At 53.8% G+C, this 115,343-nt stretch carries 94 protein-coding genes (2 of these 94 only partly in view); 14 read left to right on the top strand and 80 right to left on the bottom strand.

Annotation, left to right across the window (positions count from 1 at the left end; genetic code table 11):
* From rpoD to NST69_RS22885, 34 genes are all read right to left on the bottom strand, one after another.
* Positions 1 to 805, bottom strand: the 5' portion of a protein-coding gene (rpoD, locus tag NST69_RS22720) for an RNA polymerase sigma factor RpoD (protein ID WP_036690273.1). 329 nt of this gene lie to the left of the window's left edge; 805 of the gene's 1,134 nt are visible here — the first part of the coding sequence; it begins with the start codon at positions 803 to 805; its stop codon lies beyond the left edge, outside the window.
* A gap of 40 nt (positions 806 to 845) precedes the next feature.
* The gene (gene dnaG, locus NST69_RS22725) at positions 846 to 2,666 is read right to left on the bottom strand and encodes a DNA primase (protein WP_036724329.1); all 1,821 of its coding nucleotides are present in this window, start codon (positions 2,664 to 2,666) and stop codon (positions 846 to 848) included.
* A gap of 39 nt (positions 2,667 to 2,705) precedes the next feature.
* Positions 2,706 to 3,185, bottom strand: coding sequence for a YaiI/YqxD family protein (locus NST69_RS22730; protein WP_036724396.1), 480 nt, complete (start codon positions 3,183 to 3,185; stop codon positions 2,706 to 2,708).
* A gap of 175 nt (positions 3,186 to 3,360) precedes the next feature.
* Complete coding sequence (gene glyS, locus NST69_RS22735; protein ID WP_342547184.1) at positions 3,361 to 5,442, bottom strand: glycine--tRNA ligase subunit beta; 2,082 nt, start codon at positions 5,440 to 5,442, stop codon at positions 3,361 to 3,363.
* Positions 5,435 to 6,322: a glycine--tRNA ligase subunit alpha gene (gene glyQ, locus NST69_RS22740; RefSeq protein WP_036724333.1), complete on the bottom strand. Its 888-nt coding sequence runs from the start codon at positions 6,320 to 6,322 to the stop codon at positions 5,435 to 5,437. Before glyQ ends, glyS begins: the two co-directional genes overlap by 8 nt.
* A gap of 446 nt (positions 6,323 to 6,768) precedes the next feature.
* A complete protein-coding gene (gene recO / locus NST69_RS22745; protein WP_209872067.1) occupies positions 6,769 to 7,524 on the bottom strand; it encodes a DNA repair protein RecO in 756 nt (251 codons plus the stop codon).
* Between the two features lie 36 nt (positions 7,525 to 7,560).
* Positions 7,561 to 7,704 (bottom strand): YqzL family protein, encoded by a 144-nt coding sequence (locus NST69_RS22750; RefSeq protein ID WP_076075837.1) that lies wholly within the window; start codon positions 7,702 to 7,704, stop codon positions 7,561 to 7,563.
* A gap of 110 nt (positions 7,705 to 7,814) precedes the next feature.
* A complete protein-coding gene (gene era, locus NST69_RS22755; protein WP_036724337.1) occupies positions 7,815 to 8,705 on the bottom strand; it encodes a GTPase Era in 891 nt (296 codons plus the stop codon).
* Positions 8,706 to 9,260: 555 nt separating this feature from the next.
* Positions 9,261 to 9,491: a hypothetical protein gene (locus tag NST69_RS22760; protein ID WP_342547185.1), complete on the bottom strand. Its 231-nt coding sequence runs from the start codon at positions 9,489 to 9,491 to the stop codon at positions 9,261 to 9,263.
* 212 nt (positions 9,492 to 9,703) lie between these two features.
* Complete coding sequence (locus tag NST69_RS22765) at positions 9,704 to 10,123, bottom strand: cytidine deaminase (RefSeq protein ID WP_342547186.1); 420 nt, start codon at positions 10,121 to 10,123, stop codon at positions 9,704 to 9,706.
* 246 nt (positions 10,124 to 10,369) lie between these two features.
* Complete coding sequence (locus NST69_RS22770) at positions 10,370 to 10,765, bottom strand: diacylglycerol kinase family protein (protein ID WP_342547187.1); 396 nt, start codon at positions 10,763 to 10,765, stop codon at positions 10,370 to 10,372.
* Positions 10,765 to 11,265: an rRNA maturation RNase YbeY gene (gene ybeY, locus NST69_RS22775; RefSeq protein WP_342547188.1), complete on the bottom strand. Its 501-nt coding sequence runs from the start codon at positions 11,263 to 11,265 to the stop codon at positions 10,765 to 10,767. Before ybeY ends, NST69_RS22770 begins: the two co-directional genes overlap by 1 nt.
* Positions 11,237 to 13,516 (bottom strand): HDIG domain-containing metalloprotein, encoded by a 2,280-nt coding sequence (locus tag NST69_RS22780; protein ID WP_339250261.1) that lies wholly within the window; start codon positions 13,514 to 13,516, stop codon positions 11,237 to 11,239. Before NST69_RS22780 ends, ybeY begins: the two co-directional genes overlap by 29 nt.
* Before the next feature lie 17 nt (positions 13,517 to 13,533).
* On the bottom strand, positions 13,534 to 14,505 hold the full coding sequence (locus NST69_RS22785; RefSeq protein ID WP_036690294.1) for a PhoH family protein: 972 nt from the start codon (positions 14,503 to 14,505) through the stop codon (positions 13,534 to 13,536).
* Positions 14,506 to 14,520: 15 nt separating this feature from the next.
* On the bottom strand, positions 14,521 to 15,702 hold the full coding sequence (gene yqfD, locus NST69_RS22790; RefSeq protein ID WP_036724344.1) for a sporulation protein YqfD: 1,182 nt from the start codon (positions 15,700 to 15,702) through the stop codon (positions 14,521 to 14,523).
* Entirely contained in the window at positions 15,699 to 15,992 is a 294-nt protein-coding gene (yqfC, locus tag NST69_RS22795) for a sporulation protein YqfC (protein ID WP_209872075.1), read from the bottom strand. The genes yqfD and yqfC overlap by 4 nt, the downstream gene beginning before the upstream one ends.
* Before the next feature lie 181 nt (positions 15,993 to 16,173).
* Positions 16,174 to 16,767: a hypothetical protein gene (locus tag NST69_RS22800; protein WP_342547189.1), complete on the bottom strand. Its 594-nt coding sequence runs from the start codon at positions 16,765 to 16,767 to the stop codon at positions 16,174 to 16,176.
* 16 nt (positions 16,768 to 16,783) lie between these two features.
* Positions 16,784 to 17,785, bottom strand: a complete 1,002-nt coding sequence (floA, locus tag NST69_RS22805) for a flotillin-like protein FloA (protein WP_342547190.1) — start codon at positions 17,783 to 17,785, stop codon at positions 16,784 to 16,786.
* Positions 17,786 to 17,821: 36 nt separating this feature from the next.
* The gene (locus tag NST69_RS22810) at positions 17,822 to 19,159 is read right to left on the bottom strand and encodes an NfeD family protein (RefSeq protein WP_342550213.1); all 1,338 of its coding nucleotides are present in this window, start codon (positions 19,157 to 19,159) and stop codon (positions 17,822 to 17,824) included.
* Positions 19,160 to 19,361: 202 nt separating this feature from the next.
* On the bottom strand, positions 19,362 to 19,805 hold the full coding sequence (locus tag NST69_RS22815) for a GatB/YqeY domain-containing protein (RefSeq protein ID WP_036724349.1): 444 nt from the start codon (positions 19,803 to 19,805) through the stop codon (positions 19,362 to 19,364).
* 15 nt (positions 19,806 to 19,820) lie between these two features.
* Positions 19,821 to 19,994, bottom strand: coding sequence for a 30S ribosomal protein S21 (gene rpsU / locus NST69_RS22820; protein ID WP_005547957.1), 174 nt, complete (start codon positions 19,992 to 19,994; stop codon positions 19,821 to 19,823).
* A gap of 142 nt (positions 19,995 to 20,136) precedes the next feature.
* On the bottom strand, positions 20,137 to 20,496 hold the full coding sequence (locus NST69_RS22825; protein WP_076075810.1) for a histidine triad nucleotide-binding protein: 360 nt from the start codon (positions 20,494 to 20,496) through the stop codon (positions 20,137 to 20,139).
* Positions 20,497 to 21,391: 895 nt separating this feature from the next.
* Positions 21,392 to 25,084, bottom strand: a complete 3,693-nt coding sequence (locus NST69_RS22830; RefSeq protein WP_342547220.1) for an AAA family ATPase — start codon at positions 25,082 to 25,084, stop codon at positions 21,392 to 21,394.
* Position 25,085: 1 nt separating this feature from the next.
* A complete protein-coding gene (locus tag NST69_RS22835) occupies positions 25,086 to 26,267 on the bottom strand; it encodes an exonuclease SbcCD subunit D (protein ID WP_342547221.1) in 1,182 nt (393 codons plus the stop codon).
* Between the two features lie 516 nt (positions 26,268 to 26,783).
* A complete protein-coding gene (locus NST69_RS22840; RefSeq protein ID WP_342547222.1) occupies positions 26,784 to 30,968 on the bottom strand; it encodes a UvrD-helicase domain-containing protein in 4,185 nt (1,394 codons plus the stop codon).
* Positions 30,965 to 34,525 carry a helicase-exonuclease AddAB subunit AddB gene (gene addB, locus NST69_RS22845; RefSeq protein ID WP_342547223.1) on the bottom strand — a complete coding sequence of 1,187 codons (3,561 nt, stop codon included), beginning with the start codon at positions 34,523 to 34,525 and terminating at the stop codon, positions 30,965 to 30,967. Before addB ends, NST69_RS22840 begins: the two co-directional genes overlap by 4 nt.
* Positions 34,526 to 35,052: 527 nt before the next feature.
* On the bottom strand, positions 35,053 to 37,038 hold the full coding sequence (locus NST69_RS22850) for an alginate lyase family protein (protein WP_342547224.1): 1,986 nt from the start codon (positions 37,036 to 37,038) through the stop codon (positions 35,053 to 35,055).
* Positions 37,035 to 37,370: a cupin domain-containing protein gene (locus NST69_RS22855; protein WP_076082538.1), complete on the bottom strand. Its 336-nt coding sequence runs from the start codon at positions 37,368 to 37,370 to the stop codon at positions 37,035 to 37,037. Before NST69_RS22855 ends, NST69_RS22850 begins: the two co-directional genes overlap by 4 nt.
* A gap of 136 nt (positions 37,371 to 37,506) precedes the next feature.
* Positions 37,507 to 38,925, bottom strand: coding sequence for a sugar ABC transporter substrate-binding protein (locus tag NST69_RS22860; RefSeq protein WP_342547225.1), 1,419 nt, complete (start codon positions 38,923 to 38,925; stop codon positions 37,507 to 37,509).
* 145 nt (positions 38,926 to 39,070) lie between these two features.
* Complete coding sequence (locus tag NST69_RS22865) at positions 39,071 to 40,678, bottom strand: response regulator (protein WP_340979948.1); 1,608 nt, start codon at positions 40,676 to 40,678, stop codon at positions 39,071 to 39,073.
* A 9-nt stretch (positions 40,679 to 40,687) separates the two neighbouring features.
* Positions 40,688 to 42,442, bottom strand: a complete 1,755-nt coding sequence (locus tag NST69_RS22870; RefSeq protein WP_342547226.1) for a histidine kinase — start codon at positions 42,440 to 42,442, stop codon at positions 40,688 to 40,690.
* 64 nt (positions 42,443 to 42,506) lie between these two features.
* Positions 42,507 to 43,349, bottom strand: a complete 843-nt coding sequence (locus NST69_RS22875) for a carbohydrate ABC transporter permease (protein ID WP_051477952.1) — start codon at positions 43,347 to 43,349, stop codon at positions 42,507 to 42,509.
* A 60-nt stretch (positions 43,350 to 43,409) separates the two neighbouring features.
* Positions 43,410 to 44,300: a sugar ABC transporter permease gene (locus NST69_RS22880; RefSeq protein ID WP_340979952.1), complete on the bottom strand. Its 891-nt coding sequence runs from the start codon at positions 44,298 to 44,300 to the stop codon at positions 43,410 to 43,412.
* A 655-nt stretch (positions 44,301 to 44,955) separates the two neighbouring features.
* Positions 44,956 to 46,359, bottom strand: coding sequence for a class I SAM-dependent rRNA methyltransferase (locus NST69_RS22885; RefSeq protein ID WP_342547227.1), 1,404 nt, complete (start codon positions 46,357 to 46,359; stop codon positions 44,956 to 44,958).
* Positions 46,360 to 46,459: 100 nt separating this feature from the next.
* On the opposite strand from NST69_RS22885, the gene NST69_RS22890 reads away from it, so the two are divergent.
* On the top strand, positions 46,460 to 47,449 hold the full coding sequence (locus NST69_RS22890; protein ID WP_342550214.1) for a Na/Pi symporter: 990 nt from the start codon (positions 46,460 to 46,462) through the stop codon (positions 47,447 to 47,449).
* Positions 47,450 to 47,525: 76 nt separating this feature from the next.
* On the opposite strand, the gene NST69_RS22895 is transcribed toward NST69_RS22890, so the two are convergent.
* The 13 genes from NST69_RS22895 to NST69_RS22955 form a co-directional block, all read right to left on the bottom strand.
* Positions 47,526 to 48,080 (bottom strand): hypothetical protein, encoded by a 555-nt coding sequence (locus NST69_RS22895; protein ID WP_342547228.1) that lies wholly within the window; start codon positions 48,078 to 48,080, stop codon positions 47,526 to 47,528.
* Between the two features lie 366 nt (positions 48,081 to 48,446).
* Positions 48,447 to 50,693 (bottom strand): Ig-like domain-containing protein, encoded by a 2,247-nt coding sequence (locus tag NST69_RS22900; protein WP_342547229.1) that lies wholly within the window; start codon positions 50,691 to 50,693, stop codon positions 48,447 to 48,449.
* Between the two features lie 277 nt (positions 50,694 to 50,970).
* Positions 50,971 to 52,320 carry a tRNA (N(6)-L-threonylcarbamoyladenosine(37)-C(2))-methylthiotransferase MtaB gene (gene mtaB, locus NST69_RS22905; protein WP_342547230.1) on the bottom strand — a complete coding sequence of 450 codons (1,350 nt, stop codon included), beginning with the start codon at positions 52,318 to 52,320 and terminating at the stop codon, positions 50,971 to 50,973.
* Positions 52,321 to 52,323: 3 nt separating this feature from the next.
* Entirely contained in the window at positions 52,324 to 53,088 is a 765-nt protein-coding gene (locus NST69_RS22910; RefSeq protein ID WP_036732204.1) for an RsmE family RNA methyltransferase, read from the bottom strand.
* A gap of 163 nt (positions 53,089 to 53,251) precedes the next feature.
* Entirely contained in the window at positions 53,252 to 53,935 is a 684-nt protein-coding gene (locus NST69_RS22915) for a site-2 protease family protein (protein ID WP_076082558.1), read from the bottom strand.
* A 2-nt stretch (positions 53,936 to 53,937) separates the two neighbouring features.
* Positions 53,938 to 54,996 carry a 50S ribosomal protein L11 methyltransferase gene (prmA, locus tag NST69_RS22920; protein WP_342547231.1) on the bottom strand — a complete coding sequence of 353 codons (1,059 nt, stop codon included), beginning with the start codon at positions 54,994 to 54,996 and terminating at the stop codon, positions 53,938 to 53,940.
* A gap of 160 nt (positions 54,997 to 55,156) precedes the next feature.
* On the bottom strand, positions 55,157 to 55,738 hold the full coding sequence (locus NST69_RS22925) for a DNA-3-methyladenine glycosylase I (protein WP_342547232.1): 582 nt from the start codon (positions 55,736 to 55,738) through the stop codon (positions 55,157 to 55,159).
* Positions 55,739 to 55,857: 119 nt separating this feature from the next.
* Positions 55,858 to 57,525, bottom strand: a complete 1,668-nt coding sequence (locus NST69_RS22930) for a DUF4179 domain-containing protein (protein ID WP_342547233.1) — start codon at positions 57,523 to 57,525, stop codon at positions 55,858 to 55,860.
* Positions 57,485 to 58,042 carry an RNA polymerase sigma factor gene (locus tag NST69_RS22935; RefSeq protein ID WP_209872145.1) on the bottom strand — a complete coding sequence of 186 codons (558 nt, stop codon included), beginning with the start codon at positions 58,040 to 58,042 and terminating at the stop codon, positions 57,485 to 57,487. Before NST69_RS22935 ends, NST69_RS22930 begins: the two co-directional genes overlap by 41 nt.
* Before the next feature lie 188 nt (positions 58,043 to 58,230).
* The gene (locus tag NST69_RS22940; RefSeq protein ID WP_036732215.1) at positions 58,231 to 59,142 is read right to left on the bottom strand and encodes a methyl-accepting chemotaxis protein; all 912 of its coding nucleotides are present in this window, start codon (positions 59,140 to 59,142) and stop codon (positions 58,231 to 58,233) included.
* A 110-nt stretch (positions 59,143 to 59,252) separates the two neighbouring features.
* Positions 59,253 to 59,612: a hypothetical protein gene (locus tag NST69_RS22945; RefSeq protein ID WP_342547234.1), complete on the bottom strand. Its 360-nt coding sequence runs from the start codon at positions 59,610 to 59,612 to the stop codon at positions 59,253 to 59,255.
* A 122-nt stretch (positions 59,613 to 59,734) separates the two neighbouring features.
* Positions 59,735 to 59,914 carry a YfhD family protein gene (locus NST69_RS22950; protein WP_036732220.1) on the bottom strand — a complete coding sequence of 60 codons (180 nt, stop codon included), beginning with the start codon at positions 59,912 to 59,914 and terminating at the stop codon, positions 59,735 to 59,737.
* Positions 59,915 to 59,954: 40 nt separating this feature from the next.
* Positions 59,955 to 60,314, bottom strand: coding sequence for a hypothetical protein (locus tag NST69_RS22955; RefSeq protein WP_340950798.1), 360 nt, complete (start codon positions 60,312 to 60,314; stop codon positions 59,955 to 59,957).
* A 573-nt stretch (positions 60,315 to 60,887) separates the two neighbouring features.
* Here NST69_RS22955 and NST69_RS22960 point away from each other — a divergent pair.
* Positions 60,888 to 64,958 carry a S8 family serine peptidase gene (locus NST69_RS22960; RefSeq protein WP_342547235.1) on the top strand — a complete coding sequence of 1,357 codons (4,071 nt, stop codon included), beginning with the start codon at positions 60,888 to 60,890 and terminating at the stop codon, positions 64,956 to 64,958.
* A gap of 67 nt (positions 64,959 to 65,025) precedes the next feature.
* Here the strand turns inward: NST69_RS22960 and NST69_RS22965 are convergent, their stop codons facing one another.
* Complete coding sequence (locus tag NST69_RS22965) at positions 65,026 to 65,193, bottom strand: hypothetical protein (protein WP_342547236.1); 168 nt, start codon at positions 65,191 to 65,193, stop codon at positions 65,026 to 65,028.
* Positions 65,194 to 65,686: 493 nt separating this feature from the next.
* On the opposite strand from NST69_RS22965, the gene NST69_RS22970 reads away from it, so the two are divergent.
* Entirely contained in the window at positions 65,687 to 65,998 is a 312-nt protein-coding gene (locus NST69_RS22970) for a hypothetical protein (protein ID WP_342547237.1), read from the top strand.
* Between the two features lie 93 nt (positions 65,999 to 66,091).
* Here NST69_RS22970 and NST69_RS22975 read toward each other — a convergent pair whose 3' ends face one another.
* The 5 genes from NST69_RS22975 to hrcA all read right to left on the bottom strand — a co-directional run bounded on the left by NST69_RS22975 (position 66,092) and on the right by hrcA (position 71,430).
* A complete protein-coding gene (locus NST69_RS22975) occupies positions 66,092 to 66,499 on the bottom strand; it encodes a hypothetical protein (RefSeq protein ID WP_342547238.1) in 408 nt (135 codons plus the stop codon).
* A gap of 95 nt (positions 66,500 to 66,594) precedes the next feature.
* Entirely contained in the window at positions 66,595 to 67,722 is a 1,128-nt protein-coding gene (gene dnaJ, locus NST69_RS22980) for a molecular chaperone DnaJ (protein WP_209872156.1), read from the bottom strand.
* Positions 67,723 to 67,840: 118 nt separating this feature from the next.
* A complete protein-coding gene (dnaK, locus tag NST69_RS22985; protein ID WP_036732232.1) occupies positions 67,841 to 69,688 on the bottom strand; it encodes a molecular chaperone DnaK in 1,848 nt (615 codons plus the stop codon).
* A 73-nt stretch (positions 69,689 to 69,761) separates the two neighbouring features.
* On the bottom strand, positions 69,762 to 70,349 hold the full coding sequence (gene grpE / locus NST69_RS22990) for a nucleotide exchange factor GrpE (RefSeq protein ID WP_036732234.1): 588 nt from the start codon (positions 70,347 to 70,349) through the stop codon (positions 69,762 to 69,764).
* Positions 70,350 to 70,398: 49 nt separating this feature from the next.
* Complete coding sequence (gene hrcA / locus NST69_RS22995; RefSeq protein ID WP_036732236.1) at positions 70,399 to 71,430, bottom strand: heat-inducible transcriptional repressor HrcA; 1,032 nt, start codon at positions 71,428 to 71,430, stop codon at positions 70,399 to 70,401.
* A 211-nt stretch (positions 71,431 to 71,641) separates the two neighbouring features.
* Here hrcA and NST69_RS23000 point away from each other — a divergent pair, with 211 nt between their 5' ends.
* Complete coding sequence (locus NST69_RS23000) at positions 71,642 to 72,358, top strand: hypothetical protein (protein WP_342547239.1); 717 nt, start codon at positions 71,642 to 71,644, stop codon at positions 72,356 to 72,358.
* Between the two features lie 100 nt (positions 72,359 to 72,458).
* Here the strand turns inward: NST69_RS23000 and NST69_RS23005 are convergent, their stop codons facing one another.
* The 6 genes from NST69_RS23005 to gpr form a co-directional block, all read right to left on the bottom strand.
* On the bottom strand, positions 72,459 to 72,866 hold the full coding sequence (locus tag NST69_RS23005) for a GNAT family N-acetyltransferase (protein ID WP_339257594.1): 408 nt from the start codon (positions 72,864 to 72,866) through the stop codon (positions 72,459 to 72,461).
* Positions 72,867 to 73,036: 170 nt separating this feature from the next.
* Complete coding sequence (gene hemW, locus NST69_RS23010) at positions 73,037 to 74,227, bottom strand: radical SAM family heme chaperone HemW (RefSeq protein ID WP_342547240.1); 1,191 nt, start codon at positions 74,225 to 74,227, stop codon at positions 73,037 to 73,039.
* Positions 74,228 to 74,370: 143 nt separating this feature from the next.
* The gene (gene lepA, locus NST69_RS23015; RefSeq protein WP_036732242.1) at positions 74,371 to 76,182 is read right to left on the bottom strand and encodes a translation elongation factor 4; all 1,812 of its coding nucleotides are present in this window, start codon (positions 76,180 to 76,182) and stop codon (positions 74,371 to 74,373) included.
* Between the two features lie 211 nt (positions 76,183 to 76,393).
* Positions 76,394 to 76,891 (bottom strand): hypothetical protein, encoded by a 498-nt coding sequence (locus tag NST69_RS23020; protein ID WP_051478637.1) that lies wholly within the window; start codon positions 76,889 to 76,891, stop codon positions 76,394 to 76,396.
* A 30-nt stretch (positions 76,892 to 76,921) separates the two neighbouring features.
* The gene (locus NST69_RS23025; RefSeq protein ID WP_342547241.1) at positions 76,922 to 78,295 is read right to left on the bottom strand and encodes a stage II sporulation protein P; all 1,374 of its coding nucleotides are present in this window, start codon (positions 78,293 to 78,295) and stop codon (positions 76,922 to 76,924) included.
* Between the two features lie 194 nt (positions 78,296 to 78,489).
* A complete protein-coding gene (gene gpr, locus NST69_RS23030; RefSeq protein WP_036732245.1) occupies positions 78,490 to 79,500 on the bottom strand; it encodes a GPR endopeptidase in 1,011 nt (336 codons plus the stop codon).
* A 180-nt stretch (positions 79,501 to 79,680) separates the two neighbouring features.
* Between gpr and rpsT the strand changes: the two genes are divergently transcribed.
* Positions 79,681 to 79,953, top strand: a complete 273-nt coding sequence (rpsT, locus tag NST69_RS23035; protein ID WP_036732246.1) for a 30S ribosomal protein S20 — start codon at positions 79,681 to 79,683, stop codon at positions 79,951 to 79,953.
* A 181-nt stretch (positions 79,954 to 80,134) separates the two neighbouring features.
* Here rpsT and holA read toward each other — a convergent pair whose 3' ends face one another.
* The 5 genes from holA to NST69_RS23060 all read right to left on the bottom strand — a co-directional run bounded on the left by holA (position 80,135) and on the right by NST69_RS23060 (position 84,629).
* Positions 80,135 to 81,154: a DNA polymerase III subunit delta gene (gene holA, locus NST69_RS23040; RefSeq protein WP_036732248.1), complete on the bottom strand. Its 1,020-nt coding sequence runs from the start codon at positions 81,152 to 81,154 to the stop codon at positions 80,135 to 80,137.
* Between the two features lie 309 nt (positions 81,155 to 81,463).
* Complete coding sequence (locus tag NST69_RS23045; protein WP_342547242.1) at positions 81,464 to 82,720, bottom strand: zf-HC2 domain-containing protein; 1,257 nt, start codon at positions 82,718 to 82,720, stop codon at positions 81,464 to 81,466.
* On the bottom strand, positions 82,717 to 83,268 hold the full coding sequence (locus tag NST69_RS23050) for a sigma-70 family RNA polymerase sigma factor (protein WP_036690462.1): 552 nt from the start codon (positions 83,266 to 83,268) through the stop codon (positions 82,717 to 82,719). The genes NST69_RS23045 and NST69_RS23050 overlap by 4 nt, the downstream gene beginning before the upstream one ends.
* A gap of 290 nt (positions 83,269 to 83,558) precedes the next feature.
* Positions 83,559 to 83,819 carry a hypothetical protein gene (locus NST69_RS23055; protein ID WP_036732251.1) on the bottom strand — a complete coding sequence of 87 codons (261 nt, stop codon included), beginning with the start codon at positions 83,817 to 83,819 and terminating at the stop codon, positions 83,559 to 83,561.
* Positions 83,820 to 83,987: 168 nt separating this feature from the next.
* Complete coding sequence (locus NST69_RS23060; protein WP_036732253.1) at positions 83,988 to 84,629, bottom strand: bifunctional 2-keto-4-hydroxyglutarate aldolase/2-keto-3-deoxy-6-phosphogluconate aldolase; 642 nt, start codon at positions 84,627 to 84,629, stop codon at positions 83,988 to 83,990.
* 409 nt (positions 84,630 to 85,038) lie between these two features.
* On the opposite strand from NST69_RS23060, the gene NST69_RS23065 reads away from it, so the two are divergent.
* A complete protein-coding gene (locus NST69_RS23065; protein WP_339250324.1) occupies positions 85,039 to 85,992 on the top strand; it encodes a sugar kinase in 954 nt (317 codons plus the stop codon).
* 929 nt (positions 85,993 to 86,921) lie between these two features.
* Here NST69_RS23065 and NST69_RS23070 read toward each other — a convergent pair.
* From NST69_RS23070 to NST69_RS23090, 5 genes are all read right to left on the bottom strand, one after another.
* The gene (locus NST69_RS23070; protein WP_342547243.1) at positions 86,922 to 87,260 is read right to left on the bottom strand and encodes an IS3 family transposase; all 339 of its coding nucleotides are present in this window, start codon (positions 87,258 to 87,260) and stop codon (positions 86,922 to 86,924) included.
* A complete protein-coding gene (locus tag NST69_RS23075) occupies positions 87,257 to 87,589 on the bottom strand; it encodes a transposase (RefSeq protein ID WP_342547244.1) in 333 nt (110 codons plus the stop codon). Before NST69_RS23075 ends, NST69_RS23070 begins: the two co-directional genes overlap by 4 nt.
* A 264-nt stretch (positions 87,590 to 87,853) precedes the next feature.
* A complete protein-coding gene (locus NST69_RS23080; protein ID WP_342547245.1) occupies positions 87,854 to 88,879 on the bottom strand; it encodes a LacI family DNA-binding transcriptional regulator in 1,026 nt (341 codons plus the stop codon).
* Between the two features lie 192 nt (positions 88,880 to 89,071).
* Positions 89,072 to 90,229 carry a hypothetical protein gene (locus NST69_RS23085; RefSeq protein ID WP_342547246.1) on the bottom strand — a complete coding sequence of 386 codons (1,158 nt, stop codon included), beginning with the start codon at positions 90,227 to 90,229 and terminating at the stop codon, positions 89,072 to 89,074.
* On the bottom strand, positions 90,226 to 90,762 hold the full coding sequence (locus NST69_RS23090) for a sigma-70 family RNA polymerase sigma factor (RefSeq protein WP_342547247.1): 537 nt from the start codon (positions 90,760 to 90,762) through the stop codon (positions 90,226 to 90,228). Before NST69_RS23090 ends, NST69_RS23085 begins: the two co-directional genes overlap by 4 nt.
* A gap of 615 nt (positions 90,763 to 91,377) precedes the next feature.
* On the opposite strand from NST69_RS23090, the gene nrdI reads away from it, so the two are divergent.
* From nrdI to NST69_RS23110, 4 genes are all read left to right on the top strand, one after another.
* Positions 91,378 to 91,737, top strand: coding sequence for a class Ib ribonucleoside-diphosphate reductase assembly flavoprotein NrdI (gene nrdI, locus NST69_RS23095; RefSeq protein WP_076082075.1), 360 nt, complete (start codon positions 91,378 to 91,380; stop codon positions 91,735 to 91,737).
* Positions 91,724 to 93,808, top strand: a complete 2,085-nt coding sequence (gene nrdE, locus NST69_RS23100) for a class 1b ribonucleoside-diphosphate reductase subunit alpha (protein ID WP_342547248.1) — start codon at positions 91,724 to 91,726, stop codon at positions 93,806 to 93,808. Before nrdI ends, nrdE begins: the two co-directional genes overlap by 14 nt.
* A 36-nt stretch (positions 93,809 to 93,844) precedes the next feature.
* Positions 93,845 to 94,804 (top strand): class 1b ribonucleoside-diphosphate reductase subunit beta, encoded by a 960-nt coding sequence (gene nrdF, locus NST69_RS23105; protein WP_342547249.1) that lies wholly within the window; start codon positions 93,845 to 93,847, stop codon positions 94,802 to 94,804.
* A 491-nt stretch (positions 94,805 to 95,295) separates the two neighbouring features.
* Positions 95,296 to 96,075, top strand: coding sequence for an alpha/beta hydrolase (locus NST69_RS23110; protein WP_036732270.1), 780 nt, complete (start codon positions 95,296 to 95,298; stop codon positions 96,073 to 96,075).
* A gap of 22 nt (positions 96,076 to 96,097) precedes the next feature.
* On the opposite strand, the gene NST69_RS23115 is transcribed toward NST69_RS23110, so the two are convergent.
* The 5 genes from NST69_RS23115 to NST69_RS23135 form a co-directional block, all read right to left on the bottom strand.
* Positions 96,098 to 96,859 (bottom strand): ABC transporter permease, encoded by a 762-nt coding sequence (locus NST69_RS23115; protein WP_036732272.1) that lies wholly within the window; start codon positions 96,857 to 96,859, stop codon positions 96,098 to 96,100.
* Positions 96,852 to 97,778 carry an ATP-binding cassette domain-containing protein gene (locus NST69_RS23120; RefSeq protein WP_036732274.1) on the bottom strand — a complete coding sequence of 309 codons (927 nt, stop codon included), beginning with the start codon at positions 97,776 to 97,778 and terminating at the stop codon, positions 96,852 to 96,854. The genes NST69_RS23115 and NST69_RS23120 overlap by 8 nt, the downstream gene beginning before the upstream one ends.
* 80 nt (positions 97,779 to 97,858) lie before the next feature.
* Complete coding sequence (locus NST69_RS23125; protein ID WP_036732277.1) at positions 97,859 to 98,560, bottom strand: response regulator transcription factor; 702 nt, start codon at positions 98,558 to 98,560, stop codon at positions 97,859 to 97,861.
* Complete coding sequence (locus tag NST69_RS23130) at positions 98,541 to 99,488, bottom strand: HAMP domain-containing sensor histidine kinase (RefSeq protein ID WP_036732279.1); 948 nt, start codon at positions 99,486 to 99,488, stop codon at positions 98,541 to 98,543. The genes NST69_RS23125 and NST69_RS23130 overlap by 20 nt, the downstream gene beginning before the upstream one ends.
* 338 nt (positions 99,489 to 99,826) lie before the next feature.
* Positions 99,827 to 100,159: a PASTA domain-containing protein gene (locus tag NST69_RS23135; protein ID WP_036732281.1), complete on the bottom strand. Its 333-nt coding sequence runs from the start codon at positions 100,157 to 100,159 to the stop codon at positions 99,827 to 99,829.
* Positions 100,160 to 100,412: 253 nt separating this feature from the next.
* Between NST69_RS23135 and NST69_RS23140 the strand changes: the two genes are divergently transcribed.
* Positions 100,413 to 100,994, top strand: coding sequence for a hypothetical protein (locus tag NST69_RS23140; protein WP_341139326.1), 582 nt, complete (start codon positions 100,413 to 100,415; stop codon positions 100,992 to 100,994).
* Positions 100,995 to 101,194: 200 nt separating this feature from the next.
* Here the strand turns inward: NST69_RS23140 and NST69_RS23145 are convergent, their stop codons facing one another.
* The 3 genes from NST69_RS23145 to NST69_RS23155 all read right to left on the bottom strand — a co-directional run bounded on the left by NST69_RS23145 (position 101,195) and on the right by NST69_RS23155 (position 106,106).
* Positions 101,195 to 103,924: a ComEC/Rec2 family competence protein gene (locus NST69_RS23145; RefSeq protein ID WP_342547250.1), complete on the bottom strand. Its 2,730-nt coding sequence runs from the start codon at positions 103,922 to 103,924 to the stop codon at positions 101,195 to 101,197.
* Between the two features lie 159 nt (positions 103,925 to 104,083).
* Positions 104,084 to 104,602, bottom strand: a complete 519-nt coding sequence (locus NST69_RS23150) for a dCMP deaminase family protein (protein WP_036732286.1) — start codon at positions 104,600 to 104,602, stop codon at positions 104,084 to 104,086.
* A gap of 631 nt (positions 104,603 to 105,233) precedes the next feature.
* Entirely contained in the window at positions 105,234 to 106,106 is an 873-nt protein-coding gene (locus tag NST69_RS23155) for a helix-hairpin-helix domain-containing protein (protein ID WP_342547251.1), read from the bottom strand.
* Positions 106,107 to 106,244: 138 nt separating this feature from the next.
* Here NST69_RS23155 and comER point away from each other — a divergent pair, with 138 nt between their 5' ends.
* Positions 106,245 to 107,096 (top strand): late competence protein ComER, encoded by an 852-nt coding sequence (gene comER / locus NST69_RS23160; RefSeq protein ID WP_036732288.1) that lies wholly within the window; start codon positions 106,245 to 106,247, stop codon positions 107,094 to 107,096.
* A gap of 139 nt (positions 107,097 to 107,235) precedes the next feature.
* On the opposite strand, the gene leuS is transcribed toward comER, so the two are convergent.
* Together leuS and NST69_RS23170 are read right to left on the bottom strand one after the other, a co-directional pair.
* Positions 107,236 to 109,665 (bottom strand): leucine--tRNA ligase, encoded by a 2,430-nt coding sequence (leuS, locus tag NST69_RS23165; protein ID WP_036732290.1) that lies wholly within the window; start codon positions 109,663 to 109,665, stop codon positions 107,236 to 107,238.
* A gap of 823 nt (positions 109,666 to 110,488) precedes the next feature.
* Positions 110,489 to 111,556, bottom strand: coding sequence for an AI-2E family transporter (locus NST69_RS23170; protein ID WP_036732291.1), 1,068 nt, complete (start codon positions 111,554 to 111,556; stop codon positions 110,489 to 110,491).
* A 228-nt stretch (positions 111,557 to 111,784) separates the two neighbouring features.
* On the opposite strand from NST69_RS23170, the gene NST69_RS23175 reads away from it, so the two are divergent.
* Positions 111,785 to 112,474: a glycoside hydrolase family 16 protein gene (locus tag NST69_RS23175; protein ID WP_036732455.1), complete on the top strand. Its 690-nt coding sequence runs from the start codon at positions 111,785 to 111,787 to the stop codon at positions 112,472 to 112,474.
* 280 nt (positions 112,475 to 112,754) lie between these two features.
* Here NST69_RS23175 and NST69_RS23180 read toward each other — a convergent pair whose 3' ends face one another.
* Positions 112,755 to 114,344 (bottom strand): extracellular solute-binding protein, encoded by a 1,590-nt coding sequence (locus NST69_RS23180; protein WP_036732292.1) that lies wholly within the window; start codon positions 114,342 to 114,344, stop codon positions 112,755 to 112,757.
* An 84-nt stretch (positions 114,345 to 114,428) separates the two neighbouring features.
* On the opposite strand from NST69_RS23180, the gene NST69_RS23185 reads away from it, so the two are divergent.
* On the top strand, positions 114,429 to 115,343 hold the 5' portion of the coding sequence (locus tag NST69_RS23185; protein ID WP_051478650.1) for a sensor histidine kinase. The gene runs 834 nt beyond the window's last position; only the first 915 of its 1,749 coding nucleotides appear in the window; it begins with the start codon at positions 114,429 to 114,431; its stop codon lies beyond the right edge, outside the window.

Below are 115,343 nucleotides of genomic sequence, written 5' to 3' on the forward strand. Positions count from 1 at the left end.
GCTCCTGGGCAATCTTCATGATCTCTCTAACCTTCTCAACGGTAAGCTCCATCTCCGCTGCAATCTCTTCAGGCGACGGCTCGCGTCCCAGCTCCTGCAGTAATTGGCGGGAGACCCGGATCAGCTTGTTGATGGTTTCAACCATATGCACCGGAATACGGATCGTACGCGCCTGGTCAGCAATTGCACGCGTAATCGCCTGACGAATCCACCAGGTTGCATAAGTACTGAATTTGAAGCCTTTGTTATGGTCAAACTTCTCAACGGCCTTGATCAGACCCATGTTGCCTTCCTGAATCAGATCCAGGAAAAGCATGCCGCGTCCGACATAACGCTTGGCGATACTGACCACGAGCCGCAGATTCGCTTCTGCCAGTCTCCGCTTCGCTTCCTCATCACCATTCTTGATCCGCATCGCCAGTTCCACTTCATCGTCAGCCGATAACAGCGGCACGCGGCCGATTTCCTTCAGATACATCCGGACGGGATCGTTGATCTTGATCCCCGGAGGCAGCGACAGATCATCGTCAAAGCTGAAGTCGTCTCCTTCTTTGTCCTCATTGTCTTCGCTTGGACGGAGGCTGTTCACCTCTTCATCGTTCTCATTGACAACCTCGATCCCCAGATCGCTCAGCTGCTCGTAGAATTCCTCCATCTGCTCGGGGTCTTGATCGAATGGCGACAATTTCTCCATGATATCTTTGTAATTAAGTGATGATCTTTTCTTCCCGTGATCAATAAGCTGATCCTTAACCTGATCCAGAGTAAATTCCGCTTCCAGTTCAGTGTGCTGATCGTTCGCCATAATTCGACTCCCTCCTCCCTAGGTACATCCTGTCAACAGCTCATTGTCTCTCTAGGGCTAAAATTTCACTTGCTATTTGTGCTGCACGCAAAAAGTCACCGGATTTCTCCGCCTGAATCATCTCTTCACGCTTGGGTTCAATTTTGCGCTGCAGAGGATACTTCCGCACTTCACGAATACAATCGTCCAGAACCTGGGTATTCCAGTCTGGAGGAGTATCCATCATGGAGATGGCCGTTGCGGTCTTCTCCAGACGGTCGTCCTGAAGCGATGATAGAAACCGGCTGATGCCGGGTGGTTTGCCTTGCGCATAATAAGCATATAGATAAGCGGCGATTGCCGCATGATCATCAATATTGAACTCTTCTCCGAGCCGTTCACCCACATAGGCCGCCGCTTCGGGATCTTGAATCATGAATGATAACAGGCGCCGTTCCGCAACATGGTAAGCAGGCAGTAAGGTAGGTGTCTGCACTTGCCCTTTTTTATGCCTACCATTATTCCACCTATTATCGTTATTATCCCCTTCGGGGTTGTTTTTTTGCATGGAGGCCCGAAGTAAATTACAATCCTGCTTCAGACTGTCGTAAGACAGCTCAAGCTCGGAGGCGATTTCCCGCAGGTACACCTCCCGCTCCGTTGAAGAAGGGAGCCCGGCGATAATCTCCAGAGCCTCCTTGACATAGGCAATTTTGCCGTCTTCCTCTAGGAGTATATGGTTTTTTTTCAGATATATAAGCTTAAATTTGATGGATGACACGGCAGAGTCAATCACCTGTTCCCTGAATCTGTCCCCGCCATGCCGGGAGATGAATTCATCCGGGTCGAGGCCGCTTGGAAGCAGGGCTACCTTGACCCGCAAACCGCTGGCTTCCAGGATAGGAATGGCCTTAAGGGCGGCAGCTTGTCCAGCCTTATCTCCATCATAGGCAAGCACAATCTCATCTCCAAGGCTCTTCATCAGGCCCACGTGACCCTCGGTGAGCGAGGTTCCCATCGTGGCTACCCCGTTCTGTACACCTGCCTCCCAAGCCGAAATGACATCACCGTATCCCTCGAACAGGACGATTTGCCGCGTTTTGCGGATGGATGCTTTGGACTGGTGCAGATTGTACAGAATGCGGCTTTTGTTAAATAACCGGCTCTCGGGAGAGTTCAGGTACTTCGGCTGCCCCTCCCCGAGAATACGTCCGGCGAAGGCGATCGTCTTGCCCATGCGGTTCGCAATCGGAAAAATAACCCGGCCGCGGAAGCGGTCCAGATATCCTTTGCCTTCCCCTCTGGCAGACAATAGTCCGCCCTTCTCCATCTCGGCGAGATCGAAGCTGCGCTTCTCCAGAAACTGCAGCAGCGTATCCCAGCGGTCCGGCGCGTAACCGATCTGGAACTGGTCAATCATTTTGTCGCTGAAACCCCGGGTTCTTAAGTAATCCATGGCGGCAGTGCCGTATTCCGTGTTTTTCAGCAAAAAATGATAAAACTTCGCCGATAATTCATACGCCTGAATCAGCCGGTCCCGCTCGGGATCGGGGGCAGCAAGCGCCCCGCCTCTCCCCTCAGGAACAGGGATATCACTCTCTTCCGCCATGATTCTGACTGCTTCGGGGAAGGATAATCCTTCGATTTCCATCCTGAATTTGATGGCATTTCCGCCCATACCGCAGCCAAAGCAATGAAAGACTCCCCGGTCAGGGGTGACAGTGAAAGAAGGGGACTTCTCCGAATGGAACGGGCAGAGGCCCCATAAATATTTACCCTGCTTGGACAAATGGACAACCTTGCTGACTGTATCGACAATATCATGTCGCGCCAGCACGTTCTCGATAACCTCTTCGGGAATAGGACCATGTCCGCTAGCCACTTCAACCACCTTCATCTCTTAACAGTTAAATATAATTCGCTATAGCTGGACATTCTCCTGCAAAATTGTTAAAAGTTTTGTCAGTTTATGTTGAAAAAGATTTTTTTCCTCTGCGGTAATCGCTTTGGGACCCTTGGAATAGTGCCCGCGCCTGCGTTCAACCGCCTTGGCATGCCTGCTCTCCAGCATAAAATCCATGGTAGAATTCTCATATTCCTGGCCCCGGTTCGAAAGTGCAAGGCAGCGTTTGCCCAGCGCCAGCGCCGCCAGTCCATAATCCTGCGTAATTACGATATCTCCTGCAGAAATATGATTGGCGATATAGAGGTCGGCACTGTCTGCCCCGCGGTCCACCTGAACCACCTTAACGCCTTCTTCCGCCCGCAGCACATGATCATAGGAGGAGACCATCAGCACCGGAAGCCCGAATTCGCGCGCCACGGTAATAATCTCCTGCTTAACCGGACAAGCATCCCCGTCCACAACAATCTTTCTTAGCCGGGAAGTTCCCAAGCTCACCTCACCAAATTCCTGTGTAATATATATTACGCTCAACCGTTCAAAAATCCTTCTTTGGTAAAGCATAAATACGGAACGAATGTCAACTTACGCATTGGCACCGTTCCGTATATTTATACCCTAAACCCTCGATCTATACCATAAAATCGTAAACATTACTTAAAACCTGCCTGAATTACCACACCAGCTTGCCGAAATCAGCAAACAGCTTGGAGTCGGTATGAATGCCGGCCAGCAGCGCCAGACGGTTCGAGCGGACGGCTTCGTCTTCGGCCATAACCATAACCGAATCGAAGAATCCGGTAACGGCTGCTTCAAGTCCCGACAGAATCTGCAGGGCCTCAGCGGCATGTCTGGAAGCAAGGGCTGCGCGGTAAGGCTCATGAATACTCTGCCAAGTCGAGTACAGCTTCTGTTCCGCTTCTTCCTTAAGCAGTGCCGGGTCGATAACTGCACCCTCCGGAGCTTTGGCGGCCAGATTGCTGACACGGGTCAGTGAATCCACAGTAATTTTGAAATCAGCCTGATCGGTTACTGCATTCATCAAAGCCAGACTTCTGCTTACTACATCAACGATATCATCGAATCCTGCCGCAAGCGCTGCATCTACAACATCATAACGTACATTGTTGTCGGCTAACAGGCGTTTGACGCGCAGACCGAAGAACTCGTACAGAGTTATACGCAATTCAGGGGTGAAATGTTTCTCTGTACGGAAACTTTCATGAACTTCCAGTGCCGCTGCAAAAATCTCCTGCAGGCTTAGGCTCAGCTGATGCTCCAGTACGATCTGGACAATTCCTGCCGCCTGACGACGCAGAGCATAAGGGTCCTGGGAGCCGGTTGGAATAATTCCGATCGAGAAGCAGCCGACAATTGTATCGATTTTATCAGCAAGGCTGACTACCAGGCCTGCCTGCGTAGAAGGAACAGCATCTCCGGCGAAGCGCGGCTGATAATGCTCGAAGACCGCTTTGGACACCTGCTCTGCTTCCCCGGCCTTGCGGGCATAATCCTCACCCATCGTACCCTGCAGCTCAGGGAATTCACCCACCATTTGGGTAACCAGATCGAATTTGCAAATATCCGCTGTACGGCTCACTTCCGCAGCAGCCTCTGAAGACAGCTCAAGCTTCACCGCCAAGCGGTCAGCGATGGCGCGGATGCGGCGCACTTTGTCACCTACACTGCCCAGCTCTTCATGGTAAACGATATTCTCCAGCTTGGCCAGAGCATCGTTAATCTGCAGCTTCTGGTCTTCTTCATAAAAGAATTTGGCATCCGACAAGCGGGCGCGCAGCACCTTCTCGTTCCCCTTGGCGATGACATCCAGCGATACCGCATTCCCGTTACGTACCGTTACGAAGAATGGCAACAGCTTGCCGTCTTCACCAAACACCGGGAAGTAACGCTGATGCTCACGCATCGAGGTGATCAGCACCTCCTGCGGAATATTCAGGAAGGCCGGATCAAACGTACCGAACAGCACAGTCGGCGTCTCTACCAGGAACAGGACTTCCTCCAGCAGATCCTCCTTGATCGCAATCTTCCAGTTCTTCTCTTCCGCAAGCTTATGAATACCGCTTAGAATCAGCTCTTCGCGCTCCTTCACATCTACCAGCACATGCTGGCTGCGCAGAGCTTCAACGTATGCAGCAGGCTCTGCGATAACAGCTTCTTCACCGAGGAAACGGTGGCCGCGGCTCACATTGCCCGCCTTGACTCCGGTAATCGTAAGGTCAATGATCTCTTGGCCGAAGAGAGCTACCATCCAGCGGATCGGACGGACGAACTTGAAATCATAAGCGCCCCAGCGCATATTTTTCGGGAAGGTCATGCTGCTGACAATGCCAGCCAGGCCTTCGGAGAGCAAGGAGGCTGTCTCAATGCCGGTGCTGCTCTTGGTCACATAGATGTATTCCACGCCAGCCAGTTCCTTGAACGTGAACTGCTCCGGTGAAGCGCCCTGACTGCGGGCAAAGCCTAATGCAGCCTTGCTCCATTCGCCGCTGGCATCCAGTGCGATTTTGCGTGACGGGCCTTTGACCTCTTCGCTTACATCCTCTTGGCGCTCTGCGGCATCCTTCACCAGTACGGCAAGGCGGCGCGGTGTTGCATATGCACTGACGCCCTGATGACTGATCCGTGAGGCCTCCAGCCATTTCGCCGTTCTGTCCTTCAGTTGCTCCATCGCTGCACGGATAAAGCGTGCAGGGATTTCCTCCAGACCGATTTCGAACAGAATATCCTTAGACATGGTCAGCACCTTCTTTCTTCAGCAGCGGGAAGCCCAGCTTCTCGCGTTCCTCCAGATATGTCGCCGCTACGGTACGGGCCAAATTGCGTACTCTCGTAATGAAGCCTGTGCGTTCCGTTACGCTGATTGCGCCGCGCGCATCCAGCAGATTGAAGGTATGCGAGCATTTCAGCACATAGTCATAAGCCGGGAAGACCAGATGGTTCTCCATTGCTCTGCGTGCTTCCTCTTCGTAGGTATTGAACAGAGTGAACAGCATTTTGACATCCGAGACTTCAAAGGTGTAGGTGGAATGCTCAACCTCCGGCTGATGGAAAACATCTCCATACGTCATGCCGTCTACCCACTCCAGGTCAAATACATTCTCCTTATCTTGAATATAGGAGGCCAGACGTTCCATCCCGTAAGTGATCTCCACCGCTACCGGACTTGCTTCAATTCCGCCAACCTGCTGGAAGTACGTGAACTGGGTAATCTCCATACCGTCCAGCCACACTTCCCAGCCGAGACCCGCACAGCCCAGAGACGGATTCTCCCAGTTGTCTTCGACAAACCGCACATCATGCAGCAGGGGATCTACGCCCAGTGCCTTCAGGCTGTCCAGATACAGCTCCTGAATATTGTCCGGGGACGGCTTAATAATCACCTGGAACTGGTGATGCTGATACAAGCGGTTCGGGTTCTCCCCGTAACGGCCGTCGGACGGACGGCGTGAAGGCTCCACATAAGCAACCTTCCACGGCTCCGGCCCCAGGGAACGCAAAAAAGTCATAGGGTTCATCGTGCCCGCCCCTTTTTCCGTATCATACGGCTGGACGAGAATACAGTTCTGGGCGGCCCAGAATTGCTGCAGGGTCAGAATCATCTGCTGAAAGTTCATAACTACCGGCTCCTTCGCTTTACAAGTGTGTACTGCCTCTTGCTTATGACTGGCTCTTGCTGCTGCGCGATGGAGGCGGCACCAGCTTCTATGTACCTGCGGTGTGTGATGGAAGAAGGATCTCCCGCACAGCCACAAGCCAAAAAGCTCCCGCCCCCATGCCTGATGAACAGACATAGGGACGAGAGCTCAAATATGTTCTCCCGCGGTTCCACCCTACTTGATTACGCAAAAATCACGAAATCCACTTTTGATGCTGCCGTTTCCGTACTCCCGGGTGCCCTGTTCATGAACGTCGTCCCGCCAGGCTTCCACTACCCCCGGCTCGCTGCTGCGACAATATCGCCCACTACTTTCCCGATCCACGCACTCTCTCCAGTTCTGGAGCAAACACGGCAATCTTATAAAAGAAACTGAACTTATAGTAACGGATAATTTGCGATTCGTCAAATATTGTATTTGTCGAGCTGGTCCAGGAAGCTCTGGGACTTCAGTCTGAGCCCAAGCTGCATATCCATGAATCCCCGCATGACGGTCTTCAGCTCCGCACGGGTCTCCGGCTTCACATCCACATTCCCCAGCCTGGTCAGATCCAGCGCCGCAAAGATCCGCAGCAGCTTCAAGGCACGCGGGGAAATCTCCATGGCCGGAGGATCGTTATGCCGGCAGCTTCGGCAGAGGACTCCCCCCAGACGCGGACTGATTCTAAGCTCCTCATCCGGCTTGTCCTTGCCGCAGACGATACAGGCATCGAGCTGAGGCCCATAACCGGCAGCCTGCAGCACCTTCATTTCAAATACATTATTGATAATGCCAGGCTCTTTGTCTTCCTCCAGTGCATTCAGGCAGGCGGTCAGCTGGCGGTACCAGAAGCTGCCTGTCTCTTCATCATGCAGCACCCGGTCCAGCAGCTCGCAGGCATAGGATGCATACGCCGCCTTGACCAGATCCTCGCGCAGCGGATGATGGGACTTCGTGATCTCTCCGGCATTAAGTGTTCCCAGTCCGCCGTTGTTGCGGAAGAACACGAACTCACCTGTTGTGAACAACTGGATCAGGGCAGCATGACGGCTTTTGACCTTCTTGGCGCCCCGCACCAGAACCCCTACTTTACCGGCGTTCTCGGTGCAAAGCGTAATAATGGCGTTCCCTTCACCGTAGTCCATGCTGCGGATGACGATCCCTTCCACCCTGTATAGCATGCCTCTTCCCCCAACCACTCGGCAAGCAACCAGTCCTTATTGTGCTTCTTCATCGATGGCCATCTCTTCCTCCGCCGGCAGCGGTCCGCTGCCCTCGGGCGAATCCCCAGCTTCCCTGTACAGCAAATACGCATCGAGATCTCCAGTCATTGCAAAATACTTCCACGAAAAATTCCGCATTCGTATTCATCCTTTCTTCGGAAACACGATGTCTCTTCAGATGTAGGATGTGCGATGCCCCAGGATCTATCCGTGCAATTCCTGCCATGTTGAGGCGGCGTGAGAGGTGATCATTCTTTATGGAAGCCCAAATCCCGCAGGACGCGGTCCTGGTTACGCCAGTCTTTTTTCACCTTCACCCATAATTCCAGGAAAATCTTCGAGCCCAGCAGGTTCTCAATATCCGTCCGCGCCCGGCGTCCGACTTCCTTCAGCAGCGCTCCCTGCTTACCGATAATGATCCCCTTCTGGGAATCGCGCTCAACAAAGATAACCGCCGAAATATGCACAACCCCATTCGGTTCCACGCTCATATCCTCAATCGCCACTGCGATGGAATGCGGCACCTCTTCACGGGTCAGATGCAGAATCTTCTCGCGGATCAGCTCCGCGCAGACGAACTGCTCGGGGTGATCGGTAATCTGGTCGTCCGGGTAATACTGTGGACCTTCCGGCAGGTATTTCTGCACCTGCTCCAGCAGCGTGTTGACGTTATTGCCCATCTTGGCAGAAATTGGTACGATTTCGGCGAACTCATGCAGCTTGTTGTATTCCGTAATCATCGGCAGCAGCGCTTCCGGCTCAATCTTGTCAATCTTGTTCATGACCAGAATGACCGGGGTCTTAATGCTGCCAAGCTGTTCCGCGATAAAACGGTCGCCGCCGCCCATACCCTCAGAGGCATCCACGAGGAACAATACCGCTTCCACTTCATGCAAAGTGCTCATCGCCGTCTGATTCATGTAATCACCCAGCTTGGATTGTCTTTTATGGATACCCGGTGTGTCCAGGAATACGATCTGTGAGTTATTTGCCGTGTATACCCCGTGAATTTTGTTGCGGGTGGTCTGCGGCTTGTCCGACATAATAGCAATCTTCTGGCCGATTACCTGGTTCATGAGTGTTGATTTGCCTACGTTTGGTCTGCCGATAATGGCGACAAACCCTGATTTGAATTTCATATGATCTTCCTTCCTTACTACGTGGTTATAATCGTCCATGGCGTTTTAGATGAATCTAGTTCAAACTTAATATCAATTCAAAAGCGTTCACTCTTAAAGCTTTTCGATCCCCCTAAATCCCCCTTCGCCAAGGGGGACCCCAAGGGCCCCGGCCCTCTGGACACCCGGAACTGGCGTGGGCACAGCGGTTAGCGCGGTAAGTGACTGTGGAGCATGAGCGCTTACCGTTCCCTGCGGGAACACGCTTGACTGCGGCGCGGTTGATTGGCTGTGACCAGCATGCGACGCGGGACAGGTAGCTGCGGAGCATGAACGCTTTTCGTTCCCTGCGGGAACACGCTTGACTGAGGCGCGGGAAAGATTAATTTGTTGAATACCTGAACCCTACCCATGCCCACCCGCAACAACTAGCCCTGCATTCCCACAACAACTAGCCTGTCATGCCCGCAACTAGCTTAGTTGTATTTTGTACACTTATTCTGCTCCAAATCAAAGGTTATTACGGTTTAGTTGTAATTCATACATCTATTTTCCTCTTCAACGTTACTTTTGGCGTTATCCGATGGATATAGTTGTACAAATTACACTTAAATCAACTTTTGAAGGGAATAGTGGAAAGTTAGTTGTACAATATACAGTTAACTCTGGAGCACGCTTGACTACAGCGCGGATGATTAGTTGGATACCGGAAAGCTCGCCTGGCCCATGTCCCTGCACCAGCACCAGCACCAGCACCAGCACCAGCACCAGCAGGCTTAATTGTATTTTGTACAACAGAATAAGCAAATCTAAGGCTCTTTAACGGTTCTATTGTATTTTATACAGCAGATTTGCCGCAAACAGGCCATAAACAGGTTATTTCCCGTTTTCAATTGCACGAAATACAACAGAACCTATCTTGCATCCAATTTTGGCACAATCTATTGTACGTTATACAGTAGAGTGCCCAACAGCAGCAATATGTTGAAGTCCTTAGTACCAGCACCAGCCTGCTGTCATCACTCCGCACTCTGTCCCTGCGCCAGATCCGCAGGACCGAAGGCGCCGGGGAGCAGGTCACGGACCGTAGTCTCCATAATATCGCCCTTCAGGTTGCCGAGAATGACTGGCATATCGGGGCCGCATAGCTCGACCATCACCTGGCGGCAGACGCCGCAAGGCGATACGGGGCCGTCTGTGTCGGCCACGACTGCGATAGCTTTGAAGGTACCGGGCTTATGGCCGTCCGCAATGGCGCGGAACATGGCCGTCCGCTCGCCGCAGTTGGTGGGACCGTAAGCGGCGTTCTCGATGTTGCAGCCGTGGTGGACTTTTCCGTCCTGATCCAGAAGGGCTGCCCCTACCCCGAAGCGGGAATACGGTATATATGCATTGGCTCTTGCCTTGATCGCTTCCTGAAGAAGTAGCGCATAATCCATAATTGTCCTCCTAAAAGTTTTATCAAGCATCCTCTTCATTGAAATCCCTTCGAGATAAAACTCACTTCGTAAGCATAATCCTAGTTTTATCAAGCATTCTCTTCATCGAATCTTCTTCGAAATAAAACTCGCTTCGTAAGCATAACCTTAGTTTTGGGAGCATGGATCGAAAATATTATCCTAATTAAAGATGACGGAGCGCGCAAAGCGGGTCCGCCTCTTCCACCAGCTGAAGTTGTAAACTGATTATGACATAAGACCTGTGATCCAGTCCATCACGGGATGATAAAAAACATAGATTCCGGCAATCATGGCAAACACCGCCGTAAGCAGCACGGCGCCTGCGGCGGTATCTTTGGCCTTCTTGGCCAAGGGGTGAACCTCAGGCGAAACCAGATCAATCGTTGCTTCAATCGCCGTGTTCAGCAGCTCGGCTGTCAGCACCAGCGTAATGGCCAGCAGCAGCAGCATCCAGCTTGACAGAGGAAGCCTGAATACAGCGGCGGCAATCACTACGATAACCGCAAGGCCGCTATGCACCTTCATGTTCAGCTCCGACCGGAATGCTGCCGCAATGCCATGTGCGGCGAAGCGAAAGGAGTGCCAGAATTTTTTGTGGCCCACCGCCGTATTCTTGACCATTAGCGTGTCAACCCGACCTGAGCCAGAGCCTTCTCCTGCTTGGACATCATTTCGGCCTCAGCCTCCGGCTCCTGATGATCATAGCCCAGCAAATGCAGGAACCCGTGGACGAACAGGAAGCCCAGCTCCCGCTCCAGCGAATGGCCGTATTCCTCAGCCTGCTCCTGCGCCCGGGTAACCGAGATGATAATATCCCCAAGCACATTCGGTACTTCCTCCAGCTCTTCGTCCTCATCTGCCAGGCCGTACCGGATCTCCAGCTCATCTTCTCCGGCTTCATTCATCGCGAAGGAGAGCACATCGGTCGGACGGTCAATGCCGCGGTACTCGAGATTCAGCTCATGAATGCGTTCGTTATTGACGAAGGTCAGATCCACTTCCCCCGAGTCAATCCCTTCCGCTTCCCCTGCTGTCTGCAGAATCCGCTCCAGCAGCTCGATCAGATCGCCGTTAATTTCATGTTCATCCTGTTCATTGTTCCAAACGACGCTCAGGCTCATTTTTGATGGCCCCTTCCTCTTTTTTGGGCTTGCGCACATCCTCGGGGTATTCAATCCGGGAATGGAATATGCCCATTACCGTCTCTTTCAGTGTCCGCGAAATAATATCCAGCTCCTTGAGCGTCAGGTCGCATTCATCGAACTGATGGTCATCCAGCCGGCTTTTGATAATTTTCTCAATCATGGTCTCGACCTGCACCACGGTTGGCTTGCGGAGCGAACGGACTGCAGCCTCCACACTGTCGGCGATCCCGACAACTGCGGATTCCTTCGACTGCGCCTTCGGGCCGGGATAACGGAAATCCTCCTCCGTGAAGTCCGGCTCTACACCCTTGTCCTCTGCAAGCTTCAATGCCTTATGATAAAAATAATGCAGGAACGTCGTGCCATGATGCTGCTCGGCAATATCGCGGATCGGCTTCGGCAGCTTGTATTCCTTCTGCATCTCCACCCCGTCCCGGGCGTGGGCCACAATGATCGACTTGCTCAGCTTCGGCTCAATCGTATCATGCGGATTCTCCATATTGTTCTGGTTCTCTATGAAATAGAACGGGCGCTTCGTCTTGCCGATGTCATGATAATATGAGCCTACCCGGCACAGCAGGCCGTCCGCACCAATCGCTTCGGCCGCAGCCTCGGACAGATTGCCTACCATCACGCTGTGGTGATAGGTTCCCGGCGTCTCTGTAAGCAGCTTGCGCAGCAGCGGATGGTTCGGGTTAGACAGCTCTACGAGCTTCAGGGCCGACAGAATGCCGAACGTTACCTCGAAGAACGGCATCAATCCGATGACCAGCACTGCAGTAAGCAGCCCCCCGGCAAAGGAGAAGCCCAGAGCATATAACGTATTCGTCTCGTTCCATACGCCGCCGCTCAGCATGGTCAGTATGGCTACGGTCAGGCAGCCGAGCAGAGACACCATAATACCACCCTTCAGCAGCGTTGAGCGCTGTCCGGCGCGGTGCGTCGAGAAGATGGCAACATAACTCACGATTAGGGCAAAGAAGCCGAAGGTGAAATCAAATATCGTATTCTGCTGGACATTCAGCAGGATACTGGCCAGAATGCTGAACAGAATGGAACAGAAATAAGCTAAGGTCATGTCCAGCAGCATAGAGATCAGCATCGCGCCGAGAGCCACAGGTGCCAGATAGCCTATATATGTCCTCACATCCGTTTGCAGGAAGGCCGTCAGCTTCATCATAACGATGGTAATGATAAAGACCAGAACCAGCATAAGCAGCTGGGAGTTATTGTATTTAAAGCCTGAGGCTCCGCCATTGTAGCGGATGAAGGTCATCAGGCCAAAGGACAGCAGTGCAGAGAGCAGCAGCAAGCCGAGCTGCGGCCAGTAATTAATCTCTTTGCTGAGCAGCCCGTTCTCATCCAGCAGCTTATACAGCTCAGGGGTAATCTCCTGATTCTTGGCGACCAGCACATCCCCCTGCTCGATGAATACATCCGGTGTATTCTGACGGGCCTGCACCTTCGCTTCCTTGGTCGCATCCTCGTCATAGAATTTGTTGGCGGTGATCACCAGCCGTACCAGCTCCTGCACCACCTCGCGGGCGGTCCGCTGGCCCAGTGAACTGACACTGACCTGCTCGGCCACTTTGGCGCGCGCGCTCTGGGCGTCGGTAATCTGGTCATTCATCAGCTTCGTGACAATATCCCGGGCCACCGGCTTCATTTCGATGATATCCTGTGAAGTCAGGCGCGGGATCTTGATATAGGTCTCTTCCGGAATGACGTAGGCCTGATCCTTAATGACGGACTGCATCTCATTCAGCAGATGCTCGGAGTAAGTCCCCGCCTTTTGGCTGGCAGCCACAAAATTAAGGATAAAATCATTGGCCCGCCGCGGAATCTCTTCCCGGTAAATCTCCGTCTTCTCACTCTGTGAAATCGTATCATCCTGATTCAGCCCGCCGATCCGGTCCAGCAGCAGAGTTACTAGATTCTCCGCCCGGATAGGAATAATGGCATAACGGTTGGTCACATTCTCTGCAGCAGTCTCCTGGGCCTTGAGCTTGGCGTTGGTGTCCAGGATTTGCTTGGGAGCTGTAATCTCCTTGGCACTGCGGGTTCCCTCTTTGATATCATACCTTTTGGGCAGCAGATCAGAGGACAGGCTGAGGTAGAAAACAACCGCGAGTAACAGGAAAAGAGCATAGCGCGACACCGCGCTATACTTCCATCCGCTGCTGCTGTATACAAATCCGCTTAATTTCGATGGTTGCTTTGAGGCCATGAAGACAATCCCCTTTTTTATTGGAGGTTTTCGGCAGAGCGGTCATAGGCAACGATAATTTTCTGCACAAGGGAATGACGGACAACGTCCTGCTCAGCGAAGTAGACAAAGCCAAGCTCCTCAATACCGGAAAGAATCGTTTTGGCTTCGATCAGCCCTGACTTCTTGCCGCGCGGCAAATCGATCTGGGTCACATCGCCCGTGATGACCATCTTGGAGCCGAAGCCCAGACGGGTGAGGAACATTTTCATTTGTTCGGGTGTGGTATTCTGCGCTTCATCAAGGATGATAAAAGCATCCTCCAGCGTACGTCCGCGCATATAGGCAAGCGGTGCAATCTCGATCAGCCCGCGCTCCAGCGCCTTCGCCACCTGATCAGGCCCCATAACGTCGTACAAGGCGTCGTAGAGCGGCCGCAGATACGGATCTACCTTCTCCTGCAAATCTCCCGGGAGGAAGCCCAGGTTCTCCCCGGCCTCTACAGCCGGACGCGTAAGCACGATCCGTTTGACCGAGCCTTCCTTCAGCGCCGTCACCGCGAGGACCACAGCCAGATAGGTCTTGCCGGTGCCCGCCGGGCCGATGCCGAAGACGATATCGCGCTTTTTGATGGTGCTCACATAATGCTTCTGGCCAATCGTTTTGACACGGATCGGCTTGCCGCGGAATGTTGTCGTAATCTCGCCCTTGAACAGGTCCAGCAGCTGGTCGGCACGGAAATCCTTCGCCAGCTCCACGGCGTACTGCACATCGCGTTCGCTCAATATATAACCCCCGCGTACGAGTGACAGCAGCACGTTGAAGAGCTGGCCCAGCATGTCCACTTCCCGCTCCGTACCGCGAATCGTGATTTCGGCCTCGCGTGAGTTGATAACTGCCGGAATTTCTTTCTCGATGATTTTCAGGAATCCATCCTGCGGGCCGAACAGGGATTGCGCTTCTCCCGCATTGTGCAAAGATATTTGAATGCTTGCAGTCTGTTCTGACAAGTAGCCTCATTCTCCTCAATTGTTTACTATCGGAAGCTCTTCCGCGATTCTCTCTTCCACCTCAAACAGCACTTTCATATAAACTTTACCATTCTCTTTCTTCTCATGCAAAATTTTTTGACTTTTGATGACGCTATCAGCGCCGTAACGCGCGAAAATATCGCTCTTGGCCCGCGTCAGCCCTTCTGCACGCGCGGCCTCCGAAGTAAGCGCTTCAGTGGTGTATTTAATCTCCAGTTCCTTCTCGGTCATCAGGCCCAGAGGCAGCTGAAAAGAGCGCCACGACAGCATGTCCGGCTCTGAAAGTGTACGTGACTTCGCAAACCCGGAGTCCCCGTAGCCCCACAGCTGAATCGCCCATTTGCCAAGAACGAGATAGGTGCGGTCCTTGCGTTCTCCTGTATATGCACTGCCCGTTCTTTTGAGCGGTACCTCCAGATTATATTCATGCCATACAAGGCCTTTAACCATGCCTTTGGCGACAACGAACTCTGTATTCTCCTCGTCACCCAGCGCACCGGAGATGAGGATGTCCCCTTTTTTAACCCGCGAATTCCGGCTGACCACCGGTCTGCCCTGCTCCGCATAGATTTCGGTCACCACCGCATCGGTCCGGCTGATGAGATGGCGCTGGCTGAGCAGCGGTTTGTTATCCGGGCGGTCAGCTTCGACGACCTGTATGGTAATGCTCGTCCCGTTCCGGTGGAACCCGGCCCAAGTTAAGCCCGGAACCAGGGTGGTCAGCTCCCGGGACAGCTCGTCCGACTCCTGCATGCGCCAAATCCACTGAAACGGATAGACGCCCTCCTTGCGTGCGGCTTCCAGGATGTCCTCGGTCGGAATGCGGGTATTCCCTTCAACCTTGACGCTCCAGATCATCGAGGAGAGCAGCAGCAGGCCTACACCGAAGATCAGCATACCTGCGGCAAAAAACTTCCGTCTCCACAAGCGCGCGAGGCGAAACGGAAGTCCGTGCCTGGCTGTAACATGCATACGGCAGCCTGTCTTTTTGAGGAGCGGGCGAAGCCGAAAAAAGTCATCCAGCAGCAGATTCAAAGAAGCGCCGTCCCCGGCAGGCCTCACATCCCAGATGATGATGCCCGCTCCAGTTACAGCATTAATGAATTTCTCCACCTGCGGTCCGCTCACATGCAGTGTAACGAACCCCCGCAGTGATGACAGAGGCGGTTCTTTCATGGATTCTCCCCACTTTCCTTATATCTGATTTCACCGATTACTCCAATGACGGCAAGCTCCTGGCCCAGAATATTGCGGATGACCAGTCCTTCACCGGAAATCTCCAGCACCCCTTGGGTTAATGCCAGCCTGAGCTGCTCCGAAGAGAAGTGCAGCACGCCGCGGTGGTTCTCAATATACAGCTCCTTATTGCCGATCAGGGTGATCCGGGGCATCTCCTGCAGCACATCCTGCGGAAGATCCAGTATCCCGTTTGTCCATCCCCGCAGCCTGCGGCCGATACGGGTCATAAGTAGACGCTCCCCCTTCCTGCCTTCTGTACACCTTATGCGGCGGGGCGGCTGTTTATGAGAAGAACTCACACCCTTCTGCCAGGGAAAACAGCAAAAAAGCCTGAATCCCTTCCGGTTAAGGAATGAATTCAGGCTTATGTGCAGTATTACATGTTGCTCGGGAGGCGGAGGCAAGGTCTTAGCGCCGTGTGGAATGCGGCTGGCGGGCGCGGGGCGGACCCAGCACCTCCGCCCATACCAGACCGCTGCGCAGCGCGTCAGGGTCGCCTGTGAGCGGATGGACAGCATATGCCGGCGATGCATCTGCGTCCTCCCCGCCTGCGTCGGAGCCCGCAGACGGGACCGCAGCCGCCATTCCGTCGAAGGCAGCCTTCAGCCTCTCCAGCTCTTGCTGCATGCGTTCTGTGCGGGCCTCCACGCTGTCCAGATCATCGGCCTGTTCCAGAGACACACCTTCGCCTGTCTCATCACCGGGAGCCGGCTGCCCAGCCTCAGCCCATGCTGGCGAAGGCGGGGCCTCCTGAGCATCCGGCGGCGGGGCAGGCTGGTTTGGGGCCGTCCTTGTCCCGGCAGGCGCCGGAAATCCGCTGCCCTGCTGTTCAACGCGTCCGGCCTTCCGGCGGCGGGGCAGCGGATTGCCGATATCTCCCCCGCCGCCCCCAAAGGTAGGCATCCCCCCGCGCGGGGCCTGTCTGTCTTTGCCCTTCTGTTTGTTCAGATTGGTGATGATCGCTATGGCCGCCAGCACCAGGAAATAGATCACGCCGCTCATGGGAGCTCACATCCCTTTATTTATGGGGTGGACGGCTGCTGTCGTCCCCATCGTTTAGTTTGCCGAGGGAACCGCGCATCTGCGTATCTGCCTCGATGTTTTTAAGATTCATATAATCCATCACACCAAGCTTGCCGGAGCGCAGGGCTTCGGCCATCGCCAGCGGAACCTGGGATTCAGATTCAACGACCAGCGCCTTCATCTCAACCACGCGGGCCTTCATCTCCTGCTCATGGGCAACCGCCATGGCCCGGCGTTCTTCAGCCTTCGCCTGGGCGATGCGCTTATCCGCTTCCGCCTGCTCGGTCTGCAGGTAAGCACCAATGTTCTTGCCTACATCCACATCCGCAATATCAATGGACAGAATTTCAAAAGCAGTCCCTGAGTCCAGGCCCTTGGATAATACGGTCCGGGAGATGGAATCCGGATTCTCAAGCACATCCTTATGCGAATTACTGGAGCCGACTGTGGTTACAATCCCCTCGCCGACACGGGCAATAATCGTCTCTTCGCCCGCACCCCCGACCAGCCGGTCGATATTGGCCCGCACCGTTACCCTTGCCTTGACCTTGACTTCAATCCCGTTCTTGGCTACAGCCGCAACAATCGGCGTCTCAATGACACGCGGGTTAACGCTCATCTGAACCGCCAGCAGCACATCGCGTCCGGCCAGATCGATGGCGGCGGCACGTGTGAATTCCAGCGGAATATCCGCTCTCTGGGCGGCAATCAGCGCGTTCACTACCCGGTCCACGTTCCCTCCGGCCAGATAATGGCTCTCCAGCTGATTGATATTCAGCCCCAGCCCGGCCTTGGTTGCCTTAATGAGCGGGTTGACAATCCGGCTCGGCGTTACCCGGCGCAGACGCATCGCTACCAGCGTGATAATGCTGATTTTGACTCCGGAGGCCCATGCAGATACCCACAGCATGACCGGGAAGAAGCTGAAGAAGACGCTTAGTACAATAATCACGGCTACCGCGATCAGCAAAAAAGCAATCATAGATGTTTCTAACATACGCTTACCTACCTCCGATATTTTGATAGACAAAAATTATTTCGCAGCTTCCTTCACTACCACACGGCCGCCCTCAACCTTCACCACGGACACGGCCGTCTGCGCCTCGATGAACCCGCCTTCTGTCACCACATCTATCCGTTCGCCGCCAAAGGTGGCGGTTCCGGCCGGACGCAGCGGGGTAACACTGATACCGGAGGCCCCGATCAGACGCAGCTTCTCCGGGACAGGCACGAATCCCTTCTCTCTGGTAAGGCTATCCTGAAGGATGAACCGGTTCCAGATGCCCCGCTCCTTGAAGACTACGGCTACAATCACAATAACCACAGCCGCCGCCGAAAAAGCAATACCAAGGCTAAACAGGGCATGTGTAAAGCTGTAAGCAGCCCTTACAACACCCGCTACCAGACTGATGGACCCGAGGATTCCCAGAATACCGAAGCTCGGCACGAACAGCTCCAGAATCAGCATCACCAGTCCCAGAATGAACAGCAGCAGCGTCTCCGCCCCGGCGAAGCCGGCCACATAGTTGCCGAAGAAGTAGAGGGCAAATGCCAGCGTACCGACAATTCCGGGCACCCCAAAGCCGGGCACCAGCAGCTCGATGAACACACCGGCGATGCCCACGAAGAGCAAAATCGTCATAACTACCGGATGAGTCAGAAATTGCGACATTTTCTCTGCACCAGTATGCTCAACGCGAAAAATGTCGTCTGTCGAGTAGCCTAGCCAGGTAATCGCCTCCTGCTCTGTTCCAGCAATCCGGTCGGCGTAACCAGCCTGAAGTGCTTCATTGCTGCTCAGAGCGATAATCTCGCCCGCTTGCTTGTTCACGCCCAGCTCCGGGCGGTTAACTACCAGATGGACATCCATCATGCCGGCCGCCACTTCAGGATCACGCCCGTTCAGCGAGGCAGCCCCGATCATTTTGGATTTCCAATAGGATACCATCTTGGCGTCTTCCACGCTCTTCCCGTTCATGTCCACCAGCGAAGCGGCCCCGATCATGCTGCCCGGCTTCATGATAATGGAGTCCGCGCTCAGCGCAATGTAGCTGCCTGCGGAAGCGGCGTTGCCTTTGATATAGGCTACTACCGGGATCTTGCTGTCTCTGACCAGGGTGCCGATTCGTTCGGCAGAATCCACCCGTCCTCCAGGTGTATCGATCTCCAGAACAATCAGAACTGCGCCGTAATTCGCCGCTTCCTGAAAGCCCCGTTCCAGAAAGCTCTGCAGACCCCGCTCAATCTCCTGATCCACCGGAATAATGAAGACGGGTCCGTTGGCCACTGTACCTGAGGCTGCTCCCGGTGCGCGGACCGCTTCATTATCCGCCTGAACCGTCCCCGCCAATGGCAGGAACAGAAGAACCATTAAGGCCGCGATACAGGAAAATATGATGGTGCGTAACTTATTCAAGCCTGCGCCCCCCCTTTTGTACGTGAACCATTTGCATTCTCAACTTATCATTTTATGTAAGTCTGCATATAATTCTTAGTATACCTTATACGCAGTTCTATTCAAAAAGCTCCACATAATGAAAAACACCCCTTATAAAAGGGGTGCTAGCGTTATATTATTGCAGAAACTGCTGAACCGCCTGGTTCACAAGTTTACCATCGGCGCGACCTTTGACCTTAGGCATCAGTGCGCTCATCACCTTACCCATTTCACTTTTCGAAGAAGCACCGGTTTCCTGGATGGTCTGTTGTACAATTACTTTAATTTCTTCTTCGGTAAGCTGCTCGGGAAGATATTTAATGATAATCTCGATTTCTGCCTTAGTACTCGCGGCAAGCTCATCGCGACCCGCTGCTTCAAATTCTTGGAGGGCATCTTTGCGCTGTTTGATCTCACGACTAAGGATATCAAGCACTTCGTTGTCGTCTAATGTTCTCTTCAAATCTATTTCAAGATACTTTATTGTAGAACGAACCATTCGAATGGTGGAGAGTGTGAACTTGTCCTTACTCTTCATCGCTTGCTTCATATCTTCGTTTAATCGTTCGCTAAGATTCATGCGTGGGTAATCCTCCTAAAACTTTCTCTTACGAGCAGCCTCAGACTTCTTCTTGCGCTTTACGCTTGGCTTCTCATAATGCTTGCGTTTCTTCACCTCAGCCAAGACACCATCCTTAGCAATGGAACGTTTAAAGCGACGAAGTGCAGCATCAATTGTCTCGTTTTTGCGAACTTTCGTTTCAGACACCAGTTTTCCCTCCCTCCGACCAGACCGTCCAAGAGCATAACAACACGGTTCATCACCTTTCATTATAGGTCAAACCTAAATAAGGTGTCAACCTTCGCGTTATTCTTTTTTTAGCCGGGCTGTACATAGTTGCATTGCTTACTTAGGCATGAGAACTGGAGTTCCCCGTAAGGGCACCAAGCTTGGCTCCACCCAGCAGATGATAATGCAGATGCGGCACTGCCATCCCGCTGTCGGGACCGCAATTATTAATCAGCCGGTAGCCGGTATCGGCAATTCCGAGCTCTGCGGCAAGCTGCTGTGCTACGGCATGAATCTCGCCAATCAGCGGCAGATCCTCAGGCGTAACCTCGTTCATAGAAGCGATGTATTTCTTCGGGATAATCAGCACATGCACAGGGGCGGCAGGCTCAATATCGTGGAACGCCAGAATCCGCTCATTCTCGAACACCTTTTTGGACGGGATTACACCTTCGATAATTTTGCTGAATACAGTTTCCATACCACGCTTCCTCCCAAAAAATTTGTAATGCAGAAGCTTGCATCCGGCACTTTCCGCAGCAGAGGCTGAGATAACAGACACGAACCTAGCTCTTATTCGTACAACGGCCACCCGCTACTCACAGGCAATGATCCGTCAATACAGCTAGAGCTCTGCGGGGCGCACACGCCTGAAGATCATCGGGCTTCCGGCCTGATCGGCTTCGCGACAAATTTCAATTTATGGAACTAATCATACAGGATGTTGAGCAATTACGAAAGGCGGAAGGCTACATTCTGGTGAAATCAGATGTTCGGCGCGGCTTATGCTGGGATTGTGAGGGAAAGTGAGCAGGCGGCGATGTATGGGGGAGCTGGGGTGGGAGCAGCAAGGAGTATGGGAGCAGGTAAACAGGCAGGGATCAGGGAATAGAGGTCAGGATATCAGGTGGGAGCGGATCAGGGGAGCAGGGGTGGAAGTGTCACGCGAACAGAGCGTTAATATCAGGGGCAGGGAGTGGAGGATCACAATAACAGGGGGTGTAGGTAGGGCAGACTGTATTATAACAGGGTGGCGGCACAATAAATTCGGTTTATCGTGTACATTTGGTCAACAAACACCTCAACAGCCATATTGTGTTCGGTTTTACGCATACATTTTGTTCGATTGCCTTAAAGGAGGGTGCTCCCTCCTTGGGGTAGGACCGTTGCTAGTTTTGAGCGTGGACCCAAAAAAAGACAAAAAAAAAGAAACACCCTTCACAGCTCATATGAGCTGCTTCGGCGGCGGACGTATGAGAAGGAGTTCATTCCCTGTCATACGTCCGCCGAGGTGTTTCAAATAATGTCGGCTTAGCTGTATTATAACAGGGGGTTGGAGGTGTATCTGTGATTCTCATCACAACCAACCCCGTCTTTCACATTTTTTCCAAAAGAATGGTTGAACCCCCGCCGCCCTGCTCTGCAGGTACCACAATCAGCTTGCGCGGCAGGCGGGCCCGAAGCTCAGGAACATGGCTGATGATTCCTACGGACAGCTGGTCATTATGCAGTCTCTCCAGTGAAGTGATAACGGTGTCGAGCAGATCCGGGTCCAGGGTGCCAAAGCCCTCATCCAGGAAAAAGAATTGCAGCGGGTATTGTCCGCGCAGCTGAATCTGGGCTGACAGGGCAAGCGCCAGCGACAGGGAGGTCAGGAAGGTCTCTCCCCCGGATAACGTGGACACAGGACGTCTAACGCCGCCGTTCCCGTCATCCCGGATGACGAAGCCCCCGCCTGAATCCACCTCCAATGCATAACGCTGCTTGCTCAGGAACCGCAGACGCTGTGACGCAGCCTGGCATACCTGCATCAGCTGCTCCTCTGCAATATACTCCACAAAGGCGTTGCCGCGCAGTACGGTCTGCAGCTTGGATAGACGCTCCTGCATCGCCGCATGTCCGGCCCGCTTGTCCTCCAGCTCTACCCAGCGGATATGGCGCTGCTGCAGATCCTCCAGATCCCGTTCTGCCCGTGCACGGGCCTGAAGCGAGGCTTCGTCCTCCTCTTTGCACCTCAGCAGCGTTTCCTGGCTCTCCTGCCATTCTTCGCTGCTGAGCACAGCTCCAGCCAGCTTCTCTTCAATACTCCGCAGCTGCAGCAGGCACTCCGCCTCTTCTTCGCGGTAGGACTTCACACGCTCGGCGGCCTGTGCCCGTTCTCCGGTCTCCAGCGATGAGGCCTCCACTTCTGCGGCCGAAGCGAACGGCGAAGACTGCAAACTCTCCTCCCACTGGGCGGCGGCGGCGGTATAATGCTCCTGCGCTGATTCTGCCGCCTGGCGGGCTACCGCAGCTTCACGGGTCTGCTCCTGCGCCTTGTCCGCTGCCCGGCGGTGTTCCTGCCGGCTGCGTTCCAGCGCAGTCTGCAGCTCCAGCAATATGCGTTCACACCCGGCCAGCAGTTCCCCGGCAGGCCGGCCGCCGGTCCCTTCGCGAAGGCGCTGCTCTTTATCGCGGGCAAGCGCCTCTTTGCCTTCAAGCTGCGCATCCCACTGCGCCAGCTCCTTGTCCAGCCCGGCCAGCTGCTCGTTCAGCGTCTGCACGGCGAGGCTTTTCTCATCCAGGAACTTGACGCTGATCTCCAGCCGGCTGCGGATCTCCTCGGCGCGTTCATCCTTGCCAAGCATCTCCTGATACGTTCTCTCCGCTTCCTCCGGGGCAAGCTCCGGGAAGAGACGGCTCCATTCCTCCCTTAGCTTGCCGGCTGAAGCAGCCAGCTCCTCTGCCTTGGCAGACAGTCCCTGCAGCCAGGTCTTCTCCGCTTCGGCACCTGCCGCTTCCTTGTGATAGACCTGTTCCAGCTCCTGCAGGGAACGCTGCCAGTCTGAGGCTGCACGGCGCAGCTCTGCGGAGCGTCCTCGGAGCGCGGCCAGCTGATCATTCAAGGCAGACAACCGTTCATCCAGCGCGGATAAGGCTTGTTCATCCGGAAGCCGCGCGGTTACCATGGAGTCGTGAGACTCCGAGGCCGGGGTGCTTAAAGAATCAGGTTCGGCGTGGAAGCCGGAACTGTCCAGAGAGTCAGATGCTGTATAAGAGCCGGAACTGCTTGGGAACTTGGAAGCCTCAAGAGACTCCGAAGTGTTTAAGGAATCTGAAGCGGCGTGGGACTCGGAATTGCTGAGAGTGACAGATCCGGCATCCGAACCGGAACTGCTTGAGAGCTTGGGTGCGGGTGCGGCGTAGGAAGTCATGCTTGCCGTCTTGTCCGCAGCCGCCTCTGCCCCGGCGGCGCCAGCGGCGGTCTGGTGCAGCGCCTCTTCGGACGCGGCTCCCGCTAGCCCAGCGAGCCACGAGCTGTCCTGCTCCAGCAGGCTGCGCAGCAGATGGCGCGTCTCCAGCGCCTGCCGGGCCTGAGCGCGGACATGGCGGAGCCTATTGTCCAGCTCCTCAGGGTCTCCCTGCTGCTGAACAAGCGCAGGGGAAGGGTGATGCTCGCTGCCGCATACCGGGCAGGGAACCCCTTCCTGGAGTTCACCGGCGAGTGCCTGCGAGAGCCGGTGAACCTCCTGCTCCTTCAGCGCAGCCTCCAGCGCGCTGATGTGCCCCTCCAGGCGGCCGGCAGCGTCTCCCGCTGCCCCTTCGGCCGTCCGGAGCTCTTCCTGGTGCAGGGCGGCGGCGGCCAGCAGCTCCCCGCGCCCGGCATCCAGCGCCTGCCGCCGGGACCCGGCGGCGGCCAGCCGCACTTCCGCCGCTGCGAGCACCGCCGCGCGGCTCTGGCACTCACGTTCTGCCGATTCCCGCTGGGCCTCGGCAGAACGCAGTCCCTGCAGTCTCTGCATGGCTTCCTGCAGAGACTGCCGCTCCTGGGAGCGGACCGCCAGCGGCTGCAGGCTCTGCTGCAGCTCGTACTGTTTCTTTTGGCCACGGGCCAAAAGCTCACGCTCCCGGGCCAGGCTCTCCCGCCCGGCGGCCAGGCCCCGGGCGGCTTCCTCGCGGCGCGCCTGCAGCGCCGCCCGCTCGCTGTGCAGTGCGCCGAGCTCGGCCTCCAGCTCGAGCGCGCGCCGGTACCGGCCCTCCTCCTCGCGGAGGGCCGGCTCGCCTGCGGACAGCGCAGCCTGGGCCGCTGCTTCCGCTTCCGCCCCGGCTGCCGCCTCCTGCACGGCGGCGGCGGCCAAGGCCTCAAGGCCCCCGGCGCGTGCCGCCCGGGCCTTCCAAGCCTCCTCCGCGCTGCGCCAAGCCTTCAGCGCGGGCAATCTACGCTCGGCTTCGTCCGCCTTGCTGAGCTTCTGCTCCAGGAGGAGGATCTGCTCCTCCTGGGCCAGCAGAGCCTGCCGCTGCGACTCGCGGCGGGCCCGTTCCTCCTGCAGCTCGCGGATGCGGGCGAAGCGCTCGGCGCGCTCCGCAGCCTTCGTGAGCCGCCCCCGGCAATCCGCCGCATGACGGATCGCCTCCTGCACACGGACGGCGGCCGCTTCCACATCTGCCTTGCCCGCGCTGCCCAGCCCCTGCTGCTCGGCCTCCAGAGCGCGCAGTGCCGCCTCGTTCTCCTTGACGCGGCGGCTCAGCTTCAGTGCCAGCCCGTCTCCGTACTGTTCCAGATGGAACAGACGCTGGAGCATCTGCCTGCGGTCCACGCCCCGCAGCGACAGGAACTCGGCGAATTTGCCCTGCGGCAGCACAACGGCACGGGTGAAGTCGTCCATCTTCAGCCCGATGTGCTCTTCGACACAGCGCGTAACGTCCGCCAGCTTGTCGGCCATCACAAGATCCCCGTCCGCCTTGACCTCGATGAACCGGCTGATCGTATTGCTGACCGACTGCTCCCCGGTGCGTTTGAACTTCCGTTCTACGCGATAGCGACGCGTCCCGGAAGAGGAGTTCAGCTCGAAGGTGAAGGCCACGCTGAGCTGGTCCTCGGAATGGTTCATAATCCCTTGGGTTCCGTTCACGGCGCGCTCCACTTTGCCGTACATCGCCAGTGTAATCGCGTCCAGCAGACTGGATTTGCCGCTGCCCGTCGGACCGAAGATCCCGAACAGCCCCGTCTCGGTCAGGCTGGCAAAATCAATCTCCTGCTCCGCCCGGTAACTCTGCAGCCCGGATAATTTCAATAGAATCGGCTTCAATTCAGTTCTCCTCCCCTTCGACAGCTTCGGTCCGCTCTTCTTCCGCCAGCTCCAGGAACAGCTCAATTAGGCTGTCATCCGGCTCCGCACCGCCGGTCTGGCGCTGATAGAACCTGCGGAACAGCTCCTGTACCGGCATGCGGGAGCGGGACATCTCTTCCAGCTCCTGCTCCATCTGCGGATAGATTGGCCGGATATGGACGATGCCTTCCCGTGACTTGCGCAGCCGCTGGATATCATTCATGGACATGGCCTCGGTCAGCCGCAGCTCCAGATCAATGAATGCTCCTTCATCCCTGCCCTCATCCAGCCAGCCATAGACCTCCTGCAATCCGCCCGCAGACCTCCAGTTCACCAGCGGCCGCCCGCAGGAGAGATAGATCTCCTCGAACACCGGCTCCCCACCGGGTGCAACATCAATCATGGCCACCGACTTGGCCTGGCCTGCCTCAGAGAAGCTGTATGCCAGCGGGGAGCCGCTATAGCGGATCATCCCCTCGCCCTTGACCCGCTGGGCGCGGTGAAGATGTCCGAGTGCCGTATACTGCGCTCCGCAAGAGAGTGCCGAAGGATCAACGGTATACGCACCGCCGACCTGGATCGGCCGTTCGGAGTCACTCTCCACGCCGCCCAGCACATAGATATGGCTCATCGCCAGATTGACGGTCTGCGGGGTGAACTCGCGCCCGAGCAGGTTCATCAGCCGCCCCACCCGGGCGCTGTAAGCCAGCCTCAGCTCAGCCTCCCCGCTATCCCCCACGAGCAGCTCGCCGAGACGGGCTTCGGAGGGGTAAGGGAGCGCAGCGATTTTGGCAACCTCGCCGGTTCTGGCAGCATGTACCGTGACCGGTTCCGAAGTCGGCATTCCGACGAGCGTAATCCCTTGTCTGCGGACAAGCGGGGACACGGAAGCTACGCGCTCCGGCTGGTCGTGATTGCCCGAAATAACCACCAGCGGACGGCCGCCTGCCGTCAGTCTGGCCGCCGCGTCATAGAACAGCTGCTCTGCCGCAGCCGGAGGATTGACTGAATCATAGACATCCCCCGCCATCAGAATCAGATCCGCCCCGGAGGAGTCGGCTATCATAACCAGCTCATCCACGAACTGCTCCTGCTCCTTCTGCCGGCTTCGGCCCTCCAGCGTCCGCCCCAGATGCCAGTCTCCCGTATGCAATATGCGCATTTCCGCCCTCTTTTCCCCGCCTGTCTGCGGCAATTATAGATTCAAAGAATGTATGCTGTTTTTCACATACATTCGGTTCATATGCCTGCACGCAAGCACAATGTATACTGTTTTTCACATACATTCGGTTCATATGCCTGCGCGCAAGCACAATGTATGCTGTTTTTCGCATATATTCGGACCATTCACCTGCGTGCAAGCACCATGTATGTTGTTTTTTAGATACACTCGGGCCATATGTCGCTGTTCCAGCCGGTTCATTCGGCTTATAGCATACATTCAGCCTTTAACCGATGAGATTAGATACACTCTTGCTCTTCCCGGCGATCCTTCAGCCACATTCAGCCAGCAAAGCCACTCTACGAATCATTCATAGAACTCTTATCCATAAATATCATTTCAGTCGACAGCCAACGCACTTCAGACCGCAAGCATGTATTAGTCTAAAATACCGCGTAGCACCCTAGATCCGCCTCATCCTCATCCGCTGCAGCTACCGCAAGCCTTCCCCGCCAATCACAATCTAACAGCATGTCCCCCATCGAAAAAGTATAGCCACACCTCGCTGACCGGCTCGCCCAGAATATCCAGCAGCGCCTTGCTGTACAACTCCAACTGGAAACGGTATTTGTCTGACAGCTGTGCAAGCCCTTCCCCGTGCGGAGGGATATGATCTGTTTTGTAATCCAGCAGAATCAGCCGTCCCTCTTCCCGGAACAGGCAGTCGATCACGCCTTGAATCAGTACCGTCTCCGCAAAATCACCACCGCCCTGCTCATCCGCAAGTCCGGCAGCCGCTTCGTCCAGATAGTCAAGCCCCCGGTAGGCTTCACCGGCTGGCATCGTGTAACTGAAGGGCTGCTCTCTGGTCTTCCAGGCAGAATGGAACAGTCTGTGTCCCAGCTCACTCCGGCAGAACTGCTCAACTTCCTCCAGCACCACCGCATCCGCCTGTTCCTTGCTAAGGATAGCAAGCCTTTCAAGACGCGCAAGCGTAGCCTCCAGCACAGACCGGTCTACCGGCTCATCCAGGGGGATATGCTGCATCACCGTGTGATAAGCCGTTCCGCGCTCGGCAGGGGTAAGTCCCCGCTGCTCCATGAATTTCGGCCGCTGGAGATGCAGGCTGTCCCTATACCCGCGTTCGTTCCGTTCGTCCGGTCCACCCGGGAGCTTCCGCTCCTCCAGCTGGTCGTAAGACGGCTGCTCCTGCATCGACAATAACCCCTTGAGTTCGGTGACAGAGGTCTTAGCAGGGATGCTTGACGCTGCCGCATACCGGTAAGTCCAGCCCAGTCTCTCCGCTATCTGCGCAGCTACCGGGGTCTCAGGTGTTGACACCGCCCTGCCCCTGCGGAGCGCCTCCAGAATTACCCCGCGTTGTTCGTTCTTGTCCTGATCGCCGTCCCCGGCAAGAAAAGCGCCAGGGCTAAGCTCCGCCGCACCAGTCACCGTAATGCTCCAGTTCGACTCATCACCATGCAGCACCGTGGATACCGGGCCCTCACTGCCTGCCAGCTTACGCAGAATAGCAGCGGCAGGGTGGCGGATCAGCGCCGGTCCCACCCAGTCCAGATAGCTGCGGCCCCGGGCCAGCAGGTGATCCGCCAGCAGCAGCTCTTCGCGGCCCTGCATCGCTGCCCAGCCCGAAACCGTGCGCGGCAGATCTCTGACCGTGCCGACCAGAATCATTTTGTCGCGCGGACGGGTCAGTCCGACATAGAGCACGCGCATCTCCTCAGCGAGCAGCTCCAGCCGCGAACGGCGGTTAATCGCCAGATAGGGCAGTGTCGGGTAGCTGACCCTGGTCTCCCGCTCCACGAAGCGCGGCCCGAAGCCAAGCTCCTTGTGCATCAGGAACGGGGAATGCAGGTCCTGACGGTTGAACATTTTGGCCATACCTGCCAGGAAAACAACAGGGAACTCCAGACCCTTGGATTTGTGGATCGTCATAATTCTGACGCCCCCGGCCTCCTCGCTGCTTCCTCCGGCAACCCCCAGATCGCCGCCGTTCTCTCTCAGCCGTGAGATGAACACCAGAAAGCGGAACAGCCCTCTGGCCGAGGTCTCGTTCTCGAATTGAACAGCCCGGTCATACAGCGCCTTCAGATTGTTCTGGCGCTGAAAGCCTCCGGGAAGCCCTCCGACCCACTCCAGATACCCGCTCTCCCGGTAGATCCTCCAGATCAGCTCGCTTAAGCTTCCTTGCCGGGCAGCATTTCTCCAGTTCTCCAGCCTATCCAGGAAGGACTTAAGCTTACGCTGCAGCGTAAGCGGAATATCCCGCAGCGCCGCCGAAGCATCGGTTCCGTCAGTTATACCTTCCTGTACACTCTCATTTCCTGACGATGGCGTAAGCTCTGACGAGGCGGCTGTCTCTCCGGCTGTGTCACCGGTACCGGCCCCCTGTCCCGCCAGCAGCGCGGCCTCCCAGAACAGATCCGGCGGATTGTCCCGCAGTGCCTCCCCTGCTTCAGAAGCCGCAACCAACGCATCGTAGAACGTCCCTCTGCTGCACAGCCGCACCTTCGCCAGCTCCTCCTCCTGGAGATTCACCACCGGTGAGCGCAGCACTCCGGCTAGAGGAATGTCCTGTCGGGGATTATCGACAATCTGCAGCAGGGAGAGGGCAATCTCCACCTCGGTAGCCTGAAAATACCCCTTGTTCTGGTCCCCGTATGCCGGAATACCTTCACCCCGCAGCTCCTCAATCATCAGCGGCGTCCATACCCGGGCCGAACGCAACAGAATGACAATGTCGCCGTATACCACGGGACGCATGATCCGCAGTCCTTTATCATAGATCAGCAGCGGCTCACCGCCGGTCATTCCCGTCATCTGTGAGATACGCCGGGCAATGGCCCGTGCTTCCAGCTGCGCCGTCTCACTCTCGGCAGCCTCCAGCTCCAGAAGGGGCAGCTCATCGCCCTCTGCCGCTTCGTCCGCCGGACCCGGGGCAGAGGCTCCCTTGTCGATCAGCAGCAGCTCCGGCGCAAAATAAATATCCGCACCTTTCTCCGCAGCTCCCGGAAAGTTCGCTCCGTACACCAGCTCTGCCCGCTCATCATAACTGATCTCCGCGACATTGCTGTCCATGATCTGCCGGAAGACCATATTCACCGCATTCACCACTTCCATCCTGCTGCGGAAATTGCGGGCCAGATCGATGACGAGACCATCTTCCCGTTCCTCCTGTCCCGGATCAGCCCCCGCCCGGCCATCTGCCTCAACGACATGCAGGGTGCTACCTGCACTGTCTCCGTAGGATGGATCATTACTGAACCTGCGGTATTTGTCCAGGAACAGGCCCGGCTCCGCCAGGCGGAACCGGTATATACTCTGCTTCATATCCCCGACCATGAAGCGGTTGCCGGGGGATTCCCGGGAGATCAGCCGGACAATCTCCTCCTGTACGCTATTGGTATCCTGATATTCATCCAGCAGCACTTCGTCGAACTGGCTGCGGTACTCCATCGCCGCATCCGACGGTAGCGAATGCCCCGGCTGCGAGTCCTTATGGCGCAGAATCTGCAGGCAGTAATGCTCCAGATCACTGAAGTCCACCAGCCCCCGGCCCGCCTTCTCCAGCCTGTAGCGCTCGCCGAACGCGATTACGGTCTCCGCCAGCTCCTGCATCAGCGGAGCCGCCGTATGTAGTTCACTCAGGAAGGATTCCGACGGACGGCCGAACAGAGATTTTTGCAGCTCGAGCAGGCTCTTCTTCACCTGATCCCGGATTGCCTTCACACTCTCCTGAAGCAGCGGATCAGTGGCATCCTTCTTGCAGGGCTTCAGCTTCCCGAAGGAGATCTCCATGAAGATATCATACAATCCGGCCCAGGGCTGTGAGTCCACCGCGTCCAGCAGGCCTTGCGCCATCTCCAGATCGGCAGCAAGATTCTCCGCGTAAGGCGCCGGACCGGCGGGTTGAAGCGCAATGTCACGCCCCTGCTCCAGCTGGCTGATCGCCCCCTTCAGCGTCAGCCTGGCTTCGGCAAGAATGCTCTGCACCCAAGGTGTATGGCTAAGAGCTTCAGCATCCGGCAGCGCAAAGTCGGCTGCGGTATCCCGCAGCCACTGCGCAGGCCAGGGATGGCTGCGCGCGAAATCATGCAGCCGCTGAATCAGCGAATGCACCGCATCATCGCTCCGTTCACCGCTGAACCAGTCTGCAAGCTGCACGAACAGGGTATCTTCCCCGTCCTCGGCAACCTCGCCGTATTTCTCCTCGAGCAACTCTTCCAGCAGCTCCTGGCGCATCATCTCCGCCTCATGCTCATTCAGGATACGGAAGCCGGGATCGATTGGAATCATCTGGTAATACCGGCGGATTACTTCAAGGCAGAAGGAATGCAGCGTGGTAATGGAGGCTCTGCCCAAGAGAGCAAGCTGGCGGCGCAGATATTCGTTCCCGCCCTCACTGTCCTCCTCCAGCTTACGCTCCAGCGCTTCCCGGATACGCTGGCGCATCTCGGAGGCGGCAGCCTTGGTGAATGTTGCCACCAGCAGCCGGTCCACACTGAAGCCCGCTTCCTCCTTGCTGATCTTGCGGATAATCCGCTCGACAAGGACTGCCGTTTTGCCGGAACCGGCTGCCGCTGCCACGAGAATATCGCTGCCGCTCTCGGCAATGGCGCGCCACTGGTCGTCACTCCACAGACTGCCTTCCGGCTTCGTTTCGGGTACAGGTCTTGTGCTCACAGCTTCTCTCCTCCTTTGCGGGACAGCAGATCCCAGATCACTTCTTTGCCCGGCTTACTTAGAATGTTATAGCTATTGCCCTCCACCGCTTCATCGAACTGGCAGACGGGACGGAAGGAGCAGAAGGTACAGGCCGTTTCCTGCTGGATACGATAAGGCTGTATCGTCACATCCCCCTCCGTAATGCTGGTCCCGATCTCCGAGATCGTGCTGCGCACCGAGGAACGCAGCTGCCCCCACTGCTCTGGGGTAGCTACAGATGCGCTGCTATAGAAGCTGCCGTCACTCTTCAGCGCTACCGGAACAATAGAGGAATACCCTTTGTCTAGTGTGGTATCCATCAGCGATACTACCTCACGGTCGGCGGTCAGCAGGCCCTTCATCTTGAAGCGCTTCATCAGCTCCTGCTCTGCCTGCTCCCGGTTCATTCCGTTGGCTGAGGTCAGGAGCGGATCATGAACGTGGAAATAGAGCGCCCCGGCAGGCAGTGCTTCCTGGCCCAGCCATTGCTCGGAATAGGTCAGCAGCACATCAAGGTAAGTCAGCATCTGTAGCGACAACCCATAGTAGACCTCATGCAGCTTGAGATCCTTCTGGCTTGATTTGTAGTCGATCACCCGCAGCAGAATCCCCTGCTCCCCTTCAGCCTTATCCACCCGGTCAATCCGGCCGACCACCTCCATAACACAGCCGTTCGGCAGTGTAATTCTCAGCGGAGGCAGCTCCTGGCCCGGGCCAAAATCCAGCTCCAGCCCGACCGGCTCAAAACTCCCGCGCCGCGAATGCTCCCCGAGGATGACCGAAGCGCGGCCGACAATATTCTTCAGCTTGCGCGAGATATAGCCGTAGCGCTTGCTGCTCATCAGAATCTCTCCCTGTAACAGCGGAGACAGCTTATCCACTGTCGCCCCTGCCTCACGGCGGCATTCCTCCGCAGTCATGCTGCCCCAGCTGCGGCCTTGCTCCTGCAGCCGCTTCGCCATTTCACTAAGGGCCGCATGGAAAAGCTGCCCGATATCCGGAGCTTGGAGCTTATAGAGCTGGCGCTCCTTCAGCCTCAGTCCGTAGGAAGCGAAATGAGAGAAGGAGCAGGCAACGAACCGCTCCATTCGTGACACGCTTCCGCGCAGCGTAGAGCCGCCATACAGGCGCAGGCTGGTCTCCTTCTTCAGCCGTATGCCTTCATTGCGGTAGAACAGCGAGCCGAGCAGCCGCTCCAGCTTCAGCTTCATGGACAGATCCGCATGGCGGTATTCCGCTGCCTGTTCATCCGCAGGCTTGTCTGCACCCTGCTCCGCCGCAAACCAGTTATAGACCTCCCACCACATGCCGGGGATCTCTGCCCCTTGACGCCACTGGCGGAGCTGAAGCAGCAGCATGCGGAGCGTCTGCTCAGGATGGCCGATGAAGTCCATATGGACAGCGTCGTCATCATTGCCGCTCTGCGGGAAGCCTGAGAGGAATTGTTCATCTAACTGCTGCGCGAACATTCCCTGCAGCTGGCGGATAACCTCCGAGGGCAGCAGCGCCTTCCCCTCATCGTCAGCTACAGCATAGCTGATCCACAGCTTTTTGCTGGCCGTCGTAAGCGCATTGTAGATCAGGAAACGTTCATCCAGCAGCTTCCGGGATGAGCCCGGCGCAAGCTCCATACCGGACTTCTCCAGCATAAGCCGTTCCCCTTCGGACAGAATGCCGTCTTCCTTGAACTGTGCCGGAACCACTCCTTCGTTGAAACCGAGCAGGAAGGCGTACTTCACCCCCGACACCCGGGTACGGTCCATCGTACCTACCAGCACCTGGTCAAGTGCGGGCGGGACGAGCCCCATTTTAAGCTCAGCCAGCCCGGTCTCCAGCACCCCGGCGAACAGGCTGAAATCTATCCGTTCCTTGCCCATCATCTCGGCAATCTGGTCCAGCAGACCCAGAACAGCGCCCCAGAGCTGGCTATGCTCCCGGGCGGCTTCCGGGCGGCCTTGCTTCAGTGACTCCGCTCCCATCCCTTCGAGCTTCCGTGCCGCTTCCGTATCCTCCAGCAGCAGATATACCGCCCGGCATAGCTCCAGACCGCTGCGGCTGGCTTTGATTCTCTGCTCAAATGCCTGCAGCGGTCCTGTAATCGCACTCCGGCAGGCTTCCATTCTGGATAGCATGGCTTCATCTACAGCCTCACTGCCCTCCAGGGAGAGGCGCGGAATCCCCTTCCAGGAGCGCCCGTCCGTCCAGCGATAGCCGTGAATGCCGCAGGCCAACACATAGTTCTCCAACTCATCCATATCGGCACGGGTAATGTTTCCGTCCAGCGGGAGCAGCAGCTCTGTCTTCACGCAGCGGAACACATCTTCATAACGCCAGCGGCGGCGGACGACATCGAGAGCGGAGCGGATGAATTCCACCAGCGGATGATGCAGCTCACTCTGCTTCTGGTCCAGGAAGAACGGAACGCCGAAGTCCTGAAATAACGGGGCAATCAGCGGCTCATAATCAGCCATATTGCGCATGAATACCGCCATTTCCCCATATTTGGCCCCCGATTCTCTGGCCAGGGCCTGCATCTCGCGCAGCACGCCCTCCACCTCGGTGCGGCGTGAAGCCCCAGCCCGGATGCTGATGGCTTCCTTCACCTGTTCAGCCGGTCCCGTCCAGGGATGCCGGCGCTGTAATCCGCGCTCCAGATGAGCGAGTACGGGAGCGTCCTTGAACCTTGGCAGGACGGGCGGAGCCAGCAGCTCATCCCATACGGTAAGTCCCATCTCCTCCGCTATTCCCCGCAGCTTAATGTAAGTAACCGCCGCCGGATGGAACAGCTCCAGCTCATGAGGGGCAACGCCCGGCGGATGGATCCGGTCCAGTGTGAGCGCAATGGTCATTGTGTCCGCGTACTGCATCAGCTCACGCAAGACAATGAATTCCTGGTTGCTGAAGCCGTGGAAGCCGTCCACCCAGATCTCGGCGCCGCGGATATAGGCAGAGTCCGCAATATGCTCAGCCAGTTCGGCCAGTCTGTCCTCTTCATCTATATAGAGCTGTGACATCTCCTGGTCCAGCTCGCTGAAGACGAGATGCAGATCATCCAGCTTCCCGGCCAGAATAGGGCTGCCCAGCGTGGCATCCCGCATTCTGCCGATCTGCTCCTCCAGGTCTCCGGCTCCAAGACAGCAGCGCTTAAGCTCTGTGTGCAGACTGCTGAGCCGCTCCACAAATCCCGGCCGGTCCGAGGAAGCCCCGAACAGCTTCAGCTCCTCCTTGCGCTTGCTGATAATCTTGTAGATCAGCATCTTCTTGCCTTCTTCACTGATAGGCAGACTTGCGCTGCCGCCGGTCTCCTGCTTCACCCGGTAGGCAAGCCGCGAGAAGCTGAGCGTCTGGGCGCGCAGACTCCCCTTCACGCCGCCCGCCGCCAGCAGTCCCCGTTCCGCTCCGAATGATCCTTGCTCGGGAACAAGTATAATGATTGGGGCCCCAAGCGGCTCTGCCTTCAGCCTGGAGGATACCCGCTCCCATATTGTAGTCGTCTTGCCGCTGCCCGAGCGGCCGATGATGAAGTTAACCGTCATTTCAGCAGACTCCTTCCGTTGAACCCTGGCACTCTATGCGACACCAGAATCTATGAAACTTCTCGTCTCAATAGTATAGCATACCTCCACCGCCCGCTCCAGAACGTACGTTTGCCATTGTTTGCAAATGCAGAAATAAAGAAGACTCTCCCTGAGCCGTGCAAGCGGCGGGCGGAAGAGTCTGAATAAATCATGTCAATTAGGTTCAAGGCTAACAGTTACTGCTGCAACTCCTCCCAAGTGAAGGGCAAGACAGGGATAGTTGTAGAATGTACACTTAAAAGCAGCGGAACAGCATACTTTTCTCGTATAGCTGTAGTCTGTGCAACTAAATCTGCCCAAAGAGGCAAGAACCGGCAATGCGTGAATATTTTATTGTACGAAATACACCTAAACAGGTAATCGATTCGACATCGGATGTTTTAGTTGTACAAAGTGCATTTAAGCCTATCGCAGCCGGAAAACGGCCAGCGGAGAAGTCTTATCTGCTAATATTCTTATCTTTAATAACTTCCAGCACAAAATGCTTATTCCTTCCGCTCCGTCCAGCCCAGGGTGTCCGGGCCGATTACAATGGTGCCGCTCGCATCTCCGTATACATAGGACAGCTCGACCCGCCGCCGCTCCGCATCCACCACGCAGGTGCTCACGTGTAGCGGACCGCTGTTGTCCGCCTTATCGCCGGGTAGACACAGGGTCAGAATTCCAGCCTTACCGGACCAAGCCGCCCGGCCCTCGATTACCGGAATCTCCGATTTGGAGCCGTAGACCTCCGATACCCAGCCCTGCTCCTTACTCACCGTGAACTGTTCATCCTTCAGGCCGCTGGTCATCCAGCTCATATTCAGCTTCACTGTAGAGCCGGGATAGACCACGGTTGCTGTAGGCTGTGCGGCTCCGGCTGCGACTTCGGGTTCTCCGGCTCCGGTCACGGCTTCTCCAGCCGCTCCGGCTCCGGAAGACAGCTCCAGCACCGCCTCCGGGTGCAGATGGAACCGCTGCTCCAGCTCATGCTCGCCATCCGCCTCCAGCCAGTCGGCAATCAGCAACAGCGGCACCTCCACGCCCAGCAGCACCCAGCGCCGGTGCATTACCGGACCGGGAAGACGGATGTATCCGTTATGCGCGGCATCAATGAAGTGGTAACGGCTGTTGCTCTCCCAGCGGAAGGTGCTGGCCTTAGCCACAGGCTCGCCCCATTGCTGGGTAGAGATATACGGCGTCTGATCCAACCCGTCTATGGTAATAGTGTTGTGTGCCCGGGTGCTTTTGAAATAACGGCGCCATTCCCCTTCCTCATAGGTGTACCTCCCGGTATCGGTGAAGAGCAATTGCCCGTTCCACATCCACTCCAGATTCAGCGCATCGGCATGACCGTGCGCTCCGCCCATCTCTGCGGCATCGAAGAACAGATACTGCTGCGGGTCCCGCATCACATAATACCCGGTCTGCACAAAAGCCACGCTGCTCACCGAAGGCGCAGACTCCGCCTGAAGCTGCACACACCGCTCATACGCCTCGGCTCCCAGCAGCCAGAGGCATTCTGCATTGCCCGTGCCGCGTCCGACCAGTGCATCATCCTTCAGAATGGCGCCCAGCAGCGTCAGCCGCTGCCGGCCGCTGCTGATCCAGTCGGAATCGCCGATCCCGGTGGACTGGTGATCCGGGCGGACCAGCGCTTCGGTGAACGCGGCCATCTTGCGGAGCTGCCCGCCGTACCAGGCGGAGAACGGGTGGCAGGATAACGCGCCCAGCAGATAAGGCGTTCCGAACATCTCAATGGCCGCATCATGATAATGGGTGGTCAGCTCAATCTGAATCCCTTCCGGCCCGACCTGATGCAAAAGGCACAGCTCCAGGCGCTCCCCGGCCAGTTGCCGCCAATACGGTGCGCGCGGATGCTCATGATGGAAGACAGCAATCATATAGAGGCCCTGCATATGCATAATCGCATGATTGATCTCCGTGCTGCCCAGGTAGCGGGTCAGATATTCAGCATGCTCCGCAAGCCCCTCCAGCAGCTCACTGCGGAAGTGTCCATCCAGCAGCGGGCTGTCCTCCATATATTTGTACGCAGAGATCCATGACTGCACCCGCAGGCCGGTCTCCAGCAGACGCCATGGACCTAGCTTCTGGAAAAAGACCGCTTCCTCATACGACGGGATCACAGGAACCGGGTTCTGCTCGCGCCAGCTGCGGAAATGCTGCATAAAGGCCGTAACGTATTCCGGCTTGCCATTCATCAGATAGGCCTTGCCCAGATCCAGCATATGCCAGTGGCGGTTGATGCCCCAGGTGAATTCGGGGTCGTTCGTAGGATTATGCAGCCAGTCTACCACCGGCTTGCCCAGCGGAATCCAGCGGCTCAGATCACCGGTATAAGGAATAATGAATTCATTGTCCACGGCATGCTCGGCAATCTGGACCGAGTTTTGCGCCTCGTTGGGGAAATGACGGACATAATAAGCGGCAGCGCTGCGCAGCTCAGATGCGTTCAGATAATAATCCTTCATTCCTGCTTCTCCAGGAAGTCCTCACGAAACGGATTGAACACATCCAGAATCACGGAATCCTCCAGCGCCTTCACACCATGCGGAATATTGTAGCCGGCATAGAAGCTGTCGCCCGCCTTCAGAATACGCGTCTCCTCCCCGACCTTGACCTCAAAGCTGCCCTTCACAATGTAGCTGATCTGCTCATGCGCATCATGGGAATGAACCTCCCCGATGCCGCCTTTGGCGAAGGTAACCTCCACCATCATCAGTGATCCGCCTCTTGCCAGCAGGGTGCGGGAACTGCTCTCATTCAGAACCGTCTTTGCGGCTTGGCTATTCTCTATAATCATTTCGGATCTGCTCCTCTCTTTAAAAATCCCCACAAAGTGGGGCTTTGCTCCGATGTTTACTCAGGTACTTTGCGGGGGGCCCCAAAACAAAGCGGCCGAATCTATCATGCATCGGCCGCCACCTGAACCTTACCTCTTATTCCTCGGTGGATAATTTACCCTGCAGCTTCGATGCGTCAAAGCTTGGATCGGCCACAATATCCGTTGCGCCGGAGGCTCTTGCTTTCTCTAATGAGACATTATACCGGGTATCCAGGTCTTTGATAATGTTGTCCACATCGCCGCCGGTGAAGACGAATGCCGAGAACGCATCGCTCCATTTGCTGCCTTCCAGTGACCCTTCTGTAATGGTCAGCGGGTTCGCCGGATAAATCGCGTCATAACGCTTCGGCAGGAAGCCTTCAATGCCGGGAATGCTTGGTTTTTTGCCGGAGCTGATGACTGTAGGGATCAGGGAGATGCCGTAGCCTTTTTCATAATACTCGCTTTGCAGGCTGTCGCTGTACACATACTCCATGAACTTCCACGCTGCTTCCTTGTGCGTGCTGTCTGCGCTGATGCCGATGTAGGAGCCGCCGATGATCTGCGATGCACCCTTAATCGTTCCGTCCGTAGTCGGTACAGCAACGGCAGCCCAATTAGCGGTGGTCGGGAACTGGTCTTTGTAGACGCCGGGCTCTGCGGAGTGGTTAATGTACATGCCGATTTTGCCTTGGGCGAACTGCGCACGCAGCGGATCGATATCCAGGCTCTCTACGCCCGGCAGCATGCTGCCGTCTTCGTTCATCTGATGCAGGGCCAGCGCAATATCCTTATACATGCTGAAATCAAATTGTCCGGTCTTGTAATTGTAGCCGTCAATGCCGGTATTGTTGCTCGCACCAGCTACAGTATTGGATGCACGCCAGAAGCCGCTTGAGCTCTTGAACGGGCTGGCGAAGCCGTATATGCCGTCCTTTTTGCCGGTATCGGTAATCTTTTTGGCGGCAGCAACCATCTCGTCCAGAGTTTTTGGCGGATTCTCAATGCCCGCTTGCTTGAAGATATCTTTATTATAGATCAGTCTCCAGATCTGTCCGGTGTTGGGCAGGGTATAGGTCTTGCCGTCCACGGTATTCTTGTTCTCCAGCAGGCTGTCCTTGAAGGTCTCCTTCATCTCACTGCTCATATAATCATTGATCGGGGCCATGTAGCCTTTTTTGTAATAGGTCTGGAAGTCGTTGATCTGAAGCACATCAGGAGCCTGCTTACTGGCAAAAGCGATATCTACCGCCTGCGGATAATTGTCCCCCATCACGGTCATTTCCACTTCGATGTTATCCTTATTCGTCTTGTTGAATTCATCAATCTTGGATTTCATGAAATCGGCGTCGTGACGGTCGGGTGTCCAGTAGAGGATTTTGGTTTTGCCGCCGCTTGCTGCTCCGTTATCTCCCTTGGCGTCCGCCGGTTTGCTGTTACTTGCCGCGGGCTCCTTATTGCTGTCGGCAGCGCAGCCGGCCAGACTCAGTGCCAGCACTGTACTCATTGTTGCAACAACCCATTTTTTATCCATCGTTATGCCCCCTTGTGCTTGTCCTGACAGCCTGCAATCGGCTATCTGTTAACGTAATCATAATGGTTCCGCTTTCAGTGGGGTGAGGGACATTCTAACTTTGTAAGGGGGGAAAAATGCTTGTCCCTGTTCCTTCGGCTCCTCCTTATTTCAGGTATTTCTGCCGGAACGCTGTGGGCGTAAGTCCGCAGTATTTTTTGAACAGGCCGCTGAAATACGGGCGGTCCTCATAGCCGAGCATCAGGGAAATCTCCTGCACCTGCGCCCCGGCAATCAGCAGCTCCTTCGCCCGCTCCATCCGCAGCTTGGTAATATACTGAATCAGCGTCATGCCTGTCTCCTTCTTGAAGGCGCCTGCGAAATAGCTCGGGCTGAGATGGACGGCCTGCGCGCAGCTGTTCAGGGTCAGATTCTCCTCCAGATGCAGCCGGATATATTCTCTGGCGCGGTTAATGGACTGCGTTACATCACGGAACTGCTTGCTATCGACGAATTCGCAGCCCATGCTGGCGAAGTGCTTGATATAGCTTTTCCACCCGCCAAAGGTTAAAGAACGGTTCTCCTCAAGCGCCGTCAAGTCAGCCTCCAGCTGTATGCGCTCCTCTTCCGTGATTTCATCACAGAACGCCCGGTACATAGCGAAGGTCAGCCCGGACAACAGACGGACCATCGATAGCGGATCAGGATATCTGCCGGAGAGGGTCCACCGCCGGAAGATCTCGCCGATGATCTCATGACAGCCTTCTTCATTGCCGGATTTGAGCGCGTACAGCAGTTCCTTCACCTTCTCCTCAGGATAGTCCGGGGCTGCGCGGTTCTCCGGGTCCAGCTCTGTGAAGCGGAAGATACAATTCCCCTCACTGTAAAAGCGGTAGGCCAGTGCTTTGGCCGCATGCACGAAGGAGGCCCTGATCTCACGCGGTCCCCGTGCCGCTGTGCCAAGGCCGATCGAAACGGTATTCTTGCTGTATTTCTCCACATTCTCACGGCACAGCTCCAGCAGCTCTACCGTATCCACGGCCTCTGGCGGATTAAAGATCGCGGCCAGCCGCTGTCTGCTCTCGCGCAGTACAACGCCGCGCGTGTGCATTTTCAGCGTCTCGTCCAGGATGTTCTTGATCGCAAAAGGAATGATCTCACTGTCATCCAGATGCAGGGTGTATCCGTATTCGGTATAACAGTCCAGCTCAATAGCCATCACCAGCAGATTGCCGGCATCCAGGTCGATGCCGAGCTCCTGCCAGCGGCTGTCACTCAGGCTGATATTGGTCTCCTGGCGCAGCAGAGCGGTGAGATAATCCTGGCGCAGCTGCGCATGGCTGGCCATCATCTTCTGCTCCATTTGCTGTATCTGCTCTGCTCTCGCCCGCTCTTCTTCAATAGTCTGCTTCACCTTCAGCACAGCGTCCACAATCTCCGGCTGGGTGAACGGCTTCAGCAAATAGTTGGAGGCGCCCAGCTTGATCGCCTCCTGCGCATAGCTGAAATCCGAATACCCGCTGATGAATATGAATTCGGCCCGCAGCTTCGCTTCGGCAGCCCGTTTCATGAGCTCAAGACCGCTGAGCTTCGGCATACGGATATCGCTGATTACGATGTCGGGGTCCTTCTCCAGCAGCAGCTCCCAGCCCTGCTCACCGTTGCCGGCGGTACCCGCCACCTCGATTCCATGATCCGCCCACGGGATCGTTGAAGCAATTCCTTTGACGACAGTCTGAATATCATCCATTACGCACAAGGTCAATGGGTTCATGGCAGCCTCCTAGAGGATCGGTATCGTGACGGTTACAGTTGTAGCAATATCGGGAATGCTGCTGAAGGCAATCGATGCAGATTCACCGTAATGCAGGCTGAGCCTGCTGCGCAGGTTGGGCAAGGCATATCCCCTGCGCTCCGCTTCGGTGCCGTTCACCGCATTCGCAAGCTGAGCGGCATCCATGCCGCAGCCGTTGTCCGTGACCCTCAGAATCAGGAATCCGGCAGCGCGGTAGATGCGGATCTCAATTCTGCCTAGCTCCGCTTTGTCGCGGAAGCCATGCAGAATTGAATTTTCCACCAGTGGCTGAAGCAGAATCTTCAACATCCGCACGGACAGGCAGGCATCATCCTCCACCTCAATCGTATAAGTGAACAGATTCTCATAGCACTTCTGCTGGAGCTGCAAATACTGCCGGACATGCTGGACCTCCTGCTGGAGGGTCGTAATATCATTCCCGTTGTTCAGCCCCAGGCGGAAGAGGAGCGACAAGGCGACGATCATCTCGCTGACATCGCTTTTCTCGCCATTCTCGCTTTTCCAGAAGATCGTATTCAGCGTGTTGTATAAGAAATGAGGGTCCACCTGCGCCTGTAACGCCTTGACCTCCGACTTGCGCTTCTCCTGCTCCGAGGTCCGCACCTCCTGAATCAGAACCTGAATCTGGTCCAGCATCCGGTTGAACTTATGGCCCACGGCGCTCACCTCATCCTCATAACGGCTCTGAAACCGCACATCCAGGTCGTTATATTCTACCTCCACCATCAGACGCTGCAGCTTGTTGAGCGGTCCCAGCAGTGCAGAGGCGAGCAGGTTGGACAAGGCCAGCGCGACCACGGTACAGATCAGCATAATCCAGAAGATCAGCCAGCGGATCTGCTTCAGTGGCTGCAGCAGGTCTGCTTTGGATTGAATACTGAACATGACCCAGTCCTCATTCATCGACAGCGTGCTGTAATTGACGAGCAGCTCCTCGCCTGAGGCATTGATATAGTTGAAATCGCCTGCCGTCCCTTCATTGAACCGGCTGACGAAATTCTGCTCTGTATTGAACGCATAGGTCTGCGTCTCCGGCCGGATGACCATCGATCCATCCTTTTGCAGCAAAAAGAGCTGAACCTGATTATTCATCAGATCCTGCTCCAGGATAGACCGCATCGCCTCCTCCTTCATGTTCACAACCATATAGACGTCCGGGAAATTATGATTGTCAATTACCGTTGGCTTCAGCAGCAACGAAAGCACCCGGCCCTTCGACTGAAACAACTCGCTCTGATGCGCCCCCAGCCACAAGGTATTCCAGCCCGGCCGCTCCAGATAGCTCCCGTACTTCTCCTTGAAGTTAGTCTTCCGTTCGGGGAAATCCTTAGTGGAGTAAAAATCGCCAATCGGCGTACTGAGATAGGTCGCATCGATCAGCGGCTCCACCAGCTTAAGCTGGTCAAAGGAGGTCTGCAGCAGCGACAAATTCTGATAATAATGAGCGGAATTATTGTTGCTGACATCCTTCATCACTTGACCAAAGCTTTCACCCAGCATCAGGGAAAAGGAAGAGACCACGATATGCCGGAGATGCTCGTCCATCACCTGAACCGATTTGTTCAGGATGCCTTGCTTCAGCTCAAGCGCACTGCCCTGAATGCTGCGCGCCGCGAAGAGATACGAACCGACTCCGGTTACACTGATACAGAGAATGGCGAGGAAGATGTACAGCACCTGAATTCTTTTCTTCAAAGACTGCTTGTAGAAACCGAGTTTCATCCGTGAACCACTCCTTGCAACCCATTGTAACAACAGTGCAGGCGGAACACTACTCTTTCCGGGACTACCCTTTGACGGCGCCGAGTGTCACCTGCATGAAGGATTTGTTGGCGAATACATAGACCACCAGCAGCGGCAAAATGGACAGACATGCGCCGGCCATCATCAGCTGTACCTCTGACGCCGCTCCGATTCCGTAGCGCAGATTCGCCAGCCCGACCGGAAGTGTCTGGAGCTGGGGATTGCTCATCGTGAAAACCAGCGGCAGAATATATTCATTCCAGGACCCCTGGAACGCCCCCAGTCCGGCAACCGCCAGCGCAGGCCGCAGCAGTGGCAAGATGATACGCAGGTAGACAGAGTAGAAGTTGCAGCCATCGATCATCGCCGCTTCGTCCAGGTCGCGCGGAATGCTCTGGAAGAAGCCGATTAAGATGAAATAACAGGTGGCATGGGCGCTGATCAGGATAATAATGACACCCCAAAGCGTCTTGTTCAGGCCGAGCATGACCATCAGGTCAAATTGCGGACGCAGCACTACGGCCCCGATGGAGATGAACAGCGTGGAGGCCATGAGCAGGGAGTACGCTTTTTTGCCGATAAAAGACACCCGGTTTACGGCATAGGCGGACATCGAAGCCACCAGCAAAGTGCCGACAGTGGTGACCACGCTTACAAATATACTGTTCAGCGTATAGCGGGAGAAGTTGGCGTTCTTCCACGCTTCCAGGTAGTTCGAGAAATGCCAGCTTGACGGCCAGATGGTTGCACTGCCGGTCAGCTCCTGGTTCGTCTTGAACGAGCCCAGCACGACCATGATGATCGGGAACAAGGCCAGCAGGGCGGCCGCAATCAGAAAGATCCAGAGCACAGCCTTGCCGAGCAAGCGGGTCAGCAGCGGGGACATGACGGGACGGGTATGGGTATGAGTACGGGTGTTATTCATTCTGCTCTCCTCCTGTCGGTTCTAGTACACATCGTTTAATTTCTTGGAGATCCGGAAGTAGACCAGCGTCACGCCGCCCACAATGACCGCAGTGGTGAAGCCGACTGCGCTGCCATAGCCGAGCTGCTGGATGGACTGCGCTTCCGCCGAGACCGGGAACAGGAGCTTGAACAGGTACAGGTACATGACTTCTGTTTTGCCGTACGGCCCGCCTTCGGTCAGCACCATAATACTCTCATAACCCTTCAGCGAGATGGTGATCGCCAGCATGATAATCATCTGCATCACCGGTCCCAGCAGCGGGATGGTCACATTCTTCAGCTTCTGGAATTCATTCGCCCCGTCCAGCGAGGCCGCTTCGTACAGATCATTCGGAATGCCTTGGAGTCCGGCGAGGAACAACAGCATATAGTTACCGACGGCACCCCAGATAGCAATAATGATTGTGGTCATCATCGCATGGTCGGCGCTGAGCCAGCCAACCGGTTCGCTGATGATCTGGAAGCGGATCAGCAGCTGATTCAAGATCCCGTTATAGGAGTTGAAAATAATGAAGAAGACAATCGCCATCACCGAGGCGCTGAAGATCGTAGGCAGATAATAAATCGCCCGCAGGAAGGAACGCCCCTTCATTTTGCGGTTCAGGATAATCGCCAGCAGCAGCGACATCGGAATCGTCACCACGAGCTTGCCGAGCGCATAGATCCCGGTATTGCCGACAGCGGACCAGAACTGATGGTCGCGCATTACCCGCCCGAAGTTATCGAGGCCGATAAATACAGGCGTCCCAAACCCCTGATAGTCATAGAACATATACCGCAAGGCCCACAGCAGAGGATAAATGCCGAACACCAGGGTCAGGAACAAGCTGGGAAATACGAAGACGTAGGCATGTATTTTTTTCTGTTTCATAAACGGCCCCCCTTAGAATCTGTACCTTGATTATAGAGGGTCCGCCTACGCTGCCGGGATAGGGAAATCAACTATTGAAAGGGGAGGATGTTACTGAGCTGGGGCGGCGGGCCGAAGGCACGACGTTGGCGGGACTGGGGTGGGCGGCGTGAGACGGGCACGGCGTTGGCAGGATTGGGGCGGTGGGGGGGATTGGAGCGGATTTTGTGCTTAGGTGTATTTGGTACAACTAAAAGCGGCCAAAATGGCTCGTTAACAGGTTTAAGTGTATTCTCTGCAACTAAAAATCAGATTTTCATCTCCATAGTTACTCCGAGCCGATTTTAATTGTACAGAATACACCTATCTCAGCTATTCTGGTTTTGGGCGGTCTTTTAACTGTACCAAATACATCTATTTGTATGAATGCCTATTTACCCTCTCCCTTCTCACATAGAACGTTTACCGCGCACCCCTCTGCCACCTTCCATACTTATCCCTCAGAGCACTCTACACCAGAACCCCACTTAACTAGATCTGTAGCATCAATATTTACGCAGGTACTTTACAGGACCTCAGAACAATTAAATTCTGTACTATTGTAAAAAATAGAAAAAGAGCCTCTATAAAAGAGACTCTTCCCGCAAAACCGGCTGGCCCGCCGGGTCTGAAACTTCTATTTGCTGCGCACCTCAAAGATGGCAAACTTCAGATAATGCCCCTCGTCCACGCCGAGAATCTGCGGATGATCCTTGCCTGCGGCCCGCCATTCGATCAGTCTCAGCACCTTGCCGGCATCCTTGGCCGCCTCCATGATCGTGTCAAGGAACAGCTGCGGCTGCATGTGGTATGAACAGCTGGCCGTGACCAGATATCCCCCGTCATTCACCAGCTTCATACCCTGCAGATTGATGTCCTTGTAGCCGCGTACGGCCCCTGCCACTGCACTTTTGGTCTTGGCAAAAGCAGGCGGGTCCAGAATCACGACATCCCACGTGCGTCCGCCCCCGGCGGTCATCGGCTTCGCGGTGTCCGCCTTGGCAGCCGGTTTGCTTCCGGTTTTCCCTTCCGCCGTTGTGCCGCCCGTAGCCCGCTCAGTGCGTTCCTCCTGACCCTTGACCTGATTGCGCAGGAAGGCAAATGCATCATCTACCACGAATTCCACCCGGTCGCTGAATCCGTTGATCTCCACATTGGCCTTTGCACTCTCGATGGCATGTGCGGATACATCCAGGCAGGTTACCTTCTTGGCACCGTACTTGCAGGCATGCAATGTGAAGCTTCCCGTATGCGCAAAGCATTCCAGCACAGTCGCACCATCCCAGTACGGGAAGGTGACAGGCTTGCCGCTTTTGTTGACCGGCAGCATCTGGAGTGAACCATCCTCAGCAGCTACATTCTGCAGTGTAATTCCGCTGCGCACGCCCCAGCCCTTCATCAGCGGAGCAATCGATGCTCTATTCTCCCGCTGATCGAAGAAGTAGCCGGTCTTCTGCCCCTCTTCAATATCAACGATGACCTTCAGCCCGTTCTCACTTACGGTAATGTGGCGCGGGCATTCGCCGTAGAGCACACCCGTGGTCTGTTCCAGTCCCTCCAGCTCCCGCACACTGACATCGCTGCGCTCGTAGATGCCACGCGGCGCCATCACCTGTGCCAGCGCCTCCACAATCTCGGAGCGGTGCTGATCCATAGCCAGTGTCAGCAGCTGCACCACAAGGACTTCACCGAAGCGGTCAATGATCAGCCCCGGCAGAAAATCCGCTTCCCCGTAGACCAGACGGTAAGCGTCCGCCCCCGGCAGGAAGCGTTCCCTGTGCCGCAGACAGTCCGAGAACCGCTGTGCAAAAAACGCCGTGTCCATCGCCGCCAGCTTATGCTGCGACAGAATTCTCACCCGGATCTGTGAAGCCGGATTATAATACCCGGTAGCCAAGTACCGCCCCTGATGGGTCAGAACATCCACCAGTCCGCCTGGCTGCGGATCTCCGTCTACAGATGCTACTTCACTGGCGAAGACCCATGGATGGCCCTGCTCCAGTCTTTTTTTACGGTTGCGTTCCAGAATTACTGATGCCAATACCTTCAACTCCCTATTCTTGTTGCCAGATTAATATACATGTCCTATGCCTGGCGTTCATATATTGGTACAACCCCCGTTCAAAAAGGAGCCTGTCCTTATGATCCGTGAACTGTTATTCCCTGTCCTCTATGGTCTTGTCATATTCCTCGCCGGGATGAAGGTGATGGAAGCCTCGTTGTCGCGGCTGGCCGGTCCGCTGCTGAAGCGCAGCCTGCACAAGGCTACCTCCACACCTGCCAAAGGCCTGATCGTCAGCGCCCTGCTATCGGCGCTGCTGCAGAGCAGCACCGCTGTAACGGTGCTGACCATCGGCATGGTCAATGCCGGGCTGCTGACCTATGCCCGCACGCTTGGCATTATTCTCGGCAGCAACATCGGCACCTGCCTGACAACGGAGCTGATCAGCCTGCAGATCAGCACGCTGGCCGCGCCGCTGCTGATCGCGGCGCTCTGCCTGTGGGCCGCCGCCGTGATGGCCGGCGAGCTGGCCCCGCAGTCCTGGCGGCTGCTTGAGGTCTTCCGCCGGATCTCGGGACCGCTGCAGTTCATCTGCCTCGCGGTCACCGGCTTCGCGCTCGTCCTGTGGGGCATCGCGGTCATGCAGTCCATAAGCCCCGCCCTGGAAGGCAGCCCCCTGTTCCGCTGGTTCCTCGGGCATGCCGCAACCAGCGCACTTTGGGGGCTGGCCGCCGGGGCTGTGCTGACGGCGATGGTGCACAGCAGCGCCGCAGTCATCGGCATGGCGATGGGCCTCGCCGCCAGCGGCGTGATGCCGCCTGGGCTTGGCATCGCCATCGTCCTCGGTGCGAACATCGGCACCTGCGTCACTGCCGTCATTGCCGCCATCGGCAGTACGCCCTCCGGCGTATTCGTCGCCTGGTCGCATGTGACGCTGAATGTCGGCGGCGCCTTGCTATTCCTGCCCTTCACCCAGCCGCTGCAAGCCCTGTCCGCCTCGATCGGCGGCGGACCTGCCGCCCAGCTCGCCCATGCCCAGACTATTTTCAACGTCGTCTGTTCGCTTGGGGTACTGCCGTTATGCTATCTGCCCGTCTGGTCCAGGCTGGAGCAGCGGCTGCAGTCCTGAGTCTTCCAAGAATCGTAATCGCAGTCCTCATTATACTTCAAAAAAGACCTAGGGCGCCATCACCCCAGGTCTATATTTACATCAGCTTCTTAATCTTATCCAGCGGCAATTCAACAGCCTTAGAGACCGCTTCGGGAGAAAATCCATTAAGCAGCAATTTACGGATGAGCTCCGCCTGACCTTCTTCTTTTCCTTCCGCTTTTCCTTCAGCTTTGCCTTCCTCAATACCTTCCGCTTTGCCCTCTTCGTATCCCCAACGCTTCCAGGCTGGCATCAATTCCATAATGACTTCTCCCTCCTCCGGGTAATGATCGATTAATTCTCTTAGAATCTCCTCATCCTGTGTCCGGTCCGGCTTGAAATACAAATCCGCCACTGACATAATCAGCGCCAGCCGCCCCTGATCCAATCGTGTCCTGAGCTTGATGAACATCCGCAGGAATTCCCGCCGTACTTCTCTCGCCTCTCTTGTAGTATACCCCACCTTCGCTAATAACGCAGCTGCCACCGCATTGTCTGAGTCGATGAACCGCCGCCAGTTCTGCTTACGGAGCTCCACCTTAAGGAACTGGAAGCGCAGAATGGAATGCTCCGGAATAGACATCTCCAGCGTGTCCGGCTCTATCCACAAGCAGTTCCTGCATCAGAAACCGGGTCTCACCATAGTCGAGCATGGCGTCCAGCTCAGGAAAAAACAGCTCAATGAATTCTTCAAAGAACGTCTCCAGCAGCTTTTTGAAAGCTTCATCATGTGGTATAGAAATATGTTTCGCCTCCTGTTATAGGTTTGAGCTTGTTCTAATGTGATTGTATTCCATTTATTTGGGATTGTATATAATAAAAGGAACATACATTCGCATCTAAATGTGATACCCCTCCTCCCTCCTTAATAATCTTGAGCATTCCGATTCCTCACCATAAACAAAAAAACCTGCACACCGTCCATATAGACGAATGTGCAGGTCTTGTTGCCGCTCAAACCGCAAGCAGTATTACACTATTTCACGCTAACAGATACCGAGACTGTCTTAGTCCCCAGTTTTCCTTTAATAGATGCGGTTCCCTTGCTCACTGCTGTAATCATCCCAGTGGCATTCACCTTGGCGACAGCAGGCTTGGAGCTGGTCCAGACCATGCTTCCTGTGACAACTGCAGTGCGGCCGGTATCATACAGCGCGGTTACCACTACGTTTTTGCCTGCGCCCGGTGCAAGACTCAGCCGGTTCTCACTGACTGTAAGCTTCATCAGCTTGGGAACAACCGTTATCTTAACCGTCGCCTGAATGCCCTGGTAGGAACCGGTCAGGGTAGTTGTACCCTCAGCCAATGCTTTGACGGAAGTTCCCTTAATAGTAGCCACAGCCGGGTTCGAAGATTCCCAGTTCATTACCCCTGAGAAGTTGGCAGATTTGCCGTTTGAAAAATATCCGGTGGCCTTAATGGACTTGGACGCCTTGATGTTCATTTCCAGCGTTGCCGGGTCCACCACCAGCTTCACGACCTTCTGTTCAATCGTTACCGGAACACTGATGGTCTTGTTGGAGTAGGTTCCCTTCAGGGTTGCCGTACCTTTGACCAGTCCCTTGATGGTCTTGGCGGCAGTTGTCTGCTTAAGAACCGCATTGCTGCCGCTCAGCTCCCATTTGATGGTTCCCGATACATCCAGCTCGTCGCCATTCTCCAGCACAGCCTGGACAGCGGGCAGTGGCAGCTCTTCACCAATCACTACTCCCAGAGCAGCATCGGGTCCGATCAGGACAAGCACTTTATTCTGAACCGTTACATTAAACTGAACGCTCTTGGAGCGGATCGCCGCAGCCGAAGCAGAGGTCACTTCACCCGTCTTGAGCTTCCCGGTCAGGATCGCTGTGCCTGCCTTGCCGCCGACAAACTTCCCGTCCTTGATGGAGACAATCTCTTCATTCGCAGAGGTCCACTCCATCTCATCGCTGATATCCAGTTTGGTGCCGTCATACTTGGTTCCGGTCACCTTCGGCAGGCTTACTGCATCCGCCGTGTAGATTTCCTGCTCCGTCTTCTCCAGGCCCAGCTCCGTCAGGGTTGGATAGACGGTGATCTTGAAGCTTTTGCTGATGCCCAGATAGCTGGCCTTAATGATTGAAGTTCCTACCGCTTTACCCGTAACAGTGGCATAAGCGTTGCTTGCATCCGCCGTATTGGCGGTTACTGTAGCATTCATCAGGTTATCCGAGGTCCAAACGGCGGACGCTGTTTCGTTCGAGGTTGAATTGACAGCATTCCGCATTGCTGCGGTTACATTCAGACTCTCCCCCAGGAAAAGCGACTGGTCGCCGGAAGGCGTCAGCAGCAGCGCTTCATAAGGCGCACGCACATAGACATCCACCGACTGGGTGACACCCAGATAGCTTGCGGTGATGACCGTTTTACCCACGCCCAGGATGGTAATCTCACCGTCTTTAACAGTAGCTACGCTCTCGCTGGAGCTGCTCCATTCCACCTCATTGCCCAGGGTAATCTCCGGACTTGCCGAAGTGGCTTTGGTCTTGGCGGTCAGCTTGGCCGGATGGTCCCCGACCAGCATTTCCATTTCCTTGACGATGGTGTCTTTCTTGTCTTTCAGTACAATAGCGGCATAAGGAAGCTCTACCACCGCTTTGATCGTTTCGGTTAACCCTTTGTACTTGGCGGTAATGGTAGCCTTACCTTCACCGACCAGCGTAATCTTGCCTGCAGCAATGGTCAGCACGCCTGTATTCGAGCTGCTCCATTCCGTGTCCTTCGTGACATCCTTCTCCGCAGTGGCCGATGTTCCGCCGATGGCGGTGGCCGTAACAGACAGCAATTCCTCTTTGTCGCCTAATTTATAGCTGCCCTCTGTGCTGCGGGTCAATTTCAGTTCCTTGAAGGCATGGGTGACCGACACCTCTACAGAGGCTATCGCATTATTGAGAGTTGCTGTAATTATCGCCGTTCCGGAATTCACCGGTGTAAGCTGGCCATTTAATACTGTAACTACTTCTTTCTTGGAAGAGGTCCATGTTGCGGCTGCCGTCACATCCCGTTTGGAAGCGGAGCCCTCTACATTGGCATATAGCTTAAGCTGCTTCGGTGACTGGCCAACGGTAAGCTCTACCTTGGCTGAGCTGTCGAATTCAATAGAGATAGTGTCTCCAGCAGCGGCAAAGACGTTTACCGGAAAAGCGGCCACAACGAGCAATATCATAATGAGGAGCGTTTTTGTCATTTTCCTGTACACGGTCATCTGTTCTCTCCTTAGACGGTCTGATTATCGGTGGACTTTTTTGCCACTCTCTTCCACTATATCGACAAAACCGTCCCAAGTCTTTACCCCATTTTCCATATTTCACGATTCCCGGGCAAATTCAGGTCTTTGTAACTATATAAAATGCCTCCGCCACTTTTCCCTGTCTGTATATTTTCAAGTCCAATTGATATAGATAACTACGGGCTGACGAAAAAAGGATGCCTAATCGCCTTCATCGGCTAAGTAGACATCCTTTCATTCGCAAGCACCTGTCCTAGCGGACGCTTTCGTGCAGTCCAGCTGCCGTCCGGCTAACACTGACAAGCTCGCCCCGGCATTCATTCACGCCGGCTTCGGTTATCTTCACCTGGCACAGCTCGCCCTGCAGCGAATCGTCGCCGCCAAACAGCACCTGCAGATAGTTGTCGCTGAAGCCGTGCTGTACGCTGCGTCCCGCCGAGCCTTTGGCGGCCCGTTCTGGAATGACGGACAAAGTCTGTCCCACGAAGCGCTTGGCATAAGCCAGCTGCATCTCTTCAGATAGATCGATCAGCTCCTGCACACGCGCATTCTTGATCTCCTCATCGACCTGATTGAGCATCCGTGCAGCCGGGGTTCCGGTCCGTTTGGAATACGGGAAGACATGCATCTCCGAATAGTTGACCGCCTTCATGAAGTCGTAGCCTGCCCGGAACATCTCATCCGTCTCGCCCGGGAAGCCGACGATCACATCGGTTGTGATGCCCACATCCGGCATGGCCTGACGGATCAGCTGCATTTTGGCAAAATACTCTTCCGTCGTATACTTCCGGCGCATCGCCTTCAGCACCTCGTTATGGCCCGCCTGGAGCGGAATATGCAGATGGCGGCACATCTTGGTGCTGCGGTTCAGCACCTCCAGCAGCTTCTCATCAATCTGGCTCGCTTCAATGGAGCTGATGCGGACACGCTCCAGCCCGTCCACCTTATCCAGCTCCCAGAGCAGGTCAGCGAGGCGGTAGTTGTCCAGATCATCCCCGTACCCGCCGGTATGGATGCCGGTCAGCACGAATTCCTTGTATCCGGCCTCCACCAGCTGATGCGCCTGGGCGACAATCGATTTCGGATCACGGCTGCGCGACAGACCGCGCGACCAGGGAATAATGCAGAAGGTACAGAAGTTGTTGCAGCCGTCCTGTATCTTCATGAACGCCCGCGTCCGGTCAGCGAACCCGGGCACATCCATCTCCTCGAACTCACGCGTCTTCATAATGTTGCGGACCGCATTCACGGGCTGGCGTGACTCCTGAATATTCTTTACATGCGTCATGATCTGTTCACGGTCCTGGTTGCCGATCACCAGATCGACTCCGGGAATATCGAGAATCTCTCCAGGTGAGGTCTGCGCGTAGCAGCCGGTAACCGCTACGATGGCGTCTGGATTGCGGCGGACCGCCCGGCGGATCATCTGCCGGCTTTTTTTGTCGCCCGTATTGGTCACTGTACAGGTGTTAATCAGATAGACATCGGCGGCCCCCTCGAAATCTACCTGCTCGTATCCATCATTCTTAAAGAGCTGCCAGATGGCCTCGGTATCATAGAAATTGACTTTGCAGCCCAGTGTATAAAAAGCTACAGATGGCATGGTTTAAGCTCCTCCCATTTCTCCGGATTCATATAAAATGCAGGCGGCGGCAACCATACCTGCGGTTTCACAGCGCAGAATACGCGGCCCCAGCCCGACAGAGACGGCTCCGGCCTCCTCAGCCAGTCGGCATTCCTCCGTACTGAAGCCGCCCTCCGGCCCTACAACAATCATCACTTTAGCCGCAGCTTCCTGCGGAAGCGATGCCAGCCATGGCGCGGCTGCGCTGCGGAGCTGGAGGCCCTCTTCCTTCTCATAGCAGAAATAGACGGCGTCATAGCTGCTGAAGCTCTGAAGCAGCTGCTTCCAGCTGAGCGGTGAATGCACCTGCGGAACAATATTCCGGTGCGCCTGTTCGGCAGCCTCCTTGCAGATTTTGCGCCAGCGCTCTAGCCGCTTGCTCTCCTTGCGCTCATCGTACTGCACGATGGTCCGCTCTGAGAGGAACGGCGTGAAGGCTACAGCCCCGATCTCCGTGCATTTCTGAATGACTGTCTCCAGCTTGTCCCCTTTGGGCAGGCTCTGGGCGACAGTAATCTGAATGCGCGCTTCATGAGTCATAGCCAGAGGCTCCAGTATGTTCACGGTAACGAGTCCAATCTCTATGTCAGCAATCTCGGCCAGCGCCTCGCGGGCCACGCCGTCGCTGACGATCAGCTTGTCCCCGGCCTTGCCGCGCATGACCTTGGCGATATGGCGGGCGTCTTCACCGTCAATGCTAACCTTGTCTTGTCCGAACTGTGCCGGAGTTACGAAATAACGCTGCATCTCTCAACCTCATTCTGTCCGTTATTCAGCGTAAAAGCGGCGTAGTCCCCGCCAAATCAGGTCCCGGCCGCCGCTTCACACGTATCATTCATCTACTTAATAATCACATTATATTCTACAACGTTTGCCATGCACTGAACAGCCCCCGTCCTTACTGACGTTCTCAGACCCCGAACATCCTTAGGAACAGCTGGAAGAAATCATTACCCGTACGTGTCGCCCAGTAGCTAAGCGGTTCTATCGTATAGGCGCGCAGACCCGGAATGAAGATGATCAGCAGGAAAAGGAACACCGTATACTGCTCATACTGCTGAAGTCTTCCACGGATCGGACGCGGTGCGATATCCTCTACGATCCGGTAACCGTCCAGCGGCGGCAGCGGAATCAGGTTAAATACGAAGAGGAAAAAGTTGAAGTGAATGAACATCCCGAAGAACCAGATCAGCGCCCGGAGCACCTGCTCGTTCTTAATCGAATCCATCGTGCCCGTTCCCACAAGAATCGCATAGATCAGCGCGCCCAGAATACCCAGCAGCAGATTGCTGATAGGCCCGGCGGCAGATACGATGACACCCATCAGACGGGGACGGCGGAAGTTATCCCGGTTCACGGGAACCGGACGCGCCCAGCCGAAGCCCGCAATCAGCAGCAGAATGATGCCGAAGAGGTCAAAGTGCACCGCCGGATTCAAGGTCATACGGCCCAGCAGGCGTGCTGTAGGGTCCCCGAATTTATTGGCAAAATAGGCGTGGGCGAATTCATGCACCGTAAACGCAATAACAATCGTAATCAGAAAAAACGGAAGCTGCTGTAAAGGATATACTAAAAATTGATCCAGGGAACCCATGTCTACCTCTTTCCGGCTGTGAACGCCACCCAATCTTCTTCGCGGGTTACTTCTAAAATCTCGAAACCGGAAGACTTCAGCGCTTCCGCGACCAGCCCTTCCTTATCCTTATAAATCCCCGAGGTAATATAGATCCCCTCCGGCTGAAGCGCACGGTAGACATCGTCTGTGAACAGCACAATAATCTCGGCCAGAATATTCGCCACGACCAAACGGACCGGCAGAGTCACTCCCAGCCCGTCTGCCACCGGGGCAACAACAGGAACGGCCTCTTGGTCAGCCGTATTGCTTGGCCGGGCTGAAGGCCACATCTCTCCGGCTGCGGTATCCGCCGCCCCCTCACCGCCCAGCAGCGAGAGCAGATCGCTCTCCTTCACGGTGATTGCTGACTCCAGCCGGTTCAGCGCCACATTCTCACGGGCACTCTCTACGGCGACCGGGTCCAGATCCAGCGCCAGGACAGAGGCGGCACCGAGCAGCATCGCTCCGACAGCAAGGATGCCGGAGCCCGTACCTACATCGATGACCTCGTCACCGCTGACAATATGCTTCTCAAGAGCGCGAAGGCACAGCGCCGTTGTCGGATGCGTCCCGGTTCCGAAGGCCATGCCGGGGTCGATCTCAATAATTTTTTCATCCGCAGAGGCCGGAGTATATTCTTCCCATGTCGGCTTAATAGTCAGCCGCTCCGAGACGCGCAGCGGCTTGAAGTACTGCTTCCAGGCATGAGCCCAATCCTCCTCATCCACCGTCTTCCAGGAGATCTGTGCCAGCCCGGGGTCGATGCCGAACTCTCTCAGCTCTTCCACCCTTGGCGTCACCTCGGACACAACCGCGTCCATGTCCACCGATTCCGCATAATATCCTTTAATGACCGCTTCCCCTTCGGGGATGTCATTGAGCGGTTCATCGTATAGTTCACCGTAACGTGTATCCCGGTTTTTATTCAGCGTCCCGGATTCTTCAATAGAGACTCCGCCCGCTCCGGCCTCAACCAGCAGATTGGATATCATCTCCTGTGCTTCCTCGGTTGTATGTACCGTCAATTCTTGCCATAGCATGGTAATGAATCCTCCTAAAAGTTTGTGAGCGTTACTTCTCTCGATTCTGCTTCGAACAAACTTACTTCGGAAGCATAGACTCAGTTTTGGGAGCATAATGTCCCTCGAAGCTTATCTTAGCTAGTATAGCATTTCTTACCCGTTCAGCGCCAAACTGCGTTCAACTCTCTACGGCAGACGGGGTGCTGCGGCAAAAACAATCCAGCGCATGGTCATCTACCATCCCGGAAGCCTGCATAAATGCATAGCAGATCGTCGAGCCGACGAACTTCATGCCTTTGCGCTTGAGCGCCTTGCTCATCAGATCGGACTGTGGGGTCGTCGCGGGAACCTCGGCTCTGTTCTTCCAGTGATTCACCACCGGCGTCCCGCCGACAAAGCTCCACAAATAACCGGCAAAGCCACCCTCTTCCTCCCGGCAGATCTGCTGGTACACCTGTGCATTGGTAATCACTCCCTTAATCTTCAGACGGTTGCGCACAATCCCCACATTTTGCATCAGCTCTTCGACCTTGTCCTCCCCATACAGCACGATTTTCTCCGGATCAAAGCCGTCAAAAGCCTCGCGGAAGCCCTCCCGCTTCTTCAGCACCGTATACCAGCTTAGCCCGGCCTGCATGCCCTCCAGCATCAGCAGCTCGAACAGCTTCAGGTCATCAACCAGCGGCTTGCCCCATTCTTCATCATGATAAGCTATATATACCGGGTCCGAGTTTACCCAGTCGCAGCGCTTAATTTCCATAGTTATTCTCTCCTTTGTCTTATAATTCTGGCAGCTATTTATAGCCATATCTTCTAACTGTATACGAAAAAAAGAGAAGAACACAAGGTTCTTCCCATTAAAATAATGAAATAATGTTATTATTGTCCTTGCAGCTGTACCCGTGTCTCTTTGTCCGGTTCATTGGTAGAGTAGAAGAACATGTATATTGAAGCTTCTGTTCCCTTGAAGTTCTCATAAACATCAATGCTCCGGTTATTTCCGTCTCCGCGGAATTTCGTTGAAACGATCTTACTTACGATCCGGTCCTTACCGGTACCGATATGAGTCTGGTTCACGCCGCCAAACTTCGGATCATCGCTCCTCGTCTCCACATAGAGATCCTCACCCTGCATATAGTAGGTCCACTGTACCGGATAACCGCCGGTCTCCCGGATCACCGTCTGCTTCTCGCTGGAGATGTTGGTTAATTGAAGCGGCTTCTTATCATCCCCATGCCGGGTAACCTTATAATTACCTACAAGCGTCATTGGCGTGTCTTTGGTAATCTCCAGGTCCGACGGCCGCTCGAAGCGCACTGCAATCAGCTCTTTGTCCTCAGACATGGAATACCATAATCCGCCTTCCAGCGTCCGGCCGCCCACCTCGAGAGAATAATTGACATACGGCAATTCAGAGAACGGCTTAGCTTTGCTGCGAACCGATACACGGACCTGCGTAGGTGTCACAACCATCTGCTCAATACGATTATCTGTATTTCCTGCTTCCAGGGGCAGATCCAGCGCAGTTTTGATTGTCGCGCCCGCCATCTTCTTCTTGCTCAGTTCAAAATCAAACGCCCAAGGACCGTCGATGTTCCTTTCAAGCTTCGTGTAATCCAGCTTATAGACGGTTTGATCCTTCGGCACATCGGCAGGTTTGTAATACTGAACCGAGGTGTATTCTCCGTTATCTCCCGGCTTACCCATTGCTCCTGCCCGGGAGTTCTTTACAAGCTGCCCTCCCCGGTAAGCAGTGATTTGCGGAAAGGCCCAGTTCTTGGCTTCCGGATCATCGAAGATGGCGGCAGTGGAGAGCATCAGATGGTCAGTACCTTCCTTAAAGGGCTGTACGCTGAAGGATTCCAGTCCATCCCGGTTCACAGGAAAGCTCTGCCGCTCCGGCGAGTCCGTATCCAGCTTCAAGTCTACCTCCTGCTGCGAGTACAATTGAATCCGCTCAGCCGTCAGACTTACCTTGGCCGTCTCTTGATCCGGCGTCCAGTCCGTCTCGAAATAACCGTTGTACCGCTTGTTCTTCTCGTCCCACTGCTGATTGTTGAATTCCTGGTTGCCGCTGCGTCCCGGGCCATCCTTGAGAGTCATTCCATTGATGTTCCACAGCTTGCCGTCGCCCCCGTCCGGACCCACATCCAGACTATACAGAATCACTGTCCGGTTCTCATCGGTGAGCGCTGTATGCAGCGTCAACGTTACTCCATCCTTGGTGATCGTCTGGCCCAGCGGCTGGCCCAGGTTCTGTGACAGCGCCGCCTCCACCCCGCTCCGGTGGTCCAGCAGGCTGCCCCAATCATATTGCACGGCGGCATACACAGGAACGGCCATTAGCACTACACTGAATGAGGCTGCTACAGTGACCTTGCGCCAGTTGCGGTGGCGGACGCGGCTCCCTGCTCCCGCACGACTGCCGCCTTTGGATGATGCATATCCAGCCTGCTCCATTCTGCCCCACATCTGCTCGAAATCAGGGTAATTCAGCTCCTGATCCTCATTTAAGCGACGCTTTAACTGTGCTTCGGTTCTGTCCATATTCATCGTCCTCCTTCGTTATGGGCTGAACGCCCGCTTCTTCCAGAATCCTCTTCATCATCCGTAGCCCCTTATGCTGTCTGGACTTCACAGTTCCCAGCGGGATATCCAGCATCTTGCGGATTTCCTCCAGACTGAAATCATGCATATACCGCAGGGTCAGCACCGCCCTGATCTTCGCCGGGAGCCGGGACATGTATCCCGCCCATTCCAGCTTCGTTTCCTTCTGCTCTACCAGCTTGTCTACCAGCGGCTGCGGATTCTCCCTGAACATATGGAGATGGGCCGTCAGCTTCTGCTGCAGGCTGTTCCTGCGCTTCAGGTGGTTCAGGCAGGTGTTGACGGTGATTTTCATAATCCAGGCCTTCAGATATTCAATGCCCTGCCACTCGCTGCGGAAGAGAGTGATGAATACCTCCTGACACAAATCCTCAGCATCGGCAGCATCGTGTACCATATAATAGCAGGTACGATATACCTCCTTGCTGTAGGTTTGGAATAATTCCCTGTTGCCCACTTGAGCATGCCCTCCTTTCTTGTTTGAATTACCTTTATAACAACCCCGGGCTTCAAAAGGTTCATTTTCAGCAGCATATCCAGCTATATGTACTAAAAAAGCAGCATGTCCACCTGAAAAGCACAGGCTGCATACTGCTTACAATAGATTGTCCGGGAATAACTGCTCTATTTCAGAGCAAGCACAGCTTAGATAATATTCATGACCTCGCGCGCCTGGTTGTCCAGTTCCTGTGCAGAGGTAGCGATCAGCGTGAATTCATCCAGCGCCACTTGAATCTGCCGCTGGCTGAGCTGCACATTATCCTGCACCTGGTTCAATCCCGTTGATATTCTGCCGACCTCTTCCGTAATGGCCTGGACACTGTCCCGGACTTCGGTAATCTGATCCTGCACCATCGCAGACAGCTTTCTTACCTCCTTGGCCACCACATCGAATCCCCGGCCGAATTCTCCGGCATGTGCAGCCTCAATCGCTGCATTCAGGGCAAGCAGATGAGTCTGGGAAGCAATATCACGGATGGTTTGCACTACGCCGCGGATCGCCGCAGCCTGCTTTTGCAGACTTAGCAGTGTTTCGGTATTCTCGGTCGACACCTCGGCAATCCTGTCAATACTCAGCAGCAGCTCCTGACTCCGCTCAATTCCTTTGTCCGCACGCTGATTAAGGCTATCCGCCATGCCCTGCATTAGCTCCACGACATGGCTCATGTTGTTTTGTCTCTCCGTAATGTTAGTGGCCACCTTGGATACGCCGATGACATGGGTATTTGTCTCATCAAACACCGGCATATATGTAGCTTCCAGCCAGACCGAATTCCCCTCTGCGTCCATCCGTTCAATTTTGTCCTGGAAGCTCCGGCCAGCCATTAAATTCTGCCAGAACAACTCATAATCCGGACTGTTCACGAATGAGGGGAAGCACAGCTGGCTGTGCTGCATGCCGTACATGTCCTCCGCTTTGTATTTCACTGATTGGGCAAAGATCTCATTGACATAGGCGACACGCCGATCCAGATCAAAGCGGATCATGGCAAGGTTTTTTTCCAAGGCTTTGACAACCAGTTCGTCTGTAACCGCTTGGTCTGCTAGATTTTCCATGTTGACTGCTCCCTATACATCTCAATTTTTAACTGATATGCGGACGACTCTCGCTTATTTCACTTTACTCTTATTAACGGCTGTTTCGGCTTTTAAAATGATAAGATTTTTTAATTCCCTATCTTAATTCCCCACACGCTGTCCTTCCGGTAGGCAGCCGCTTCCTGCAGCTCTGGAAGTCTCGTATCCTGCGGATAATGCCGCTCCAGATACTGGACGAAAGCCTGGCGCAAGCCGATCTCCTTATCCAGCTTGTTGAATTCGTTCGGATGCTTCTCCATCTCGGCAAGCGATGCTTCCCAGCTCTCCAGATCTCCCGTCTCCGACTGTTCTGCTCGAACCTTTTCAGCAAGCATTCTTAGCTCCCGGTAAGCTCGTTTCACTTTCGAGGAATAGACCTGCTTCTGGTTCATGAAGGTCAACAGCGCTACCAGCAGCGCCAGCCCTACCCACATTATCACTGTATTCACTTATGTATCCTCCCGGCCTCGCATATCACTCCATTATACACGCCAAAATACAAAAATACCCCACTTACGCAGGGTATCCGTAGCAACAATTCGTCTGCTCATCTCTTCTTGACTTCACCGAATTATTCTTTCTTCATAATCTCTCCCAGCTGCCGCTTATCAGCCTCACGGGAACGGTCCATGGCCTCTATATCATCCTGATCTGCTTCAGCTGCTGAGAATTCAACATCCTCGGCCTTCGCCTCATAGAGCATTTTCATTTTTTCGGTTTTGGAAAAGATCTTCGAGTTCTCTCTGTCCATAGCTTGCCATCAGCCTCCACTTAATCTGGTTGTCTTAGCTTCAAATCATTCCGCCGGCTTCCTCAATCAGTGACATCGCCTGACCATGAATAGCTGCATCTACAATAACCGTCAGCAGAATATTTCTGCCTGTAGGCCCGCCATCCCCGCCATGGCTCATTCCGCTCCCGCTCGTATGCGCCGCAGCTAATATGCCCGTATGGTCACTGACGGCCATCATCGAATCCATGCTCGCCAAATTGCCGGTAACCGGATTTACTCCCGGCTCCTGCCCGCTTCCCCCAAACCTGCTGAACCGGTCAATGGAAATCTCCTCTGCACGCAGTGCCTGCAGCTTACGGGAGACCCCTTCCGCTTCCTCCGGGGTTTTGAAGTAGGCCAGTATACTTTTTTCAGACATGGGAATTCCCCGCTTTCTGCCTGGTGTCCATAACGTACAAGCTTACTTGGCTATTTTGGATTTCCGGACATGATTTTATACATTTAGGGTTGGCTGTGACTCCAGCGAAGTTCTGGATTTCACCCGCTGTAGTCCGCAGATTTCATTATCCAGAAGCCACACTTCTAAATTTCAGCCCTGTTTTTCCAACCATCATTCATGTCAGTATTCATGACGATAATTGTTTTTTTATCTGTTATTTTGTATTTTTTTGTCTTTTAATTTCTTCATAGTAGTTTTATAAGTCTATTTGTGTCATATAACATTCCGCAGGAAATGAAAACATTCTCAAAACTCTATAAATTTTGTGTAGATTTTACAAATAACCAGTGGTAAAATCTTCTTAATATTTTTCCTAGTAATCTTGACGGAAATAAACCGGATTAATAGAAAAGGAGAATCCGGCTACTGTCTGTAGCAGGAGAGATGTAAGCCAGAACCAACATCATATTGTGGAGGGGATTACATTTGGAGTGGACAAAATTACCTCGTAAGCTATCATTACTAACTTTATCATTGGGTGTGGCTGCAAGTATGATTCCAGGCGCGGCCTTCGCCGCCAGCAGCTTGAAGACACCCGTATCAGGCAATCATCTTCCAGCCTTGATTCCAGCGAATCAGCCTTATATTTCTCCACAAATTAACACCAAATCCTCAAATCTTATCCGGGTTATCGTTCAGCTCAGCGGCCAGCCTGCTGCCGTCGGCAAGTATGCTGCCAGACAAGGAATTACAGCGCTCGCCAATACAGCGACTGAAGCTGCAGTGAACAGCCAACAGGAAGAAGTACTGGATAAGGCTGAAGCCAAGAAGATTGACCTGACCGTCAATTACAAGTACGACACGATTCTGAACGGCTTTGAAGTCACCGTTCCGGCTGACAAAATCCCTGAGCTGGCGAAGATTTCCGGCGTGTCTTCCATTTATCCGAACAGCACCTGGTATGCTCTCCCTGATCAGACAGTGACCGAAGTGACTTACAGAAACGACAATGCTCCCCTGAAGCAGATTCATGCCGATTGGGCGGCTGACCAAGGCCTCACCGGGGCCGGACTGAAGGTCGGTGTAATTGATACCGGTGTGGACTATACGCACCCGGATATTGCCCCGGCTTATAAGGGCGGCTATGACTCCTTCTATCAGGATAATGATCCTTATGAAGAAGTTCCGCTGACTCCTGAAGAAGATACCGAGTATGGCGTAGGCTATGCGGGAACTTACCACGGTACGCATGTAGCCGGAACGATCATCGGTCAGTATGCAGCTAAAGGCGATGTGGCTCAGAAGGGTGTCGCTCCCGGGGCTGACCTGTATGTCTACAAAGTATTGGGCCGTAATATTGATAAGCCGAACACTTCCTCCGGATCTTCCGCTCAAGTCATTGACGGAATTGAACGTGCGGTCAAGGACGGCATGGATGTCATCAACCTGTCGCTCGGCTCCGATTCCGAGAAGGATGTGAACTCCCCAGATTCCATCGCGATTAATAATGCGGTTCTCTCTGGAGTAACTGCTGTCATTGCAAATGGGAATAATGGAGAAGCAGGTTATTTCTCCATGGGTTCTCCTGCTGCCTCCCAACTCGGAATTTCGGTAGGTGCCGTTAATAGCCCTATCAAAGCGTTCTCCGGTGAGTTCAAGGCAGAGATTACGGGTTCAGTCACTTCAGTGACTTATGACACCTATAATCCGTTCCATGTCATGGCCTATGAATTGGGTCAAACAGACTTTGCCGATATTATTGGAACAGAGCCGGTTAAAGTGTTCTACGCTAATTTAGGCGCAAATGAAGATTACCCGGAAGGAAATTTCGGTGAGAAAACTGTTGTTCTGGTATCCCGTGGCGATCTAGCCTTTGTAGACAAGATTGCTAATGCCAAAGCTCACGGTGCCAAAGCTATTGTGATCTTCAATGGTAATTTCCAGACAGTAGACGGTAAGAAAGTAGCTATTCTGGATGAGAGCTATACTGACCGTTCTGACTTTATCGGTTCCAACCTTGGCGATGGATATGACAACATCCCTACGCTGGACCTGAAGGGCTCCCAAGGCCGCGCTTTAGCCAGAGCCATTGTTGCTAACGGCAACAAACCTGCTTACTTTACTTTCAGCTCCGAATATCCGATGGATATGACCGCCGGCGATGAAGTGACCAGCTTCTCCTCACTAGGACCGAACTTCGACGGTAAATTAAGCATTAAGCCGGACATCGTAGCTCCTGGTGACGGAGTGCTGTCTACGTGGCCTGCTTATGGCAAAGGTCATCCAGGAACTGATTATTCCAAAGCATACAATCGTATTAGTGGTACAAGTATGGCAACACCGCATGTAGCAGGCTTGGCACTGCTGATCAAGCAGGCACATCCAACTTATACACCATTAGACATTCGTGCCGCTCTGGCCAACACAGCAGATCCTGTGTTCTACCAGGATGCGCCTGAAGATTTCTATCTTCAAGGTCCTGGACGCGCCAATGTAGAAAATGCCATCATCACTCCGGCCTTGCTGCAATCGATAGAGCCGATCTCTATTCTGGACAAGAACTTTATCCCGCAGAATGTAATCAACTACAATCCGTCTACAAGCTTTGGCACCCTGCTTCCCGGTTCTGAAGCTAGCCAAGTGCTGCAATTAAAGAATATGAGCGATACTGCGCTTACCTATTCTGCTTCCGTGGAATGGAACTATGGTGATCCCAAGCATGTATCTGCGACGCTCGACAAATCATCGGTAACTGCCGCCGCAAAAGGTGCCTCCACGTTCAACCTGAAGGTTACCGTCGCTGCTGATACCGTGCCGCAAATGCTGCAAGGTAATGTCGTCCTGGAAGCAGCAGGACAGCCAACTCTGCACTTGCCGTTTGCAATCAATGTAGATAAGACGACCGAACAACCTGATTGGGGTACAGGCATTCAGGAAGCTGCACTGAGCCAGCCGATCGTCTATACCAATTCAAGTGCTGTTCTGAACTACAAGCTGAAAGCAGATGATATTAACTATTATGAAGTAAATCTGATTGGTCTTGATGATACCAAGAAGGGCTCCTTCCAGGTATCCACGACCGGTGCGCCGGATAAGTTCTTCGAGCCTGGGAACTACAGTACGGTTATATCATCCACTTATCATCCGTATGACCACAACGGTGATCCAATCTTGGATGCTTACGGCAACCCTGCGGTGGCGGGTCTGACCGATGGAGTCTACAAGCTTGAGGTTCTCGGCATTAAAGCCAAAGATAACACCAAACCGATCAAGATTGACTATAACAATGATGAATACTACAGTGCCTACACCTCATTCCGCTTTATCACTGTCTCTGACAGTGGAAACAATGGCGGCGGCGGTGGTGGAGGTGGCGGTACAGTAGTTACGCCAACACCTGTGGTGGTTCCAGAACCTGTGAAGTCCCTTGTTGAAGAAGGCGTTCAGCAAGTAACGGTAACACCTCTAACCGCATCGAAGGATGGTGTAACGACAGTAACCGTGAGCGACAGCGATCTGAAGGCCGCTCTGGACAAAGCCGCTACTGTCAAGACAGCCGTTGTTATCTCTCTGATCAGCATCTCAGATAAGTCTGCTGAACTGAGCCTGACTGCTGATCAGGTGAAATTACTGTCCGCCATTCAAGCAGGCAGCACCCTTATTGTGAATGTTGGCGGATCTGCTGTAGCCTTGCCGGTATCCTTATTAGCCGCTTCCCCTGCAGGCCAGAGCTTGAAGCTAGTAATTAAGCAAGAGCCAGACGCAGCCAGCAAGCTGATTGCAGGTACTCCGGGTGCCCAGGTTATCGGAACCCCGGTATCCTATGAAGCTTCATGGACTACAGCTACAGGCAGCACTTACTTGAACGTTCCAACCAACGTGTTCATCAAGCGCACCTTTACTGTACCTGGCAAGATTGAATCCAAGACCGCAGGCGTACTGTTTGAGAAAGACGGACTGGTGACCCCGGTTGCTTCTGTCTTCACACCGCAAGCCGATGGAACAACCCTTGTGACCGTAAGCCGTCCAGGCTTCTCCGTGTATGCAGCAGTCAACAAACCGGCAGCAGCCTTCACAGACATCGCGAATTCCAAATCAGCGGTTGCCATCCAGACGTTGGCCGACAAACTGATTATCCAGGGAACCTCGGCAACAACTTTTGCGCCGCAGAGCAATCTGACCCGCGCTGAGTTCACAGCACTCTTAACCCGTGCACTGGGTCTGCGTACCGATGCTGGCGTAACCTTCTCCGATGTGAAATCAACGGACTGGTACGCCAAGGATGTCTCCGCAGCCTCCAAGTCTGGTCTGATTCTGGGCATAGGCAACGGCAAGTTTGCACCTACGCAAAAAGTAACCCGTCAGGAGCTCGCCGTCATTCTGGACAGAGCGCTGAAGCTGACAGGCACTGAACTGAAGGCTGTAGCCAATCCTTCGTTCACAACCTACTCCGATAGCGCTAAGGTAGCTCCTTACGCCAAGGACAGTCTGCAAGCCCTGACCAAAGCCGGCATCTTCGTCAGCGAAACGGGCATTGCCTTCAATCCAACAGCTCCGGCAACCCGTGAGACAGCAGCTGCTGCACTCTATGAATTGCTGAGCAAGAGCGGATTGATTCAGTAGAACGCTCCGCGCAAAGAGTAACACATTTAGCCCCTTCACTTCCTGGATAGGAAGTGGAGGGGCTTTACTATTGTTTATGAAGACAGTAGATATTAAGTAATATCTGCAATTCACCCATTAATCCAAAAAGCTCGCTGAGTGCTGCTTCGTTAATCACTTTTTTTCTGAGCGGCACTACTATTTCAATGATAATCCCATCAAGTGAAGCAATAATTTCTTCCACTCTTTGATCCATAGCCCCTCCATATTCGTTATAAGGGAAAAGAGGCATTTTATGCTAAAATCTTAATATCCTACATCTATGTATATTGTTTCAACCTAGTAGCTCGTCAGCTCTAAACGTATGAAAATTACTTTAACTAATGGTTTGCTGAGTGGTTACCTCACCCCGATTAGGGGGCAAGGGGGAGGCTTAATTGCAATTCGTACAACTGAATCGTCCGATATGCCTCCAAATCTCCGTTTAGATGTAGTTCGTGCAATTAAAATGCCCCTATACCTGGATTTTCGTCCATCCGGGTAAATGTAGTTGCACAAAATACAATTAGAAGAGGATGTCCATCCGTTTCACTGTTTTTAGTTGTACAGAATACACTTATCCCTGTTTTTTCACTACGAATGCAGCTTCATACCTCACCGCTTTTATGGAATGAAATCGCTTGTTTAATTCTGATGGTCTACTAGAAGATCTAAACACTAGTTTGGGAAGGTAAAGGTGATTAAATAACATGGATAATAAGGTGGTAGCTAGAGTTAGCTGGATTCCAACGGAACAAGGTGGGAAAAAGAGGTTTCCTTTAATAAACTATTCAACAGCTGCACATTTTCATTATGATGTGGCAGATCGGGATTGGAGTGTTGTACTAAATATTATTTCAAACTATGATAACTATGAAACACTCTGTAATATAGAATTTTTGTTTCCTGAGAAGGCACCAGGAAATTTGCTTTTTGTAGGAAGTAAATTTGAACTTTATGAACATAGAAAAGTTGCAGATGGAGAAATAATTGAAATCGAAAAAGAAGAAGTAATACGTTAAAGTGTTAAACATAAAACTAAGGATAAAGCCCCTTCGTTTCCCATACGGGAAGTGAAGGGGCTTTACTTTTGTATATGAAGACATTAGACAAAACTACTCGTATAACTTCTTAAATTCATCCATAATTTCTTGTAAGTTAGCAAAATCCGAATTATCTATAAGCTCTTGAACTGAAATTTCCTCAGTATCTTGCACCCTCTTGCCAAAGATTTCTCTCATTTTTCTTCTCATTTTGCTAAGATAAGCAGTGAATTCATTTTTAACTTTTTCCTCCTTGACATAACCAGCCTGCATATCCAATTGGGTATATATGTGAAATAATTTTTCCACTAATTCTTTCTGTATCCATTTTTCATTAGTAAGTAATTTCTGCAATTCACTCATTAATCCAAAAAGCTCACTGAATGCTGTTTTGTTAATAACTTTTTTTCTAAGTGGTACCACTATTTTAATGCTGATAGCTTCAAGTGAAGCAATTATTTCTTCCACTCTTTTATCCATAGCTCCTCCTTATTCGTTATTAGCAAAAAGCCCCCAATCTCCTCTTCCAAGATTGGGGGCTTGCTCTAGTTGCTACGCTATAAATTCGTTATCTTTCAGTCTCCCCGAAAAGCCCGCTTCACGCGATCAAAGAACGACTGTTCCTGCTCATGCGTGTTCTCTCCGTTGTAGGAGGCGAACTGGCGGAGCAGGTCCTTCTGCTCATCGCTGAGCTTGCTAGGTGTGACTACGATGACGCGGACATGCTGGTCGCCGACGCCGTTGCCGCGCAGATGCGGAACCCCTTTGCCTTTGAGGCGGAAGAAGGTGCCGGTCTGGGTGCCTGCCGGGATCTTGAGCTTCACCTTCTCGGTCAGCGTGGGGATCTCAATCTCGTCACCCAGTGCCGCCTGAGCGAACGTCAAGGGAACCTCGCACATAATATCGTTGTTCTCGCGCTCGAAGAAATCATGATTCTTCACACGGATCACAATGTACAGATCTCCGGCCGGGCCGCCGCGTGTGCCGCCTTCGCCTTCACCGGTCATGCGCAGCTGTGCACCGTCATCGACACCGGCAGGGATACGCACATGGATCTTGCGCTGTCTCTTCACCTTGCCCTGGCCTGCGCAGGTGGTGCATTTCTCTTTGATGATTTTGCCTGTGCCGCTGCAATGGGAGCAGGGACGGCGGTTACGCATCTGTCCAAGCGGTGTATTCTGCACGAATTCCTGCTGTCCGCTGCCGTGGCAGACGGAACAGGTCTCCGGCTTCGTACCCGGCTTGGCTCCGGAGCCGAAGCAGGTATCGCAGGTCTCCGTGCGCGGAATGGTAATATCGGTCTCTTTGCCGAACACCGCTTCCTTGAACTCAATGGTCATCGTATACTGCAAATCGCCGCCGCGCTGTGGGGCATTCGGATCACGCCGTCCACCGCCTCCGCCGAAGAACATATCGAAGATATCACCAAGACCGCCGAAATCTCCGCCACCGCCGCCAAAGCCGCCGCCCATTCCCTGATTAGGGTCAATATGCCCATATTGGTCATACCGCGCACGCTGTTGCCCGTCACTCAGGACATCATAGGCTTCCTTAACCTCTTTGAACTTGGCCTCAGCATCACTGGCCTTATTCACATCGGGATGGTACTGGCGCGCCAGCTTGCGGTAGGCCTTCTTCACTTCGTCTTCTGAAGCATCTCTTCCGAGGCCCAGAACCTCATAATAATCACGTTTATCTGCCACTGCTTTCACCTCCGTACATCGTTAATTCTCCCCATTTACAAGGTAAAAGGAAAGCCAAAACCCGGGATGCCCCGGTCTTGACCTTCCCTCTCACCACCATAGAACTTATCGTCTAAGGTTACCCTTGATTCTTCTCATCGTCAACCACTTCGTAATCCGCATCTACCACGTTATCCTTCTTGGCATTGCCTTCAGAAGCATCCTGGCCCGCTTCAGCGCCCTGCTGCTCCTGCGCAGCCTGCTCATACAGCTTCACGGACAACTGCTGCACAATCTCATTCAGCGCCTCTGTAGCGGCAGTGATTTCTTCCAGGTTGTCGGTTTCAAGTGCAGCCTTCACCTTGTCCTTGGCTTCATTCGCTTTGTCGATCTCGGAAGCATCGACCTTGTCACCCAGATCCTTAATTACTTTATCTGTGGAGTATACGAGCTGGTCAGCACCGTTCTTGGCTTCGACCAGTTCTTTACGCTTGCGGTCTTCCTCAGCGTGCAGCTCGGCATCCTTCATCATCTGTTCCACTTCTGCGTCGCTCAGACCGCTGGAAGAAGTGATGGTGATCTTCTGGCTCTTGTTGGTGCCTTTATCTGTAGCAGAGACGTTAACGATACCGTTGGCATCGATGTCGAAGGTAACCTCGATCTGAGGCACGCCGCGCGGTGCCGGTGGAATCTCGTTCAGCATGAAGCGTCCCAGTGTCTTGTTGCCGTTCGCCATCTCGCGTTCACCCTGCAATACGTGGATTTCCACGCTAGGCTGGCTGTCTGCGAAGGTCGAGAACACCTGCGATTTGCTTGTAGGGATCGTAGTGTTGCGCTCAATCATCTTCGTGAACACGCCGCCTGCAGTTTCAATACCGAGGGACAGCGGAGTGACGTCGAGCAGAACTACGTCTTTTACATCACCAGTCAGTACGCCCGCTTGAACAGCAGCACCCAGGGCTACTACTTCATCCGGGTTAACGCCCTTGTGAGGCTCTTTGCCGGTAAGCTTCTTGATCGCATCCTGTACGGCAGGAATACGGGTGGAGCCGCCGACCAGTACGATTCTGTTCAGATCCGCAGGGGTCATTCCGGCATCCTTCAGCGCTTGACGTGTAGGTCCCAGCGTACGCTCAACCAGGCTTGCAGTCAGCTCGTCGAACTTGGCACGGGTCAGGTTGATCTCCAAGTGCTGAGGCACTCCGTCAACTACCGTGATGAACGGAAGCGATACTGTAGTTGTAAGTACGCCGGACAGCTCTTTCTTTGCTTTTTCCGCAGCATCCTTCAGACGTTGAACAGCCGCCTTGTCCTTGCTCAGGTCAATGCCCTGCTCTTTCTTGAATTCAGCTACGAGGTAATCCATCACCAGTTGGTCAAAATCATCTCCGCCCAGACGGTTGTCACCGCTGGTAGCCTTCACTTCAAAGAAGCCGTCGCCCAGTTCAAGGATGGATACGTCGAAGGTACCGCCGCCAAGGTCATAGACCAGGATGGTGTGATCTTCCGATTTCTCCAGACCGTAAGCAAGAGCTGCTGCTGTTGGCTCGTTAACGATACGCAGCACTTCAAGGCCGGCGATTTTGCCTGCATCCTTGGTAGCCTGACGCTGGCTGTCATTGAAATAAGCAGGAACTGTAATAACCGCCTGAGTTACAGGCTGGCCCAGATAGGCTTCAGCATCGGATTTCAGCTTCTGAAGAATCATTGCCGAGATTTCCTGTGCAGAATAGTCTTTGCCGTCAATGCTTTCTTTGTGGCCTGTACCCATGTGGCGTTTGATGGAAGCGATGGTACGGTCCGGGTTCGTAATGGCCTGGCGTTTTGCCGTTTCACCAACGATGCGCTCGCCGTCCTTCTTGAAGCCTACAACCGATGGGGTTGTACGCGCGCCTTCCGGATTCGGGATAACGACGGCTTCGCCGCCTTCCATAACGGCAACGCAAGAGTTCGTGGTTCCTAAGTCAATACCGATAACTTTACTCACAGTAATGTGCCTCCTCAGAAATAATGTGAAGCCCGGGGCTTCATCCATATTTATTATCTTATATAGAACAGATCTACATGCTGACTTTGACCATGGCCGGACGAAGAACCTTATCCTTCAGGAGATAGCCCTTCTGGACCTCTTCCGTCACGATGCCTTCCTCGTACTCCTCGCTCTCCACCTGCATGATCGCCTGATGATATTCAGGGTTAAAAGGCTGCCCTACCACTTCCATAGCTGTAAGCCCTTCAGTCTTAAGGACTCCCTCCAGCTGACGGAAAATCATATTCACGCCTTTGATGAACGCTTCAGCGTCTGCACCTGCTGCAGGAGTCGCCAGTGCGCGTTCAAAGTTATCCATTACCGGGAGCAGCTCAGTTACGAGCTTAGACGTTGCGTACTGCGCCAGCTCTTCCTTTTCTTTCTGGGTCCGGCGGCGGAAGTTATCGAAATCAGCCTGCACACGCAAGGTACGCGCCTGATGTTCATCTGCAAGCTCCTGCAGCTTTCTGTATTCCTCATTGCCTGAAGCCGCCTCGCCGGCCTCTTCAGCCGTGAATGAGCCGCTGTCTGCTGTGGTATCAGTCTCTTCAGCCGCAAGATTGTCATTCATCGAGGGGTCATTCTTCTCATTCATTTCCTGAACCTCTTCCTCTTTCAAGTTGTCTTCACCTCCTTAATATCATTCGCGATGGACTAGTACACTCTGTTCACTTATACCAGTGTGCCAGCATTGCTGTCAAATCCCGGGACAGAATACCCAGAATACCCATTACACGTGCGTACTCCATACGGGTCGGACCCAGGATGCCGATGCTCCCCAGCGGCTTGCCGTCCAGTGAATAAGTGGCGGTAATCAGACTGCAGTTGGCAAAAGCCTCATGCTTATTCTCTGTACCAATGCGCACCTGCATTCCTGCTTCGCTGCTGGCCGGGGTGAGCATCTTGAGCAGCGTAGGCGTCTCCTCCAGCAGATCGAGAATCGTCTTCACCTTGTCGACGTCCTTGAACTCCGGCTGGGTCAGCATATTCGTGGCTCCGCTTAAGTAAATCCGCTGATCATGGTCGCTTTCCAGCGCCTTATCCAGCACCTGCATTAATTCTTCATAATGGGAGATGTGGCGCTGCATTTCTTCGCCCAGCTCGGAATAGAGCTGACTCTTCAGCTTGTAGAGCGGTACATTGACCAGCTTGCTGTTCAGCAGATTCACGACCTTCTCCATCTCGGAGACAGATATCTCCGGAGGAAGACTCACGGTCCGGTTCTCTACCTGCCCGGTGCTGGTAACGATAATCGCCACAGCGGTCTTGTCATCGAGCGGGAGCAGCTGGAAATGGCGCAATGAAGTATGAAAAACCTCCGGTCCCAGCAGGATGGAAGTATAATTCGTCATATTGGACAGGATCATTGCCGCATGTTGGATAACCTGCTCTGTAGCATTCAGCTTCTCGGCGAAAAAAGCGCGGATCGTGCCCAGTTCGGCCGTTTCGGCGGAATTCCACGGTACCAGATGATCCACATAATAGCGGTAGCCCTTATGGGACGGGATTCTCCCTGCCGACGTATGAGGTTGCTCCAGATAACCCAGATCCTCCAGATCGGCCATTTCGTTGCGGATCGTGGCTGGACTGTAGCCCACATCCCCGCGTTTCGAGATACTGCGCGAGCCTACCGGCTCAGCGGAAGAAATATAGTCATCGACAATGGCATTCAGTATCATTCTCTGGCGTTCAGTTAACATGTTATTCCCTCCTATCCGGCTGTGGCTCCGATTCGTTAGCACTCTAGTGAGATGAGTGCTAACCACTAATACAAAAATACCAAACTGACCTCGGCATTGTCAAGTGAGTTCAGCAACTTGATTGCGCCTATTTTAGTCAAAGCAAGATTTTGTATATTTCACCGCAACCATTTCCCGGACAATGCCGTCCAATACTCAGGGAGTGATAAAAATGCGTTTCAAGAAAACAGCATTATGGGCTATAATCGCAGGCCTCTTAACTGCATTAGCACTTACGGGCTGTACTGGTAAAATCTTACCGGTCAAGTGCATCGGTGTGGATGCGAATTATGCATCCATCCTGCAATGGGACGGCGTCATGTACTACGATGATACCGGTCCTGACCCCGCCCCACTGGGCAAAGGCAAGGAGATCGGCAAAATCACATACAGCAAATCCGAGCAGGAGTGTCCACGCGCTGGGCTGCAGGATGGAGATGCGACAACTCTTAAGACAGGCACACCGCTCTACGAGGTAGAAGGCTATAGGACATCGGCGAGACTCTGGGCGGGAGACCGGCTGTATGAAGCACGCAACAACCCTGACGCCAACACCCTTAACGATCTGCTGGATATCGAGGGAAAAATACAAACTGTCCGTTTTGTGAGCGGCAATGACGGTTCTGACCTCATGGACTTTACCCCGGAGACCAACGCCGTGTTCATCCGCGAATTCCCCAAGCTGGAATACATCCCGTTCGAGCAGCTCTACAAGCAGACCAAGGGTTGGGTGGGAGACAAATACTGGCTGGAGATTGAGATGACGGACGGGTCCAGCATCGGAATTACTTATAATACACTGTCCCCTTCCTTTAACCCTTCCGCATATGCTACACCGGAGCTTGCCGAACTGGTAGAGCAACAGCGCAAGCTTATCTACGCACAATAAACCTGTATCTGCAAAAAACCACTGTCACCCTGAAGCATCAGCGTCCGGGTGAACAGTGGTTTCTTATTATATAGTTTACCGGGGGCTAGAGCCCGCCGGATTAGTCCAGTCTCTTCAGCACGGCGATCTCGTCGCAGGCATGCTGCTTCTTGCAGTTCACACAATCGGTCCAGACCTTCTCGGGGAAAATCTCCTTCTGCACCACATCGAAGCCGTTCTTAAGGAAGAAGTCCACAGCATAGGTCAGGGCCATAATCTTCGGAATCTGCTGGCGTCTCGCTTCTTCAACCAGCTTCTCCAGGATCATCGTTCCTACACCTTTGCCCTTGCCAGCATCATTCAGGCCAATCGAACGGACCTCAACAAGGTCATTTCCGAGCCGGAACAAGGAACCGCAGCCGACAAACTTGCCGCCGATCTCGGCGATCACGAACTGGTCGATCTGGCGGGTCAGTGCTTGCCTTGAACGGGGCAGCATAATCCCCTGCCTGGCATACTCCTCTATCATCAGATACAGCGGCTCTACATCCTCCACCGTAGCATTTCTGCATATCACTTGCTGCTCTCCCGCTGGAGAAGCCTCTTGGAAATGATCCGTTTTGACAAGCACCTTGACTCACCCCTTGTTGTTAATATGAATAAATATACAACAAGGTGAATTACAATTCAAGAGGTATTTCAAAAATAAACCTCTGTCAAAGCACCGACAAATTCCCCGAAAACATCGTTGCCGAACAGGATCCCCTGCTTGCTCAGACGATAGGTGTTCCCGGCCTGCTCCAGCAGCCCGGCCTTCAGCATTTTATGCAGCGGCCCTGCAAAAACAGCCTCCAGCGGCTTTCCGAATTGTGAGCGGAACGCCGCATCCGACACCCCTTCGCGCATCCGCAGGCCGACCATCATGAAATCCTCCATCGCCTCCTGCTCGGAGACCTCAAAGCTGTCCAGACGCGGCAGCCCGCTGCGCGAAGACTCGTTGTACGGGTTCACGCCCTTGATATTCATGTGCCGCTGCCGGCCCACATATCCGTGCGCGCCTGCGCCCAGACCGTAATAATCCTCGTTGCGCCAGTACGTGATGTTGTGGCGGCTCTCCAGCCCCGGCTTGGCAAAATTACTGATCTCATATTGCGTATACCCCGCAGCCTCCATGGTAGACATAAGCAGCAGGTACATCGCCAGCTCATCCTCTTCATTCGGCAACGGAAGCTTGTTCTTGTTGAACAGGGTGTGGAACAGCGTATTCTCCTCCACTTTCAGACTGTAGATGGAATAATGCGGAAGATCCAGCGCCAGCGCCTTGTCGATACTCTCTCTGAGCATATCCACCGTCTGGTTCGGCAGGCCGAACATCAGATCCAGCGACAGGTTATTAAGCCCGACCGCACGGGCATTCTCCAGACTGCGGTATACGTCATTCACATCATGAATCCGGCCGATTCCGCTCAGCAGCTCATTTTGGAACGCCTGCACCCCGAAGCTGACCCGGTTGACACCGCCTTCCTTCATGACTCTGAGCTTATCAATATCGGTAGTTCCGGGGTTAGCTTCCATAGAGAACTCAATATTCTCGTCCCACTGCGGAAAATGCCTGCGGACCGATTCCAGGAAATAAGCCATCTCATCAGGCTTGAGGACAGTAGGCGTACCCCCGCCGACAAAAATCGTCTTGATCACACCCGGAGGCGTGTGCTGCACGGTCAGCTCCATCTCGCGGTCAAGCGCATGGAGATAGTCCATCACCGGCTGGTCCTTCAGCACGTAAGAGTTGAAATCACAATAGAAGCATTTATTGGTGCAGAACGGGATGTGAATATATACGGCCTCAGGGGGACGGCCATGGTGTGCAGTGCTCGTAGCTGTATTCATTAGCTGTCTCCTTTGTTCTATTAATATACAGGCCTGCCACACTACCTGCTGCTGAAAAGCAAGAAGAAACGGCTGCACCGCCCTGCGTAGGACGGCACCCGTTTCTGTGATAAACCGAAAGCTCCGGGGGAGCTTATATGCTGCTACTCAATCTGAAGCACGGCCATGAACGCTTCCTGCGGCACCTCGACGCTGCCGACCTGCTTCATGCGCTTCTTCCCTTCCTTCTGCTTCTCCAGCAGCTTCCGCTTACGCGAGATATCGCCGCCGTAGCATTTGGCTAATACGTTCTTGCGCATGGCCTTAACGGTCTCACGCGCAACCACCTTGGTGCCGACGGAAGCCTGAATCGGCACCTCGAACATCTGGCGGGGGATAATACCGCGCAGCTTCTCACAGATGACCCGGCCGCGGTTGTAGGCGCGGTCGCGGTGAACGATGAAGGACAGTGCATCGACCTGCTCATTGTTCAGCAGGATATCCATCTTCACGAGATTGGACTGGCGGTAACCGGAGATCTCGTAATCGTAGGATGCATAACCCTTCGTGCCGGATTTCAACTGGTCGAAGAAGTCGTAGACGATCTCGGACAACGGAATCTCGTACGTAATGGTTACACGGTTGCTGTCCAGATACTCCATGTTGACGAATTCGCCGCGTTTGTTCTGGCACAGCTCCATAACGGTTCCCACGAAGTCGTTAGGCACGATAATGGCTGCTTTGACATACGGCTCTTCGATGAAGTCAATCGTCCCGATCTCCGGATAATGCGACGGATTGTCGATCTGAATGGTCTCCCCGTTCGTCAGCTTAATGCGGTAAATAACGCTCGGCGCGGTAGTAATCAGCGGCAGATTGAACTCGCGTTCGATCCGCTCCTGAATAATCTCCATATGCAGCAGCCCCAGGAAGCCGCACCGGAAGCCAAAGCCAAGGGCGCTGGAGCTCTCCGGCTCGAAGCTCAGGGAAGCATCGTTCAGCTGCAGCTTCTCCAGCGCTTCACGAAGGTCATTATAATCAGAGGTCTCAATCGGATAGAGACCGCAATAGACCATCGGATTAATTCTGCGGTAACCCGGCAGCGGCTCAGCAGTCGGACGCTTGGCATCCGTCACGGTATCACCGACACGAGTGTCGCCCACATGCTTAATCCCGGCCACAATGAAGCCGACATCGCCGATGTTCAGCTCGGGTACAATGGTCATACGCGGCATGAATGCCCCCACCTCAATAACCTCAAAGGTTTTATCAGTGGCCATCATTCTGATCTTGGAACCGGCACGGATACTGCCGTCCATTACGCGGACATAGACGATTACGCCCTTGTACGGGTCATAATGGGAGTCGAAGATCAGCGCCTTAAGCGGTTCTTCCGAGTTTCCAGTCGGCGCCGGAACCTGCTTCACGACCTGCTCCAGAATCTCCTTGATGCCGATGCCTGCCTTAGCGGAAGCCAGAACGGCTTCGCTGGCATCCAGCCCGATGACATCCTCAATCTCCTGCTTCACCCGTTCAGGATCTGCATTCGGAAGATCGATCTTGTTGAGTACCGGAAGAATCTCCAGATTGTTGTCAAGCGCCAGATACACGTTGGCCAGCGTCTGGGCCTCAATCCCCTGAGCAGCATCCACTACCAGAAGAGCGCCTTCACAGGCAGCCAGACTGCGGGATACCTCATAGGTGAAATCGACATGCCCCGGTGTGTCAATCAGATTCAAATAATATTCCTGGCCGTCATCGGCACGGTACGTCAGGCGTACGGCCTGCAGCTTGATGGTGATGCCCCGCTCGCGCTCCAGATCCATCTGATCCAGAACCTGCTCCTGCATTTCACGCGAAGTCAGCGCACCCGTATACTCCAGAATGCGGTCAGCCAATGTCGATTTGCCATGGTCTATATGTGCAATAATCGAGAAATTGCGAATTTGTTGTTGTCGTTTCTGAACGTCAGTCATTCCTTACCCCCACAGACAGCCTAATGTTAATCCACTTATTATAACAGTACGGGCTTCACCCATCAATCCCGCCGGACACTGGAAAAGAAAGAAACCGCCTGAACCCTCTGCAATCGCAGGGTGAATCCTGCAAAAAAACACAAAAACGAGTGCGGACTTCCATCATCCGCAGCCGCTTTTGTGCTAAACCTCGTTCCAGCCCAGCTCCTGCTCACTCCTCCGACGAGTCGAAGAGGGAGACCACCCAGCGGATGCCCTTCTGCGAAGCCTGCTGGAGCAGGCCAGCGGTCTTATCCGCCAGCACATCCACAGTCGGCTTCTGCTCCTCCGGGATCAGAATCTGCTCAGGACTGAGCGCAGAGTAGTCCTTCACCTCCTGCTGCGGGAGGCTGCCCGTGCCGCCAGCCGTCTGCGCCTGTGTACCTGCAACCGGCTGCTTCATGGGCAGCATGGTGTAAGCGCCCGTTACGGGATCAATAGTCACGGGCACATATACATAAGCCTGGCCGCCCGGGGCTGTACTGGCAGCCGGAACGTACGCAGTTCCGGCCGTAACGTTCTGTCCAGGCGCGCTGCTCCCGGCTGGCTTACTCCAGTCCGGCAGTATACCGGAGACTCCCGAACCGCCGCCGCCGAACTGCAGTCCGATCAACAGCCCCACGCCCGCCCATATTCCGACCATTACCAGCTTTTTACCGAACCGTGTCATATTCTCCGCTCCTTTTCAGCTATAATCCGTTCAGGAACCTGTTGATGTCTCTGCCCCGGTGCCTCCAGATTGCGTACTGCCCTGATCTGGCGCAGCTGCCTTCTCGGCATCCCGGCTGCTCCAGTACACATCAGCGATGGCATCCGCCAGAATATCCGCCGTCCGCTTCAGTTCATCGGCGCTGTTGTCAATTCCGCCTACCTCAATCAGCACACTGTTCGGGGACAACGTCTGGTTATATTCCCCATTATTCCCGTTTCCGGACGATTTCCCCCATATCCCGCGTGAAATTCCAGGATAATTTTTCTCCAGCAGCTGATGGATTTTATTGGCGAAGGCCTCGTTTTGTTTCCAGTTTTTATTCGCATGCCCCAAAATAAAATATACCTGGGCATAATTTTTCCCGTTAATCAAAGCTGTCGTTTTGCCGTGCCGCTGCGAATCACGGTGAATGTCAATCAGCTCACTCATGTTATGATTGGAGGCCATGGCCGATTTCACAGTCATACGTGAATATTTATAAGAGAAGTTCCAGTTGTAGCCCGGTACCTCTGTAGCATAGTCCTCCTGGGCATGGACAGTTCCGATCCCCCGCTCTTCCAGCCTCTTGGCAATATAGGAGCCTACCAGCATGACATTCTTGGAAGGGACTGCCGAGCTGGGGTTGTCGCTCTGTGCGCCAAGCAGCGGATTATAGGCCTCCCGGGGATGGGAATGATAAACGAGAATACGCTTGACCGAAGTATCTCCTGTCCCATTCTCCGCATCTCCGCTTCCGGAGTAGCCCTCGTCAGGTTCTGTACCGGACGGATCAGGGACAGGCGAAGCCTCGGGCTCTACCACGCCTTCCCCCGGATTGTCATGGCCATTATCAGTCTCAGTACCGTTCCCTGAATCCGGCGGGGCTCCAGGATCGCTCCCTGCTCCGGGATCTTCCCCGGTGGCCAGTTCATCGCCCCCCGGATGATAATCGGCCGGTGCTCCTGTACTTCCCCCTGAGCCTTGCCGCAGCAGGAAGGGATCATCGGCAGCAAGTCCGGGCATCTCACGTGAGACCAGACTCTTGGGATCACCAGGATCAACACTGGTAAGCAGCCGGAATACGAAGGAGGTCACCTTGTCCCCGGAGAAGGCTGAAGGCTCCTCGCCCTTCGGCAGATGGGGGACCTCCATGCCCAGCAGCTCCATGAAGAATCCACTGGAGAGCGAAGCCGCCAGACCTTTCATGGAAGGAATGGGCGAAGAATTCAGCTTCTGCCCGGCCAATCCGCCAGCTCCAAGCAGCATGAACAACACAAGCGAACCTCCGGCCAGCAGCAGCATCGTCCTTCCCAGCGACAGAATATCCATCAGCCGTCCGCGCAGCCGCCCTATATTCCATAGCTGAAACCATTTTCTGTTCATGATTGTTATGTCCTCCTCTAAGCCCTCTGTAATCTCTCATACTCCAAATCTATGAGCGGAAGGGTTGTGCTAGAACCACAGAATGAGAGATAACAGGGAGCAATAGATAGAGAAGTGAAGCGGCAGCATTGCAAAAAGCCCGCCACCAGTTCTGCGTTATAGCAGACGGTGCGGGCGAGGTGATAAGTGACAGATCAGTGAGTGTAAGCTCCGACATTGCCCGGATCTACCGCTTCATGGAGTGCAGCATTCAGTCCGCTTGCCACAATGTTGGCGATCTCTTCAATGAATTCATCGATCTCTTTGGGGGTCACAATCAGGTCATGCCCCAGCGGCTCAAGCACTTCCTTCACCAGGGCGAGACGCTCCTGCTCAGATATATCATCAAGGAGACCCATAATTTCTTTGGTGTGAGCACCGCCATCCGCCATCTGCCCGAAATGGGTCCGCATCATCTCCAGCACATTGTTGACGATGGTGGAAGCATAGCAGACCGTTGGGACGCCGATGGCGATGCAGGGCACGCCCAGAACCTCCTTGGTCAGCCCTCTGCGCTTGTTCCCGATCCCTGAGCCGGGATGAATGCCGATGTCCGCAATCTGGATGGTGGTATTGATTCTCTCCAATGAACGGGAGGCCAGCGCATCAATAGCTATAATGACATCCGGGCTGGTGCGGTCCACAATCCCCTGTACCACTTCGCTGGATTCAATCCCCGTCAGGCCGAGCACTCCGGGAGCAATAGCACTGACATTCCGGTACCCGGGCGAAATCTGGTCGGGCACCAGCTCATAGAACTGGCGGGTAATCAGTGCATTCTCAACGACCAGCGGGCCGAGCGAGTCAGGCGTCACATTCCAGTTGCCCAAGCCTACGATAAGGACCTTGGAATCGCGGTCAATGCCGATTTCATCCAGAAAGTGCTCGAATTCCCGGGCAAACACTGTGGAGACCTTCTGCTGCAGCCCGGTGTCCCCTCCGCGCAGCCCAGGCACCTCCAGGGTCACGTAATTGCCGATAGCGCGTCCAATCGCCTGAGAACCGGCAAGGTCTGCTACAGCAAGTCTCGTGACCTTGATGCCGTCCGCTTCTTCCACTTCCTCATTGACACCCGGGATCGGCGTATTGGCGTGCCGCTCTGCCATTTCCTTCGCTTCCACCGCCAAGTCCGTACGTACCGAATACAGCTGAAGATCCAGTTCCATTCTTAGTTCAGCCTCCTTTTGCATATTGCTGATAGTGTGCGAGAGAAAGCCTCCGTTTATACAAACCGCTCTAAGGGAATTACAAAGCTTTTTATCTTGCTTTTTGCTACCCTTCATGCTAAACTATTTTAAGTTGTGAATCATTTGTTGATTTCGAATGTCTTTCAGGAGGTGAATGCAATGCCAAATATCAAATCCGCGATAAAACGCGTCAAGACGATCGAGAAACGCCGTGCACTGAACGCTTCCCAGAAGTCCGCTCTTCGTACAGCTGTGAAAACTGCTGATGTAGCAGTGACTGGTACGGAAGTTGAAGTAGCTCAGGCTGCTTTCCAAGCGGCTTCCAAAAAGCTGGACAAGGCTGTAACTAAAGGCCTGGTTCATAAAAATGCGGCTGCCCGCAAAAAATCCCGCTTGGCTAAGAAATTGAACGCTCTCAAGGCTCAAGCCTAAGCCAAGGGCGACAATCATAACGAGCACTGAAGAACCTGACCGCTATGCTGCATACGGTTAGGTTTTTTTATGCTCGTTAACTTCCTTCATTAATACCGCTGTACAATCAAAGAGCCTGTCCATCCCATGATACACGCGGGTGGACAGGCTCTTTGATTCGTTCCATGTAAGGCCGCTCTATTCAGGCTCCAAGGCGCAGCATGAACATCTCCAGCCCCAGCACCTTATCGACAGCTCCCGTCTTCATCTGATAGTCCAGATCCGCCAGAATACTCAGGATCTGCCGCAGCCGCTGGCTTCCGAACTTATGAGCCTGCTCTCCGGCAAGCTTCACTGCATACGGATGCAGTCCGAGCTGGGAGGCAATCTGTCCCTGCGAATAGCTAAGGGCCGACAGATCCTTGACCTGCAGGATGATTCTGAACTGCCGGGCAATCAGCGAAGCGATCTTGATCGGCTCCTCCCGCTGCTTGAGCAGCTCATAGAGCGTATTCAGTGCCTTGTCCAGGCGCAGATTCGCGATATCCTCCACCAGTGTGAAGATGTTCTGCTCCGTCCCCCGGTGGACCAGACTCTCCACCGCTGCCGCATCCACCCGCCCGCCAGTACCGGCGAACAGACACAGCTTGTCCATCTCTGCAGACAGACCCTGGAGTCCGGTTCCGCTGCTTGCAATCAGAACCTCCGCTGTCCCCGGCGCAAGGGAGCAGCCGCGTTCGCGGAAGCCCTTCTCCACCCAGCGCAGCAGCTCCTCCGCACCCAGGGGATTGAAGGCCAGCACGGTGCCGGCGGTCTTGATGCTTTTGACGATTTTTTTACGTTCATCCAGCTTGTCGCCGTTCACCATAAATACAATCACACTGAACTCGGCAGGGTGCTGCATATATTCGCTCAGCATCTCCACGTTATGTTCCAGCTTCGCCTTCTCCTTGCCTGCCGTGAACAGAGCCGCATCCCGCACCAGCAGGAGCTTGCGTTCTACCATGAACGGAACCGTCTCCGCCTCTTCAATGACCGCCTGAACCGGAGTTTCGGAGAGATCGAACGGGATCACGGCGAAATCGCGGTCTTCTTTGGGGATCAGGTGTTCCTCCAGCATGGCCGCGAATTCATTCATCCGGAACTTCTCACTGCCGTACAGCAGGTACAGCGGAGAGACCTTTCCTTGCTTGATGTCTTTGGCCGCCGTTTTGGCATCCATCCCGCCACTTCCTTTTTCATTTACTTGCCTGGTCCGTATCAGACACATACATTCGTACATTTTAACAAAAAAACGGCTGAAAACATAGGTATCATTATCACTTTGTCCTGACCGGGGCGCAAGCCAAAACGGAGCAACCTCGGCAGCCAGGGCCAAAGTTACTCCGTTTCAGCGGCGCATCTATATAAACGACGGAGGGAGCAGCTCTAGAAACTCTCCCGGCCGCCGGTCATACCGATGATACTCGCATAGCCTGTAATTCATGTCCTCTTGCCTTAGCATATTCCGCAGGCCGGAAGAACGTTCCGGTTATTTATCGGACGTTGCCGCGTCCGGGGTAATAGCCGGGCTGGTGACCGGTGAAGCAGACGCCGCCGGAGAAGCGGTAGGCGCTGAAGAGTTGGCAGGAGCCGGAGAAGCGGATGGAGCAGGTGTTGCGCTCTCTGCCGGAACCGTGTATACCTTCGTCGTCTGCGTACCGTCCTCAAGCTGTAGCACATAAGTGAACTGGGTGCCGTCTTCCGACCACACACCGGAGACCCAGTTCCCCTCCAAAGGAAGCGAAGTTAATACTGTTCGTTGTTGTTCTTCTCCTTCTGCGGTTAAGCTATAGATTACAACATGCTGGCCAGTCATCTCAGCCATATGCTGCCCGTCGGGTGAAGTCCACGAGGCCTGCGCAGCCATCAGTGACAAGGCTCCTTCTGTAGGGGCTGAAGTCGGCGCCATCCGCTCATCCCCTGCAGCCGCCTTATCGTCCGCTATATTCTCTTGTGTTGGCGCACTCGACGTCGTGCTTTGGGGCTCCGCCGACCGGCTATCCGCTTTCTTGGTACTCTTGGGGCGGTCCGCCGGAGGCGAAGTAGCGGCGCGGTTGCTGATCGGAGCTTCGCTTACCGCAGGCACCTTGTCTGAAGGCATACCACCGCCGGCTGCGGCTGGTTGATCAGCACCCTCACTGGGAGCAGGCGGTGCAGATTTCAAATTAACGTCTGCAGATTCACTAGGCGTGGCCTGATCCATCTTTCGCAGCTCACTGCTGCCGCCGCTGTTATTCTGTCCGTCCGCCTGCGGGGCGTCTGCACTGCTCTCCGTACTCATACTGGAGTTCGCCGCTCCGCCGCTCATTAATTGGGATGACATATCCAAGTCTGCGCCTGGCAGACTCTTCGGCATATTGAATACGGCGATGAGCAGAATCACCGCTGCCGCCGCAGCACCTATGCCTGTCCGCGCAGCCAGTGAAGGGCCCTTGGACTTCTTGCCCCGGTTATTTGCACGGGAGAAGGGAATAACCTTCGGATCTTCCGACTCCATTACGGCAGGCTCTTCCGGGACACCGCGGTCCAGCTGATCAAGCTGAGGCAGGATAGAGTCAACCAGACTGAAGGGGGGCTTCACGTCGGGAAGCTGCTCCAGCTGCTGGGAGAGCAGCGTCAGCCGGTCCAAGACTTCCGCGCAGGAAGGACAATCATCGATATGACGGAACATTTCAAACATTTCTTCCTGACTGAGATCATGATCTAAATAGCGGTGCATCCATTCCATCACCTCCGCGCACTTCATCCTGACACACCACCTTTCTGATACTCCTGAAGTCTATTCTGCAGCTGCTGCCGCGCCCGGAACAGGTACGATTTGACCGTGTTCAGAGGCAGATCCAGACAGTCTGCAATCTCGTTGTAAGAAAAATCCTGTAAATAGCGAAGCACGATTACCGTCCGGTGATGCTCCGGAAGCTGGTCGATGGCCTCACGGATATCCTCCGCCAGATAACCCGACATCACTTCGCGCTCTACGTTATGTTTTTTATCCTGGAACACCATTTCGTGTTCATCGATAGAAACGGTAGGCTTCGTTCTCCGGAATTTGTCTATACATATGTTGGTTACTATTCGCTGAACCCATGTTTTGAACTGCGCCTTCTCCTCATAGGAGCCGATCTTGGTGTACACCCGGATCAACGCTTCCTGGGAGGCATCCAGAGCATCCTGTTCATTATGCAGAATGTAGAAGGCCGTCTTATATACATGCCCTTCAATTTCTCGCAATAGGGTGATTAGAGCGTCGCGATCGCCCGCTTGAGCGGCTCTGATGAGTCCCTGCTCCACCACGAAGGTTCCCCCTCTCTATGCAATCTTACTGACGCGCAAGACTGCGAATTTGTTGCAAGCCTGTAATGATTATTTTAAAAGATAAAAACGATATGCTTCGCGCATAAATGTTCCTTATCTTTCTCGCTGAAACGGTACCGTCCTAAAAAAGGACAGCAAAGCCGTTTCTACTTGTAGTCCACAATCCCTACTAAGCATACAAGGGATGCTGCTATCATTCAAATACTCTTTTTATAGAAGTTAGTTACAGAAATGACATGAGAAGCAGACCGTCCCGTACCTGACTTACGCTACGACCGAGACGGCTCCTCTAATGTATATAATGTAGTTGCGCACACCAGGAGCACCGCGTAATTCTCCCTGGAGTCATCATCAAGCACATATACTTCCCCCTGCTCAAAAAGTTGCGGATGATTATAGTTACGATACAGCTTATAAATGGCTCCCGCGCTCACCCTGCAGCCGTGGACTGCAGTTCGAATCTCCACATAATCGGCTTCTTCCACTACCAGTGTCGGGTACAGCTTGCTGCGAAGATCGTCGCCAGTCATGGCATCACCTTTCAGGTATACTTCTCAATGTCCGCAGGCGCCTCTGCACTCTGCCTCTATTATAAGTATTGCCCGAAGCGGCAGCAATTCCATCATTTAGGCATATCTACATTCAACAAAAAAATGCCCTGCCCCATAGAGGCAAGACATTTCTGTTGTACATGTATTTTACTTGCCTTGAATCTCCTTGAACTTCGCTACATACTGAGCAGCCAGCTCTGTGATCTGGTCATAGCGGCCTTCCTTGGCCGGTGCGGTCAGGTTGCCGCCGATGCCGACAGCGATGCAGCCGTTCTTGATCCATTTCTCCATATTGTTCAGATCCACGCCGCCGGTAGGCATAATGTTGACATGCGGCATTGGCCCCTTAACCGCCTTGACATAGTCCGGTCCGAACGCACTGCCAGGGAACAGCTTCAGCACATCCACACCCAGCTTCAGTGCTTCCTTCATCTCATTCAGCGTCATGCAGCCCGGCATGTAAGGAATGCCGTACAGATTACACATCTTAGCAGTATCCTCTTCAAAAGACGGGCTGACCACAAATTCCGAACCAGCCAGAATAGCTATTCTTGCCGTCAGCGGATCAAGCACAGTACCGGCACCAATCACGGCGCGGCCCCCGTATTCTTCCACCAAGCGCTTAATCGCTACTTCGGCTCCCGGAGTCGTGAAGGTCACTTCGATATTGTTCAGTCCGCCCTCGATACAAGCCACCGACATGGCATAAGCATCATCGGCATTATCCGCGCGGATAACGGCAACTACGCCAACAGAGGTGATATTCTGCAATACTTTAATTTTCTTCATGATTGTTACTTCCTCTCTGGTTATATATTCATAAGAATAATAATTTAGATAAACTAATTTATCTATTTTACTAACATCAGGCTTTATCCTTCTAAGAAAATAGTAATAACATTGCCGCTAACAGTCAATATATATTTATTCAGGAAGCGTTATCAATCCTTCGAAAATATTCAAAAACGCTTATGTATCAAGGACAAACGAATGTATTCCCCTGTTTCCTATACAAAATAAGCCCGCAGAATGAGCATTGCTATATTGTACAAAACCGTTTTATGTGATAATTTCAACTTATATTCTATTCCAAACCATAAACTAGGATCTAATTATACCCCTGCTATGCTTCCGAAGCGAGTTTTGCGAAGAAGACGCAAGGAGTGTATGCTATCAAAACTTTTAGGAGGAACTATTCATGAATAAACAGCTGGATGCAGTCACCTTCGGGGAGCCGATGGCTATGTTCTACGCCAATGAAGCCGGCCCCCTGCATGAGGTCACTTCCTTCTCCAAGGCGCTGGCAGGTGCGGAGAGCAATGTAGCCACCGGATTATCACGCCTGGAGCATCTGACCGGTTATGTGACCAAGCTTGGCGAAGACAACTTTGGCCAGTTCATCACCTCGGCGCTGAACAAGGAGAAGATCGATACCGCGAGCATCACAACGACCAAGGAATTCTCCACGGGCATGCTGATCAAATCCAAGGTACTCACTGGAGATCCCAAGGTGGAGTATTTCCGCAAAAATTCCGCCGCCTCCAAGCTGAGTCTCGCCGACTTCGATGAAGATTACTTCGCTTCCGCAGGCCATCTGCATGTGACCAGCATCTCTTCCGCACTCTCAGCTTCGTGTCACGAGTTCTCGCTGCATGCCATGGAGTTCATGAAGCAGCGCGGCAAGACCGTATCACTGGACCCGAATCTGCGCCCGACCCTGTGGCCAGACACCGAAACTATGGTTAATACGATCAACGATCTGGCTACCCGCTGCGACTGGTTCCTGCCCGGACACGGAGAAGGCAAGATTCTCACCGGTCTTGAGACTCCGGAGGAGATTGCCGGGTACTATCTGGAGCGCGGCGTATCCCTTGTAGTGATTAAGCTCGGTCCTGAGGGCGCTTACTACAAGACCTCCGCTGGTGAAGAGGGTTATGTGGACGGCTTCAAGGTCGAGCAGGTTGTCGATACGGTCGGTGCCGGAGACGGCTTCGCGGTTGGGGTGATCAGCGCTATGCTGGAGAAGCTCAGCGTAGCAGAAGCCGTGAAGCGCGGCAATGCGATCGGCGCACTCGCCGTGATGTCGCCTGGCGATATGGACGGCCTTCCCACCCGTGCCCGGCTGGAGGAGTTCATGAGCGCAGGCGTATAGCCAAAGAGCAGGTGCTCTGCTGCCGGCAGAGCCAGGCTTCAGCATGAACACACATTAGCACAGCAAAGAGGGTGTCCCTCAGCCGACAGACGGCTGGGACACCCTTTTGCATATGTAGCGTGAGAGAGGTGTGGCTGAATTGCAGGTAGTACAGCATGGTTATGGCTCAGTTATGGCTCAGTTACAGCTCAGTTACGATAAGTCAGTTTCATCCGAGCATTGTTCCTGCGAACCGGCAAGTCGTCATTCCCAGCAGTTCGCGCGGCAAAGTACATAGTCTTGCTCAATGTACATAATCCTGCTCTCAAACTATAGACTTACGGACCGGAGAGCCGTTATTTGGGGAATTGCTGCACTATAGCAAGCCTAACGGACTCAGTGGACCTCTGTCAAGAAAGTAGATACTCACGCAACGGATGCCGTCGTAAACTGCTTAGCGAATCGGGCGGGGGAAAGATACCCCAGCGTGCCATGCATTCGCTTGCGGTTGTAGTAAAACTCAATGTATTGGTAAATGTCCTGGTACGCCTGCCCGGGAGTTTTAAAACGCGGGTTACAGTAAATGAGCTCCTTCTTCAAGATACTGTGCCAGGATTCAATACAAGCGTTATCGTAACAGTTTCCTTTGCGGCTCATACTTGATTCCATCTGGTACGTCCTCAACTGCTCGGTATATTCCTTGGAGGTATACTGCGATCCCCGATCCGAGTGGTGGAGCAGCCCCGGGCCGGGTCGCTTGGCTTGATAGGCAGCCTGCAAGGCGTCTAAGACCAAGCTGGTTTCCATGTGGTCCGATAACCGCCACCCTACAATTTCGCGCGTGCACAGATCCATGACGCTGGCCAGGTACAAGCGGCCTCCACGGCAGGGGATGTACGTAATATCTGTCACCCAGGCGGTATTGGGCTTGTCGACGGTAAACTCTTGATTCAGTGTGTTCGGGGCAATAGGGTTGTTGTGCTTGGAATCCGTGGTCTGTCACGGTACGGCTTAGAGACCACCGAGCGGAGCTTCATTTGCCGCATGTACACACTCACCGTACGTTCGGTAAGGGTGTAGCCTTCCTGGTGCAGCAGTCGAGTGATTTTCGGACTTCCATACCGCCCCTTATGGTCATTAAAATGGTAGCGGATTCGCTCCTGCACGGCCGCTTTACGGAGAGCCTGTGCACTGGTTTTGGCTCCGAGCCACTTGTAATATCCACTCCTGGATACCTGCAAGGTGATGCACATCTTCTCCAAGCGAAACGCGGAGCGATGTTCCTTCATGAACTGGAATCGGCGTTCCTTGGTTTGCTGAAGATGTGCACTGCTTTTTTTATGATGGCCAGTTCTTCCTCCCGGTCGGCGAGCTGATCTTGGCGCTCCTGGAGTTGACGGCGCGCTTCCTTCAACTCGGCTTCGAGCTCCCTCACCCGATCCACACTGGCTAAAGGTTCATTCTTGAGCTCCCGGTATTGTCCCATCCATTGATGAAGCGTGCTCTTGGGGATGTCCAGCTCTTCCGCTAACTCCCCGAAGCTCTTCGTCTGTTCTTGTAGAAACTTTACCGTCTGCTTTTTAAACTCTTCATTGTACCGTTTTCGTTGTTCACCCATGGCCACACACCTCCGTGATCCTTATTATCCCTCCGTCCGTTAAGTGGCGTCTACTATCTATTCTAAACCCACAGATGACGTTAAGCCGCACTTCGTGGGCATCTAGCGCCCTAAATAGCAATTTAACGGCTCTGGAGTCCGTAAAATTTACAAAACCCTTCTTTTCCGCACAATAACGGCCCCTGGGTCCGTAAAGCCGTGGATTCCTGAGCAGATTTCCTATAAGTTGTCACCACGATGGACCTTTCGCCGCCCCGACCTGCTCTATTCCGGCTTAGCCGGCGGCTGCACCGACTCCCCCTGCTGCAAGGAAGGCGGGAACCTGTAGGTGATGGGCATCGCGCTGTCCGCATCGTTGATCAAAGAGAGCATGATCTTAGCCGCCTGCATCCCCATCTCGTAAGCCGGCTGGCGGATCGTTGTAATATCAGGATTATAGATCCGGGCGAATTCGGCATCGTCAATGCCGATGACCGACAACTGGCCGGGGATCGCAATGGCATTGCGGTTCGCATATTTAAGAATTTCGCCCAGCACCAGATCATTGGCGGCAAGCAGCGCTGTTGGAGGCTCGGGAAGCTGCAGCAGCTCGTCCAGTGCAGATGCGATGTCTTCGCGTGACACACTTCGCATATACGAACCCAGCAGCGGCAGACCCGCTTCCTCCATCGCTTTTTTGTACCCGCTCATTCGCTCCTTGCGCGGGGTAATCGCATGTACGCCAAGCGGCAGGGATAGAATAGCAATCGCTTCATGGCCGTGGCCGGTCAGCTCCCGGATAGCGGTCTTCACCGCCATCTCGTTATCCAGCAGCAGGCTCTGGGTCGTGATCCCGTCAACCAGCCGGTCCATGAAGACCAGCGGATATTCCGCTTCAATTAATCTGGTGTAAGGCGCAGGCTGATCTCCCGCCGGAAAAATAATCAGGCCATCCACCTGACGGGCGACCAGCGTCTCCACATAAGTATTCTCCTTATCGGCATTCTCGTCCGAGTTGCAGATGATCACCTGAATCCCATGGCGCTGCAGCTCATTCTCAATGGCCCGGATACACTGAATGGACAGCGAATAATCTATATTGGCCACAATAATGCCAACCATATGCGTGCGGTTCTGCTTGAGACTGCGGGCAAGTCCGTTGGGCTGGTAATTCAGCTCATCGATAACCTCGGCAATGCGCTTTTTGGTCGCCTCACTCATATACTTGAACCGTTTATTTAAAAATTGCGAGACTGTGCTTTTCGATACGCCCGCTTTCTTAGCCACATCCTCAATAGTCAGCTTCTTCATTGATCCCGCTCCACTCTTCGATATCGAACTCCAGAAGTAAACACAAATCACGTTTACTTAGAGATATTATCAAAAAGTATAGCTTTTTTTTAGTAAATTATCTATAGGGAATGGAATGAAGCAGCAGACAGAAAAAGAGAACCCCGTAGCCTCACCAGGATTCCTCTATTAGATGCTGCAAACACTGAACGCTCACTTCCCTGTCTTAGCGGGATCAATCTGCTGTCCGTGTTCCTGATAAAACCAATCATAATACCACTGCTGGCCGAGGAGCAAGACAACATCCGCTCTACGCTTCTTCCCGTTCACTTCATAAATTGCCGTCTGCAGCTGGCCTTGAACGTCGATACTGATTTTGCTGCTTATATTCTGTATCGCTCCAGTAGCAATATCGTACAGACTGCCATGAACGTCAAAACCATTCTTTTTATCATCACTGTAATATACAAGCAGCATCTCACTATTATATTTATCAAAAGCAATAAAGGATCTGTACAAGGAATATTTGTCACCTAAACTGCTTAAATCCAGCAGTTCCTGCGGGGCTACTGTTTCTCCAGCTGCGGCTGCTTTTAAATTCAAAACGGATAACTTTTCAGGTGTCATTCCTACCCCTTTACCCAAAGTGATCGTTCCGATACCCAGCACTACATAGTCCCCTCCGTCACAGATCCCCGTAAGTTCATAATAACGCTGCGAGCCGCCAGCATATAGCGGTAAGGTATAGATCCGTTTTGCCGTTGCTTCAGATAGCTCAGGCTGCCCCTTTGGAGACAGATACAATGTGTAAGGTTCCGTAGGATGGGTGTATTTGGGCTTGCTGTAATTGACCATCGGCGGCGGCGGCGACCAGACAATCCCGGCGTTAGTCTCAACAGCACGCGCGCGCGACTTGTCTCTGTTCATCGGTAGAGGCATGTAATACTTCATTCCGCCAAGCTCGAACTCCGCAGAACCAACCGGCGGGCTGTAGGATTGCGGTGATGCTGATGAAGCTGCGTTCTGCGGTGCCGAAGGAGACGCCGACGGCGTAACCACAGCCACTCCCGAGCCAGGCTTAAAGACCGCTGCCAGCCTTCCTGCCGGATCAAGCCCGGCCCCTGGGCCAAACGGCCAGATCAGCGTGACGAGCAGCAGGATGGCTGCCAGTCCGCCGAAGGCGGCCACCCGCCCGAACGGGCGGCGTAGTCCGCTTTTGCCCGATGAGCCTTCTGCCGCAGCCTCTTCAATCCGTGCCATGAGCTGCGGCGTGAATCCATGCTCTACAAGCGGGTTCCGCCCGGCTTGCTTATACCAGTCCTTCTCCCCGCTCATCACCTTCACTTGCTCCTTCTCTTGTTTTGTCTTCACAGGTCTTCCTCCTTTATCGCCGTTCTCACTTTCTCTCTGGCCCGTCCGAGCCGGGATTTGACCGTTCCCTGCGCGATCCCGAGCAGAGCAGACATCTCTGCCACCGGCAGGTCCTGCTGGATATCCAGCACCAGTATCTCCCTGTACTTATCTGGCAGCTCCATAATGATCTCCCAGATGCGGTTAGCGTATTGATTACCGATGGCCTCTTGTTCTGCGGACATGGTGCCTCCCTTATCCTGATAGCTGCCCAGCGGAGTGAACCTCCGCCAGAAGCTGTTGCGCCGTAAGCTGAACGCGGTGTTGCGCGTGATGGTCAGCAGCCAGGTTTTCAGGGTAGCCTGTCCCCGGTACTTGCCGATGCTCTTGTAGGCCTTGAGAAATACCTCCTGGCTGATATCGTTCGCCTGCTCCCGGTTGCGGGTTAAGACATAAGCATAATTCCATACGTCCTGGCCGTAGGTCTCCATCATCTCGCGAAGCGATACCGATGAGGCACAGGTCATGCTATACGTTAGTTCTTTACTCTGCATGTTCTCTCCCCTCTCACCTAATAAGACTCCTGCCGGCGGATATGGTTCCCTGTTATTGTAAAACTGAATATGCGGATTGCACTTTCTGCAATAGAATTGCCGATATTTGCCGTTAATCTCCATTCTATTGTATTTCCTGCATTAGAATTTGAAGAATCTGCTCAATTAGCCCCTGTTAGCTGAAATCAAGTGTACAAAATACAACAGATCTGACTTCCTCCTAAATTTAAGGAGCATCTAATGTACGAAGTGCAATGAAATCCAGATCCCCCGAAGGCTAAACGCTTTCAAAAATCACAGCCGTTTCCCCTTCCCGCAAGCCCCTGTCTGCACCATTCCGCAGCCCCGCAAATTGCTTAAAAAAAATACTAATAAATTATAAGAGAATAGAATGCAGGCGGGGCGTGGGATTGGCGGTTTTAAGCTCTGTTTTGAGGGGCCGCAGAGGTCTGTCTGTCTCTTGACTTTTCAATATATGGTATATAAAATGATTAAGCATTACTAAATATAGTGTATATAAGAGCTAAGCCCATAAATCTAGTGATTTCGCCCAAGTTCATTTGTCAAGTAGAAAGAGCTGTAGAATGGGCAACATGTTATAGGAGGTTAGGAGCCATGTTGATTGCTTACGATTCCAAGACCGGCAACGTCAGAAGATTCATTAATAAACTGAAGCTTCCGGCGGTTCAAATCGAAGAGCATATGACGATCGACGAGCCTTATGTGCTTGTTACATACACCACCGGATTTGGACAGATTCCAGCGAAGGTGTCAACATTCCTTGAACGAAACCATTCCAGGCTCAAAGGCATCGCCGCGAGCGGCAACAAAAACTGGGGTGAGCTATACGCGCACAGCGCAGACTTAATTGCACAGCGTTACAACGTACCGGTGGTCGGCAAGTTTGAATTGTCGGGAACCTTCGGGGATGTACAGCGCATAAAACAGGAGGTGGACCGGGTTGCGGCATATTGAATTGAACAACATGTTGATGAAGAGAGACGAAAGCGGCTTTTTCCAATTGGATAAGGACCAGGAAGCAGTAGCCGAGTTCATGCAGGATGTGGAGCGGCGTAGCCTGACCTTCACGGATACGAAAGCCAAGATTGATTATATGATTGCCAATGACTACTACGAGGACCTGTACGACCGCTACTCCGCTGCTGAGATGGAGGATGTCTACCGGATCGCCCATGAATATAATTTCCGCTTCCCTTCCTATATGGCGGCTTCCAAGTTCTATACCGACTATGCCGTCAAAACCAATGACCGTAAGCAGTACCTGGAGCATTATCCGGACCGCGTAGCGGTAGTGGCTCTGCATCTGGGACGGGGTAACGTAGAGACTGCCCGTACACTGGCCCGCTCGATGATGGAACAGCGCCTGCAGCCGGCGACACCAACCTTCCTCAATGCCGGTAAAAGCCGCCGCGGCGAGATGGTCTCCTGCTTCCTGCTGGAGATGGACGACTCGCTCAATTCAATCAACTATGTGCTGAATACCTGCATGCAGCTGTCGAAAATCGGGGGCGGCGTTGCGGTCAATCTGTCCAAGCTGCGCTCGCGCGGCGAGACCATTAAGGGTGTAGAGGATGCGGCCAAAGGCATTATGCCTGTCCTGAAGCTCATGGAAGACGGCTTCTCCTATGCGGACCAGATGGGCCAGCGTAAGGGTTCGGGTGCGGCTTATTATAATATTTTTGGCTGGGACGTACTTGAATTCCTGGACAGCAAGAAGATTAACGCTGACGAACGGACACGCCTGAAGACGTTGTCTATCGGCCTGATCGTGCCTAACCGCTTCTACAAGCTCGCGCAGGACAATCAGCCGCTGCATGTGTTCGCTCCTTACACAGTCTATCAGGCGTACGGTACGCACCTGGATGACATGGATCTGGACGTCATGTATGATACCCTCCTTGCTGATCCGCGCGTGAAGAAAAGAATCGCCATGAGCGCACGCGACATGCTGACCAAGATCGCCATGATCCAGCTTGAATCGGGCTATCCGTATATTATGAATAAGAGTAATGCCAATAACGCCCATGCCCTGCGTAATGTGGGCCAGATCAAGATGTCCAACCTGTGCACCGAGATTTTCCAGTTGCAGGAGACTTCAGAGATTAACGACTACGGTCAGCAGGACGAGATCCGCCGCGATATCAGCTGCAACCTGGCTTCCCTCAACATCGTGAACGTGATGGAGCACGGCAAGATCCGTGAATCGGTACATGAGGGCATGCTGGCACTGACGGCTGTCAGCGATATGACTACTGTCTCCAACGCTCCGGGCGTGGCTAAGGCGAACAAGGAAATGCACTCCGTGGGCCTGGGCGTAATGAACCTGCACGGGTATTTTGCCAAGAACAAGGTGGCTTATGAGAGTGAGCAGGCCCGTGATTTCGCACGCACCTTCTTCATGACCATGAACTATCATTCGATTGAGAAAAGTATGGAGATTGCCGCCGAGACAGGTGAGACCTTCTATGGCTTCGAGCAGTCCGACTACGCCAGCGGCGTGTATTTCGACCGTTATCTGACTACAGACTACCGTCCGGTTACGGCAAAAGCGCAGGAGCTGTTCGAGGGGATTTACATTCCTACTACAGAGGATTGGAAAGAGCTGCGTGACAAGGTGATGAAGCACGGCCTGTACCATGCCTACCGTCTGGCGATTGCGCCGACCGCTAGCATCTCGTACATCCAGAATGCGACCTCCAGCGTCATGCCGATTGTAGAGCAGATCGAGACCCGCACGTATGCTAACTCGACCACCTACTATCCGATGCCTTACCTGCGTCCGGACAATGTGTTCTATTATAAATCCGCCTACCAGATGGACCAGTTCAAGGTGATTGATCTGATTGCGGAGATTCAGCCTCATATCGACCAGGGTATCTCAACGGTTCTGCATGTGAACAGTGATGTTACAACCCGTGAGCTGGCCCGCTCTTACCTGTATGCGGCGCACAAAGGGCTGAAATCCCTGTACTACACCCGGACCAACAAATTGTCTGTCGAGGAATGCCTGGCCTGCTCCATCTAAGAGGGCAACAGGTACAGAAAGGGAGAATATACGATTATGAGCGCAATTCAAGCCGTGAACTGGAACCGTCCCGACGACGATTTCTCACTGATGTTCTGGAATCAGAATATTATGCAGTTCTGGACCGACGACGAAATTCCACTATCCGATGACAAAATGTCCTGGCTCACGCTGAGTGAGACCGAGAAGGACTCTTATATGAAGGTGCTGGGCGGATTGACCCTCCTGGATACGATCCAGGGCGGCGTAGGGATGCCGCAGATTATGGAGCATGTGGACGGCTTGCAGCGCAAGGCGGTCCTCGGCTTCATGGGCATGATGGAGCAGATTCATGCGAAGTCGTACAGCAGCATTTTCACCACACTGGCTTCCACCGAGCAGATTGACGGGATTTTCCGCTGGGTGGAGGACAATACGTTCCTGCAGTTCAAGGCGGAGACGATCTCGGAGTATTATCAAAAGATTGAAACGAAGAAAGACCTCTATCTGGCGATGTCCGCATCGGTACTGCTGGAGAGCTACCTATTCTATAGCGGCTTCTTCTACCCGCTCTATCTGGCCGGACAGGGCAAAATGACCTGCAGCGGCGAGATCATTGACCTGATCCTGCGTGATGAGAGCATCCACGGCGTCTATGTCGGCGTGCTGGCCCAGGAGATTTTTGAGGAGCTGTCCGAAGAAGACCAGAGCGATGTCTACGAGACCCTGGTCGGCCTGCTTCGTCTGCTCCACGCGAACGAGGAGCAATACACCGAGCAGATCTACGCCCCGATTGGCCTGGTGGAGGAAGTGAAGACCTTCCTGCGCTACAATGCCAACAAGGCGATGATGAACCTCGGCCATGATCCGCTGTTCGATGAGGAAGAGATTAACCCAATCGTCCAGAACGGGATCAGCACCCACACGAAGCAGCATGACTTCTTCTCGAAGAAGGGGAATGGGTATGTGCGGGCTATGAATGTGGAGCCTTTGCGGGATGAGGATTTTAAGTTTTAAGTGGAGAGATTGAACTTGTAGACTCTGATTTCGGGATAGTCGTGACTCCAGAGAATATTTGGACTTCCGGCCGCTGTTGTATACAGATTTCCTTGATTAGACCGCTGTTCGCGGTAGAAATCCAAACCAAGCATATGCTTCCGATGTGAGCTTTCCTACGGAAAGCTTTCAGGCGGACGCTATCGCTCCTACAGTTCCAAAATTCCCTTCCGCCATTCATCCCTTAATTTGTATATTACAAGTTCAATCTATTGGATGGTATGTAGAATAAGCACCCGGTCGCTTGGACAAGCTGCCGGGGCTTTTTTTTGTGATACACCTTTTCAGTTCCCTCAAAGGTTCTGAATAAATCATCGAAACCCAAGCTTCACTTTTCACTGAAACGGTACCGTCCCGAAAAGGAAGACAAAGCCGGTTCTACTTATGAGACCATATTGTTACTGGGACGTAGGAGTAGGAGTGGCTATTTTACAAGAAAGAGGTGGAACGGGATGGCGATACATATTCAGGAGTACGGAGACCCGGATGGGGCTTGTCTGATGGTCTTCCTGCATGGCGGGGGCGTGAGCGGGTGGATGTGGGAGAAGCAGGTGGCGGCGTTCGCCGGGTATCATTGTCTGGTCCCGGACCTGCCGGGGCACGGGTTCAGCCGGGAGGATACGGAGTTCACGATCCGCAGCAGTGCGGAGGAGCTTGCATTGCTCATCGAGGAGCGGGCTAAGGGACGAAAGATCGTTGTCACCGGCTTCTCGCTGGGCGCACAGGTATTGGTTCAGATGCTGGGGATAAGACCGGAGCTGATTGATTATGCCATCATCAACAGCGCGTTGGTGCGGCCGATTCCCTCCGCCAGCAGACTGATCGGGCCGGCGGTCAGACTGTCTTTTCCGCTGATTAAGTACAGATGGTTCGCGAAGCTACAGGCTAAGACGCTCTATCTGGGCGAGGAGTACCTGGAACGGTATGTTGAAGAGAGCCGGCAGATGGAGCTGAAGACGCTGATCCGGGTGCTGGAAGAGAATATGTCGTTCCGCATTCCAGCCGGGTTCAGTGAGGCCACAGGCAAGATACTGGTTACTGTAGGTGAACGTGAGAAATCTGTCATGAAGCAATCCGCCCGGGATCTGGTTGCCGCAAATCCCCGCTGCATGGGCGTGGTGATTCCCCGGATGGGACATGGCCTCTCTCTGGCGAAGCCGGAGCTGTTCAATAAGCTGGTCGAGGCCTGGATTCAGGGCGGGGAGCTGCCCGGGGAATGCAGAAGAATCTGATTCCCTCAGGCGCGAAATGACGCTAGTTCAGATCCTCCCTGATTTTGTAGCGGACAGCAAGATAACTTAGTATTAGAATCGCTGCAACCGCTACTCCGAATGTATGAATCAGCTCAGCCGTGCTGCCTAGATCCTTGACCCGTACGAGCGTGTTGATCAGCAGATATTGCGTCAGATGAGTGCCTGTGAACTGATTCTCCAGCGCCCCCAGTACCATCCCAATCACATTCAGAGCCAGAACGAAGCCGGCGCTCAAGCTGATGAGCAGGTTCTTAGTCATCATAGCAATGCAGAGAACAACCAGCGAGAACGCCCAGTGCAGCAGGAATTGGCCGACCAGCAGAGTAATGAGCATGCCCAAGTCTCCCAGATCCGTCTGACCCATAAACAGTCTCCTGCCGATTCCGTCTGCAATTAACAGGATCAGGAACAGCATTGCCACGAATAGGGCGAGAATCGCCATTTTGGAGAAGACGGAGTGGATTCTTGCCTGTCTCATGGAGATATAATTCTTGTGGAAGCCGGAATTCCATTCGCTCATATAGAAATAAATCGTGAACACGGCGATATAGATCAGCATCCAGGAAGGCGGCTGTGAGATCACAAGCTGGATGAACTCACTCTCCGTTAAGCTGCTGAGCAGCGGACGGCCCTCCACCGGTTGCTCGTATTGCTTCATCATATAGATGCCGAAGATCTGAAAGGCACAGAACAAAAGCAGCAACAAGTACATAATCTTGTTTCGCGTGAAGCGGTACAGGTCCATCCGCAACAGGTTAATCATGGCGTTCACCTGCACTTTCCGTGCGTCCCAGGAAATACTGCTCCAGGCTCTGCTTATGTCTTGAGATGGAATCTACCATTATCCCATGCTGCGCCAGCTCCTGGACGATCTGCCGGATGCGGATATGCTCGTCGTATACATACACCGTACGGCTGTCCACCACTTTATATTGTGTAATCTTCAGCTCGCGCTCCAGCACCGGGAGAGCCTCCCGGGCTTCCTCCACGCTAATCTCGATCCGTTCCTCGCAGCGCTGCTGTAATTCTTCCTTGGAGATTACCTCGGCGAATTCCCCCTGATGGATAATGGCATACTTGGTGGCGATTTTGGAGAGCTCCTCCAGAATGTGGCTGGAGATCAGAATCGTCAGACCCGTTGCGTTCAGCTCCAGAATGAGCTCCCTAATCTCTACAATCCCTTGCGGATCAAGCCCGTTAATCGGCTCATCCAGAATCAGCACATCGGGACTTCCAAGCAAGGCCACCGCAATTCCCAGCCGCTGCTTCATGCCCATGGAATAGCTTTTAACTTTGGCGGTATTCTTAGGGTCCAATCCTACGAGCCTCAGCAATTTCTCTATCGTGGTCTCCCTGTCGCTTAGACCATATGCGATGGCGAGCAGCTTCAGGTTCTCATAGGCCGAGATGTTCGGATATAACCCGGGCTGCTCAATCAGTACCCCCATCCGCTCGAAAAAAGACTGCTCCCCCGCCGCCGCACGGTTGAAAAAATGGAGTTCTCCCGAGGTCGGATATACGTGTCCGCTGATCATTTTGAGCAGCGTGGATTTGCCCGCACCGTTCTTGCCGATGATGCCGACAATCTCTCCTCTGTAGATTTTGAGATTGGCATTCCTCACCGCTGCTTTCGATCGGTACATCTTGGTCACTCCGCATAGTTCAATGATGCAATCTGTCATGTCTGCCACCTCCTTACCCTAAGTTAACAGGATGAAGACTAATAGTTCGCCAACAAAAGGTTAAGAAAGTTCAAAGTTCATCATGGACTCAGCCGGAAGCCGATGCCCCAGACCGTATCGATATAGGCTTCGCTGTCGTGCGCTTTGATTTTATTGCGGATATTGCTGACATGTACCGTTATCGTCTTGTCCTCGCCCAGATAGATCTCCTCCCAGGCCAGCTCATAGAGATCCTGCTTCGTGAACACGCGTGAGGGATTCCTGACCAGCAGCTCGACAATCCGGTATTCCTGGCGGGTCAGAGCGAGCACGCTGCTATGAATTCTGACACTGTAGGCCGTGCAGTCCAGTACCAGATTTTTATGCCTGAACTCCTTCACCGGCTCACCGGCAGCTGTCCGCTGGATATGGACATGGATGCGGGCGATCAGCTCCTCCAGCTCAAAGGGCTTGGTCACATAATCATCAGCGCCCAGCGTGAACAGATCCAGCTTATGATCCAGCTGATCCTTTGCCGAGAGGACAATAACCGGAATCCGGGACTTCAGCTCCTCACGCAAACGATGCATAAATGCCTCGCCGGACAATCCGGGCAGCATCAGGTCCAGGACAATGAGGTGGTACTCCTGCTCTGCCAGATTCAGCATCCCTTCACTGCCCGAATAGGCCCGGGTACACTGAAAGCCTGCGGCGGTAAGCCCGTCATGCAGAATTGCGTTAATATGCTCGTCATCCTCAACGATGAGAATTCTTTTGCTGTTACTATTGAGAGGGATGCCCATGGGGGTGCTCCTTTCCCGCTTTTGCGAATTCGATATCAATGCTGAAGATACCGCTGGCGGAATTGGCCGATGCGTCGCCGTTCATTTTCTCCATCAGCGCCTTCACAATCGAGAGTCCAAGACCTGAGGAATGCCGGGTACGCGACGGATCTTCTCTGTAAAAGCGGGTAAAGATCTTCTCCGTATCCACACTGCTGCCTGGCTTAAGCCGATTGGTGAAGCGTATACACAGCATCTCCTGCCTGTCTTCAACCTCTACGGTCCACGGGCCTTCGCCGTGGATGAAATAGTTGCCGATGATATTGGTAAAGATTCGTTCCAGCGCATGGATATCCCCCATCACCCGGGGAGAACGCTCCGGCAGCCGAAGCTCAGGCTCATTCCCGGACCGGGTAAAATCATCAATGAACGTAAACAGGTTCCGCTTCAACACCTCCATAACGTCCAAGGGCTGCAGCTCCAGACTGTATTCGGGATTCTGCAGCTTGGTATAGAGGAACAGCTCGTCCACCAGCTTAATAATCTGCTGTATTCTCGACTGGGCAAGCGCTACGTACCGCCCCTTCTCCTGCTCCGCCTCTGTCTGCAGCGCCAGCTGAAGGTAACCATCCAGCGAAGTGAGCGGCGTGCGGATATCATGCGACAGACTGGTAATCGCCAGATTCATCTCCTGATTTTTGCGGCTGAACTGTTCTCCCATCGCTTGCTGGCGGCGTAACAGGTTATTGCACTCCCGCACCAGCCTGCCGATCTCCCTTGGCTTCAACTGGGTCGCTACCAGCTTACGGGATTGATGCTCCATGATAAAAGACAGCTGGCTGCTGATCTGACCGACCTGTCTCCGGTAGTTCAGCAGGTACACAGTCTGGGCAATCAGCAGCAGCAGGAGTCCTGCCAGAACAATAAGGATACGATCAACTCCTCTCATATGGTTTTATTATATACGATTGAGAGAGGCTTAATAGTAACACAAAAAGCTACGCTTATACCCAAACTATTTGGGGTAGCGTAGCTTATTTCAATGGCCTTCATCATCCCAGCGCTAACTCATAAACAAATAAAATAATATCTCCGATCTAAACGGTATTGATGTGCTGAGTTCTGGAGATTAATAGAATCGGGTAAAACGGATTGGTACATAGAAGACAGTACTCTGGATTCAAGAGCGAATACCCCCTCCTGATGATTATTAAATAAACTCTTGTGATTCTTTTAGTGTGTTGACTTAAGGAGTTATGGCAATCCGCCATATCCAATTATAAAAATTTATTTATTATTTTTCACACTTATCGTTACAATTTCATTTTTAGCAATTTGAGTATTCTCAATAGGAGATTGGCCAGTTACTATTCCATTCTCTACAAGATAATTATTGGCATCTTCTTTTATGTTTACACGCAAATTAAGATTTTCTAATAGTGTTACGGCTTCTTGCTCAGAAAGCCCTACTAGGAATGGGACATTGGATTTTTTTGGATTTTCTCTGTAAGCAAAAACTATACTAATTGCAATAACTATAACTCCAATAGTAGTTAGCAAATAAACTCTCCTAAATCTCAAGTTAATTTCAAACGATGAAAGTAACCACTTTTTAATCATTTTTAACCTCCTTGAATATTTAGTTCTTATAGGTTTACTCAAATCTCTCCATTACCTTAAAAAGGATTAATTATTATATTTTATCATATATGCACTCAAAAATGAACCATAAATTTATTTTTTTATTTATTATTGTAATTAAGTTCCATTATATGTAATATATTAATTAGGTAAAAATTAGATGATTATGTATTGAGTGACTACAAAACGCCAGAAGTAATCACTAATTTTAATTTACAAAGGAGGAATTATATTGAGGTTTAATTCTAAAAAGCTTTTATTATTTTCAATGATTATTTTAATTCTGGTTTTCCCAAACATGGTATTTGCAAAGGATAACTCTGTTAAATTAACTGAAGAAAAAATTTCAAGTGCAGTTAATGAAATTGTAAAGAATGCAGGCTCTTTCACAGAACCCCTAATAGTTGATTCAGGTCTAGTAGACACAGAAGATAATACAAAAATTTATTTTTATATTTTACCCGTTGATTCGAAAGCTGTTAAATCTTCAAATGATTTTTCAATACAAAGCGTGACCCCTTTAAGCAGTCACACCATTCCACAAGGCGTAAAAATGATTTATTCCAGATCTGATGGTCAGCCGTGGACGGTAGCTACCACTACTCTTGTTAGTATGAGTTTTTCCACTAATCAAACAAGTCCAACAACTATGCAATATGGACATTTCAATACTGACAATGGACAAACTATACAGAGTTTTACTGACACATCTAACTATGCTTATGCCCATTATGCTGGTGCAACTCATATTAGATTCTTTATAACTAATTTATCGGCAGGTTCAGTTATTGTTAGTGGACAAATATCATTCTAAAAACTCAACGCGGTTTGTTTATTACGGTGCTTCAATTTTTATAAGTTTTAATATGACTGCAAGCCCCTCTCCTGAATATCGGAGAGTGGGCTTGTTTTTTGTATTCCAAATTTTATTCGATACAATTACTTGCTCAATAGCTAAAGGGAGTTGAAACAAGCATAAAGAAGTATAGTTTAAACTCTAAGGCTATTTACACACTAATTGAGCTTATGGCGTACGTTGATTCCCCCCTTGCCTACCCTCAACTGAATCTCCCCTTGCTGATCGGTCCGGTAGATCTCAGTATTTGCGTCAGCCAACCGGTCCAACACAACACCGTGCGGATGGCCGTAAAGGTTGTTCACACCGGCTGAGATCACAGCGGCACCGGGCTTCCAGAAGGCCAGCCAGTCAGCGCTGGTGGCGGTTTTGCTGCCGTGGTGGGCGACCTTGAGGGCATCGATGGGTCTGCCTTGCCGAATCCCGGATTGATTTGCGGAATGTAAGATGGCTTCCTCTGCCGCCTGATCCATATCTCCTGTGAAAAGAAAGCTCCGGCCGTTCATCTCCAGCCGGAACACCACCGATTCGTGGTTCTGATCCTCCACTTCCTCTGGCAGGATCTGTCCAGCCTCTCGCGGCTCCGGCCAGAGGAAGTTCAGCCGCGTGGCCTCGTCCGGGGCCAGCGACATGCCCTGCTGCACCGGATACAGCCGGACACCCGCGTCCAATGCGGTTGTCATCAGCTTGGTGTACGGCTCTGTGTCGGCTAATGTTCCGTTGAACAGCAGCGCCGATACCGGCATCCCTTCCAGCACCGCCTGGAGCCCTCCGGCATGGTCCTGATCGCCATGCGTTAGAATAACCGCGTCCAGCCGGTGGATACCCCGCTGCTTCAGGAGCGGCAGCAGCGTCTTCGCCCCGACCTCGAACGGGCTACGGCGGATGCGCCATTCCTCCCGGTTGCCGAAGCTCACAGTACCGCCGCCGTCAACCAGGATATGCGTTCCACCTGGCGTGGTAATCAGACTGCTGTCCCCCTGGCCTATATCCAGGAAGCTGATGGAACCGGAGCCGTCGCGTATAGCCTCAGCGTTATAGCCCTTATAAAGCAGAATGGTCAGGCCTACAGCGCACAGTATCGCTGCGGGATTGCTCCAGCGCGTAGCTCCAGTCGGCGGATAGGCTTGAAAGGCCAGCGCGGCTCTTCCGCTCTTCGCAGTGGATAGCAAATCTGGCTGGTTGGTGGTGTTGATAGGGTTACCCGGCAGATCCAGTTCCGCCAGCGGACGGGTCTCATCATCCATGAACTGGGGAACAAGCCTAGCTTCAGTCCTCCGCTTCAACGCAAGTAACAGACCGTACAGTAGCCCGTAGTAGAGACAAATCCACAGAAAGGAAGGGGAAGCCCAGATCAGCACCCCGGCGGTGAATCCGTTCACCCACTCCACTGCTGCAAAAGTGATATTATTCAGTATCTCTGCAAGCTGTGCCAGCAAAAGTGCTGCTGTATTCCAGATCCGCCCAAGGAGCAGTGCCAGTGTTCCCAGGGGCAGTACCAGGAAGGTGATGAAGGAAACCAGCAGTAGATTGGCAGCAACGGACAACAATGAGAATTGGTTGAAATAATAGATCGTCAGTGGAAATGAGACCAGTTGAGCAATAATTGTTACAGAGAGGCTGCTGCCCAGCCAGCCCGGTAACCGCCTGAATAGCGGCGCAGCAAGCGGTGTGTACACCATGAGTCCCGCCGTTACCAGAAAAGAGAGCTGAAAGCTGACACTAAGCAGCAGATAAGGATTCCAGACCAGCATCATCAAAGCGGATGCAGCCAGAATATTTAGTCCATCCTTGAGCATGCCTAGCCTTGCCGCCTGCAGGGCAATCATGCTCATGATCCCGGCGCGGATCACAGACGGTCCTGCCCCGGACAACAGCACATAGACCGGAACCAGCAGCAGGGTCACCGTCAGTGCGGTTTCTCTGGTCAAGCGGCAGCGGCGCAGAAGAACCAGGATTACTCCGACGTACACCGCTACATGCATGCCCGAAATGGCCAGGATGTGGGTGAGCCCGAGCTGCGAGAACTGTCTGAATGTCTCCGGGTCCAGCTCCTTTTGGATGCCGATGACGAGGCCCTTCATATAACCCGCATGAGGCTCCTGAAATAAGCGGCTCATTTCTGCACCGAGCGCAGATCTTGCCTTATCATTCCAGCGGAGAATAGTGGACGGCTCCCACGAGACTTGGGGGTTAACCGTTACACTGGCTGTTCCCGTTCCTTTGAGCAGCCAGTGAATCTTTTGGGTGAGCAGATAGGCACGGTAGTCGAATCCGCCGAAGTTGCGCGCTATCTGGGGCTGTATCAATTCCCCCTCAATGACCACCCGGTCTCCCCGCTGCCACAAGGCAGCCTCAGCGATCTCACTCTCCTCCTGGAGCTTGATTTGTACGGTTACACGTTCACCTTCAGCACTCCTCTCCAACGCACGCTCTGCGCCTGTCTTTGCCGTATCACCCGGATTCACTTCGGCCTGCACTTCGCCTTCCGTTCCCGCTGCGGCGGCCAGCTCACCCTGATGCAGCCTGATCCCGGACAGCTTCACGACAAAATCAACCCGGTCCCCGTCCCGCTCTACCGGAGAAGCGATAACGCCTGCGGCTGTTATATATGCTTCATTCAGTTCGCTCACCGGCTGCCCCAACACCTTAGGCAGCAGACTCACATTGCGTACCTCGCTGTATTCCCAGTATAAGGCTGCCACAATCAGTGCTGTCACCAACACCCCAGCCGTCCTCCAGCGTATTCCGCCGCTCACCGCCCAGACTACAGGCAGCAACAGCAGCCCTGCGAGACAGAATAGCAGACTGCGGCCAGAGAACAAACAACCTGCGGCACTTCCCGCCACCCAGCAAACCGTGAAGCTTAAGAGGGGCCTCCTGTTCATGATCATCTCTCCTTCCTAATTAGCACTAGACACCAAAGAACCCCTGCATACGCATACAAATGCGTGTACAGAGGTTCTTCCCCTGGAGCCCGTCACTATTCTTTTCGCGTCTCGTTCAGCCAACTATGTTCAGCCCGTCAGCCCATCCGTAGATGCTGGTTATTCAGATACCGAAATCATCGTTTCCTTAGGCGGCTCATAGTTATCCAGTTGACGGAACACAATGCCTTTGGAGGAGAGCATCGCCTGTACCTTTTCCATGTCTTTCTTGTAAGGACGCAGGTAGACAATCTCCACGATCCCGCTGTTAGCCAGCATATTGGCACAGGTCCAGCAGGGTTCATCCGTCACATAGACTGTACTGCCTTCCCGGTCGCTCCGGTCTGTGAACAGCAGCAGATTCTGCTCGGCATGGATCGTGCGGATGCAGCGCTGCTTTTTGACCATTGTCTCTACACCGTCTATCATCTCACGCTCGTATTGCTCAGAGACCATACAGCCTGCTTCCGAGCAGTCAGGAACGCCCATCGGCGCACCGTTATAGGCCGTACCCAGCAGCTTCTTCCCCTGCACCAGCACCGCGCCGACATGGCGGCGGGGACAGCGCGAACGGGTGGAGACCATGCAGGCAATATCCATAAAGTATGTATCCCAGTTCTTGCGGTAAGCCACAGTCATCAGCAATCTCCACTTTCTCTAAATAGTTGTTCATTATTGTAGCATACCTGTCTGCGTTTTCACTAGGATATTGATAGCCCGCAACAACCCACATTTCGCCTATCCCTCACTTAGATCTCCCGTCCCGCCACTTTTACACCTCAATTTGCTCATCCGTAAAGTGGGGTGTGACTGCACTTCATACAGTAGAAATTGCATTCTCAGCGCCTAAGTAACGTTCTGCTGCACATCATACAATTGATTCTTTCATTTAGTCTCCAAAGAACCTCTTTTGCAAAATTCTAATGTACGAAGTGCAGCAGATTCAGTTTTCAGGCGGTTCTTGAGCTAATCTAATGTACTGAGTGCAATTGCAGCTTACTGTGCCTCTGTCCATGCTCAGAGTATGGAGCCCGCTAAGTGGAAAAACTACAACTGTTACTGGTAAAAGCGCCGAATGTAAGCTAGTAGTTGGAAAAACGACACTTAATTCGTTACAAATCGCTGATTCAGCGCATTCAGGCTAAATTAGATGCCCTAAATCCACTTACTGTTCGTCAAGGTAGCATTTAAGATTTATTAAGTGGAGGAAATCCAACTGCTTCCCCGACAGACGGGTTGTTCGGAGACGGAGACATTCAGGACGGCGGCCTTAAAATGCCACCAGCGGCTTCAGCTTCTCCAGCAGCTTGGGGCCGATGCCCTTCACCTTGCCCAGCTCCTTCACGCTGCGGAGGGCTCCCTTACTGGTGCGGTAGTCGATAATTGCCTGTGCTTTCTTCTCCCCGATGCCCGGCAGATCCATAAGGGCTTTGGCATCGGCTGTATTCACATTGATCCGGCCGTCAGCCGCTGCCGGGGCTGCAGTGCCAGCGGCTCCACCAGTTCCAGCTGTTGCAGCCGCCGTTCCACTTGCACCGCCGCTTCCCGCCGCTCCTCCGGGTCCTCCTGTGTCCGCCGCACCCGCACCCGCTATCCCGGCACTCGCCGCTCCAGCGCCAGCTGTTCCATCACCGGTGGCCGCACCGCCAATAACTCCGCTACCCGCCTCGCCTACAACATTCGCACCAGCAACTCCATTACCAGTCACACTCCCGCCAGCTCCTGTATCCACTGTTGCACCACCCGTGACTGCGTTGCCAGTTACTCCACTACCCGCCGTACCGCCACCAGCTATCTCGCCACCTGCCTCTCCACTACCCGCCGCACCTGCAACACTCCAGCCAACTGCCCCGTCCCCCGCCGCACTCCCTCCAGTTACTCCACTATCCGCCGTACCGCCACCAGCTACCTCGCCACCTTCCGCTCTGCTCCCTGCTGCACCAGCCACGCTCCCGCCATCACCCCCGGCGGCTGCACTGCCACCCTCACCTTCAGCCGCTACACCCAGCGCCTGCGCCATTCCGGCGTTCAGTGTAGACCATCCGGCAATGCCGGCGTCCTGTGCTCTATGGTCTGCGGCCCATACCAGGCCGCCGCCCAGCAGCGCGGCGGTAATGGCGCAGATGATCAATCTTTTATCCATCAGGTTGTCCTCCCTCAATAAATTGGAATTTTATTCAAAACTGTGATGAATACCTGTCATGTGTCCAAGTCTGGCCTGCATACATATAACGAAGAGTATCACTGTAAGCCAGCAGCATAAGAAAGGAGGTACCACAGGATGAAAGTGGGATTTATCGGAACAGGCAGCATGGGAAGTCTGCTGATCGACACCTTCCTTCGGTCGGGAGCCCTTGAGCCATGTGATGTGATGGCCAGCAACCGCAGCCCGGGCAGGCTGATGGAGCTGAAGAAGCTTCATCCCGGCATTACCCTATGCTCCGGCAATATCGAAGCCGCCTCGGAGAGCGACCTCGTGTTCCTGTGCGTCAAGCCTTTGCAGTTCAAGCGGGTAACTGACGAAATTGCCCCTTATCTGCGCAGCGACCAGATCGTTGTATCTATTACAAGCCCTGTGCAGCTCTATCATCTGGAATCGGCCCTGCCCTCCAAGGTCGCCAAAATCATTCCCAGCATCACCCATTCCGTCAGAGGCGGGAGTTCGCTGTGCATTTTTGGAAGCCGATTAAATAAAAAAGACAGGCTGCTGCTGCTCCAGTTATTCTCCTGCATTGGTGTGCCTGAGGAAATTCCTGAGGGTCATACGCGGATTGCCTCGGATTTCTCCAGCTGCGGTCCGGCCTTTCTGAGCTATTTCCTGGAACGGTGGATTGAAGCGGCTGTTGAAGCAACCGGCATCGACGAAGCCCTGGTCACCCGGCTGGCGGGGGAGATGCTGCTGGGTACGGGTAAGCTGCTGACCGAAGGCTCGTTCACCCCGCAGGAGCTGCAGGAACGGGTTGCCGTCCGCGGGGGCATTACCGCGCAAGCCCTGAATCACTTGCAGACCAGTCTGGAGGGGGTGTTTGAACGCCTGATCACCACCACACATGACAAGTATGATGAGGATGTGGAAAAGCTCGACGAGCTGTTCGGCCTCGGCAGCATCGCCCAGAGCCGACTCGACCGCTAGCGAAATGTATCCATTATCAAGGCCATTTCCTCCATAGGGCAATCAGCGGTCCCCTCCACCTCCGCAGAGAGCGCCTTGAAACCAAGAAAGCCCGCAGCACGGATACCTCCGTTGCTGCGGGCAGAATTGCGTTCTTCGCTTAACCCACTACGATATTTACCAGCTTGCCGGGAACGGCAATGATTTTGCGTACGGTTTTGCCTTCGACGGCCGCCTTCACATTCGGCAGGGCCAGGGCGTGGTCCTGCATTTCCTGCTGGCCCATATCCGCCGGAATCAGTGCGCGCTGGACGATTTTACCGTTGACCTGCACTACAATCTCAACCTCAGCATCTACGGTCAAGGCTTCATCATAGGCCGGCCAGGCGACATAGCTGATGCTTCCTTCATGTCCAAGCAGCTCCCACAGCTCTTCGGCAATATGCGGTGCCAGCGGGGACAGCATCTGCACGAAATGTTCAGCTGCTTCCTTGGACAGGCTCTCCTGCTTGTAGGCATCATTGATGAAGATCATCAGCTGGCTGATCGCCGTATTGAAGCGCAGCAGCTCGAAATCCTCCGTGACCTTCTTCAGTGTCTTGTGCCAGGTGCGCTTGAATTCATCCGTGCCGCCGCCCTCTGTAATCTTCGCGCTGAGGCTGCCGTCTTCATTCACGAACAGGCGCCATACGCGGGAGAGGAAGCGGTGAATACCTTCGACGCCCTTCTCGTTCCAAGGCTTGGTGGCCTCCAGCGGCCCCATGAACATCTCATAGACGCGCAGGGTATCTGCCCCGTAAGCTTCCACGATCTCATCCGGGTTAATGACATTACCGCGCGATTTACTCATCTTCTCGTTGTTGTTCCCCAGGATCATTCCCTGGTTGACCAGCTTGTGGAACGGCTCCTTGGTATCGACTACGCCGATATCATAGAGTACCTTATGCCAGAAGCGGGCATACAGCAGGTGAAGCACCGCATGCTCGGCTCCGCCGATGTACAGGTCAACCGGCAGCCATTCCTTCTGCTTCTCCGGTGAACACAGCTCCTGATCGTTGTGCGGATCGATATAACGCAGGTAGTACCAGCAGCTGCCGGCCCATTGCGGCATGGTGTTGGTCTCGCGGCGGGCCTTCATGCCGGTCTCGGGATCAACCGTCTCGACCCACTCGGTCACATTCGCCAGCGGAGATTCCCCGGTGCCCGAAGGCTTGATAGCATCCACATCCGGCAGAACCAGCGGCAGCTGATCCACAGGCACTGTCTTCATCGTGCCGTCTTCCAGGTGCAGAATCGGAATCGGCTCGCCCCAGTAACGCTGGCGGCTGAACAGCCAGTCCCGCAGGCGGTAGGTTACTTTGCCCTTACCGCTGCCCTTCTCTTCCAGCCAGGCGATCATCTGAGCCATCGCTTCAGTATTGGACAGACCGTCGAGGAATCCCGAATTGACATGCGGACCGTCGCCGGAGTAGGCTTCTTCTTCGATATTGCCGCCCTGCACCACTTCGATGATGTTCAGGCCGAACTGCTTGGCGAATTCCCAGTCGCGGGCATCATGGCCCGGAACGGCCATAATTGCTCCGGTTCCGTAGCCGGCCAGCACGTAGTCGGCAATCCAGATCGGCACCTGCGCACCGTTCACCGGATTAATTGCATACGCGCCGGTGAATACACCGCTTTTCTCCTTAGCCAGATCCGTGCGTTCCAGATCGCTCTTGCGGGAAGCCTTGTCGCGGTATTCGGCAACGGCTGCCTTCTGCTCATCCGTGGTGATGGCATCCACCAGCTTATGCTCCGGTGCCAGTACGCAATAGCTTGCTCCGAACAGGGTATCGGGACGGGTAGTGAACACTTCAAGCACAGCCTCATGCCCCTCAATCGCAAAGGTCACCTCAGCACCGGTCGATTTGCCGATCCAGTTGCGCTGCATATCCTTGATGCTCTCTTCCCAGTCCAGCTCCTCCAGATCCTCCAGCAGGCGGTCGGCGTATTCCGTAATCTTCAGAATCCACTGGCGCATCGGTCTGCGGACCACGGGATGGCCGCCGCGCTCGCTTTTGCCGTCGATGACTTCTTCATTCGCCAGAACGGTTCCCAGCGCCTCGCACCAGTTCACCGATACTTCGGCCACATAAGCCAGTCCACGGTTGTACAGCTGGATGAAAATCCACTGCGTCCACTTGTAGTACCCCGGATCTGTCGTACTGATCTCGCGGTCCCAGTCGTAGGAGAAGCCCAGCGACTTGATCTGGCGGCGGAAATTGTCAATGTTCTTGAAGGTAATGTCACGCGGATGCTGGCCGGTATCCATTGCATACTGCTCTGCCGGAAGTCCGAAGGCATCCCAGCCCATCGGGTGCAGCACGTTGTAGCCGCGCATCCGTTTGAAGCGGGACACGATGTCGGTGGCGGTATAGCCTTCCGGGTGGCCTACGTGCAGCCCTGCGCCGGAAGGATACGGGAACATATCCAGGGCGTAGAATTTCGGCTTGCCTGATTCTTCACTTGTCTTAAAGGTCTTGTTCTCGTCCCAGAATTTCTGCCATTTCGGCTCGATGGTCTGGGCGCGGTATCCAATATTGTCGCTCATCTTGTGCTCCTCCTTGGAGTGTTGCTGTATTAGTTATAACTTCTGCCTGCCAAAAAGAGCAGGAAGTATTCGTCACTCGCAGAAAGTTTTGGGCTTCCGATCGCTGTTATTCTCCGATTTCTTTGATTTGAACCGCTTCTAGCGGTAGAAATCCGAGAATAAAGGCGAACACTTCGTTTCTACAGCTCCAAAATTTCTTTCCGTTTCTCATTCCTGCTTAATTCTAAAGTCAGCCCGTGCGCCTCACCTGGCGAACAGCAAAGCCCAGGAGCCGCCCATGATTCACTGGGCCGTAAAAGCCACGGCAAGGCCATGTACCCGCCCATGCTTCGCCGGGCCGGGAGCCGGAGCGAGTCAACATAATCGCTCGGGCCAGCTCAGGACACGCCGTTCCCCCAGGTTAACCGCAAAAAAACCTCCCATCCCTAGCGTATAATCGCTAGGGACGAGAGGTATGAATTCCCGTGGTACCACCCTAGTTAGCGGCGGACATTCTTTGTCCGGCACTCACTTTGACACCCTGTATCGGGGGTGAGGCGACGGCGGTTCACTCGCTGGCTCCTCTAAAGGAACTGCGGCTCGCGCCATTACTCGGAGGTGAGTTCACTGCGGTCCGTTAACCGGCTCGCACCTGGGGTGCCGGCTCTCTGCAATAACGGTCTCACGAATTAATACTCCTCTTCATCGCACTGCTATGAATGACTCTTCTTATCGTAATATTCACCACATTATAACCAAAAGATACATGTACCGTCAATCCTTTCACCCGAAGTAGCCGCAAGTCCCCTTGTTCCTGCATGTGACGGGATGAATTACGGCTGCTTTATGCCGGCCTTCTGCGGATATAATAGCCGATGATATGCTGAATGACCACCTTGGCGGCAGCGAAGAAAGGAACGGCCAGAATCAGTCCGATCATTCCGGCAATCTCCCCGCCGACCAGCAGCGCGAAGATGATCAGCAGCGGATGCAGATGCAGCTTCCGTCCTACAACCTGCGGAGAGATCACGTTGCTCTCCAGCATTTGGCACAGGGTATTCACCACCGCCACCAGCAGGACAAGGCGCCACGACAAGGTTGTGGCCATTATAATGGCCGGGGCCGCCCCCAGAAACGGACCCATATAAGGAATAATGTTGAATACCGCGACAACACAGGCGAACAACAGCGCATAAGGCATGCCGATAATCGCGTAGCCGATATAAGCGAGCACGCCGATGATGATGCAGACGAGAAACTGCCCGCGGATATAGTTGCCGAGCGCTTCATCAATGTCTTTTAACAGCATCACAATCGACTTGCGGCGCGAACGGGGCAGACAGGATACCACCATCCGTTCGAATACCTCGAAGTCCTTCAGAATATAGAACACGAGAAAAGGCACAATGAATGCGTTGAACAGCACGCCAATGGTCGAAGCGATATTATTAAGGAAGTGGGAGATGCCTTCGGCCAGGCGGTTCTCCAGCTGATAGAACCAGTTATTCATTCCCGTCTCCACCCCGGGCGGAATCAGTCTGGAATTCATGCCCTTCATCAGCCCCTGCGCGTGCAGGGTCATCTCCGGCAAATGCTCGTTAAGCTCCTCCAGCTGTTCAATGAACATCGGGATCAGATTGATCAGAATCACCGCAAGCGAGGTCAGGAACACCGCATAGATCAGCAGGACGGCTACGCTGCGCGGCATTTTTCTCCGGGAGAGCATAGTGACCACCGGATTCAGTACATATGAGATAATCATGGCAGCCAGGAACGGGGCCAGGATCGCTTTTAGAAACAGGAATACCCCATTCAGCATCGGACGGAGCAGCCAGACGAAATATAGAATAATCAGTGAGAGCAGCACGCCGATCATCCAGCGGAGCCATTTACTGCGGAACCACTCCTCCATAATCTCCCTCCTGAACGTGTACAGCCCTTAACCATCATGCATATTAGTATGTGTGGGAGGGGAATGAAATACTCCGCTCTGCAAAAAATTGGTTTTTTGTTATTTCAGTTCGCAGGTTGGTATAGTGGCCGGGCTCAAGGTTCGCTACAATCATAGTGTAAAACGCTTACATTATTGAGGAGGGTATTGTATATGAGGAGAACGCTACACAAGCTATTCGGTGCAGGGATGACCCTGCTGCTTGCCGGTCTGCTGACAGGAGCTCCGTCCGTTTCAGCGGCCACCGTCTTTGATGAGCCACTGACCTACTTCAACCCCGCAACCTGGCAAAAAGCAGACGGCTACTCGAATGGCTCCATGTTCAACTGTACCTGGCGTGCGAATAACATCTCTTTCACCAGTGGCGGACAGCTTCGTCTGGCCCTGACCAGTCCCAGCAATAATAAATTTGACGGCGCGGAGTACCGCTCTGTGTACAAGTACGGCTACGGCAAATACGAGGTCAGTATGAAGCCGGCCAAGAACAGCGGGATTGTCTCCTCCTTCTTCACCTACACCGGGCCTTCAGACGGCACGCCTTGGGACGAGATCGATATTGAGTTCCTCGGCAAGGACACCACCAAGGTCCAGTTCAACTATTACACCAATGGTGTTGGCGGTCACGAGAAGATTGTCAATCTCGGCTTCGATGCTTCCCAGAGCTATCATACGTACGCCTTCGACTGGCAGCCGGGTTATATTAAATGGTATGTAGACGGGGTCTTGAAGCATACGGCCACCAGCAACATCCCCTCCCGGCCCGGTAAAATCATGATGAACCTCTGGAACGGAACGGGTGTGGATTCCTGGCTCGGTTCCTATAACGGGGCAAACCCGCTGTACGCCTATTACGATTGGCTGAAATTCACAGGCAACTAACTTGCAGGCAGGAGATGGACCCCGGCGGTGCGCAAGCGGCATCCGCCGGGGTCCTTTTGTCTATGCGGACCATGGCGGCTCATCTTCAATATTTGTTATTCCAATCGCCACATTGGTATGGCGGCTGCTGCCGTCCTTCTGTACGATATATAGCAAGAATACAGCACAGGAGGAACAGATTCGGGTGGGGCCGCCGCCAGGCAAATAGGCAGAAGCACCCAAGCGTATCTACGACAAGAAACCGCCTTATTATAGAGGCGGTTTCTTGTCCCTGCGGTATTTAGCGGCTGCTGCGGTCCCAGGCATTGACTTCCATGGTTTCGGTAAGTCCGCCGTAGGTGTTCCACTTGTGCACGAATTCGTCGAATTCTTCAAGCGGGCTGTCCGCGAAGATAATTTTGATGAAGCTTTTCTGCTCCAGCTTCTTCAGCAGCTCGCCGTCACGCTTCATCGTCGCTGTCGGAGGTCCCGTGAACTGCTCCTTTCGGGAAGCCTCCTTCTGGCCCAGCAGCACAGGGGCAATGTCCTTCGGAATCTCCCGGATGACCCCGGAGGGAATCCGGGCCCCGTCGAAGGTTAGCGTGTACGAGGCTACCCGGATGCCGCCCAGCGGCAGCGCCGAAGATTGGGCGCTCGGCTGGCCGCCCGCCATGGACCAGTCATAGCCCTCCGCAAGGCCATGGGCGAACTCGCCGGTCGAAGTAGCGTATGAATCGAACAAATAATTCTGATACGTAAAAAAGATTTCAGGGTGCTTCATCTGCTTATTAATCAGAATGGCACCATTGACAGGCAGGGTCCCTCTTCTCATGGTGAGCCCACCTGGCCCCGAAGGGATGGCAATTGCCCGGATGTGCGCCTCAGCGTCACTATTGGTCAAGGAGGACAGGGGCCAGCCGCGCATCCAGTAGGGGCCGGCAATGATGCCCGCCTTGCCGGAGATGAACTGATTCGCCGCCCCCTCCTCATCCAGCCAGGCACTGTCAGCGCTCAGATAACCGCGCTGTACCCATTGCTTCATGAGCAAGGCAGCCTTCCTTGCCCCCGGCTGGATGGAGCCGTATTCCAGAGTGCCGTCACTCCGGCGGTTCCACTGCTCAGGAACCGTACCGTAGGCGCCGAACACCCAACTGCTGTCTCCCATCCAAGTGCTGGGGCCGTTGCGGAATCCGACCGACAGGCCGTAGGTATCCTTGATTCCGTTGCCGTCCGGGTCCCGGTTGACGAAGGCATCCATGACCTGCTCCAGCTCATCCAGGGTCTGCGGGGCTTTCAGATGAAGCTTGTCCAGCCAATCCTGGCGGACCCAGAGCAGCGGATCGGAGTTATATTCATAATCCATAATGGGAATGGCATACCGGTGCGCGCCGCGCATGAAGGGGTTCCATGCCGAAGCATCCTCGGCAACAGCCTTCTTCCACACCTCGGACGCATGCTGCTCGAACAGGTCGCCGACTTCCATGAATTGCCCTGAATCAATCAGCTCCTGGATAATAGCGGCATCTCTGGTCGTTACGATGTCGGGCATATTGCCCTTGGCCAGCTCCAGCCTCAGCTTGTTGGCGTAAGTCTCTGAGGTCCCGGAGATCGTCCAGAGATAACGGATGCGGATGCCAAGCCGCTTCTCGGCCCAGGCCGTATGTACGTTATGCTCCAGGCTCTCCCCTTTGATAAAGTTCAGATTGGGGTTCACGGAGCCTACGGTATACAGGTCTACCGGAGGATCATATTTGCCTTCCTTAACATCGAAGTAAGGGGCTGTACTCTGCGGTGAAGCGGGCGGCTGACTATATTCGGTGCTGTCCCAGGAGCAGCCCGACAACATCAGGAGCATCAGGAGCAGCAGGAACAGCGGTGAACGGACTTTCATGTAACCACCTGCTTTTCGTAGAGTTCATAATCTTATGATACACTTCTCCATATTACAGCAAATGTCTTGCAAAGGATGATCTTTATGGTGGCATGGCGTCCCAACCTGTTCATTAAAATGGTGGCAATCCTGCTCTCGCTGATTGCCGCCACACTCTTATTCTACGGATCATCCTACCGTAAGGATGTCGGAGTCATTACAAGTCAGATCAAAACCACCGACCTGAATCATCTGGAATTTCTGACCCAGCAGATGGATAACAACATCAACCAGCTGGCGGGCAGCATGTATGCCCTGCAGCGAGACCCCACCATCCGCGATTATGAGCAGATTACGCAGCTGGGCCATCTTATTGATCCCGCCCAGACGATTATGACGGTGCTTGAGAAGCTGTCCCTCCAGACCAGCTCCAGTACGTGGGAGAACCGGATTGTCTTGTACAAGCCCTTCAGCGGGGAGACCTTGGGCTCGGATTCCTCGCTGTCCTTCGATGTCTCTGTCCTGCACAAGCCGCTCCCGGCGGGCTGGGAGTATATCTCGGAGGATAGGGCCGGTGCGGAGGCAGGCTTCCGGCTGCTCTTATCGGACCCTGCCCAGGCAACAAGCCGGCCGCGCGAGGCGCAGCTGCTGATGTCCATGTATTTACCGGTCTCCAATATTGAACGGATGTTCGATGCCTACCAGTCGCAGAACACGGGGGACACCTTCCTGTACCATCCGTCATTCGGCGTCATCCTCTCGCGGAGTTCGGACCGGCAGATGGCGGAGCAGGTCACCGCGGCACTGAATATCACGGCCGGGAAGAGTACCTCCGACATCTTCGATCTTAAGCAGGGCAGCTTCCTGGTCAGCTCGGTGCCCTCCTCGGCCATCGACTGGCAGGTCGTGCATTATTCACCGCTTAAGGAGATTCTTGAGCCGATCCGCAGCAGCCGCTCTTCTTTCCTGACAGGATCGGCTATCCTGCTGGTGATGAGCCTGCTTTTCTCCTTGCAGCTC

The sequence above is a fragment of the Paenibacillus sp. FSL P2-0089 genome, from assembly GCF_038595095.1.
GTDB classification, from domain to species: Bacteria; Bacillota; Bacilli; order Paenibacillales; family Paenibacillaceae; genus Paenibacillus_AQ; species Paenibacillus_AQ silagei.

Excerpts from the sequence above, each read along its gene's own strand:
- NST69_RS23075 (WP_342547244.1), bottom strand. The coding sequence starts at position 87,589 with ATGGGTGAACAACGAAAACGGTACAATGAAGAGTTTAAAAAGCAGACG.
- NST69_RS23125 (WP_036732277.1), bottom strand. The coding sequence starts at position 98,560 with ATGGGCATCCCTCTCAATAGTAACAGCAAAAGAATTCTCATCGTTGAG.
- NST69_RS23180 (WP_036732292.1), bottom strand. The coding sequence starts at position 114,344 with ATGAAAGTCCGTTCACCGCTGTTCCTGCTGCTCCTGATGCTCCTGATG.
- holA (WP_036732248.1), bottom strand. The coding sequence starts at position 81,154 with ATGGATGCCAAAACGGCGGCCAAAGACATCAAGCAAGGAAAGGTCTCT.
- NST69_RS22975 (WP_342547238.1), bottom strand. The coding sequence starts at position 66,499 with ATGGATAAAAGAGTGGAAGAAATAATTGCTTCACTTGAAGCTATCAGC.
- NST69_RS23110 (WP_036732270.1), top strand. The coding sequence starts at position 95,296 with ATGGCGATACATATTCAGGAGTACGGAGACCCGGATGGGGCTTGTCTG.
- NST69_RS22910 (WP_036732204.1), bottom strand. The coding sequence starts at position 53,088 with ATGCAGCGTTATTTCGTAACTCCGGCACAGTTCGGACAAGACAAGGTT.
- NST69_RS22800 (WP_342547189.1), bottom strand. The coding sequence starts at position 16,767 with ATGAGCGGCGTGATCTATTTCCTGGTGCTGGCGGCCATAGCGATCATC.
- NST69_RS22750 (WP_076075837.1), bottom strand. The coding sequence starts at position 7,704 with ATGCGGAATTTTTCGTGGAAGTATTTTGCAATGACTGGAGATCTCGAT.
- comER (WP_036732288.1), top strand. The coding sequence starts at position 106,245 with ATGAAAGTGGGATTTATCGGAACAGGCAGCATGGGAAGTCTGCTGATC.
- gpr (WP_036732245.1), bottom strand. The coding sequence starts at position 79,500 with ATGGAACTGGATCTTCAGCTGTATTCGGTACGTACGGACTTGGCGGTG.
- glyQ (WP_036724333.1), bottom strand. The coding sequence starts at position 6,322 with ATGAACTTTCAGCAGATGATTCTGACCCTGCAGCAATTCTGGGCCGCC.
- NST69_RS22880 (WP_340979952.1), bottom strand. The coding sequence starts at position 44,300 with ATGAAACAGAAAAAAATACATGCCTACGTCTTCGTATTTCCCAGCTTG.
- hemW (WP_342547240.1), bottom strand. The coding sequence starts at position 74,227 with ATGAATACAGCTACGAGCACTGCACACCATGGCCGTCCCCCTGAGGCC.
- NST69_RS22770 (WP_342547187.1), bottom strand. The coding sequence starts at position 10,765 with ATGGTCAAGAATACGGCGGTGGGCCACAAAAAATTCTGGCACTCCTTT.
- NST69_RS23025 (WP_342547241.1), bottom strand. The coding sequence starts at position 78,295 with ATGAACAGAAAATGGTTTCAGCTATGGAATATAGGGCGGCTGCGCGGA.
- lepA (WP_036732242.1), bottom strand. The coding sequence starts at position 76,182 with ATGACTGACGTTCAGAAACGACAACAACAAATTCGCAATTTCTCGATT.
- NST69_RS23135 (WP_036732281.1), bottom strand. The coding sequence starts at position 100,159 with ATGATTAAAAAGTGGTTACTTTCATCGTTTGAAATTAACTTGAGATTT.
- NST69_RS23080 (WP_342547245.1), bottom strand. The coding sequence starts at position 88,879 with ATGAAGAAGCTGACTATTGAGGATGTGGCTAAGAAAGCGGGCGTATCG.
- NST69_RS22860 (WP_342547225.1), bottom strand. The coding sequence starts at position 38,925 with ATGGATAAAAAATGGGTTGTTGCAACAATGAGTACAGTGCTGGCACTG.
- NST69_RS23090 (WP_342547247.1), bottom strand. The coding sequence starts at position 90,762 with ATGCAGAGTAAAGAACTAACGTATAGCATGACCTGTGCCTCATCGGTA.
- NST69_RS22900 (WP_342547229.1), bottom strand. The coding sequence starts at position 50,693 with ATGACCGTGTACAGGAAAATGACAAAAACGCTCCTCATTATGATATTG.
- NST69_RS23120 (WP_036732274.1), bottom strand. The coding sequence starts at position 97,778 with ATGACAGATTGCATCATTGAACTATGCGGAGTGACCAAGATGTACCGA.
- NST69_RS22835 (WP_342547221.1), bottom strand. The coding sequence starts at position 26,267 with ATGCGCATATTGCATACGGGAGACTGGCATCTGGGGCGGACGCTGGAG.
- rpsT (WP_036732246.1), top strand. The coding sequence starts at position 79,681 with ATGCCAAATATCAAATCCGCGATAAAACGCGTCAAGACGATCGAGAAA.
- NST69_RS23130 (WP_036732279.1), bottom strand. The coding sequence starts at position 99,488 with ATGAGAGGAGTTGATCGTATCCTTATTGTTCTGGCAGGACTCCTGCTG.
- NST69_RS22925 (WP_342547232.1), bottom strand. The coding sequence starts at position 55,738 with ATGGAAATTAAGCGCTGCGACTGGGTAAACTCGGACCCGGTATATATA.
- NST69_RS23155 (WP_342547251.1), bottom strand. The coding sequence starts at position 106,106 with ATGGATAAAAGATTGATCATCTGCGCCATTACCGCCGCGCTGCTGGGC.
- NST69_RS23060 (WP_036732253.1), bottom strand. The coding sequence starts at position 84,629 with ATGAAGAAAATTAAAGTATTGCAGAATATCACCTCTGTTGGCGTAGTT.
- NST69_RS23005 (WP_339257594.1), bottom strand. The coding sequence starts at position 72,866 with ATGATAGAGGAGTATGCCAGGCAGGGGATTATGCTGCCCCGTTCAAGG.
- NST69_RS23055 (WP_036732251.1), bottom strand. The coding sequence starts at position 83,819 with ATGACTGGCGACGATCTTCGCAGCAAGCTGTACCCGACACTGGTAGTG.
- NST69_RS22865 (WP_340979948.1), bottom strand. The coding sequence starts at position 40,678 with ATGAACCCATTGACCTTGTGCGTAATGGATGATATTCAGACTGTCGTC.
- mtaB (WP_342547230.1), bottom strand. The coding sequence starts at position 52,320 with ATGCCATCTGTAGCTTTTTATACACTGGGCTGCAAAGTCAATTTCTAT.
- NST69_RS22780 (WP_339250261.1), bottom strand. The coding sequence starts at position 13,516 with ATGGCCTCAAAGCAACCATCGAAATTAAGCGGATTTGTATACAGCAGC.
- addB (WP_342547223.1), bottom strand. The coding sequence starts at position 34,525 with ATGACGGTTAACTTCATCATCGGCCGCTCGGGCAGCGGCAAGACGACT.
- NST69_RS23000 (WP_342547239.1), top strand. The coding sequence starts at position 71,642 with ATGCGTTTCAAGAAAACAGCATTATGGGCTATAATCGCAGGCCTCTTA.
- NST69_RS23170 (WP_036732291.1), bottom strand. The coding sequence starts at position 111,556 with ATGGAGGAGTGGTTCCGCAGTAAATGGCTCCGCTGGATGATCGGCGTG.
- recO (WP_209872067.1), bottom strand. The coding sequence starts at position 7,524 with ATGCTATACAGGGTGGAAGGGATCGTCATCCGCAGCATGGACTACGGT.
- NST69_RS22955 (WP_340950798.1), bottom strand. The coding sequence starts at position 60,314 with ATGTCTGAAAAAAGTATACTGGCCTACTTCAAAACCCCGGAGGAAGCG.
- NST69_RS22815 (WP_036724349.1), bottom strand. The coding sequence starts at position 19,805 with ATGAATCTTAGCGAACGATTAAACGAAGATATGAAGCAAGCGATGAAG.
- NST69_RS22850 (WP_342547224.1), bottom strand. The coding sequence starts at position 37,038 with ATGAAGGATTATTATCTGAACGCATCTGAGCTGCGCAGCGCTGCCGCT.
- nrdF (WP_342547249.1), top strand. The coding sequence starts at position 93,845 with ATGAGCGCAATTCAAGCCGTGAACTGGAACCGTCCCGACGACGATTTC.
- NST69_RS22810 (WP_342550213.1), bottom strand. The coding sequence starts at position 19,159 with ATGGTTCTTCTGTTCCTGCCATTGGCGGGGACGGTTCAGGCGGATAAT.
- era (WP_036724337.1), bottom strand. The coding sequence starts at position 8,705 with ATGAAATTCAAATCAGGGTTTGTCGCCATTATCGGCAGACCAAACGTA.
- NST69_RS22915 (WP_076082558.1), bottom strand. The coding sequence starts at position 53,935 with ATGGGTTCCCTGGATCAATTTTTAGTATATCCTTTACAGCAGCTTCCG.
- NST69_RS23115 (WP_036732272.1), bottom strand. The coding sequence starts at position 96,859 with ATGATTAACCTGTTGCGGATGGACCTGTACCGCTTCACGCGAAACAAG.
- NST69_RS23175 (WP_036732455.1), top strand. The coding sequence starts at position 111,785 with ATGACCCTGCTGCTTGCCGGTCTGCTGACAGGAGCTCCGTCCGTTTCA.
- NST69_RS22970 (WP_342547237.1), top strand. The coding sequence starts at position 65,687 with ATGGATAATAAGGTGGTAGCTAGAGTTAGCTGGATTCCAACGGAACAA.
- NST69_RS23020 (WP_051478637.1), bottom strand. The coding sequence starts at position 76,891 with ATGACACGGTTCGGTAAAAAGCTGGTAATGGTCGGAATATGGGCGGGC.
- NST69_RS23045 (WP_342547242.1), bottom strand. The coding sequence starts at position 82,720 with ATGAAGTGCGCGGAGGTGATGGAATGGATGCACCGCTATTTAGATCAT.
- NST69_RS23065 (WP_339250324.1), top strand. The coding sequence starts at position 85,039 with ATGAATAAACAGCTGGATGCAGTCACCTTCGGGGAGCCGATGGCTATG.
- NST69_RS23150 (WP_036732286.1), bottom strand. The coding sequence starts at position 104,602 with ATGACTGTGGCTTACCGCAAGAACTGGGATACATACTTTATGGATATT.
- NST69_RS22890 (WP_342550214.1), top strand. The coding sequence starts at position 46,460 with ATGATCCGTGAACTGTTATTCCCTGTCCTCTATGGTCTTGTCATATTC.
- NST69_RS22765 (WP_342547186.1), bottom strand. The coding sequence starts at position 10,123 with ATGGATTATGCGCTACTTCTTCAGGAAGCGATCAAGGCAAGAGCCAAT.
- nrdI (WP_076082075.1), top strand. The coding sequence starts at position 91,378 with ATGTTGATTGCTTACGATTCCAAGACCGGCAACGTCAGAAGATTCATT.
- NST69_RS22940 (WP_036732215.1), bottom strand. The coding sequence starts at position 59,142 with ATGGAAAATCTAGCAGACCAAGCGGTTACAGACGAACTGGTTGTCAAA.
- NST69_RS22855 (WP_076082538.1), bottom strand. The coding sequence starts at position 37,370 with ATGATTATAGAGAATAGCCAAGCCGCAAAGACGGTTCTGAATGAGAGC.
- leuS (WP_036732290.1), bottom strand. The coding sequence starts at position 109,665 with ATGAGCGACAATATTGGATACCGCGCCCAGACCATCGAGCCGAAATGG.
- floA (WP_342547190.1), bottom strand. The coding sequence starts at position 17,785 with ATGTTAGAAACATCTATGATTGCTTTTTTGCTGATCGCGGTAGCCGTG.
- ybeY (WP_342547188.1), bottom strand. The coding sequence starts at position 11,265 with ATGAGCCTGAGCGTCGTTTGGAACAATGAACAGGATGAACATGAAATT.
- prmA (WP_342547231.1), bottom strand. The coding sequence starts at position 54,996 with ATGCTATGGCAAGAATTGACGGTACATACAACCGAGGAAGCACAGGAG.
- NST69_RS22825 (WP_076075810.1), bottom strand. The coding sequence starts at position 20,496 with ATGGAAACTGTATTCAGCAAAATTATCGAAGGTGTAATCCCGTCCAAA.
- glyS (WP_342547184.1), bottom strand. The coding sequence starts at position 5,442 with ATGTCTAAGGATATTCTGTTCGAAATCGGTCTGGAGGAAATCCCTGCA.
- yqfC (WP_209872075.1), bottom strand. The coding sequence starts at position 15,992 with ATGACCCGTATCGGCCGCAGGCTGCGGGGATGGACAAACGGGATACTG.
- NST69_RS22965 (WP_342547236.1), bottom strand. The coding sequence starts at position 65,193 with ATGGATCAAAGAGTGGAAGAAATTATTGCTTCACTTGATGGGATTATC.
- NST69_RS22950 (WP_036732220.1), bottom strand. The coding sequence starts at position 59,914 with ATGGACAGAGAGAACTCGAAGATCTTTTCCAAAACCGAAAAAATGAAA.
- NST69_RS22930 (WP_342547233.1), bottom strand. The coding sequence starts at position 57,525 with ATGGACAGAACCGAAGCACAGTTAAAGCGTCGCTTAAATGAGGATCAG.
- NST69_RS22870 (WP_342547226.1), bottom strand. The coding sequence starts at position 42,442 with ATGAAACTCGGTTTCTACAAGCAGTCTTTGAAGAAAAGAATTCAGGTG.
- NST69_RS23145 (WP_342547250.1), bottom strand. The coding sequence starts at position 103,924 with ATGAACAGGAGGCCCCTCTTAAGCTTCACGGTTTGCTGGGTGGCGGGA.
- NST69_RS23070 (WP_342547243.1), bottom strand. The coding sequence starts at position 87,260 with ATGAAGGAACATCGCTCCGCGTTTCGCTTGGAGAAGATGTGCATCACC.
- hrcA (WP_036732236.1), bottom strand. The coding sequence starts at position 71,430 with ATGTTAACTGAACGCCAGAGAATGATACTGAATGCCATTGTCGATGAC.
- NST69_RS22960 (WP_342547235.1), top strand. The coding sequence starts at position 60,888 with ATGATTCCAGGCGCGGCCTTCGCCGCCAGCAGCTTGAAGACACCCGTA.
- yqfD (WP_036724344.1), bottom strand. The coding sequence starts at position 15,702 with ATGAAAGAACCGCCTCTGTCATCACTGCGGGGGTTCGTTACACTGCAT.
- NST69_RS22875 (WP_051477952.1), bottom strand. The coding sequence starts at position 43,349 with ATGTCCCCGCTGCTGACCCGCTTGCTCGGCAAGGCTGTGCTCTGGATC.